Source organism: Coprococcus sp. AF51-11b1 (genome assembly GCF_027682785.1).
In the GTDB taxonomy this organism is placed as follows: Bacteria; Bacillota; Clostridia; order Lachnospirales; family Lachnospiraceae; genus Allocoprococcus; species Allocoprococcus comes.
In genome coordinates, this window is record NZ_JAQCZB010000014.1 from 1 (window position 1) to 115,343 (window position 115,343).

Below are 115,343 nucleotides of genomic sequence, written 5' to 3' on the forward strand. Positions count from 1 at the left end.
ACTCGTTGTGAGTCATACCCTCCCTGCTTTGGAACTATCTATTTCCCGACAGCCCCTTTTCTGTACAATCTTTAGAAAAAATTTACACAATCTTTCTTGAATCCCATTTCATCAGGTACTATAATGGACGTTATTAAGGAAATTTGGAGGATGCTATGCTGTTTCAAAATACAGGACTGACCAGGGCGATGTATCAGTTTTTTCAGACACTCATTTACGTTGCCCCTGCCACACTATTTGCTGTTTCGCTGCATGAATTTGCACATGGATATGTGTCATATAAACTCGGGGATATGACACCAAAATATGACGGAAGACTGACCTTGAATCCATTTAAGCATCTGGATGTGTGGGGAACGTTATGTCTGCTTGTCTTTCATGTGGGATGGGCAAAGCCGGTAAGGATCAATACCAGGAATTATAAGAATAAAAAAAGAGATACAATTCTTGTGGCAGCAGCGGGAGTAGTCATGAATTTCCTGCTTGCGTTTGTCTGTATGATTCTGCACGGGCTTTTGTATAAGTATGGATCGAGTGGGTTGATTCTGAATTATCTTTATGTGCTTACTTATTATGGAGCAGTGCTGAATATTGGACTTGGTGTGTTCAATCTGATTCCGATTCCGCCCCTTGACGGATCGAATATTCTTGCTGAGATCTTTCCGAGGGTAGCAGAGTTTTACTGGAAGATCCGACCGTATAGTATGTGGATTCTGCTTCTGTTACTTGGAACAGGAATTCTGGATGTGCCGATCAGTCTGCTGAATTCTGCAGTAATCAATGGAATGTGGAGTTTTGTGAAAGCAATTCTGAGAGTTGGATTTGTGACGACCGGTGGAGGAACTGTGATTTAGGAAAAGATGAAAAACGGGAATTGTAGTAAATGAGAATGAAAAATGCGTATAGAATAATGCAGGTAGTCGAGAGGATTACCTGCATTTTTCGTATACATTGTAAAATTGAAAAGAAATAAGGAAATATTACGAAAGACATTCAATAAAAATGTCTTTCGTAATAATATGTAAGGCATTTAGAATGGAACATCCATTTCATTTTCGGATGTATCGTTTTTGGATTCATCAGATGCATCAGGGGTAGAAGACTTTGGAAGTCCTCCGGATACGGCAGTCTTTGCACTGATTCCGTTGATCTCAACGCGGTCGTCAACGACAATGACCAGGCATTTCTGACCATCGATAATACGTGTTTCTACAAGATCTGCGCATTCCGGGTTTACCTGAATGGTGATGTCCGGAGTTTTGATCTCGAATTTTTTGAGGTTTGCAATATTGGAGGCAAGGAGTGTACTGTGCTCTCCGGCAGCGGAATCGTACTGCGTATCGAATGTTTCCAATTTTTCTTCTTCGACACCGCTTTTTGCAAGGAGGTATTTAACTTCTGCTTTGTCAAGGGCGAGTGGTTCCGGATTTTCAGAATTCTGCTCAATCATTTCATTCAAGTTTTCGTGGATATTTTTGACTGTATCGTAGTCGCAGTCATCACCGAGCGTTTCTTCGATCAGTGTACGGAAAGTTTCTTTCTGATCTCCGGCGGTGAGTGGCGGAACACATCCAAGAAGCAGATCGGTCAGACCGTTTCCGAGATTTTCTGCATTTTTTGAATAATAAAGCAGATTGTGAATATCGGTGCTGCGGTCGTTAAAAGCAGGGAAGAGGAAACCGGCATCCGGCATCTCTACGATCCAGTCACGGATACGCTCATGGAAGCTGTTTTCTTCTGCGTGATAACTGAGTCCTGGCTTGGAAAGCTTGACCGGACAGAAGGTACACATGATGTAATCATAGACTTCATCGGATGCATCGAACATTTCACTTCCGTCCGTTGATTTTCCCGGAATATCGTAGGCTGCATGGACGAGCAGGATCAGATAGTTCTCGGCATAATCATAGGAATCGATGACGCGATTATAGAATTCTTCCAGAAGAGCGTCGTCAGTAAGCCGGCTGTTTCTTAATTTGAGAAGAAATTCCTGTGTACCACCTTCCGATTCGGTCTCCAGAGGAAATTCCATATTCAGAAGATTTTTTCCGATCGTACCGGACAAGGACTTTCTGAAAATGTCAAAATACTTGAACATTTCCTCTTCCGGAAGAGAAAGGAAAGCATCTTTCATCTCTGTTTTTTTCTCTTTTTCACCATCTACATAGCATCCGCAGATGCGGGTGATCGCACAGTTGGATGGGGTGAACTGTTTTTTGATTTCAGTAACTTCTTTTTTATTCATAGTAAGTAAATCCCCTTTTGGTAATTGTGATTTTGTAAAAGACTGATGCTTATGAATTATAACATATTTTGAGGAAGAGTGTGATTAGGAGAGAAAATTATTTGATTATTTTCAGAATAATGTATATACTAAGTATATACATTATATGGAGGTGAATTTTATGCAAACACAGGTAAAAGCATGGGGAAATAGTCAGGGAATCAGACTTCCAAAAGATATTTTACAAGAGGCCAATGTAGAAATAAATGATATGCTGGAAGTAAAAGTATCGGATGGTATGATTATGCTTGTTAAGACCTTCAGGCATCAAAAATTAGAAGAAAGAGCTGAAAAGTTTGGTGGTAAGTTAAATCTTGATGGAGAATATGAATGGGATAAGCCGGAAGGAAGAGAGGTGTGGTAGAAAATGGAGATACAGCAGGGGGCTGTTTTAAAAGTGGAAAAAATTAAGGATCCTGTATTTGTTGCAAGTAAAAATTTTTTTAATCAGTCGGGAGAAATAATTGGCTGTCCAATATTAGGAGAGAGTACAGAAAGCCCACTTCACATTTATGTTGAAATGGATGAAAATAAAGGTTATATCCAATGTGAACAAATGAAAATGTTAGACTTGAGAGTCAGGGGGTATAAAATAATAGATCGTGTAAAAATGGCAGATGTAATTAATGTAACAGACGCAATACAGAGTATATTCGACTATATATAAATGCAGGGAACCAATCCGGAACCCTGCATTCATAATATCTGCTATTAAGCCATCATTCCTGTGAGAATATCATTCACAAGCTTTCCGTCAGCTTTTCCTTTTACTTTCGGCATCAGTTCTTTCATGATACGTCCTTTATCCTTTGGTGTCGGAGCATCAATTCCAAGACCGGAAAGGACACCTGCGATCACTTCTTTGATCTCAGCTTCGTCCATCATCTTCGGAGCATACTGCTCAAGAACAGCGATACGTTTCTCGCATTCTTCAATAATGTCTGTACGATCAGCAGGAGTCATCTCCAGAGTTTCTTTTGTCTGTTTGATCTCTTTTAAGATAACCTGAACTTCTTCTTCTTCGGTAAGATCGGCACGTTTGTCGATGGCTTTGTTCTTAAGGGCTGCAAGAAGAGCAGATAATGTCTCTTTTGTGTCCTTATCCTTTGCTTTCATGGCTGCGACCATAGCGCTTCTTACTTCATCAATTTTACTCATTGTATATTCCTCCAAACTTGAGGCAAAATGCCTGTCTGCACTTTATTGTAGCAGATGGGAAAAGAATTTTCAATCTCTGGAAGAGGAAAACTTGGGTGGCTATTTTTCAAAAAGTGCGGTATACTGATAGGAATGAATCAGGGATAGATGAGAGGTTAAGCGATAGGATGAGTGGCTGTACATTATGTCCGCGGATGTGTGGGGCGGACAGGGAGAATGGAAAGACAGGTTTTTGCGGAGAGACAGGGGAGATCCGGGCGGCGAGAGCGGCGCTTCATATGTGGGAGGAGCCCTGTATTTCTGGAAAGGAAGGATCAGGGACGGTCTTTTTTACGGGATGTACCTTAAGATGTGTGTTCTGTCAGAACCATGAGATTGCGGGAAGCAAGGTTGGCAAAGTGATCTCAGAAGAGCGGCTTGCGGAGATCTTTCTGGAACTGCAGGGGAAAGGTGCGAATAATATCAATCTTGTGACGCCGACGCATTTTGTGCCGCAGATCATCCGGGCGCTTCAGAGTGCGAAGGAGCAGGGGATGTATTTGCCGGTTGTTTATAATACAGGCGGTTACGAGAGAATGGAAACTTTGAAAATGCTGGATGGTCTGGTGGATATTTACCTGCCGGATTTCAAATATTTAAATACAGATCATGCGAAAAAATATTCGATGGCGGAGGATTATCCGGAGATTGCGAAGGCGGCTCTTGCTGAGATGGTAAGACAGACAGGAGAGCCGGTATTTGATGAGCGCGGAATGATGAAGCGTGGCGTGATCGTGCGTCATCTGCTTTTGCCGGGATGTCTTGCGGATGGAAAAAGAGTGGTGAAATATTTGCATGAAACTTATGGAAACCGGATTTATATGAGCCTGATGAGCCAGTATACGCCACTGGAGAGTCTGGATGCGGTAAAATATCCGGAGCTGAACCGGAAAGTGCCGGAGTATGCGTATGAGAAACTGGTGGACTATGCGATCTCGCTTGGTGTGATGCAGGCGTTTATACAGGAAGGGGATACGGCAAAGGAGAGCTTTATTCCACCGTTTACACTGGAAGGAGTATAGGAAAGGAGATTGATATGAAAAGACAGGTGACAATGGAAGAAATTTCAGATGGAAAATTATATACCAGCAATGATCTGGTAAAAGCAGACTGTGGCGATTGTGAGGGATGCCACGCCTGTTGTACGGGGATGGGAAGCTCAATCGTGCTGGATCCGCTGGATATTGTCCGGATTTGCAGGGGAACAGGAGCGGCTTTTGAGACTTTGCTTGCAGGAAAGATTGAACTGAATGTGGTAGACGGAATCATTTTGCCGAATCTGAAGATGGCAGGAGCGGAAGATGGCTGTGGTTTTCTGACTGAGGAAGGAAGATGTGGGATTCATCCATTTCGTCCGGGAATCTGCAGGCTTTTCCCGCTTGGAAGATATTATGAGGAAAATGGTTTCCGCTATTTTCTTCAGGTACATGAATGTCAGAAAGAGAACCGGGCGAAAGTAAAGGTCAAAAAATGGCTTGATACACCGGATCTGAAAAAGTATGAAGCGTATATTGCCAGATGGCATGGATTACTGATTCAGTTACAGGAATACATTGCAGCACATCCGGAGAGTGCGAAGGCGGTCAGCATGGATGTACTGAAGAGATTTTACCTTACTCCGTATCGGACGGAAGAATTTTACAGTGAGTTTTTCCGGAGAATAGACGAGGCAAAAAAGGCATATTGTTAAATACAATTGAAATAATCGGCAGCCAGAGAGATGAATTCTTTGGCTGCTTTTTAATACCCGTTGTGAGGGTGAAGGAAAGGCTGTCCTGTTTTTTGACGAAAATCTGTAAGTAAACTTATCTGTCAAGAATATTTTCTTATATGGACAAACCTGTACACGGATATGGAAGATGTGTGCACAGGAATCCGTGTCTGGGATTTAAAAATATCACAACTGCAAGGCAAGATATAAAAGCACCGCATCCTTGAAAACACGCGGATTCAGCCTGCATTTCTGATAAATATGATTCAGCTTGTACTGCACTGTGTTTTTGTGAAGAAACAGCTTCTGGCTGGTTCCGAGAAGAGACATATTTGCTTCAAAGTAAGTCTGAAGCAGATTTTTTTCTTCATCAGAAAGTGCAGAGATCGTTTTTTGTAGATAAGCATTTTTTTCCTGCTCCGAGATGGAAGAGAGCAGAATTTCCAGTGTCATATCATCGAAAAAAGCAATCCCGTTTTCCGAACTCCGGCAGTATTTCAGCGCAGTGAGTGCAGACTGGTAAGAAAGAGAAAGCTGGAAAAGCTGACATTTCTTTCCGACTGCAATGGAGAGCAAAGCTCCACAGTCTGCGGTAAAATCAGCCAGTATCTGATAGAGAGCGGCTTTGCCGGAGTTTTCCAGCACGGCAAGATATTCATTTGGATAATAAAAGGTATAAAGAGTAATACCAAGCGTGCCGAAAAGTCCGATGATCTTCTGTTCAAGGGAAGAAGAGTTGTTGTGTCCATCCGGTGATGACTGGATGATCAGAAGCCGTTTCTTTGTCCCTGGATTTACCTGAAGATCTGAAAGGCAGGTGTCCAGATAATCCGGATCAGCAATCTCATTCCGGATCAGGGCATCGATAACAAAGTGTTTTTTATCTTCTAGAGAGCGGCTCAGTCGGTTCAGCTCTTTTTCACGGATCAGCAGATGGGTAATCCGGTCGGCAAGATGGACGTACTGGCGGACCTGGTCCGGTTCTCCGGTAATTCCGATTACTGCAAGAAAACTGCCGTGATAATAGAGTGGCATATTGATCCCTTTTTGTGTTCCGGGAAAATCATCATCTGAAAAAACTTCGATTGTCTGTTCTGTCTGGGCGGCTTTGTGACCGATGGCATGAAACGTACCAATCCGGTCGGCGTTGGTACTTGCAAAAATCATTCCCTGCTTATCGATAAAATTGATATCCTGTCCGCAGGTGTCTTTGATTGTGTTTACTACCTGAAAGGCAAGTGATTTGTCTAACTTCATTTTAAACATCCTCCGATTTTGGAAAAGAAGTTGTGGGAATGATGCAGATGCTTATCCAGCATTTAACAGGATAAAGAGAACGGTATCATTACCACTTATTTAAGAATTGTAGCATTATTTGGAGAGAGGAACAAGGTGGAAAGGTACAAGGGGAAAATTGCATAAAAGAAGAAGTGGAAAATGTATATGATTCACAAAAATGCAATATATGAATGAAAGATTTCAAAATATGAAATTGAACGAGTAGAGGAAAGATTAGTAAAGAGGTAACCAAATATGAGCGAATCAACTAGAATGATGCTGGGACTGGCAATCGGTAAAAAGAAAGAAGAATGGGCACTTGCAGTTCAGTTTGGAAAGTGCCCCTTTATGGATAATATGTAGGCAATTTGCGTTATGGAAGTTGCCTGCATATTTGTCATTGCTTAAAACTACATAGGCGGATTGTTTACGGCAAAACTTAATCTGCAATATTTGCGATCACTGAGAGGTTTGCAGAGTCATCCAGAGAAATGGTAACAGAAGAACTGTTATCAATGGTTCCGGAGAATGTGTTAGAAAAGGATGTTCCATTTGCAGCTTTTCCGGAAACATGGATAGAATAAACACTGGATCGAGGAAGTTCTACAGTTTCGGAAGAACCTGCCTTCACAAGTGAAAGTTCTTCATTTGATGAAGAATCATTGTTACAGATGAAATGAAGATCTGTCAGGTCGTAGATCGTTGTGTTGTTGATGGTAAGTGTTTTTGGCTGACTGGACAGATCTGTGCCGGTTGTTTTTCCACAGGCAAGGACGGTTAGTCCGATAAACATGGCTGCGACCACACAGATGATCAGTGTAGGAAAAGAAGAAAATCATAAAGAAAAGAGAGTATTTCTGTAAAAACTATACAAAAACACTCTCTGAAATTTGTAAATAATGTTAAAACTATAACAGACGGAATACCTGTTCTACAGCTGCTGTCATATTTGATTTTGCATTTTCGGGATCCATTGCTTCGGCTAGTGTTGTGATCCCACGGACGATCGGGAAGAATGCATCGATTCCGGCCGCATTGCAGGCTGTTGCTTCCGGGGTGACGCTTCCGGCAAAAGCAACGACTTTGGAGCCGTATTTTTTTGCAAGTCTTGCCACACCGACAGGAGCTTTTCCCATAGCGGTCTGGTGATCGAGGCGTCCCTCGCCGGTAACAGTGATATCTGTATCTTCTAATTCTTTTTCCAGTTCGACAGCGTTAAGAATCAGATCGATTCCAGGAGTCAGCGTAGCATTTAAATAACTGAGAAATGCAAAGCCAAGACCACCTGCAGCACCAGCACCTTCTGCAGATGCATAATCATTATGAAGAAATTTGGAGGTAACAGAAGCATAATGATTCATTGCCTGATCCAGTTCTTCTGCTATTTCCGGTGTGACACCTTTTTGCGGACCATAAATATAGGTAGCTCCGTTCTTTCCGCAAAGTGGATTAGTTACATCACAGGCAATATGAAAATTGCATTCTTTGAGAATTGGGTTAGCTTTTTCTATTATAATAGAAGATACCCGTTCAAGCGCCTGTCCGCCTTCGCCGACATCCTGTCCATTTTCATCGGAAAATTGATAGCCAAGTGCCTTAAGCATTCCAATTCCACCATCATTTGTTGCGCTTCCTCCAATTCCAATAATGAAGTTGCGGATACCGCGTTCCATGGCATCTGCGATCATTTCACCGACACCGTAAGTGGTTGCAGTAAGTGGATTTTTTTCAGATTCTCTTACCAGGATAATTCCGGCAGCGGTAGCCATTTCGAGGATGGCAGTATTTTTTTCTGCCAGATATCCGTAATGTGCATTTACCGGAGTACCAAGAGGACCAGTCACTGTAAGATCAATACGCTCACCGCCAAGTCCTGCAATCAGGGCATCTGTGGTGCCTTCACCACCATCTGCAAGTGGTTTTACGACAACATTCGCATCCGGGTGTGCTTTTAAGATTCCTTCCTTTGCAGCCATTCCGGCTTCAATCGAAGTGAGACTTCCTTTAAATGAATCAATTGCAACTACAACTTTCATAATTTCTAATCTCCTTATCATTGAATTTATTTTATGATAAATCCAGTGTATCATGGATTGAAGAAAAAAAGAATGTTATAAGAAATAATAAAAAGAATAAATAAACATAAAAATATGTCTCTTATAACATTTGCAAAAAGTGGGATATTTCCTATAATATGATGTAAGTGTCAAAAGTATCAATTGCGTTTGTGCTCGCACAAATAAGCAATGGAGCAATCCGGTTACATCAGTGAGTGGCAAAATTTACTTTTGACACTCATATCATAAGATAGTAAAAACAGACAGTAAGGAACAGAAAAACAAAATGCAGGGAGTGGAAATCATGAATAAAAAGGAGATAAAACTGAGTAATGGATGTGATTGCCATTCCAAGAAGTGGAAAGGCAGAACATGTACTGCAGAACTTGGAGGCGGGAAAGGTTCATTTGACAGAGGAGGAATATGCCAGATTAGATGCTGCTTTTCCGGCACCTCGGAAAAAAACATATCTTGATATTGTGTAAATCCAAGTGGAATGTGGACGGTGAGATACAAATTAAAAAAATAGAGAAAGACCACACTTATAGATAAACAAAATAAAACTTATTGAAAATTCAAAAAATTGTTTTGCATTCTTGTTCTTTTTATGATATTGTCTTTAGAGGTACAATAATTCAGGGAGGAACAAGAAATGAATAATTACATGTATCTGGTCCCGATTGCAGCTGTTATTGCTTTATTATTTGCAGCATATCTTGCTGGTAAAGTAGGAAAACAGGATGCAGGTACGGACCGCATGAAAGAGATTGCAGGCGCAATCGCGGAGGGCGCAAGAGCTTTCCTCATGGCTGAATACAAGATTCTGATCATTTTTGTAGTAGTGCTTTTTGTACTGATCGGATTTGGTATCAGCTGGGTAACAGCAGTATGCTTTGTAATTGGAGCACTTTTCTCAACAGTTGCAGGATACTGTGGTATGACAGTCGCTACAAAAGCGAACGTAAGAACTGCTAACGCAGCAAAAGAAAGCGGAATGAATAAAGCATTATCAATCGCTTTTTCTGGCGGGGCCGTTATGGGAATGTGCGTAGCAGGTCTTGGAGCACTTGGCGTAAGCCTTGTGTACATTGTTACAAAGAACGTAGATGTGCTTTCAGGATTCAGCCTTGGTGCATCTTCAATCGCACTTTTCGCCCGTGTTGGTGGTGGTATCTACACCAAAGCAGCAGACGTTGGTGCAGACCTTGTTGGTAAAGTAGAAGCAGGTATCCCGGAAGATGATCCGCGTAACCCGGCTGTTATCGCTGACAATGTAGGTGATAACGTAGGTGACGTTGCAGGTATGGGAGCTGACCTTTTTGAATCTTATGTTGGTTCACTTGTATCAGCACTGACTCTTGGAGCAGCAGCAGGAGCTGTATCCGGAGTTCTTTATCCGCTTGCGATCGCAGGATGTGGTCTGATTGCTTCTATCATCGGAACCTTCTTTGTAAAAGGTGATGAGAATTCGAATCCACAGAAAGCTCTCACAAAGGGAAGCTATGCAGCTTCTATCGTAGTTATTGTTGTAGCACTTGTACTGAGTAATGTACTCTTCGGAAAGATGAGTGCGGCAATTGCCGTTATCGCAGGTCTGGTTGTTGGTGTGATCATCGGTAACATCACAGAGTACTACACATCAGCAGACTACAAACCGGTTCAGGGAATCGGAGAACAGTCAGAGACTGGTGCAGCTACTACAATCATCAGTGGTCTTGCGGTAGGAATGAAATCTACAGCAATCCCGCTTCTCCTGATCTGTGTAGGTATCTTTGTATCTTACTCAGTTGCAGGACTTTACGGAATCGCACTTGCAGCAGTAGGTATGCTTTCTACAACAGGTATCACAGTTGCCGTTGATGCATACGGACCGATCGCAGACAATGCAGGTGGTATCGCAGAAATGTCAGGATTGGATGAATCTGTTCGTGAAATCACAGATAAGCTTGACTCAGTAGGAAATACAACTGCAGCTATGGGTAAGGGATTCGCGATCGGATCAGCAGCCCTTACCGCACTTGCACTTTTCGTATCTTACGCACAGGCAGTTGGTCTTGAAGCGATCAACCTTCTTGACTACAGAGTAATCATCGGTATCTTTATCGGTGGTATGCTTACATTCCTCTTCTCCGCATTTACTATGGAGTCTGTATCAAAGGCTGCATACAAGATGATCGAAGAAGTAAGACGCCAGTTCCGTGAAAAACCGGGCATTATGAAAGGTGAAGAAAAACCGGATTATACATCATGCGTTGCAATCTCTACCACAGCAGCTCTTCACGAAATGCTGCTTCCGGGTGTGATGGCAGTCGTAGTACCGCTGATCGTTGGTATCGTTCTTGGTGTGGAATCCCTCGGTGGATTACTTTCCGGAGCACTTGTTACAGGTGTACTTATGGCAATCTTCATGTCCAACGCTGGTGGAGCATGGGATAATGCTAAGAAATACATCGAAACAGGACATCATGGCGGAAAAGGAAGCGAAGCTCACAAAGCAGCAGTTGTTGGTGATACAGTAGGTGATCCGTTCAAGGATACATCAGGACCGTCTATCAACATCCTGATCAAACTTATGACAATTGTTTCACTTGTATTTGCACCGTTATTCTTATCAATCGGTGGATTACTGTAAGAATTGAATAAAGTAAAAGAAATCCTTCATTTGCGGGAAACCGCAGATGAGGGATTTTTTTGTAAAAGGCACGAATTATTTGATTTATAAATAAGACGAGCAAATTATAGTTAAATACGATAAGACAATCTATAGAAATAGGACTGGTTTGATGTTAGAATGAAAAAGTGATGTAAGATGACAAAGGAGAGAGAAAAATGATAGAAGAAAGTATGATTCGGGAAAAATTTATAAAAGGATATGATTGCTCTCAGGTCGTTCTGTCTTATTTCGCAGAGAGACTTGGGATTACGGAAGAGATGGCGAATAAAGTCTCGGCTTGTTTTGGCGGTGGAATGATGCATGGGGATACATGCGGTGCATTTACCGGAGCAATCATGGCTGTTGGATTAAAATATGGACACTGGGATGTGAATACTCTGCTTCGGCAAAAAGAAGAAATGATGAACAAATATGCAGAATTTAGAGCATTGTTTCTGGAAAAGTTCGCAACAAACAGTTGCAAAGAGTTATTAGGCTATGATGTATCGCTTCCAGAACAGCTTGAAGAAGCACTTTCGAGTGGCAGAATGCTGGATTTTTGTCCTAAAGTAGTGGAAAGTGTGATTGAAATGTTGGAGGAAATATTATAGATGAAAGATGCACTTATTTTATTTACGAGGGTGCCGATACCAGGACAGACAAAGACCAGGCTGATGCCTTTTCTAACTGGGGAAGAGTGCGCGCGTCTACATGCCTGTTTTGTAAAGGATATATATGAAAAAGCAAAGCAGGTGGATGCGGATATTTTCGTGTTTTTTACACCAAAGGATGAAAAGAAGCTGCTACAGCAAGTTCTTGATAATGAGACAGTATGTCTTCCACAATTTGGTGATGATCTTGGTGAAAGGATGAAGAATGCGATTGGAATCGTACTGAGAATGGGGTATGAGAAAGTAATTCTGATCGGGACAGATATTCCGCAGATTCACCCGGAAACACTAAAAAATGCATTTGATAATCTTGGGGGAAAAGATATTGTGATTCATCCTACATTTGATGGAGGGTACTATCTGATCGGAATGAAAAAAGAATATGATTCTATATGGAAAATTGAACGATACGGAACGAATACAGTTATTTATGATACCTTACAGCACATGAGAAATGAAAAGCTCTCTACGGCGGTAGGTCAGATGTATTATGATGTGGATGATAAGGGAGATTTGTACCACCTGTATGAGGATATTGAAAAGGGAGCAATTTGTAACTGTCCAATTACGATTGATTATCTGGAACTGGGACTGAAAGGAAAGCTGGATAAAAATTATGAATAAGTGGGATTTGGATGCATGTATCCATTGTGGAAAATGTACCAGAAGTTGTCTGTTTCTGGAAAAATACGGAATTGATCTGCCGGTATTAAAAGAAAAACCGGAGCTGGCATATCATTGTTTCTTGTGTGGAACCTGCGGGTGTGTCTGTCCAAAAGGAATTGATGGAAAAGAGATTGCACTTGACAGTCGGAGAAAATTGGTTGAAGACGGAGGTGGGAAGCTTCTTGATAATTCATATGACGGACTGCTCTTAGAAAAGAATCCGTACAAATTTGCAAATTACCGCCATTCAAAAAAGAAAGCAGTTTTTTTTACGGGATGTAATTTTCCGTCTTTTTTTCCGAAAACGACAGATAAGTTGGTGGAAGAATTCGCAAAATATGATGTGGGAGTTGTATATGACTGTTGTGGGAAACCGATTGAAGAACTGGGACTTGTTTCAGAGGCAGCGGGGATCATTGAGCGAATCAACTGGAAATTAAAAGAGTCAGGAGTAGAACAGGTGATCATGGCATGTCCGAACTGCTATTATTTTTTAAAAGGACGACTGGATGCGGAGATTATCAGTGTTTACGAAAAAATGGCAGAGCTTAAAATTGGAAATATTTATCAAAAAGAAAGGATTCCAATGTATTATCCATGTCCGGACCGAAAAGACAGAAAGTTTGAATATGATATGAAGCCATTCCTTGTCGGAAAGGTAGAAGATGCATTCAGAGATGTACAGTGTTGCGGGCTTGGTGGATGCGCAGCTGGAAAAGAAGCGGATGTGGCACAGGCACTGACAGACCGTGTAAAAGCATCGAGGGAGCCGGAACTTTATACATATTGCGCTTCGTGCATCTGTAGTTTCAGAAGGAGAGGATATGAAGATGCAAAGCATTTGCTACCGCTTATTATGGGAATCGATGAAAAGGTACCTCTTGGGAAAACACCTATTTTGAATCGGGCAAAATGTAAATTTAAATAGGGGAGTCGTGGGAAAAGAATGACGATTAAAGAATTAGAGGAATTTCGGATGATTTGTCAAAGAGGAAGTCTTGCGAGGGCTTCAAAAGAGCTTTTTATGTCACCACAGGGACTCAGCCGTGTACTGAAAAATCTGGAAAATGAACTGGAATGTACGTTACTTGACAGGGTTGCCTCCGGGATAGAACTGACAGAGAGCGGACAGAGGCTGTATGATTATGCGAATACGGTTCTTAGCGAATATGACAAATTGAAAAAAGAAATTGATATGATACGTGCGAGTGAGGAAGGGACAGTAGAACTTCTGGTTGCCTATGATATCCTGCGTTACCTGACGCCAGACTGTATTCTGGAATTTCAGAAGAAATATCCGAATGTGACATTTTCTTATATGGAATATCCGGATCGGATCGTAGAGAAAATGCTGCTTGACAAAGAAGGAAATGTGGCATTGTCGATCGGACCATTTGCAGGAGATTGTTTTGATATGAAAAGTTTAAAAAAATGCAGTCTGGGGCTTCTGGTCTATGAAGAACATTCTCTGGCGAAAAAAAGAGAAGCAACTATTCTGGATCTGGAAGGCGAGCCTCTTTATCTTGAAAACAGCAGTTTTAAACTCAATGAGTTTATTCAGAGCAGATGCTGGAACCGGGGATTTGAACCGGATATTGTATTTGAGACAAATGGATTTGATCTCTGCTATAAAATGTGCCGGCTGAAGAGAGGGATTTCTGTGACGATTGACTTTGTCCATGAAGATATGAATACAGAGGGGCTGGTCATGATTCCTTTCGCAGAAGATGATATGATCTGGGAAATCGGTCTTCTTACGCTGAAGGACAGAGCAATGGAATCATCGGTAGAAAAATTCTATAAGTATATAGAAAATTACAATAACTAAACGAAGTGTTGAGGGGTAACAACAAAGCAGGAATGAAAAACAGCGTGCTTTTTGTTAATAATTTGTTATAATGAAGGGCGGAGCAAATGAAGGAGGAAAAATTTAATGAAAAAGAGAATTGCAGCTCTGCTTTTAAGTACTGTGATGGCGTTTTCCTTAACGGCATGTGGAAACAGCGCAAAGACAGAAAAAACAGACAACAAAGAAACCAAGCAGACAACCGAAGCCGTAGAGGATATGAGCTTCGATGAAATGGTGGATGCAGCCAAGGGTACAACCGTTACATTCTACGGATGGGGCGGAGATGACAACTTAAATGACTGGCTTGACAACTACTATGCACCACGTCTGAAAGAAAAGTATGATATCACACTGGAACGTGTACCGATGGACATTGACGCAATTTTAAGTCAGCTTTCCGGTGAAATTTCAGCAGATAAAAAAGATGGCGATATCGATATGATCTGGATCAACGGAGAAAACTTCAAGACCTGTAAAGAAAACAATATGCTTTACGGACCGTTCGCAGAAGAACTTCCGAACTTCCAGTCTTATATTGATACAGATGATGAAGAGACAAATGCAGATTTCTGCTTCCCGATTGAAGGCTATGAAGCTCCGTACGGAAAAGCACAGCTTGTTATGATCGCAGATACAGCAGTAACACCGGATCTTCCGACAAACACAGATGAGTTCATGGAGTTCTGCAAAGCGAACAAAGGAAAAGTAACTTATCCTGCATTACCTGACTTTACAGGAAGTGCATTTGTTCGTAATGTGATTTACGATATCTGCGGATATGAACAGTTCATGGATATGGAAGCTGATAAAGAGACTGTAAAAGCAGCAATTGAGCCAGCTCTTGAATATCTGCGTGAACTGAATCCATACCTGTGGAATGAAGGAAAGACTTTCCCGAAGGATTCTACGGCACTGACCAATATGTACTCTGACGGAGAAGTTGTAATGGATATCTCTTACAGTGCATATTCAACAGCTACCAATATTGAAAATGGTACTTACACAGAAACATCTCAATCCTTCCAGTTCGATAAAGGAACAATTGGAAATACAAATTACATTGCAATTGCAGCAAATTCAGGAAACGTAGCAGGAGCCCAGGTAGCAATCAACGAGATGATGGATCCGGAAGTACAGGCAGATCGTTTCACAGAGATCCGTACCATTCCGGTTGTAGATTACAAAAAATTAAACGATACACAGAAAGAAGCATTTGATAAAGTTGAAATCGGTAAGGGAGTAATCTCTCAGGATGAACTTTTATCAAAACGTCTTCCGGAAATGCCTTCCGCACTTGTACCGATCATCGAAGAGATTTGGGCAGAGGAAGTAGTAGGAAAATAAAATGAAGAAAAAAATGACACCTTATATACTGTTGGTGCCGCAACTTATATTAGGCGTAGTTTTTATTATTGGTCTGGGAACTGGAATCATCCAAAGTTTAGGGGTGATTCCAGCTTTTGGGTTAACGGAACCGACGCTGAAATATTATAAGGAGGTACTGACAAGGCCGGATCTTTTGCAGTCATTAAAATATAGTCTGTACATTGCATTTATGTCGGCTTTTCTTGCCACAGTAACAGGAACATTTCTGTGTGCAGTTCTGGTGAGTGCCGGAAAAGTGCGCGGAATCATTATGCGGATTGTTCAGATTCCGATCATTGTTCCCCATGTTGTTGTGGCACTCTTTATTGTAAACATTCTTTCGCAAAATGGAATCCTTGCGAGAATCCTTGCAAATGCAGGACTGATTACGGATCAGCAGCAGTTTCCGATGCTGATCTATGACAGATATGGACTTGGTGTAATTCTTGCCTATCTGTGGAAGGAAATCCCATTCATAATCTATTTTGTGATTGCTCTGATGGCGAATATCAATGGCAGTCTTGGAGAAGCAGCGACCAATCTTGGAGCGAATAAACTTCAGACCTTCATGAAAGTAACGCTTCCTTTATGTATGAATACAGTGCTCAGTGGTTTTCTGATCATCTTTGTATTTGCACTTGGAGCATATGAGCTGCCGTTCATACTTGGAGCAACGATACCAAAGGCGCTGCCGGTTCTGGCTTATCTGGAATATACCAAACCTGATCTTCGGGCGCGACCGTATGCGATGGCGATCAATGGAATCCTGATCGTGATCTCTCTGATTGCAGCAGTTTTATATTACATATTACTTCGCCGGAGCACGAAGAAGCTGGCAGGTTAGGAGGAACAGGAAGATGAAAAGAAAAAAGAACATCTGGGAAGGCCTGATCATAGGCATTTTTATTTTCCTGGTGATTGTACCAATTCTTACGATCCTTGTCTGGGTAGGGACAGAGAGATGGGCATGGCCGTCACTTATCCCGCAGAAATTTTCGATGAGAGCGGTGAATGGAATACTGAGAAACAGGCAGCAACTTGTGCGACTTTGTATGTCCAGTCTTTTCATATCGGCTTCGGTCGCGTTCCTGTCGGTTGTGATCGGAACAATGACGGCGAGGGCGCTGGAATGCTATGACTTTTTTGGAAAGCGGCTGTTTTCATTTATGTCGATGCTTCCGTTTCTTGTTCCGGGAACCGTGTTTGCGATGGGGGTTCAGATTACCTTTATCAAATGTGGATTAAGTGGAACCGTTCAGGGAGTCATTATTGTCCATCTGATCTGTTCTCTTCCGTATGCAGTTACGCTGATGCAGGATGGAACAAGAGCAATGGGGGTAAAGCTGGAGGAGCAGGCAAGAGTTCTGGGGGCTGGTGCGCTTCAGGCGTTTTTTAAAGTGACACTTCCGAATCTGTTTCCGGTCATGCTTTCTGCGTTTTCGATGGCATTTGTTGTTTCGTTCAGTCAGTATTTCCTGACGTTGATGATCGGCGGGGGAAATGTCAAAACATTTGCGATCGTCATGGTTCCATATCTCGGAAGCGGAGAACGTAATTTTGCCAGCATTTACAGTGTGATATTCCTGGTGATCATGCTTCTGGTGTTTGGAATACTGGAATGGATCGTGGGACGTTTTACAAAGGCACAGGAAGTAGAATATTATTAGGCAGGAGGAGCACATGAGTCTTACAATTAAAGAACTTTGTGTAGATTTACAAAAGACAAGAATACTGAAGAATATAAATCTGGAGATTAGAACGGGAGAATTTGTTTCGCTTCTTGGCGCTTCAGGCTGCGGAAAGACAACACTGTTAAAAAGCATTGCAGGTCTTCTTGAAACGCAGGAAGGGGATATCCGGATCGATGACACATCGATTACAAATCTTGCACCGGAAAAAAGAGGAACCGTGATTGTTTTTCAGGATCTCAGACTGTTTCCGCATATGACGGTAGAACAGAATATCAGCTTTTCGATGGATCTGAAAAAAATCCCGAAAAAAGATAAGCAGGCGCAGGTAGGAGAACTGTTAAAAGCTGTCCAGCTGGAAGGATTTGAGAAGCGTAAGATCCGGGAAATGTCCGGTGGACAGCGTCAGAGGGTCGCGCTGGCAAGAGCGCTTGCGGCAGATCCGAAAATTCTTCTTCTTGATGAACCATTTTCAAGCCTGGATGAGAATCTGCGGTGCGAGATGGCAGATCTGGTAAGAAAGCTGCATCATGAGATGGGGCTTACGGTCGTTATGGTCACGCATGATAAAGAAGAAGCGATGAAGGTGTCTGACCGGATCGCTCTGATGAAAGCAGGAGAAGTGCTTCAGTATGATAAGCCGGAGAGGATGTTCTACCACCCAGAGTCCAGAGTGGTGGCAGATTATATGGGACAGACAAATTATATTTTTGGGAAAGTGGAGAATGGCAGATTCGTAAGCCGGGCAGTTTCATTTGAGACGCAGAAAGCGGAAGGAGAGTATGAACTGATGGTCAGACCATCGGCGATCACGCTGACCGTAGATGAGACGGAAAGAATGTATCAGATTGAAGAAGTTATGTTTGAGGGGGAAACAGCAGAAATCCTGTTGAAGTATGCAGATGGAAAGCTGACAGTATGGATGCTTCACCGTGACTGGATGAAACTGGGGGTAAAAACAGGAGAACTGGTTGGCATCAAAATTGATGAAAGACAGGGGATTTTGTTTCAGAAGTGATAAAAGGAGAATGGTATGCGAAAAATAATTCATGATTGTGACTGTACGTTTGGAATTAACGGGTGTGATGTAGATGATGGACTGGCACTGCTGTATCTTCTGGGGGATCCGGAAGCAGAGGTCCTGGGAGTGACGACAACTTATGGGAACAATACGCTGGAGAAGGTTTACGAAAATACAAAGAAGTTTGTAAAGAAAATCGGGCATGACGAGTTGCGCGTTTACAAAGGTGGAGCAACACCTGGAGAAACCGAAAGTGAAGCGGCACATTATCTTGCCGAGATGGCAGAAAAATATGCCGGGGAGCTGGAAATTCTGGTGACGGGTTCCGTGACAAATCTTTATGGAGCCTGGAAACACAATCCTGAGTTTTTTCATCAGGTGAAGAGTATCGTATTGATGGGAGGAACAACAGAACCGCTGATCTTTGCAAAGCGGGAAATGGATGAACTTAATTTCTCCTGTGATCCGCTGGCAACTTATGCGACACTTACCAGTGGAACGGATGTTGCGGTTATTACGGGTAATAATTGCCTGAAGGTACTTTTTACAAGAGAAGAGTATGAAAGAGAACTTTCGGATCTGAGTAAGGGAGTTGTAAGGCTGATCAAGAATGAGACGGATTACTGGTTTGACAATAACTGGGATGAATATGGAATTCCCGGATATTATAACTGGGATGCGATCGCTGCGACTTACATGATGCATCCGGAACTTTTTGAGACACAGATAGTGGACATGCAGCTGTCAACAGAAAAGCTTACAAAGGGAAGAATGATTCTGGCAGAGGATGAAGCGAAAAAGAACTGCACCCTCAAGATCCCGGTGATCAGAGATGCGGACGAGTTCCGGAGAAATCTGTATGATACCTGGATGAACGTAAAAATTGAAACCGTGAAGTAGAGATGAAAATATCAATTATTATACCAACATACAATGAAGAATCGACAATTGAAAGGCTGATGGAGACACTGGAGCCGCTGAATGAAAGATGTGAAATTCTGTTTGTAGACGGGGGAAGCACGGATGGAACACTGGCACTTTTGAAGGACCGGTATCCGGTGATTCAGTCCCCGAAAGGAAGGGCAAAGCAGATGAACATGGGAGCGGAAGAAAGCAGTGGAGATGTACTTTTTTTCCTGCACTGCGACAGTGAAGTTCCACCTACAGCATTAGAAGAGATTGAGACTGTAATGAAAAAATACCGGGCAGGGTGTTTTGGAATTGCATTTCATTCATATAACTTTTTTATGTTCACCTGCAGGGTGATCTCCAATCACAGGATTAAAGACAGAAAAGTAATGTTTGGAGACCAGGGGATTTTCATTGACCGGAAGTTGTTTTTTGAAGTGGGAAAATTTCCAGAGATGCCGATTCTGGAGGATTATCAGTTTTCATTGATCCTCAAAGAAAAAGGGATTCCGCTTGGGATGACAAGACACAGGATTTATACTTCAGACAGAAGATTTGGCGGAAATACAATCGAAAAGCTGAAAGTAATGTGGCTTATGAACCGGCTGAGAGCCATGTACCGGGATGGTGTTCCGGCAGAAGAGATTGCAAAATTATATAAGGATGTCCGTTAGGGAGTCTGCTTTATGCAGACTCCTTTACTTATTCGGAAAATCAATAAAAGAAATAGAGAAAATCAATGATAAGTGTAAGCGATTTGATTGAATAAAGACTGAAAAAATAATATAATTATAATTTAAAGGGGAAGAAAATATGTCAGTTTATATTCAAAATTTTGTCAAATTTAAGCCGTTTTTAAAAGAACTGGTTTCAAGAGACGTGAAGGTGAAATACCGGCGTTCCATACTGGGGGTTTTATGGACACTGCTGAATCCACTTCTTATGATGACGGTTTTATCCATCGTTTTCTCAAATCTGTTTAAATTTGATATAGAGAATTTTCCGTTGTATTTGTTATGTGGGCAGGTTATTTTTAACTTTTTCAATGACGCTACGACAAATGCAATGTCAGCAATTATCGGGAGTGCATCTCTGATAAAGAAGGTGTATGTACCGAAATATGTATTCGTGATGTCAAGGGTGTGTTCCAGTCTGATCAATCTGATGTCATCCTGTGCAGCGTTATTTCTGATTATGATCGGTATGCGTGCGGAGCTTCACTGGACAATGCTTCTTTCAGTTGTGCCACTTTTTTTGCTGGTGGTTCTGGCTCTGGGGATTGGACTGATTCTGGCGACGATTGCGGTGAAATACAGGGATGTTCTGCACTTGTATTCGGTGCTGATGGCAGTGCTGATGTATCTGACACCGGTTATCTATCCAATGTCGATTCTGCCGGAATGGTTATACCATCTGGTAATGATAAACCCTCTGACCAGTATTCTGATCATGTTCCGGAATGTTGTGATCTATGGCAGACTTCCAGGTCTGGTGATGCTTCTGGTGACAGCAGCAGAAGCTGTACTGTGTCTTGGAGTGGGATGCTGGTTTTTTTATAAGCATCAGGATGGTTTTATCTTTGATTTGTAGGAGTAAGGATGGAGAAAAAAGTAATTGTAAAAGTAGAAGATGTTTCCATCAAATTCAGTCTGGCATCAGAGAAATTTGATGGATTTAAAGAATATTTTATACAGAGAGTAAAGAAAAAGATTACCTATCAGGATTTCTGGGCACTGCAGGATGTGTCGTTTGAAGTCTATAAAGGAGAAACACTGGGACTGATCGGTGTAAACGGAAGTGGAAAAAGTACGATGTTGAAAATCATTGCCGGTGTCATGAAACCAACCTGTGGCAGCGTTAAGACTTCCGGTGTGATCGCGCCGCTGATCGAACTGGGAGCAGGGTTTGATTTTGACTTGACTGCGAAGGAGAACGTATTTCTGAACGGGACGCTGCTTGGATATACCAGGGAATATCTGGAGGAGCACTATGAAGAGATTGTAGAGTTTTCAGAACTGGACCAGTTTATGGATGTACCGGTGAAAAATTTTTCATCGGGAATGTTTTCGCGTCTCGCGTTTGCGGTAGCAACAATCGGACAGCCGGATATTCTGATCGTGGATGAAGTATTATCGGTAGGCGATTTCCATTTTCAGCAGAAATGTGAAGCAAGAATTAACCGGATGAAGGAGAATGGAGCTACGATTTTGTTTGTTTCGCATAATATGGAGCAGGTGAGAAATCTGTGCAGCCGGATTGTATGGCTGGAACATGGAAGAGTTCGCAGTATCGGGGATGCAGATGAGTTGTGCAGAGAATATCAGGAAGCAGAATAAGAGGGAAAAATGAGAAAAGTAGAAAAGTTGGCAGCAGTTATTGTGCTGATTCTGCTTGCATTTGTTTATGGACATGTTCATAAGACGCATGCGATTTATGACCGGATGATAGAAAATGACCAGTATGTCATGATGGATGTGTCGCAGGATCAGATATCGCAGGAATTTGTCTGTGAGGAGGAGACACTGGATGGAATCCAGGTGAAATGCCAGAATTTGCAGGAAGATCCAGAAACAGAGATCCGAATTTATCTTCAGGATTGTGAAAATGGAGAAACGGTTGCGGAATCTGTGAAGAAGGTGGGAGATATAAAAACGGGCAAATTCAATGAATTTTCGTTTGATACGGTAACCAGATGCAGGGGGAAGGCGTATAAAGTAGTATTTGAAAAAGATTCTATTGCACTTTATACGGAAAAGACATCAGAGGAAGGAACAAATTTGAAAATAAATAGTGAAGAAAGTGAAGGAACTTTAATTTTAAAGACGGTTACATATCGGTTTGATATAGAAACATTTTACGTATTTCTGCTGTTAGTATTGTATATCTGTGTTTTCTTTCAGTTTTTGAACTGGTTATTTTCCAGATAGTGTGGAAGTGAGAGGATTTGAAAAATGGAAAATGCTTTTTATATCGCAACATGTCGGTTTCATGTAAAAGAAAAAGACAGATTACTTATTACGGGATATTTTCTGGATAACAGACCAGATGGAAACCGGATTGAAATCCGGCTAGATGGAAAGAAACTATTTTATACAACGGATGGAATCCGTATTCATCCGTTGAAGTTCCGTAAGATAAGAAAAAGACTTATAACCAAACAGTTTTTTCTTTGGATACATCTTCCGAAAGACTGGAGAGAAGCGTCCAGACTGGAAGTATTGCAGTCGTATCGTGGAAAAGAAGAATTGATGAAGACCTTTGCAGTCAGTGAATTGAAGAACCTGGAGAAATGGCTGGCAAACAGCATAGATAAGGTGAATACTGAAGAAAAAGGATTTTCAGTCGAGGGATGGTATTATAGCAGGAAAAATGCATCGATTCGGTTTCTGGATGAGAATCAGAATGAACTGGAGATGAAAGAAGAAAAAATCCGGCGTCTGGATGTGCTGCGAGAGTATCCGGAATGTAAAAAGGAAGAGATTGCCGGGTTTAAGGCATTTTATGAGGAAAGTATTCCGCGAAAACTGGAAGTATGCTTTGAAGAAGAAGAGAAAAATGCGGAAGAGATCATGAATCTCAAAAGAAAACTGCGACGTCAGAAAATGCTGGATGATTTTCGCAAAGTCAGAATCTATTATCGTCAGTTTGGAATCCGTGCAGCGTTTATCAGGGCGGGTGACAAATTGAGTGGGAAAAACGGTACAGAGTATGAAGAATGGCTGCGAAGACATGAGCCGTCCAGGATCAGACTGTACCGGCAGAAGAGAAAGCAATTTACCCGGATGCCGAAGATTTCGATTGTTGTTCCTCTTTACCGGACACCGGAAAGATATCTGCGGGAAATGCTGGATTCTGTAAGAGGACAGTCCTATCAGAACTGGGAGCTCTGTCTTTCAGATGGAAGCGGGGAAGATTCGTCGATTGCAGGGATTCTGGAAGAATACACAAAGAAGGATAGCCGAATCCGGGTGAAGGACAATAAAAAACAGCTGCATATTTCGGATAATACAAATGTGGCACTGGATATGGCAACGGGAGATTATATCGCTTTTATGGATCATGATGATCTGCTGACACCGGACGCATTGTATGAGTGTGTGGCAGAATTGAATGAATATCCGGATACAGAGCTTATTTATACGGATGAAGATAAGATTACGATGGATGGAGAAGAGTATTTCTTCCCTCATTTCAAATCGGATTTTAATCCAGATATGCTTTGTACAACAAATTATTTCTGTCATCTGGTGGTTGTTAAAAAGGAATTATATCAGGCGGCAGGAAAGTTGAACGGCGAATACGATGGTGCACAGGACTATGATTTTGTACTCCGGTGTGTTGAGAAGACCGATAAGATCCGGCATATACCGAAAATCCTATATCACTGGCGAGCATGCGAAGGATCTACAGCAGGCAGTGCAGACAATAAATCCTATATTGTGGATGCAGGTGCAAAAGCGGTAAGAGCGCATTACAGAAGAATGGGAATTGAAGCAGAAGTCATTCCAACGAAGTATCCGGGAATGTACCGGACGAAATATCCGGTAAAACAAACACCTAAGATATCGGTTATTATTCCGAACAAAGATCACACAGATGATCTGATCAAATGCCTGCGATCAATCCGGGAAAAAAATACCTATGAGAATATAGAAATTCTTGTTATAGAAAATAACAGCCAGAAAAAGAAAACGTTTAAAGATTATAGAAGGATCATGCATGAGTATCCAAAAGTTAAGGTTCTGTACTGGAAAGGAGAAGGATTCAATTATCCGGAGATCAATCAGTATGGAATTGATCATGCGACCGGCGAATATCTGCTGTTTCTGAACAACGATACAGAAATGATCGGCAATGACTGTATTAAAGAAATGTTGAGCTATTGTATGCGGGAAGATGTAGGTGCTGTCGGGGCGAGAATGTATTATGAAGATGGAACGCTTCAGCATGGAGGAGTGATCATCGGGCTTGGAGGAGTGGCAGGACATGCATTCCTTGGAATGGACGGAGATTCGCCGGGATATTTTGCGAGGGCGCAGGTGGTCCATGATCTGAGTGCGGTGACCGCAGCCTGTATGATGATGAAAAAACGGGTGTATGAAGAAGTTGGAGGATTTGACTCGAAGTTTGCGGTGGCATTTAATGATGTAGATCTGTGCCTGAAAATACGAAAAGCCGGATATCTGATTGTATATGATCCATATGCGGAACTGATTCATTATGAGTCCAAGTCAAGAGGATATGAAGACACAGAGGAGAAAATTGAACGTTTTAACAGAGAAATTAAATTGTTTCAGACTAGGTGGAAAAAGATTCTGGAAAATGGAGATCCGTATTACAGTCCGAATCTGACACTGGATCATAATGACTTTGGACTGAATCATCTGGCAAAAGTGGAGAGGAGATAGGAGATGTTCAATAAAATGTCTCTGTATCGGGTAAAAAAAGGGCTTGTATATCTTCGGTACTTTGGACCAAAAGAGTTTATGATACGTTTAAAAGAAAGGATCCGTTTTCAGAAGATTGATTATGAAAAATGGTATCAGAATCACAGGCGGACCAAAGAAGAGATGGAAAGACAAAGACAGGAAGCGTTTTCGTATGCACCCCTGATCAGTATTGTTGTTCCGGTATATCAGGCGCCGGAGGAATTTTTGAGACAGATGCTTTTGTCAGTATGCCGGCAGACTTATAAAAACTGGGAACTCTGTATGGCTGTTTCGGATGAAGAGAGACACAGAATAGAAGAAATTCTCGAAGAGGATGTGTTTAAAGGAAAAACTGTCCGTCTGATCGGAATGCGTGAAAACAGAGGAATTTCTGAAAATACAAATGCAGCGATAAAGGAAGCTACCGGAACATATATTGGTTTTCTGGATCAGGATGATCTGCTTGCGCCAGATGCATTGTATGAGATGGTAAAGAAACTGAATGAATATCCGGAGACCGGACTTCTTTATTCCGATGAGGACAAAGTGACAGCAGATCTGAAAAAACATTTTCAGCCGCATTTTAAACCGGATTTCAATCTGGATCTGTTGCGGGCAAATAATTATATCTGTCATTTTTGTGTGATAAGAAAAAGTCTGATCGAAGAAGTTGGTGGACTAAGAAGTGAATTTGACGGAGCGCAGGATTACGATCTGGTTTTCAGGTGTGTGGAAAAAACGATAACGGCGCATGTGCCGCGGATTCTTTATCATTGGAGGGTACATCAGGTTTCTACTGCGGACAATCCAATCAGTAAAACTTATGCATTTGAGGCTGGACAGCGTGCCATAGAAGCACATCTGCTAAGATGTGGTGAACATGCAGAAGTTTTACCGGAACTGGACAGAGGGTTTTATCGTGTCCGGTATAAGATGCAGGGGAATCCAAAGATTTCCATTCTGATTCCCAATAAAGATCATATAAAAGATTTGGAGAAATGTCTAGAATCGATTTCCAGATCGGATTATAAGAATTATGAGATCATAATTATCGAAAATAACAGCGAAAAAGCGGAAACATTTGCTTATTATAAAACAATAGAGTCAGACCATATCCGAATTCTGAGATGGGATGGACCATTTAATTATTCGGCGATCAACAACTACGCAGTAAGCGAGACTGATGGAGAATATCTGGTACTTCTGAATAATGATACGGAAGTGATCGGAAAGGACTGGCTGGAAGAAATGCTTGCGAACTGCCAGAGAAAGGAAGTCGGGATTGTCGGAGCAAAGCTTTATTATCCGGGTGGTCAGGTGCAGCATGCTGGAGTCATTGTTGGGATTCGGGGAATTGCTGGTAATATGTTCCGGGGACTTCCAAAAGGTTATTCCGGGTATCTGCACAAAGCAAGTACCCAGCAGGATCTGTCAGCGGTGACAGCAGCATGTATGATGGTAAAGCGTTCCGTATATGAAGAAGTGGGTGGATTTGAGGAGCGACTTGCAGTGGCGTTCAATGATATTGATTTCTGTCTGAAGGTACGCAGATGCGGATATCTTGTAGTATATGACCCTTATGTGGAACTGTATCATTATGAATCCAGATCGAGAGGGGCAGAGGATAATGAGGAAAAGATCAGAAGATATCAGTGCGAGATTGATTATGTACGCCGGACCTGGTCTGAAATCATGGAAAAAGGAGATCCGATGTACAATCCCAATCTTACGCTGGTGAAGTGTGATTATTCTTTGCGCGAAAAAGAGGATGGATAGAGAAAAGATGGTGGTATTTTGATAAAGAACAATCAACGGATGCTAAATAAAGCACAGGTATGTGTAGATGCAGGAATTATTGCTGTCGCATATTTTTTCTCGTGGTATCTGAGATTCAGGAGTGGGATTTTTGTGCAGGACGCAGGAGTCCTGCCGGTGCAAACATATTTTTCAGCTCTGTTTTTTATAATTCCTGGATATCTGCTTTTGTATAGCAGTTTTCAACTTTATATGCCAAGAAGGATAAAAAGTTACAGGCAGGAATTGTGGGATATCATTCGTGCCAATGGGATTGGTCTTATGGCTTTTATCCTGGTACTTTATTTTATAAAGCAGGAGCATTTTTCAAGACAGATGCTGTGCATTTTCTTTCTTGTAAATATCTTCCTGGAATTTGTTTCAAGATATCTGATCCGTACAGTGCTGTGGAAAATACGAAAGCAGGGGATGAATCAGAAACATATTCTGATGGTCGGAGAGAGTAAGGCAGCAGAACAGTATATGGACAGACTGAGACAGAATCCAAAGTGGGGATATCATGTGTTTGCCCATCTGAAAGATAAAGAAAAACTGGAAAGAATACTGGAGGGGAATGAACTGGATGAGGTTGTGATTGCGCTTCGTGCGGAGGATTATGGAAAACTGGAGCGGATTGTGGATGTCTGTGAGAAGGCAGGGGTACACACGAAAATGATTCCTGATTTTGGAAATGTGATTTCTACCAGGCCTTATATTGAGGATGTGCAGGGGATTCCGGTGATTCATGTCCGCAGAGTTCCACTGAATATCATGCGGAACAGGGCGGCAAAGAGGGCAGTTGATCTGATTGGGGCAACGGTTGCAATCATTCTTTTTTCACCGGTCATGCTGCTTACTGCGCTAGTGGTTGCCTTTACAGAGGAAGGAAGTGTGATCTACCGGCAGGAAAGAGTTGGACTGCATAACCAGGTATTTTATATGTACAAATTTCGATCTATGATCATGCAGGATGAAGAAGAGGAAAAAACAGAATGGTCTACCAGGAATGATCCGAGGATTACACCGGTTGGAAAGCTGATCCGCAGGACGAGTATTGATGAACTGCCGCAGCTTTTTAATGTGCTGAAAGGAGAGATGAGTCTGGTAGGACCAAGACCGGAAAGGCCACAGTTTGTGCAAAAGTTCCGGGATGAAATTCCACGTTATATGGTAAAACATCAGGTGCATCCGGGAATGACTGGCTGGGCGCAGATTAATGGATATCGTGGAGACACTTCCATTGAGAAGCGGATCGAATATGATCTTTACTATATTGAGAACTGGACAATGGTATTTGATATGAAAATATTGATTCTGACAATTTTTAAAGGATTTTTTGACGGAAGATGAAGATAGATGTGATCATACCGGTCTACAGACCGACAGAAAAACTGCATAAAGTATTGTATAGGCTCTGCAGACAGACGCACCTTCCGGAGCAAATCATTCTGTTACACACCAGGGATGGGATAAAGCTGGATGTTTCGGTTTGTAAAGACCGGGTTTCTGTTACAGAGATTCCGATTTTGGAAAAAGAATTTGATCATGGAAGAACCAGAGAGCAGGGAATCTGGATGTCAGATGCAGATATTGTGGTCATGATGACCCAGGATGCAGTTCCGGCAGATCCGTTTCTTTTGGAAAAGCTTTCAGAAGTATTAAATGAGCATCCGGATGCTGTGGCAGCTTATGCCAGACAGATACCGGATCAGAACTGTGGTCTGTTGGAAAAATATACGAGAGTTTTCAATTATCCCCCAAAAAGCCAGATTAAATCGCAGAAGGATTTGCCAAAACTGGGAATAAAAACTTATTTTTGCTCCAATGTGTGTGCTGCCTATCGGAGAGGAGTCTATCTGGAACTGGGAGGATTTCCGCATCCGGTCATCTTCAATGAAGATTTGGTCTTTGCAGCAGGAGCAATCCAAAATGGATGGAAGATTATTTATAAAGCAGATGCACGGGTGATTCATTCTCATGAGTATACTTACAGAGAGCTGATAAGGAGAAATTTTGACCAGGGTGTATCGCAGGCATGTCATCCAGAAATATTTGAAAAAGTAAAGTCAGAGAAAGAAGGCATACACCTGATTTGCACACTTGTGAAAAAGCTTTTAAAAGAAAGAAAATATTTGCAGATTATACAGCTGTTTGTGGAAAGCGGGTGCAAATATCTGGGCTACCAGATGGGAAAACATTACCGACAATTACCGGAAAGTTTCATCATGAAACTGACAATGAATCATAATTACTGGAGAGGAAGGAATGATGAGGATGCTTAAAAAAATAGCAGGATGGTCGTGGAAGAAAAAGATTATTGGGATTATTTGCATGATGCTGATTCTTGTTCTGGGGATGGCAGGTGCCGTATTTGGTTATGCTGCCAGCAAAGTGAACAAAATCCAGAAAATCGAAGTAAAAAAAGAAACACTGAAGGAATCGATTACAGAAGAGGTGGAACATAAGAGTGGATACCTGAATGTGGCAGTATTCGGGCTGGATTCCAGGGACGGTTCGCTGGATAAAGGAAATCGAAGTGATACGATCATGATCGTAAGTTTGAATCAGGAAACTTATGAAGTGAAAATGGTATCGGTGTACCGTGATACTTTTATGCGGCTGAAAGATGGAAGTTATAATAAGGCGAATGCAGCTTATTCTTATTTCGGACCGGATGGGGGTGTTGCTCTTTTGAATGAGAACATGGATATGAACATTGAGAAGTATGTATCTGTGAACTTTAATGCCTTAGTCGATGTAATTGATGCGGTGGGAGGAATGGATCTGGAGCTGACTGATGCAGAAGTAGTCCACATGAATAATTATTGTGTGGAGACTTCTGAAGTAACCGGAAAAAGTTATAAGAAGATTGAGCCGGAAGTCGGAGGTAGCTATCATCTGAATGGAGTACAGGCGGTTTCTTATGCGAGAATCCGTTATACAGATGGTGGAGACGCGCAGCGTACAGTGCGTCAGAGAATCGTCCTTCTGAATATCATGCAGAAGCTGCAGCAGATGGATCTGACGACGATCAATAAGATTGCTGACAGTGTTTTTCCACAGATTGCAACCAATTTTTCTTTTACTGAAATTCTGAATTATGCGAAAGATTTTCAAAAATATAAAGTAGGTGAAACACTTGGATTTCCAAATACAAGGTATTCCAAAATGCTTTCTGGTGTAGGAAGTACAGAAATCGCAGATACACTGGCATCCAATGTTGCCGAAGTACATCAGTTCCTGTTTGGAGATACAGATTATCAGGTATCAGGGACAGTAAAAGGAATTGATGATGAAATAAAAGATGCGCTTTCCAGTGGAAAATATGAGGAAACAGACGAGACGGAAAAAGAGAATGAAAAGTCGGAAGACAAGACATCTGAGGAAACGAATCATATAGAAAGTAATATAGAAGTGACGGAAGATGGAAATGCCGGAACGGATTCTGGCAATTCATCAGCCGACAGTGGATCTGGTTCATCAGCAGTGACAGAACCACAGCAGCCGGATACAGAAACACCGCCGGATTATTATGAGGAAGATTACTATTATGGTGATGATTAAAGGAGGAAAAAGGAATGAGAAAAATAACAAAGTGGTTATGCAGTGTATTGCTTGTAGCAGCAATTGGTCTGACAGGATGTGGACAGAAACAGAAGACGGAAAGTACGGCAGAGAAATCCAATGAAAATCATTTTGTGGGAGAGTGGATCGTTGAGCCGGAGTATGCAATCAGCAAGGTTGGAGATGAAAATACGCTGTTTGTAGATGGAAGGGGAGAAAAAAAGGCAATCCTTGGAACTGTAAAAGGTGCAATTGCTACAGTATGGCAGGACTGGAGTATTACAGAAGGAAAACAGGGAGATGAGAAATGGGGGTGCATCCAGGAGCCGGAACAGCTGGAAGAGACTCTTGGCAATCTTGGAATTACAAAGGATAAAGAAATTATTCTGATCGGTGAGACCCTAGATGGATGGGGAGATGATGCGAGACTTCTCTGGGAACTCCGGGCAGCCGGATATGAAGATGTGAAGATGGTAGATGGCGGATGGAAGGCGTTGAAAGACAGTGGAATCAAGACACAGTTCCTCGCATCCAAACCGGAACCGGCAGAAGTAAAAATCGATGAAATTGATTATTCCCATGTGATGACAACCGAAGAATTACAGAAGAATTATGACGAGTACAAAATTGTGGATGTGCGTACCGATGAAGAATATGAAGGAGCAATCCTGTATGATGAGGCAAAGGGAGGACATCTTCCGGGAGCAATTCATATCCGGTACACGGATCTGTTCGATGATGCGGGATATCTGAAATCCAATGAAGAACTGACAAAAATGTTTGAGGATGCCGGACTGTCTAAAGATGATGAGATCGTCACTTATTGTACAGGAGGAATCCGTTCGGCATATACACAGCTGGTAATGGAAATGTGTGGATTTGAACATACATACAATTATGATCAGTCATTCTGGAGATGGGCTGTTGTTGGAGATGTAGAATAATGGTTAGCGTTTTGATGTGTACTTATAACCGGAGATTTTGTTTGAAACAGGCGATTGACAGCGTACTTTGTCAGACGTATCCGGATTTTGAATTTGTCATCGTAGATGACGGATCGACCGACGGAACAGAAGAACTGATTAAAAGCTATCAGGATCCACGGATCAGATATTTTAAACTGAATCGGAATTCGTTTTACTGTTATGCAGCAAATCAGGGGCTTGATCACTGCCAAGGAGACTATGTGGCATTTATGAACAGCGATGATGCATGGTTGCCGGACAAGCTGGAAAAGCAAGTGACGGTTATGGAAGAGGATCGGATGCTCGGGGCATGTTTTACGAGAGTATATCTGGTTGATGAAAGTGGCAATGATCTGTCAGAAGAATGCAGGGATATGGCAGAGCTTTTTGACAGGAAGTGTTCGACACAGAAAGAATATCTGCATACGCTTCTGCAATCTGGGAATTTTCTTTGTCATCCCTCAGCTCTGGTCAGAAAATCTGTATTGGATAAGATCGGATATTTCAATCTTTTGTATCGCCAGCTGGCAGATTATGATCTGTGGCTTCGGATTGTAAGTGAAGCAGAGATCACGGTTCTGGAAGAGAGACTGATCCGCTTTCAATGGAATATAAAAGGAAAGAAACAGATCAGTATGTCAACAAGAGAAAATTCAGTCCGCGCATTTAATGAATCTGTCATGATCCGGAAAAATTGTGTTGAATCGATGACGGATGAAAAATTTTGTCAGTTTTTCCGGGAAGATTTCCGGAATCCGGATTCTGTATCACATTTACAGCTGGAATTTGAAAAAGCATTCTGGTTGATGAAATGTATAGAGGAAGTACCGGGACTGAAAGCAGCGGGGATGGAAATGCTGGGGCAGATTATGAGAGAAGCAAATGCAATGGAGACTTTAAGAGAGCATTTTCATCTGGATATTTTTGATCTGTATCAGTGGAATGGAGAACATATGTATAAGACGCCATGGCTGATAAGTGAAATTGAAGAAGGAAGCCAGCAACTGGCGTATTATAAAGATATTCTCAAACAGAAAGATGAGTATATCGGGCAGCAGAAAGAACAGCTTGAAAAACAAAATGCAGCGATTGAACAGCAGCAGGAATATATAGAAGGACAGCGAAGGCAGGCCGCGCATTATGAAGAACAGCTGGATGAACTTGGCAGACGGATGGAACAGAAAACAGGGCAGCTTAAGAAATATGAGGATAAGATCAGGGAGCAGGATGAAATGATCCAGACATATGCAAATTCAACCAGCTGGAAAATAACAGAACCGATGAGAAAAATCATGCGTCTGCTGAAAAAGTGATTTATAGAAAAGATGAATATACTTAATCCGGGATAAGGACAATCAATTAGTGAATAGATTGAAGATATGCTATAGTTAGAAGAAAGAAGATTAGACGAGGAGAAAAGATTATGAAAAGAACAGCATTATTTCTTGCAGGAATTCTTGCGATTTCATCACTTTCAGGATGTGGTGCAAAGAATTCGAAATCAGACAGCAGTGAACCATTTGAAGGAAAGTATGTAGTAACCGCCGACTATGTGAAAGAAAATCTGGACGATATCATCGTAGTGGATGCAAGAGGTGAAGATGAGGCGAAAAAAGGTACTGTAAAAGGTGCAGTGGCAACGACATGGCAGTATCTGGCAACCTGCGAAGACGGGGAAGCGGGGGATGCAAACTGGGGATGTATTCTTGATACAAAGCGCCTGAGCGAAAGATTAGGAGAGCTTGGGCTGGCAAAAGATAAGGAAATCGTGCTTTTTTCAAATGCGGAGAAAGGTTGGGGAGAAGATGGCAGGATTGCATGGGAGCTGATCGCGGCAGGCTATGAGGATGTGAAAATCGTAGATGGCGGGATCAAAGCACTGAAAGCAGCAGGAGTTGAGACTGTCAAAGGAGTAGCAGAGCCGAAACCGGTATCGGTAGAAATTGATTCGATTGATGAAACGCATGTGATCAATACGGATGAGCTGAAAGAGATTTATGACGACTGTAAAATTGTGGATACCCGTACAGATAAAGAATATAATGGAAAGACAATGTATGGGGAGGAAAATGGGGGACATCTTCCAGGGGCAATCCAGATCCGTTATACGGATTTGTTTAACAGTGACAGTACATTAAAGAGTAATGAAGATCTGACCAAGATGTTTGAAGATGCAGGACTTTCAAAAGAGGATCATATTATTACTTACTGTACCGGAGGAATCCGTTCAGCTTATATGCAGCTTGTAATGGAAATGTGTGGCTTTGAAAATTCAGAGAACTATGACGAATCTTTTTACAGATGGTGTGTGGAAGGAGATCTGGAGAAATAAAAGAGAAGCAGATCAACGAGATCTGAACATCGTATGAATATGAATGGATTTGAAAAAGCGGGACGTTGGCAATTTAGTCAACGTCCCGCTTTTGTAACCTTTTTGGGAATAATTATTATTTTACAATTTTTTTCTTACCGAATGCAATGATTGCGCCAAGAGCAGCGAGCATTGCAACCGCGAGAGCAGCGATAGGAGCGGTATCTCCTGTCTTTGTTGTAGCAGCAGTAGTGGTTTTACCGTTATTCTGGTTTTTATTGTTATCTTTGCCATTGTTGTCTTTCTTTGTATCAGGATCAGCGACAGGATCTGTTACAAAATGCTTCTGGATCACTTCACTTTTTGCACCGTTTTCGATGGTGAATACCTTGATGTTGGTGATTCCGGCTTCTTTGAGAAGCTGAGTTGCTTTTGCAGCACCTCTTGCTCCACTGTTGCAAAGAACGTAAATTGTTTTTCCTTCAAAATCTGCTTTGTGAGCAGTTACATATTCTGTAAATGCTTTTGCGAGATCATCCGGAAGTTTGTTATCTTTGTCAAAAAGTGGAAGGGAAAGGGATCCCTTTAAGTGTCCTTTTGTGTAAGAAGCTGTAGAACGTACATCAAGAATCAGGTAGTTCTTTGTATCTGCCATTTTATTGATTACATGAGTGTCAGAAACATAGATTGCAGCAGCGTTTACATCAGCATCTTTTGCACCACCAGTGATAGTATGCACTTTTGCAAGATCATATCCGGCAGCTTTTAATAAAGCAGTAGCAGCTCTTGCACCACTTGCACCACTGTTACAGAGAAGATAGAGATCTTTTTTCTCAAGAGTGGCTTTGTTGTCTGTTACATATTTTGTGAAATCTTTGGAAAGCTGGTCATCTGTAGTTTTTGCAACACCATCAGCATTAAATACTGGTGTTGAGATAGAACCTTTCAAATGTCCGGCACCATAGTTGCCTGTTGCACGTACATCAAGGATTGCTACATCGTCTTTTCCAACAGCAGCAACAGCTGTTTTTCCGTCTACAGCATTTCCATCTGTTCCTGACATTGCGTACAGGAGTTCCAGGCCTTTTGCACCGTTTGTGATGGTGTATACTTTTCCATCTTCCTTAGTGCTTGTGTTATAGCCAAGTTCTCCAAGAAGTTTGGTTGCTTTCTGAGCCCCTCTTGCACCACTGTTGCAGATGATGTAGATTGGTTTGTCTTCTGTTATTTTGGAAGTAATTTCTTCTTTGAAAGCTTTTTCAAGTGCTTCAGCTTCAGCTGTGTCAAGTTTGTTGTCGGCGTCAAACAGAGACTGTGAAATGGATCCTTTCAGAGTGCCTGTTTTAGCCTGTGCTTTTGTAGAACGCACATCAATGACATATGCAGTTCCTTCTTTTGCAGCTGTAATAGCATCGTTTCCGGATACAAATTTGTAACCATCTACAGTTACGAAAGCACTTTTTACAGTTTCATCTTTCGCACCACCGGTGATGGTATAGATTGTGTTTTTGTCAACACCGTTGTCTGCAAGTAAAGCAGTAGCGGCTCTTGCACCTCTTGAACCACTGTTGCAGAGAACGTATACTTTTTTGCCTGTAAAGGTAGAAAGATTGTTCGTTACATATTTTGCGAAAGCTTTTGAATATTCGTCCTGATTTGTTGGAGTAACTGTCTCTTCGCCTTTTTCATCAATATAGAACACAGGCTGAGAAATAGAATTCTTCAGATGTCCCTTTGCATAGTTTTCTGTTGTACGTACATCGATGATTACTACATCAGATGAATCAACAGCAGCTACGGCTTCAGCACCGGTTACAGCGTTGTTTGTTCCAAGGAATGCGTAACGAACTTCAAGGCCTGTTGCTCCGTAAGTAATAGTGTGAATGTTGTCAAGAGAATATCCTGCAGCGTTTAATAAAACAGTAGCAGCTTTTGCACCTGCGTTTCCACTGTTGCAGAGAACATAGATTTCTTTTCCTTCAAGAGCGGAATTTCCGGTTACAGTTTCTGTGAAAGCTACAGCAGTAGGTTCATCGGAACGCTTAACAACACCATCAGAAGTAAATACTGGTGCAGAAATAGAACCTTCAATATGTCCCTTGTTGTAGTTTTTAGGTGTGCGTACATCTACGATAACACCAGAGCCGGCTTTTGCATTTTCGATGGCTTTTGATCCATCTATAGGATTACCATCTGTGCCAAGTTCTGTGTAGCGACCAGCGATATCAGTAATAACATCCGAAGTTTCTTTAGAATCATCAGCTTCAGTAGAAGCTTCTTCTTCAGAAGTTTCCCCTTCAGGAACTGTTACTTCTTCCTGGTTTTCCTGATCTTCTGAAACAGTAGTCTGCACATCACTTTCTGTAACGGCATCAGCAACCGGATCAGCGGCAAAAGCTGTCAGAGAGCCGTTCGCAAGTAATGCGAAAGACAGAAATACTGGTAATAATTTTCTTTTCATTTTTCCTCCTTACTCTCAAAATTAGGTTACGATTACATTGTAACAGTTTTCACAAAAATTTCATAATTGTTTTAATCTATATATAAAAACGGAATAGATAAAATCTATAGGTATAATTGAGAGATTTTATTAAACTAACTGCTGTTTCGTGGTAGAATAAAAAGATAAAAATGAAAAACGGGGATATGAAAATGAAAGGAATTATTTTGGCAGGCGGATCAGGAACCCGGCTCTATCCACTTACGATGGTGACATCCAAGCAGCTTTTACCTGTGTATGACAAGCCGATGATCTACTATCCGTTGTCAGTTCTTATGAGTGCAGGAATTCGGGAAATCCTGATCATCAGTACACCACAGGATACACCGAGATTTGAAGAACTTTTCGGGGACGGGCATCAGTTCGGCATCGAATTAACCTATGCGGTGCAGGAAAGACCGGAAGGTCTTGCGCAGGCGTTCATAATAGGAAAAGAATTTATTGGCAATGATGCGGCGGCAATGATCCTGGGGGATAATTTGTTTGCCGGGCATGGGCTTAAGAAACGTCTTTTAGAAGCGGTAAAAGCAGCGGAGAGAGGAGACGGTGCAACCATATTTGGATATTATGTGGATGATCCGGAACGGTTTGGTATCGTGGAATTTGATGAAAAGGGCAAGGCGGTTTCCATTGAGGAAAAACCCGAACATCCGAAAAGTAATTACTGTGTGACAGGTCTGTATTTTTATGATAACCGGGTGAGCGATTATGCAGGACAGTTAAAGCCAAGCAGACGCGGGGAGCTGGAGATCACGGATCTTAACCGGATCTATCTGGAACAGGGAAGACTTCGGGTAGAGCTTCTGGGTCAGGGCTTTACCTGGCTGGATGCGGGCACCCATGAGAGTCTGACAGATGCGACCAATTTTGTGAAGACGGTAGAGACTCATCAGCACCGGAAAATTGGATGTCTGGAAGAAATTGCCTATATGAATGGCTGGATTTCCAGAAACGCACTGCTGGAAGTCTGTGAAAAATACAGACAGAATCAGTATGGACAATATTTGCATGACGTAGCAGAAGGAAAGTTCAGAGAGAATCTATTTTAGACAGGGGAGAGAGTTTATGAAAATCATTGTTACCGGCGGCGCCGGATTTATTGGCAGCAACTTTATTTATTATATGATGGAAAAGCATTCGGAGGATCAAATCATCTGTCTGGATGCACTGACTTATGCAGGGCATATGTCAACCCTGGAAGTAGCAATGAAAAATCCAGCGTTCCGTTTTGTGAAAGCATCTGTGACGGATCGGGTGACTGTATACCGGCTGTTTGAGGAAGAACACCCGGATATAGTAGTTAACTTTGCAGCGGAAAGTCATGTGGACCGGTCGATTGAAAATCCGGAAGTCTTTCTGGATACCAATATAAAGGGAACGGCAGTGTTGATGGATGCGTGCCGGAAATATGGAATCTGGCGTTATCATCAGGTTTCTACGGATGAGGTGTATGGGGATCTTCCGCTTGAACGGCCGGATCTGTTTTTTACAGAAGAGACGCCGATCCATACGAGCAGTCCGTACAGTGCATCCAAGGCAGCGGCAGATCTTCTGGTACAGTCCTATCACAGAACGTATGGACTTCCGGTTACAATTAGCCGTTGTTCCAACAACTATGGACCATATCATCTGCCGGAAAAGCTGATTCCGCTGATGATCGTCGAAGCGCTTCATGACCGGCCGCTTCCGGTCTATGGTGATGGGAAAAATGTCCGTGACTGGCTTTATGTAAAGGATCACTGCCGGGCGATCGATTTGATCCTGCGTCACGGAAAAGAAGGGGAAATTTACAATGTCGGCGGGCATAACGAGATGAAGAATATTGATATTGTGAAGCTGATCTGCAGGGAGCTTGGAAAGCCGGAAGAGCTGATTACTTATGTGGAGGATCGGAAAGGGCATGACAGAAGATATGCAATCGATCCGTCAAAGATCCACAGAGAGCTTGGCTGGCTTCCGGAAACTTCTTTTGCAGAAGGAATTAAGAAAACAATCAACTGGTATCTGAATCATCAGGAGTGGTGGAGACCGATCGTAGAAAAGGAAATGAAAATAAAATGCTAAAGTTTTTGGTGACGGGTGCTGCCGGGCAGCTTGGAAAGGATGTTGTACGTGAACTGGAAAACCGGGGATATGAAGTGACGGGAAGCGGCAGCAAAAAGAGAAAAACAGCAGGTCGTTATGTGAAGATGGATATCACAGACAGAAACGAAGTCGAGGCAGTAATGAAAAAGCTCAGACCGGATATTGTGATCCACTGTGCGGCGTGGACGGCGGTGGATGCGGCAGAAGAGCCGGAAAACTATGAAAAAGTATGGGAAGTTAATGGAAAGGGCACAGCAAATCTTGCATCCGCCTGCCAGAAAATTCATGCTAAAATGGTTTATATCAGTACAGACTATGTGTTTGGTGGACAGGGGAGCAGACCGTGGGAACCGGATTGTGAGGAGTTTTCGCCGCTGAACCGATACGGTGAAACGAAATTACAGGGTGAACAGACAGTGAAAGCAGAACTGAAAGAGTATTTTATTGTGCGAATCGCTTGGGTATTCGGGAAAAACGGGAATAATTTCGTGAAGACCATGCTGGAGCAGGGGAAAAGACGGAAAGAACTTCGAGTGGTATGTGATCAGATTGGAACGCCGACTTACACAGCAGATCTTGCAAAATTTCTTGCAAATCTGTCGATGACAAAGCGATATGGAATCTATCATGTGACTAATGAAGGAGAATATGTCAGCTGGTATGATTTTGCAAAAGAAATCTTCGCACAGGCTGTGAAGCTTGGTGAAAAAGAATATGCAGATGTAAAAGTGATTCCGGTTACGACAGCAGAATATGGAATTTCAAAAGCAGCAAGACCGTTTAACAGCAGACTTGACAGAAAAAGGATCTGTGAAGAAGGATTTCAGCCACTGCCGGTCTGGAAGAATGCGCTGGAGAGATATTTGCAGGAAGTTCTTGCAGAGAGAAAAGGATAAAAGGAAAATGGGACAGATAAAGGTAGAAAAAAATGCAGGTGGAATCGAAGGACTCTGCGTGATCGAACCGTCGGTGCATGGTGATCAGCGTGGATATTTTATGGAAACTTATAATCAGAAGGATATGGAGGAAGCCGGACTTACGATGAAGTTTGTACAGGATAATCAGTCCGGTTCTGGAAAAGCAGTGCTGAGAGGACTTCATTTTCAGAAGAAATATCCGCAGGGAAAGCTAGTCCGGGTGATCCGGGGAACCGTATTTGATGTGGCGGTGGATATCCGGAAAGGAAGTGCCACCTATGGAAAATGGTATGGAATTGAACTGTCGGAAGAGAATAAAAAGCAGTTTTACATTCCGGAAGGATTTGCGCATGGATTTCTGGTGCTGAGCGACCAGGCAGAATTCTGCTACAAATGTACGGATTTTTATCATCCGGATGATGAGGGCGGGATTGCCTGGAACGATCCGACGATCAACGTTGCATGGCCAGAGCTTGATGTGCCATACAGAATGAGTGAAAAAGATAAAAAGTGGGGAAGGCTGGGAGAATAAGATGGAAAGAATTCAGGGATTAAAAGAATATGTACAGACAGAACATTATCTGGAAGGAATCGGGATCGGGAAAGAAGAGCAGAAGGAAATTCAGATTACCTATCAGCCACTGGCACAGGGCGAATATAATATCAACTACTGGTTCGTACACCCACTGACCGGAAAGAAACTGGTGCTTCGTGTCAATACAGGAAGCCAGATGCATCTGGAAAATCAGATTGAATACGAATATCATGCATTGGAGCTTCTGGCAGATTCAGGACGGACGCCAGTGCCGGTTTTTGTAGATGGAAGTAAGAAGGAACTGCCGTATGGTGTGATGGTTATGGAGTTTCTGGAAGGGAGTGCACTGGATTATCGGAAGAATCTGATGGAAGCGGCAGAATGTCTTGCGGATATCCACAGTGTTCCGGTAAAAGAAACGGATGGACTGATATCGCCATCGAATCCACTGCAGGCGATTCTGGATGAATGTAATCAGATGGTGCAGACATACTACGAGTCTGATCTGGGAGAAGAAAAGAAAAAAGTACAGATCCGGCGTCTTCTGGAGCTGGGACAGGAGAAGATCAATGAGATCCGGGATTATAGTGGATACAGATGCTGTATTAACACAGAGCTGAATTCAGGAAATTTCCTGATGAATGGCGCAGGAAAAGACAATTATCTGGTTGACTGGGAAAAGCCGCTTTATGGTGATCCGGTTCAGGATCTGGGGCATTTCCTTGCACCAACGACAACTTTCTGGAAAACAGATGTGATTCTGACAGAAGAAGAGATGGCTGATTTTACAAGAAAATATATCCAGGCGGTAAATGGCAGATTTGATGTGAGTGGAATCGAAGAACGTCTGAACATTTTTATTCCGATCACGTGTCTCAGGGGAATTACATGGTGTGCAATGGCGTGGGTAGAATATCAGGAGCCGGGAAGACTGATCCGCAACGAAGAAACATTTAAAAAGATGGAAGACTATTTAAACCGGGATTTTCTGGATATGATCGAAGAAAGATATTATAAATAAAGATTTCAGGGATACGGAGTAATAAAATCCTACGTTTTTCCACATACTACCCATATCGAATAAATTATGGAAAATATGTGGAACACAGGAGGAATAGAATCAATATGAAAGCTACAGGAATTGTCCGCCGGATCGATGATCTTGGCAGAATTGTCGTTCCGAAGGAAATCAGGCGCACGCTACGTATCCGTGAGGGTGATGCACTTGAAATTTTCACCGACCGGGAAGGAGAAATCATTCTCAAAAAATACTCACCGCTTGGGGAAATGGGAAATTTTGCAGACCAATATGCGGAAAGTCTGGCGCAGACGCTTGGATATCTGGTGTGTATCACAGATACAGATCAGGTGATTGCAGCAGCAGGACCGGGGAAGAAAGAATTTCAGGAACAGCTGATCACAAGACAGCTTGCGGAAGTGATCGCAAGAAGGGAGCAGTTTCTGGCATCCTCTATGGATCGGAAGTTCACGGTCATCGTGTCGGGACAGAATGCAGAACTGAAATGGCAGGTGGTAAGTCCGATCATCTGCGCCGGAGATGCGATCGGTTCTGTCGTGATCCTGGCAAAGGACGGCAGGAAAAAACCCGGTGAGTTGGAACAGAAGATGATACTCTGCGCAGCAGGATTTCTGGGACGACAGATGGAACAGTAAAGGAATATTTCATAAGAATCTCTCATAGTATAAAAGGACAGGAGGGGTTCTTATGGAAAAAAAGCTGTTTGGAAATATCTGTTTTACAAGACTTGTGAAAGCACTGATGCTTTCTTACTTTCTTACGATGCTGATGCTGCTCGGGCTGTCCTTTGGACTGTATAAGTTTGACTTAAGCGAGAAAACAGTCCGGATCGGGATCCTTGCGGTTTACATAATTTCCACATTTGCCGGTGGATTTGCCATGGGAAAAATGGGGAAGACAAGGAAATTCCTGAGGGGATTTATGCTTGGAATGTTCTATTTTCTGCTCCTGCTTGCAATTTCAGCAGGGATCTACCGGAGCGTGCAGGGTGGAATACAGATGATGATCGCCTGGATCCTCTGTGGGGCAGGCGGAATGCTCGGTGGTATGGTGTCCTGAAGGGGCGGAGATGTAATTTTTGCGTTGACGGTATCAAGGGATATGGGCGATACTTTTATTTTTTAATCCGGAGGAAGCAGTTGCTTCGGAAGGAGCAGTAATGACTCCGGGCACTTGCATGAATGTAAGGATTGTAAAGAAAAACTGGATTTTGCCCATTTGTTTCACACATTTGTTTCAGATTGGATTTTTGCGTTGACGGTAAGTTGGAAAATGTGTTATACTGTATCACATAATGAGCAAAGAAGGAGGATATTACAATGAAACACATTAAAACATTGAATACACAGACTCTGAACAATACAGTAAAGAAGGGCGGATGCGGAGAATGCCAGACATCCTGTCAGTCAGCATGCAAGACTTCTTGTACAGTAGGAAATCAGACTTGCGAACACAGCAAATAAGAGATATTTGTAAGTGTAGTGAATAAGTATGACAAGCAGGCAGCGGCTTTAAAGCCGCTGTCATTTGACGTATGAGGAAAAATTTGAAAAATAAGGATAGAAAGGGGTACCGGTTGTGATTCATCAGTACCAGAACAATGGATATAATATTGTACTTGATGTCAACAGCGGATGCGTTCATGTAGTGGACGAGCCGGGGTACGAAGTTATTGCATGTCTGAACCGTATGAACGAGAATCAGACAGTGCAGACGCTGAAAGAAGAAAGTACATGGAACCAGCTGAAAGATGAGCTGGAAGGGAAATATTCCGAAGAAGAACTCAGAGATATATTGGATGACGTGACAGAGCTGACTGAGAATGGACAGCTTTTTGTTGTTGATACATATGAACCTTTTATCGGGGAGGTTATCAAGCGTAAGACAGTTGTGAAAGCACTTTGTTTGCATATCGCACACGACTGCAATCTTGCCTGCAAATACTGTTTTGCAGAAGAAGGAGAGTATCACGGAAGAAGAGCGCTTATGACTTATGAAGTTGGTAAGAAAGCCCTGGATTTCCTGATCGCCAATTCCGGAACAAGAAGGAATCTGGAAGTTGATTTCTTTGGCGGGGAGCCGCTGATGAACTGGCAGGTTGTAAAAGACCTGGTGGCATACGGAAGAGAACAGGAGAAGCTTCATGACAAGCATTTCCGTTTTACTGTAACTACGAATGGTGTACTTCTGAATGATGACATCCAGGAGTTTATCAATAAAGAAATGGACAATGTAGTCATCAGTCTTGACGGACGTAAGGAAGTTAATGACAGAATGCGTCCTTTCAGAAACGGAAAAGGAAGCTATGATTTGATCGTTCCGAAGTTCCAGAAGCTTGCAGATTCACGTAATCAGGAACGCTACTATATCCGCGGAACATTTACCAGAAACAATCTGGATTTTTCAGAGGATGTGAAGCACTTTGCAGAGCTTGGCTTCAAGCAGATGTCGATCGAACCGGTTGTCGGGGATGAATCTGATCCGTATGCAATCCGCGAAGAAGATCTTCCACAGATCTTTGATGAGTATGACAAGCTTGCAAGATATATCATCGAGAAAGATAAAAAGGGAGAAGGATTCAATTTCTTCCACTTTATGATCGACCTGGAAGGAGGACCGTGTCTGTACAAACGTCTGTCCGGATGTGGTTCGGGAACCGAATACCTTGCTGTTACGCCATGGGGAGATTTCTATCCGTGTCACCAGTTTGTAGGTGATGAAGATTTCCTGATGGGAAATGTAAACGAAGGGATTACAAGACCGGAGATCGCAGATGAGTTCCGTTGCTGCAACGTATATACAAAAGAAAAATGTAAGAAATGTTTTGCAAGATTCTACTGCAGTGGTGGATGTATGGCAAACGCATACAAGTATGCAGACGGATTAAATGATTCTTATGATCTGGGATGTGAGATGGAACGTAAGCGCGTGGAATGCGCGATTATGATAAAGGCTGCAATGGCAGACGAAAACTAAGAAAGGGACTTGGACATGAAGAAGAGTAAAGGAATAGTAAGCCTTGTTCTGATTGCTGCACTTTTAGGACTTCTTGGATTTACCTGCTGGCAGGGATTTGGTTCCTCCCACACAGGTTCCGCAAGAAATATCAATCTTGGTCTTGACCTTGCCGGTGGTGTCAGCATTACCTATCAGACAAAAGACAAGAATCCTTCAGCAGAAGATATGAAGGATACGATCTACAAGCTGCAGAAGCGTGTAGAGCAGTACAGTACAGAAGCAAGTGTATATCAGGAAGGGGATGACCGGATCAACATCGAGATCCCAGGTGTATCCGATGCCAATAAAGTTCTGGAAGAACTTGGCAAACCAGGATCACTGGTATTTCAGGATGCAGATGGCAATACCGTTCTTGAAGGAACAGATGTTAAAAATGCAGAGGCTCAGACACAGGAGAACTCTACGACTAAGAACAAAGAATATGTCGTAGCTCTGCAGCTTACCAAAGAAGGAACAACCAAATTTGCAGAAGCAACAGCAGCAAATGTAGGAAAACAGATTTCCATTATTTATGATGGACAGACAATCAGTTCACCAAGAGTTAATCAGGCGATCGAAGGCGGAGAAGCCGTTATCACAGGGATGTCAAGCTATGAAGAAGCAGACAATCTTGCAGCTACCATCCGAATCGGTGGACTTTCTCTGGAACTGGAAGAACTTCGCTCTAATGTAGTAGCTGCACAGCTCGGAGAAGAAGCAATCAGCACAAGCTTAATGGCTGGTGCCATCGGACTTGCCATCATCTTCGTATTTATGTGCTTCGTATATCTGCTTCCGGGACTTGCAGCAGGTCTTGCACTTCTGATCTATACAGGACTGATTCTGGTGCTTTTAAATGCATTCAATATCACGCTTACCCTTCCGGGTATTGCAGGTATTATTCTTGGAATCGGTATGGCGGTGGATGCCAACGTTATCATTTTCGCCCGTGTGCGTGAAGAAGTGACAACAGGTATCAGTGTTAAGACTTCCCTGAAGAATGGTTTCCACAAAGCAATGTCTGCGATCGTTGACGGTAACGTAACAACTCTGATCGCTGCAGCTATTCTCTGGTTCAAGGGTTCAGGTTCTGTAAAAGGATTTGCACAGACACTGGCACTTGGTATTGTTGTGTCAATGTTTACGGCACTTGTTATTACCAGGATCATCATTTTCTCTCTGTACGCGATTGGTCTTCGTGATGTGAAATTTTATGCGAAGAAATTCAAAAAAGAAAGAAAAGTTATCGACTTTCTCGGAAAGAAAGCCATTTTCTTTGCAATATCAATTGCTGTGATCGCAGCAGGTTTTGTAACAATGGGAGTCCAGTCGGGAAAAGGTGAAGGTGCGCTGAACTACAGCCTGGAATTCAAGGGCGGTACGGCTACAACCGTAACATTTGATAAAGATTATTCGATCAAAGAGATTGATTCAAAGATCGTTCCGGTTGTAGAAGATGTGACCGGAGATCACAATGTACAGGCACAGAAAGTAAAAGACAGCAATCAGATCATCATCAAGACACAGACGCTGAATCTTGACGAAAGAGAAGCACTTAACAATGCGCTTGCTGATAAATTTGGTGTAGACACATCGACAATTACAGCAGAAAATATCAGTTCTACGGTAAGCTCCGAGATGAGACAGGATGCGATCATTGCAGTTATCATTTCAGCGATCTGTATGCTGATCTATATCTGGTTCCGGTTCAAAGATGTACGTTTCGCATCAAGTGCGGTTCTTGCTCTTTTACACGATTTGTTATTTGTGCTTACATTCTATGCACTTGCAAGAACATCTGTCGGTAATACATTTATCGCATGTATGCTGACAATCCTTGGATATTCTATCAATGCGACGATCGTTATTTTCGACCGTATCCGTGAAGAGCTTCGGGTCATGAAGAGAAACGATGATCTGAAAGCGCTTGTAAACAGAAGTATCACTTATACACTGACAAGAAGTATTTACACAACATTTACTACATTTGTCATGGTAGCGGTTCTTTATATCATGGGTGTAAGCTCTATTAAAGAATTTGCAGCACCTCTTATGGTTGGTATTGCAGGTGGCGGATATTCATCTGTATGTATCACCGGTGCATTATGGTATGTAATGAAAACAAAAATCGGCGGCAAAAAAGCAGCGAAAAAGAAATAACTGACAGAAAATGAGGTGTCGGAGGAGAATCCTCCGGCATCTTTGTATTATCTGACTACCAAAGAAAGGAAAAGAGAAAATGGAGAACTGGGTACTTCTGAGAAAAGGAGCGGATTTTCAGCATATCAGTGAGAAATTCCATATCAGTCCGCGAGTGGCTTCCCTGATAAGAAACCGGGATGTGATCGGGGATGATGCAATCGAGAAATATTTAAACGGTACGATCGCCGATCTGTACGATGGAATGCTGATGAAGGATATGGACAAGGCAGTAGCGGTTCTTGGAGAAAAGATAAAAGAAAATGCAAAAATCAGGATCATCGGAGACTATGATATTGATGGAATCCAGTCGACCTATATTCTTCTGGAGGGATTCCGGATGCTCGGAGCTGATGTGGACAGTGACATTCCGGATCGTATGAAGGACGGGTATGGTCTGAACCGGAACCTGATCGACCGGGCGCTGGAGGCCGACGTGGATACGATCATTACCTGTGATAACGGGATTGCGGCGGCAGAGGAGATCGCCTATGCAAAAAGTATGGGAATGACGATTGTGGTGACGGATCATCATGAGGTCCCGTATACGGAAATTGGCGCGGGACGAAGATATATTCTGCCGGAGGCAGATGCGGTTGTGGATCCGAAGCAGGAGGACTGTACTTATCCGTTCAAAGGGCTGTGCGGGGCTGCGGTTGCTTACAAGCTGGTGGAGGCTCTGATGGAAGCCATGGGAAAAGATGCGGAAGATGCAGATTATCTGATGGAAAATGTGGCAATCGCAACGATCGGTGATGTTATGGATCTGGTGGACGAAAACCGTATTTTCGTTAAACAGGGACTGGATATGCTGAAACGGACGGAGAATCTGGGACTGAAGGCGCTGATGGGATGTACTGGTGTGAATGTAGATAAGCTGTCTCCGTATCACATTGGATTTGTGATCGGTCCGTGTATGAATGCCAGTGGAAGACTGGATACAGCAAAGCGTGCCCTGGAGCTTCTGGAGGCAAAGAAAGTGGCGGAGGCGGATCTGCTGGCAGGTGATCTGAAAGCACTCAATGACAGCCGGAAGGATATGACGGCGCAGGCGGTAGAAGAGGCGTTTATCCAGGTGGAGAACAGTGAACTTAAGGATGCAGACGTGCTGGTGGTCTACCTGCCGGAATGTCATGAAAGCCTTGCCGGGATCGTGGCAGGAAGGATCCGGGAAAAATATTACCGTCCGGTCTTTGTGCTGACGAAGGGTGCGGAAGGTTTAAAGGGCTCAGGAAGATCGATCGAGACCTGGCACATGTACGAAGGACTGAACCGGGTAAAGCATCTGTTGTCAAAATTTGGCGGGCATAAGATGGCGGCAGGTCTCTCCATGCCGGAGGAGAATCTGGAACAGTTCCGTAAGGAGATTAACGAAAAATCCGGGATCACACCAGAGGATCTGAATGAAAAGATTGCCATAGATATGCAGCTCCCGTTTGAATGTGTCAATGAAAAATTTATCGGAGAGCTTGCGGCTCTGGAACCATTTGGCAAAGGAAATGCACGTCCGGTCTTTGCAGAAAGACAGGTACAGGTGGAAAGTGCGAGAATCCTTGGTAAGAATAAAAATGTGCTGAAGTTGCAGGTGAAGGATCTTCACGGTACAAGGATGGATGCCATGTATTTTGGAGATGTGAATACCTTTGTGGAATATGTGCGTGAAAAATTTGGAGATATTGCCTGTGAGTGTCTGCTGCGCGGACATGGGCATGGAATTGTTATGGCATTTACCTATTATCCTGATATCAATGAGTATCGGGGAGTCCGTACGCCACAGATTGTGATCCAAAATTATAAATAATTTGAAAAACAGCAATTTTATGCTATACTAATAGATATTGTATATATTTGTAGGTAAGGTGGAGAAGAAAGATGAAAAAACTTGAAGAATATGTTGTCAGCATTCCGGATTATCCGGAAAAAGGAATTATTTTCAGAGATGTAACCAGCATCCTTGAAGATCCGGAAGGGCTTCAGCTTTCTATTCGGGAATTGCAGGATAAGCTTGAAGGCATGGATTTCAACATCGTGATCGGACCGGAGTCCAGAGGATTTATTTTTGGAATGCCGATTGCATATAATCTGCAAAAAGCATTTGTGCCGATCCGTAAAAAAGGAAAGCTTCCTTGCGAGACAGCATCGATCAAGTATGATCTGGAATATGGAAGTGCAGAGATCGAGATCCACAAGCGTTCGATCAAACCGGGAGACAAGGTTGTGATTGTAGATGACCTGATGGCAACAGGCGGTACGGCAGAAGCAATGATCAAACTGATCGAAGGACTTGGCGGTGAGGTTGTAGAAGTTCTCTGCCTGATCGAACTGATGGGATTAAAAGGACGGGAAAAACTGAAAGGATACAAAGTAGATTCCGTAATCCAGTATCCGGGAAACTAATGAGAAAGAAGGGAAGGCTATGGCAGACGATATCGGAATCCAGCAGGAGATGCTGATCGAACCAACACATAAAAAACTGGAGATCGTAGATGGTCATGCGGTAAAGGATGTGGAAGATTATCAGAATCCGGAACTGCTCTATAAAAGTCTGATCGAGCGAGTCAGAAAGTACCATCCTTCGGCGGACGTCTCTATGATCGAAAAAGCATATCATATTGCAAGAGATGCGCATAAAGGGCAGACACGGAAATCCGGAGAAGAGTATATTATCCATCCTCTGTGGGTAGGAATAATTCTGGCACAACTGGAGATGGACAAAGAGACGATCGTTGCCGGCATCCTTCATGATGTGGTAGAAGACACGGTGATGACGGACGAAGAAATCCGTCAGGAATTCGGAGATGAGGTGGCTCTTCTGGTAGACGGTGTCACAAAGCTGGGACAGCTTTCCTATTCAGCGGATAAGCTGGAGGTCCAGGCTGAGAATCTTCGTAAGATGTTCCTTGCGATGGCAAAAGATATCCGTGTTATCATCATCAAGCTTGCCGACCGTCTGCACAATATGCGTACCCTGCAGTATATGCGACCGGAGAAACAGTTGGAAAAAGCAAAAGAAACCATGGATATCTATGCTCCGATCGCACAACGGCTTGGTATTTCCAAGATCAAGACAGAGCTTGATGACCTGGCACTCAAATATTCCCAGCCGGAGGTTTTTAACGATCTGGTAAAGCAGATCAATGCAAGAAAAACGGAAAGGGAAGAATTTGTCCAGCAGATCGTGGATGAGGTTTCCACGCATATGAAGAATGCGAACATTGATGCAGAAGTGAACGGACGTGTGAAGCATTTCTTCAGCATTTATAAGAAGATGGTGAACCAGGATAAGACGGTGGATCAGATCTATGATCTGTTTGCAGTCCGTATTATCGTAGATTCTGTAAAAGACTGTTATGCGGCACTTGGAGTTATCCATGAGATGTATACACCGGTACCGGGACGTTTTAAAGATTATATCGCAATGCCGAAGGCAAATATGTACCAGTCTCTGCATACGACTCTGATGAGTTCGATCGGTCAGCCGTTTGAGATCCAGATCCGTACAAAAGAGATGCATAAAACTGCTGAATACGGTATTGCGGCACACTGGAAATATAAAGAGTCTGAAGATGGAAAGAAGAGCGTTGAAGCGAAGGAAGAAGAGAAACTGAGCTGGCTTCGTCAGATCCTGGAATGGCAGCGAGACATGTCAGACAACCGGGAATTTCTGAATCTTCTGAAAGGAGACCTGGATCTATTTGCAGAGGATGTATACTGCTTTACACCGAACGGAGATGTCAAGAACCTGCCGAACGGTTCTACGCCGGTTGACTTTGCCTATGCGATCCATACTGCGGTCGGCAACAAGATGGTAGGTGCCAGGGTCAATGGCAAGCTGGTCAATATTGATTACAAGATCCAGAACGGGGACCGAATCGAGATCCTGACTTCGCAGAACTCCAAAGGACCGAGCCGTGACTGGCTGAGTATCGTCAAGAGTACCCAGGCGAAGAACAAGATCAACCAGTGGTTTAAGAAAGAATTCAAAGAAGAAAATATTGTACGTGGTAAGGAAATGCTCGCCACGTACTGTAAGGCAAAAGGATTTGTACTCTCGGATCTGATGAAACTGAAATATATGCAGATCGTGCAGGAAAAGTACGGCTTTAAGGACTGGGATTCAATCCTTGCAGCACTTGGACATGGCGGATTGAAGGAAGGGCAGATCGTCAACCGTCTTGCAGAAGAATACAGTAAGGATCACCGAAAAGAACTGACCGACGAAAGTGTTCTGGAAAAGGTTGCGGAAGCGGCAAAGAACAAGGTGCATATCACCAGATCCAAGAGTGGTATCGTGGTCAAGGGAATCGACGATATGGCAGTGCGTTTTTCCAGATGCTGCAATCCGGTGCCGGGAGATGAGATCGTTGGCTTTATCACCCGCGGACGCGGAATGTCGATCCACCGGACGGACTGTGTCAATATCATTCATCTGTCAGAAGCGGAAAGAGCGCGTCTGATCCCGGCAGAATGGGAAAAACCGGAGGAAGGTACAGATACCGGAAGCTATCTGGCTGAGATCAAGATGTATGCAAATGACAGGCAGGGACTTCTGATGGATATGTCTAAGGTGTTCACGGAGATGAATATTGATGTGAAGTCTATGAATGTAAGAACCAGCAAACAGGGAACAGCAACAATCGAAGCCGGATTTATTGTCCGGGGAAGAGAGGAGCTTGGAAAAGTGATCGGAAAGCTCCGGCAGATCGTCGGCGTGCTGGATATAGAACGAGCAGTGGGGTAAAAAGAAATGAAAATCGAAAAATTTGTAACAGGAATTATCAGTACCAATTGTTACATTGTTACTAATGAAGAAACAAAAGAGACCGTGATCGTTGATCCGGCAAACCTGTCAAAAGCGATGATCGGTTATATCGAAGAGGAAGAGCTTGTAATTAAGGCAATTCTTCTGACTCATGCGCATTTTGATCATATCATGGGAATCGATAAAGTGATCGACCGGTATGGAGAAATGCCGGTTTACGTAGAAGAATCCGATCTGGAGCTTCTTCACACACCGTCTATGAATGAGTCAACGGTATATACAAATGGCTATAGCTACCCGGGTGGAGACGTGATCCATGATGGAGATGTGCTTCATCTGATCGGAGAAGATTTCCGGGTGATCCATACACCGGGACATACCCAGGGCGGCGTATGCTACTATGTAGAAAAAGAGGGAGTACTTTTCAGTGGAGATACATTGTTCTGTTGTTCAGTCGGAAGAAGTGATTTTGCAACCAGCAGCACTTCTGCACTGATTCGTTCGATCAAGGAAAAGCTGTTCCTGCTTCCGGATGAAACAAAGGTATTCCCGGGACACATGGGCGCAACAACGATTGGTAACGAAAAAGTGAACAACCCGTATGTATAGAGGAGCAGAGAAATGATTCGGATCAGCTGTAAGAATGAACGTTTCACTTACGACATGTATCATATCGTAAAGTCATTTCTTCCTGATGCCGAGATCAGCCAGAAGGTAGATCCAGAACAGGAACTTCTGATCGAGATGACCGCAGAAGAGGAACCGGATCTGGGAGAGCAGGCATGTGATAAAAAGGTCCGGTGGACCTTTTTTCATTGCAGGGAGGCTGAAATCGCAGACATCAGCGAAAAAAGAGAACAAAAGCGTTATATCAATAAAAAATTATATCAGACCCTGGTCAAAAAGACCGGAGAAGAACATGCATGGGGGAATATGACAGGTGTCCGCCCCACAAAGATGATCATGGAAAGACTGGAAGAAGGTTCTTCTGAGAAAGAAATCATCCGGTATATGCATGATACCTATGTGGTAAGCGAGAAAAAAGCAATGCTTGGTATCGAGATTGCAAAGCGGGAAAAAGCCCAGCTTGACAAGCTGGATTATGAAAATGGATACAGTCTTTATATCGGAATTCCGTTCTGCCCGACAACCTGCAGTTACTGCTCCTTTACTTCTTATCCGGTTGCAAAATGGCAGGACCGGATGGATGAATATGTAGATGCACTTTTAAAAGAGCTTGCATTCATTGCAGAGGTTTCAAAAGAAAAGCATCTTAATGCGATTTATATGGGAGGCGGTACGCCGACAACCCTGAGTGCACAGCAGATGGACCGGGTTTTGAGTTTCCTGGAAGAACATTTTTCCTTTGAACATCTGAAAGAATATACGATCGAAGCCGGAAGACCGGACAGTATTACTGAGGACAAGCTGCGAGTGATTCGAAAGCATGGAGTTGGCAGAATTTCCATCAATCCACAGACCATGCAGCAGAAGACACTGGATGTGATCGGAAGACGTCACACAGTGGAAGATGTAGTCCGCATTTTCCATCTGGCAAGAGAACTGGGATTCGACAATATCAATATGGATCTGATCGCAGGTCTTCCGGGAGAACATCCGGAGGAAATGGAAGATACTCTTCGTCAGATCAAAGAGCTTGCACCGGATAGTTTGACGGTCCATGCACTTGCAATGAAACATGGTTCGAGACTGACACGCGAACGGGCTGCAAGCACAGAAAAACAAAATTACAAACAGATGGCAAGAGAGCTGGAAGAGATGATCGATATGGCACGTAAGGCGGCCGGTGAGATGGGACTTTATCCGTATTATCTCTACAGACAGAAGAATATTGCAGGAAATTTTGAAAATGTAGGTTACGCAAAGGTTGACAAAGCGGGAATTTACAATATACTGATTATGGAGGAAAAGCAGTCCATCGTTGCTGCCGGTGCAGGCGCATCGACTAAGGTGGTGCTTCCGTATGAGATTCCGGCGCCCGGAAGTAAAAACGGGCGGATGACGAATCTGATAAGAATAGAAAATGTCAGAGATGTGGGAGAATATATTTCCCGTATCGATGAGATGATAGAGCGAAAAGGAGAATGGTTATGGCATTAAAGAAAAAACCGGTTACCGGCATGAAAGACATGCTCCCGAAAGAAATGGAAATCAGAGATTATGTGATCCAGATGATCAAGGATACCTATAAGACATTTGGATTTACTTCCATAGAGACACCGTGTGTGGAACACATTGAGAACCTGTGCAGCAAACAGGGTGGCGACAATGAAAAACTGATCTTCAAGATTCTGAAGAGAGGGGAAAAACTGAAAATTGCTGAGGCAAAAGAAGAGATCGATCTGGTAGACGGAGGACTTCGTTATGACCTGACAGTTCCGCTTGCAAGATACTATGCAAATCATGCAAATGAACTGCCGTCACCGTTTAAGGCACTTCAGATTGGCAATGTATGGAGAGCAGACCGTCCACAGAGAGGACGTTTCCGTCAGTTCATGCAGTGCGATATCGATATTTTGGGTGAGCCGGGTAATCTTGCAGAGATCGAACTGATCCTTGCAACTACGACCATGCTTGGAAAGATGGATTTCCACAATTTTACGGTATGTATCAATGACCGTAATATCTTAAAGGCGATGGCTGCATTCAGTGGATTTAAGGAAGAAGATTTCGACGAAGTATTTATCATCCTTGATAAGATGGATAAGATCGGCAAAGAAGGCGTAGGCGAAGAACTGGTTGAGATGGGTTATACAAAAGAAAATGTAGATACTTATCTCGGACTCTTTGATGAGATTAACCCGGATGTTGATGGAATCCGTTTCTGCAAAGAAAAGCTGGCAGGATTCCTTGATGAGAAGACAGCTGACAGCATGGAAATGATCATTTCCAGCGTAGAAAGTGCAAAAGAGGCAGATTTCAAAGTAAAATTTGATCCGACGCTGGTACGTGGACAATCTTACTATACAGGAACCATTTTTGAAGTAACGATGGATGAATTTGGCGGCTCTGTTGCAGGTGGCGGACGTTACGATAAGATGATCGGTAAATTCACAGGGCAGGACACACCGGCATGTGGATTCTCAATCGGATTTGAGCGTATTGTCATGCTGCTTCTGGAAAATGGATATGAGATTCCTTCCAAGCGCCAGAAAAAAGCATATCTTCTTGAAAAGAATATGCACAAGGAAGGCATCCTCAAAGTACTTGAGATGGCAAAAGCTGACCGCGCAGCCGGGAAACAGGTTCTGGTGGTCAATATGAAGAAGAACAAGAAATTCCAGAAGGATCAGCTGATCGCAGAAGGATATGAAGATATCACAGACTGCTACAAAGATTCCGTTATGGATTTATAAGGAAAGAGAAACGCAGGAGGATAAATTAGAATGGCAGAGTCAATGACAGGACTGAAAAGAACACATCGGTGTGCAGAGCTTTCAGAGGCAAACATCGGTGAAAAAGTAACCATCATGGGATGGGTACAGAAGAACAGAAATAAAGGTGGACTGGTTTTTGTAGATGTACGTGACCGTTCCGGACTGATCCAGGTTGTTTTTGAAGAGGGAAGTACAGATAAAGCGCTTCTTGAGAAGGCAGCAAAGCTTAGAAGTGAGTTTGTTGTAGCAATCGTGGGAACTGTTGAAAAACGTTCCGGTGCAGTTAATGAAAATCTTGCAACAGGTGCGATTGAGATCAAACCGGAAGAACTCAGAATTTTATCTGAATCTGAGACACCTCCGTTCCCGATCGAAGAGAATTCCAAGACAAAAGAGGAAGTACGTCTGAAATACCGTTTCCTTGATCTTAGAAGACCGGACATCCAGAGAAACCTGATGATGAGAAGCCGTGTGGCTACCCTCGCACGTCAGTTCATGGCAAAAGAAGGATTCCTTGAGATCGAGACACCGTTCCTGATCAAGAGTACACCGGAAGGTGCAAGAGATTACCTGGTACCGAGCCGTATTCATCCGGGAAGCTTCTATGCACTTCCGCAGTCACCGCAGATCTTCAAACAGCTGCTGATGTGCTCCGGATATGACCGCTATTTCCAGATCGTAAAATGTTTCCGTGATGAAGACCTTCGTGCAGACCGTCAGCCGGAATTTACACAGATGGATATGGAACTTTCTTTTGTAGATGTTGATGATGTCATTGATATCAATGAGAGACTGCTTGCACATCTGTTCAAAGATGTACTGGATATCGATGTACAGCTCCCGATTCAGAGAATGACCTGGCAGGAAGCAATGGACAGATTCGGTTCTGATAAACCGGATATCCGTTTCGGCATGGAGCTGGTTAATGTGACAGAGACTGTCAAAGACAGCGAATTTGTTGTATTTAAGAATGCGATTGAAGCAGGCGGAACTGTCCGTGGTATCAACGCAAAAGGCCAGGGTGGCATGGCCAGAAAGAAGATCGACAAGCTGGTTGATTTTGCAAAAGGTTATGGAGCAAAGGGACTTGCTTATATTGCAATCCATGAAGACGGAACTGTCAAATCTTCTTTCTCAAAATTCATGACGGAAGAAGAGACAGCAGCGCTGATTAAAGCGATGGCTGGAGAGAATGGAGACCTTCTTCTCTTTGCGGCAGATAAGAATAAAGTTGTATGGGATGTTCTTGGTGCACTCAGACTGGAACTGGCACGCCAGATGGAACTCCTTGATAAGAATGAATACAAATTCCTGTGGATCACAGAATTCCCGCTTCTTGAGTGGAGTGATGAACAGAACCGTTTCACAGCAATGCATCATCCGTTTACCATGCCGATGGAAGAAGACCTTCAGTACATCGACAGTGATCCGGGAAGAGTCCGTGCAAAAGCATATGACATCGTTCTGAATGGTAACGAGATCGGAGGCGGAAGTGTCCGTATCTTCAACCAGGAGATCCAGAGTAAAATGTTTGAAGTACTTGGATTCACACCGGAACAGGCACAGGAGCAGTTCGGATTCCTTCTGAATGCATTTAAATACGGTGTGCCGCCACACGCAGGACTTGCTTACGGTCTTGACCGTCTGGTTATGCTGATGGCAAAACAGGACAGCATCCGTGACGTGATCGCGTTCCCGAAGGTAAAAGATGCATCTGACCTGATGACAGAAGCACCGGAGAGAGTCGATCCGAAGCAGCTGGAAGAGCTTGGACTGGAGCTGGAAGAGCAGACAGCGGACGCTGAATAAATTTTATAATTCAATTTTTAAAAATGAACATTTTTTCACATAAAACAGAATTGGCTGTCAAAGTGAAGAAATGTTCATTTCTTTTTTTATAGCGAAATTCTATAATAACGGTAGTTGAAATAAAAGGAGGATGGGATATATGGCACATAAAATTTTAGAAGAAGCGCAGGAAATGAATGATCTACTTATAAAATGGAGAAGAGATCTTCATCAAATTCCTGAGACGGATCTGGAGCTTCCAAAGACTGTGGAATATATCGGTAAACGTCTGGATGAGATGAATGTAGAATACAAGGTATTTCCTGAGGTTTCAGTGATTATCGCTCAGATTGGAAAAGGGGATAAATGTTTTCTTCTGAGAAGTGATATGGATGCGCTTCCGGTAGAAGAGGAAACGGGACTTGAATTTGCATCAAAGAATGGCTGTATGCATGGATGCGGACATGATCTGCACGCTACGATCCTTCTTGGAGCGGCAAAAATTTTAAAGGCGCATGAAGAAGAACTGCCGGGCGTGGTCAAATTATTGTTCCAGCCAGGTGAGGAGACCTTCCGCGGAGCGAAAGCAGCAGTGGAAGCAGGAGTCCTGGAGAATCCGCATGTAGATGCTGCCTTTGCAGCGCATGTATTTGCGGCAATTCCATGTGGAACGATTGGATATGGTGTGGAAGCCATGGCATCTGTATATGGCTTTAAAATCACCCTTACAGGACGGGGCGGACATGGTTCTGCACCGGAGGGCTGTATTGACCCGATCAACGCTGGTGTAGAAGTTTATCATGCTCTTCAGGCACTGATCGCCAGGGAATGTCCACCATCAGCAGAGGCAGCACTTACGATTGGACAGTTTACAGCTGGTAATGCAGCAAATGTAATTCCGGAGCGTTGCGTGCTTCAGGGAACACTAAGGACATTTAATGAAAAAGTAAGGACGATGCTGATTCGGAGAATCAATGAAATTGTTCCGGCTGTTGCAGCAGCTTATCGTACTACATGTGAAATCGAAGAACTCAGCAATGTTCCGAGTGTAACTTGCAATGAAGAACTGAATGCAGAGTATATTAAAAGTGTTGAGTCTCTTGAGAATCCGGGAACAACGATTAACGGTGGATTTCATGTCATGGGATCCGAAGACTTTGCCGTGATTTCGGCAAAAATACCGGCAAGTTATTTTGTAGTCGGAGCCGGAGTGGAAGATCAGAGTAAATGGAAAGGACAGCATAATCCAAAGATTCTGTTTAATGAAAAAGCATTACCGCTTGGCGCAGCCATGTATGCGAAGATTGCAATGGACTGGCTGGCAAAATAGAAGAGTAGATCTATAAGGTTAGAATAAATAAAAAGAAGGGATCAGGCTTTTACAAAAAAAGTGAAAGCGGATCCCTTTTCGTGTATCTGGCACAACTCTGACAAATGGGGCCTTTTGATTTAATTAAAAGTTTAATCAGAAATTTACATGAATGAAAAAAGAGACTTATGAAAATCATAAGTCTCACAAAGAGCGACAGACGGGACTCGAACCCGCGACCTCCACCTTGGCAAGGTGGCGTACTACCAACTGTACTACTATCGCATCTATTAAATTGTGTTCATCAGAACAATATCTACTATACCGTACAAAGAAGGAATTGTCAACGAAAAAATGAAGAAATTCTGTTCTACTTTTTGCGGAGATTCAATAAGTTTTCTGTTAATCAGACAAAAAATGATTTTAACAGAATAATAGGCGAAGAAAAGTAGAAAAGTCCGACATATAAAATTGAAAATATACTTGACCAATTGATAGATATATTGTATAGTATTTATTGTTCTGATGAACAACAAATAATGAATGCGATAGTAGTACAGTTGGTAGTACGCCACCTTGCCAAGGTGGAGGTCGCGGGTTCGAGTCCCGTCTGTCGCTCTTGAATTAAGAACTACATGTTGCGTGTGGTTCTTTTTTTGTGCATACAATGAGCCAAATACAGATTTTCACATCCATGCAGATTTGTGCTTGCACAAGGATCTGCATGGATGTGAAAATCTGTATTTGGCGAATGTACATCATCGAGCTGCTAAGCGAGATGGTGTATGTTCGCCGGGGGTTCGTGTTCACACGAAACCCTGGCTCATTACTAACTATAAATATCCCCTGGTACCCATGCAGATTTGTGCTTGCACAAGGATCTGCATGGGTGTAAAAATCTGTATTTGGCGAATGTACATCATCGAGCTGCTAAGCGAGATGGTGTACGTTCGCCGGGGGTTCGTGTTCACACGAAACCCTGGCTCATTACTAACGTAAAAAAGACTGGCATCGAGCCAGTCTTTCATCATAACTATTCTTTTTTTTATTTCAGGAAGAACCAGTATCCTGCAAATGCAGCAGCTGCGATGATCAGGAAGATAAGGATTACAACAAGCACAACAGGAAAATGTCTCTCATCATCGTCATCTTCTTCGTCTAACATATTCTGATAGTTCTCACGCATCTCCTGTTCACGTTTTTCACGGACATGCTTTGGTGGGATATTAGAATAGGTCTGTTCTTTTTCTCCCTCTGGAGTGGAAAGATCAGGTGCAGTAATTTTAAGTTCATCCTCTTCATCAGAAATGATACGTGTGCTGGAATTGTCAATTGCATGTACCGGTTTGGCTTCTTCCGGACGTTTCTTTTTCGGACGTGGACGAACTTTTTCCCGGCTTTCTTCCTGACCTTCTGCATATTTGAGAAGTGGACGGTCTGAAGTAGCAGGGCGTTTCTTTGGATGCGGTCTGGATGGCTGTTCTTCGGAAGAACCTTCTGTCTTCGGACGAGGTTTTCTTACCGGTCTTTCGCCTTCGGCAGCCGGGTTCGGATGTTTTTTCTTCGGATGAGCCGGTACTTCTGGATTAGCAGAAGAAGCGGTCCGCTTTTCGGCGTTTTCCGGAGATACCGGACGTTTTTTCTTTTTCTTTGGCTGGGCAGGACGTTCGGCAGAAGCTTTTTCTCCTTCGGCAGCCGGGCGCTTTTTGTGTGGCTTTTCTGCAGCCTTACCGGCTTCAACTGTTTTTTCAACCAATGCTTCTTTTGCAAGCTTTTTTTTCTTTTCACGCTGTTTATCTAAATTCCACTGCTTTTTACAGTCGCGGCAGATTGCGAATTCATTGTAGATTGCTTCACCGGCTTCATTTTCGCCTATTTTTTTGTTCTTGATCTCAAGATCCTTTTTACAAATCGGGCACTGCATGATTTATCTCTCCTCCTTGGTTTTTTAATATGTATCTACTCCCTTATTAAATGATGTAAATGTTAAAAATTATGTTTAACATTTACATCCTTAAATACATAGAATCATACATTTATAATGTTATCACGTCCCCAAAAGATGTCAAGAAAGTTCTTTGAATATTTACAAAAAAGTGCTAGAATAAAATGGATTTACTATAGATTAGGAGGACGCGAAGATATGACAGATACAAAGACGATCAAAGTAGGATTACTTGGACTTGGAACAGTCGGAACAGGTGTTTATAAATTGATTGGACGCCGCAGTGAAGAGATGCAGCAGAAGACCGGCGCCGCTCTTGAAATAAAGAAAATCCTGGTACACAACATGAAAAAAGTAAGACAGGGTGTAGATCAGAATCTGCTGACAGATCAGTGGAAAGAGATTATAGAAGATGATGAAATCCAAATCGTGATCGAGGTGATGGGCGGAATTGAGCCAGCGAAAACGATGATCACAGAAGCACTGAAAGCAGGGAAAAATGTAGTAAGTGCAAATAAGGATCTGATCGCAGAATATGGAAAGGAACTCTATGACGCTGCGAAAGAAGGTAGCGCTGATTTCCTGTTTGAAGCAGCGGTAGCAGGAGGGATTCCGATCATCCGTCCGCTTAAGCAGTGTCTGGAAGGCAACCAGATCGATGAGATCATGGGAATTGTCAACGGTACGACTAACTATATCCTGACAAAGATGTTTGAAGATGGAATGGATTTCACAGAAGCACTCGCAAAGGCGACAGAGCTTGGCTATGCAGAAGCGGATCCGACGGCGGATGTGGAAGGCCTGGACGCAGGACGTAAGGTGGCAATCATGGCTACGTCAGCATTCCATTCACAGGTGAAATTTTCGGATGTCTATACGGAGGGAATCACAAAGATCACAGCAGCAGATGTAAATTACGCAAAAGAGATGGGAAATGTGATCAAACTGATCGGTATTGCGAGAAATACATCTAATGGAATTGAAGCAGGTGTTTATCCGATGATGATCGATAAGAAACATCCGCTCGCTACCGTAAGAGATTCCTTTAATGCTGTTTTTGTACACGGAGATGCAGTTGGGGATACCATGTTCTATGGAAGAGGAGCAGGAGAACTGCCGACCGCAAGTGCAGTTGTCGGAGATGTGATGGATGTTACAAGAAATATTGTATGGAACTGTACCGGAAGAATCGGATGGAGCGCATACAAAGAGCTTCCGATCAAGGAATTTGCGGACGTCAAGAATCGTTTCTTTATCCGTATGCAGGTGAGTAATGAACCGGGAGTACTGGCAGCAATCGCGAAAGTATTCGGAGATCATAAGGTAAGTATCGAACGTGTGATCCAGGAACAGGCAAAAGCGGCAAAGGCAGAACTTGTCATCGGGACATCCGCAGTCAAGGAATACCATCTTCAGGATGCACTGGAGGAATTAAAAGAAATGCCGATCGTAAGTGAGATCAGCAGCATTATCAGAGAATATTAAAAGGCACAGCATTGGAAAAAGGAGTAATCAGGCATGAGTTATGCAGACAAAGTTTTTATAGAGATGTGCAGGGACATCATTGATAATGGAACCAGCACAGAAGGAGAAAAGGTACGTCCGAGATGGGAAGACGGGACTCCGGCGTATACAGTAAAAAAATTTGGTGTGGTGAACCGGTATGATCTGCGAAAAGAATTCCCGGCACTGACACTCAGAAGAACCGGGATCAAAAGCTGTACGGATGAGCTTTTGTGGATTTGGCAGAAAAAATCCAATAATATCCACGATCTGAACAGTCACATCTGGGACAGCTGGGCAGATGAAGATGGATCGATCGGGAAGGCATACGGCTATCAGATGGGCGTAAAGCATGTCTACAAAGAAGGAATGATGGATCAGGTAGACCGTGTACTCTATGATCTGAAGAATAATCCTTACAGCCGCCGGATCATGACGAATATTTATGTACATCAAGATCTTCATGAGATGAATCTTTATCCGTGTGCATACAGCATGACGTTCAATGTGACAAAAGAAAAGGGCAGCGACAAGCTGACATTGAACGGAATCCTGAACCAGCGTTCCCAGGATGTGTTGGCGGCAAATAACTGGAATGTATGCCAGTATGCTGTGCTGCTTCATATGCTCGCGCAGGTATGCGATATGCAGGTGGGCGAATTTGTACATGTGATCGCAGATGCACATATTTACGACAGGCATATTTCGCTGATCGAGGAACTGATTTCAAGAGAGACGCACCCGGCACCGAAATTCTGGCTGAATCCGGAAGTGAAAGATTTCTATCAGTTTACACCGGATGACGTAAGATTAGACGATTATGTGACAGGACCGCAGATCAAAAATATTCCGATCGCGGTTTAGAAAAGGAGACAGATACGATGAACATTATTGTAAATGCAGATAAAAACTGGGCAATAGGAAAGAATAACAGTCTGCTTGTACGAATCCCGGCAGATATGAAATACTTCCGTCAGATGACAGAAGGCAATATTGTCGTGATGGGAAGAAAGACACTGGAAAGCTTTCCGCAGGGGCGTCCGCTTGCCAACCGGGTTAATATCGTGATTTCCCACAATCCGGATTATCAGGTGAAGGATGCGATCGTGGTACACAGTGTGGAAGAGGCAATGCAGGAATGTAAAAAGCACAAAGGAGAAGTCTTTGTGATCGGCGGAGAAAGTATTTACCGTGCAATGCTTCCGTATTGTAATATAGCGTATGTTACGCGGACAGATCATGTATATGAGGCAGATACCTGGTTCCCGGATCTGGATAAGGATCCGGATTGGCAAAAAACAGCTGAGACGGATGAACAGACATATTTCGATCTTGAGTATGTATTTGCAAAATATGAAAGAATAAAATAGATCAATAAAATTTGCGAAATGTATCATTGACAAATCAATAGACCACTCATTATAATAAATGTAATCGATGAGACAATAGAAGAAATGCTATGACAAGGAGGAGTATATAATCTTCGGAAGCAAAGAGAGAAGGCGGATGGTGTAAGCCTTCATGAAGGGATTGTAGAAGTAGCCTTTGAGCAGCGGACTGAACGGGAATTTCTCAAGTAGACTTCGACGTAGACCCTACGTTACAGGGGAATAGTATCGAACATTTCTATGGTTCTGTACTTGCGTGAGAGCAGAGAAGCAGCTTCTCTGAAGACAGGTGGTAACACGGATTTTATATTCGCCCTGAACGGTCAGCCGTTTAGGGCGTTTGTTATTCTATATGACTATGATAAAAATTTGGCGATCATCTGTATAGAAAATTCATGGAGGTAGATTTATGAAAAAAATATCAGGGAACAAATTACTTGTAAAAGCATTAAAAGAGGAAGGGGTAGATATCCTTTTTGGATATCCGGGAGCCTGTACAATTGATATCAGTGATGAAATTTACAAACAGGATTACACAAAAGTTGTACTTCCGCGTCATGAACAGGCACTTGTCCATGCTGCAGATGCTTACGCCAGATCAACAGGAAAAGTCGGGGTATGTCTGGTAACAAGCGGACCGGGTGCAACCAATCTGGTGACAGGAATTGCAACGGCAAATTATGACAGTGTACCGCTGGTATGTTTTACCGGACAGGTTGCGAGACATCTGATCGGAAATGATGCATTCCAGGAAGTTGATATCGTAGGTATTACAAGAAGTATCACAAAATACGGTGTGACAGTAAGAAAGAGAGAAGATCTGGGAAAAATCATCAAAGAGGCATTCTATATTGCGCGCAGCGGACGTCCGGGTCCGGTTCTTGTGGATCTCCCGAAAGATGTAATGGCAGAGCTTGGAAGCCCGAATTATCCGGAGACAGTCAATATCCGCGGATATAAGCCGAGTACCGGTGTTCACATCGGACAGCTTAAGAGAGCAGTCAAGATGCTTGGAAAAGCAAAGAAACCGTTGTTCCTTGCCGGTGGTGGGGTAAATATTGCAGGAGCGAATAAGGCGTTTACCGAACTTGTAGAACGTACCCAGATCCCGGTTGTGACAACGATCATGGGACGTGGTGCGATTCCGACAACGCATCCGCTTTTTATCGGTAATCTGGGGATGCACGGTGCATATGCATCCAATATGGCAGTGGAAGAATGCGATCTGCTGTTCTCGATAGGGACCAGATTTAACGATCGTATCACCGGAAAACTGCATGCATTTGCACCGAAGGCTACGATCGTACATATCGACATTGATACTTCCTCCATCTCACGTAACATTCAGGTAGATATTCCGATCGTTGCGGATGCAAAAGAAGCAATTGAAAAATTATTGGAATATGTAGAACCAATGGAGAAAAAAGAAAGCTGGATGGAACAGATCGAAGGCTGGAAAGAGGAGCATCCGCTTAGGATGAAACCAAAGGGAGACCAGATGCAGGCTCAGGATATTCTGGAGACGATCAATGAAGTGTTTAAAGAGGATGACAAGATTGTTGTGACAGATGTAGGACAGCATCAGATGTTCACATCCCAGTATCTGGAAGTGAATGAAAAGACCAGACTTTATATGTCCGGCGGACTTGGAACCATGGGATATGGATTCCCGGGAGCAGTCGGAGCGCAGATTGGCAATCCGGACAGTACGGTGATTGCAATTTCCGGTGATGGCGGTATGCAGATGAATATTCAGGAATTTGCAACAGCAGTGCTGGAAGAACTTCCTTTGATCCTCTGTGTATTTAACAATACCTATCTTGGAATGGTTCGCCAGTGGCAGAAACTTTTCTATGGAAAACGCTATTCTATGACGGATCTTCGTGCAGGCGCAGCGACAAGACGTGGAGAAGAGCATCCACCGAAATATACGCCGGACTTTGTAAAACTTGCAGAAAGCTATGGGGCAAAGGGAATCCGTGTAACCGAAAAATCCGAGATGAAAGCAGCATTTGAACAGGCAAAAGCAAACCGTGCACTGAAGGTGCCGACTCTGATCGAATTCATGCTGGATCCGGAAGTGCAGGTTTATCCGATGGTACGTCCGGGCGGAACCCTGGAAGATCTTTTGATGGATTAATGGAGAGGAGAGGTGAAGATGGATAATACAATGAAAAAAAGATGGATTTCCTTATATGTGGAAAATCAGGTTGGTGTACTTTCAAAGATTTCCGGACTCTTTTCCGGTAAATCCTATAATCTGGAGAGTCTGACGGTAGGTAGAACAGAAGATCCGACTATCTCCAGAATGACGATTGAGACGAACAGTGATGAAGAGACTTATGAGCAGATCAAAAAACAGCTGAACCGTATGGTTGAAGTCATCAGAGTCATTGATTTTACAGAAGTATCTGTTGTTATGCAGGAGCTGATGTTTATCAAGGTAAAAAACTGTACACCGGAAGATAAGACAGAGCTTTTCCAGATTGCGCAGACCTATCAGGCAAAGGTACGTGATTATGGAAAAGACAGTGTACTTCTTGAATTTGTACACACGGCACATAAAAATACAGCGATCATCCAGTTTCTACGTTCTGAATTCAATTCAATTGAAGTTGTAAGAGGCGGAAGTGTGGGGATTGAAGCGATCACAATGCCAAAAAGATAAAAAAATCAAAAAAAACAGAGCGCACTCTTGAATTTGAAAAACAGAAGTAATATAATAGCGATATGTAATCCGTAGGATTTAAAATACGGGAAGCAAAAATTATAATTTAGATATATGTTACTGTAAGAAGCAACAAGGGAATGGAGGAATTACAATGGAAAAGAAACAGATTGACTGGTCAAGCATAGGATTTGGTTATATCCCGACCGAAAAGAGATATGTTTCAAATTACAAAGATGGAAAGTGGGATGATGGATGCCTGACAGAAGATGCCAACATTGTATTGAATGAGTGTGCAGGTGTTCTGCAGTATTCCCAGTCAGTATTTGAAGGTATGAAGGCATACACAACAGAAGACGGACGCATCGTTGTATTCCGCCCGGATATGAACGCAAAGAGATTTGCTGATTCCGCAAGAAGACTTGAGATGCCGGTATTTCCGGAAGACCGTTTTGTAGATGCGATCGTACAGGTAGTAAAAGCCAATGCGGCTTATGTACCACCTTATGGATCAGGAGCGTCCCTTTATATCCGTCCATATATGTTCGGAAGCAATCCGGTTATCGGAGTTAAACCTGCTGACGAATATCAGTTCCGTGCATTTGTAACACCAGTAGGACCATATTTCAAGGGCGGCGCAAAGCCGATCACAATTAAAGTCTCAGACTTTGACCGTGCAGCACCGCATGGAACAGGACATATCAAAGCTGGTCTTAACTATGCAATGAGCTTACATGCAATTGTAACAGCACATGAAGAAGGCTATGCAGAGAATATGTATCTGGATGCAGCAACAAGAACAAAAGTAGAAGAGACAGGTGGAGCAAACTTCATCTTCGTCACAAAAGATGGTAAAGTAGTTACTCCGAAATCAAACAGTATCCTTCCATCTATTACAAGACGTTCTATTCTTTATGTGGCAGAACATTATCTTGGACTTGAGACAGAAGAAAGAGAAGTATATCTTGATGAAGTAAAAGACTTTGCAGAATGCGGACTTTGCGGAACAGCAGCAGTTATTTCACCGGTTGGAAAGATTGTAGATCATGGTAAAGAAATCTGCTTCCCAAGCGGAATGGATGAGATGGGACCTGTTATCAAGAAATTATATGAAACACTTACCGGAATTCAGATGGGACACATCGAAGCACCGGAAGGATGGATCCAGGTGGTTGAATAATGGATAAATTCGTTACAAAGCGAAATGATCTGCTCGCTGAGCAGGTGATAAAGAATTTGAAGTCCCGTCAGATGGAGGGACATTATGTACAGACCAAAGAAGAGGCACTTGCCCTTGCACTGGAGCTGATTCCGGAAGGAAGCAGCATCAGTTGGGGAGGGTCTATGAGCATTAAGGCAATTGGTCTTCCTGAAGCACTTCATAAAGGAAATTATAAAGTGCTGGACAGAGATCTGTGTGCGACACCGGAGGAAAAAGCAGAGATGATGCATCAGGCACTTAACTGCGATTATTTTCTGGCAAGCTGTAATGCAATCTCGGAAGATGGGATACTGGTTAATATAGATGGAAATGCAAACCGTGTGGCAGCTATTTCTTACGGACCGGAAAATGTTCTGATGATCGTTGGCATGAACAAAATTGTAAGAAGTGCAGAGGATGCATATGCCCGTGCAAAGTATGTGGCAGCTCCGATTAACGGACAGCGTTTTGAAGGGCTTCCGTGTGCGAAGACAGGTGTCTGTTCCAACTGTAAATCTCCGAAAAGTATCTGCTGTCAGACACTGATTACAAGATTCAGCCATGTTCCAAACAGAATAAAAGTGATTTTGGTGAATGAAGAACTGGGATTCTAAAAAATACGAAGAGAATCAGGGAATTTCCCCTGGTTCTTTTTGTGTCTGAAAAAGAAAATGCGTTACTGGTCACAGGTACTGTGAACAGTAAAGAAAATTCCAAAAGGGAAAAGTTCTCATTAGAATATGACTTTCCTAGAGGAAAATCCTGTGTTATACTATAAAATAATCTGGATGTCAGGATGCGCAGCGGAGTGGTCCGTGGACATCGGTCAGTGCTGCTTATGGGCATTGATGGCGAATCGAAAGAGAGGAACAACAGAGTATGGAAGCGTATACAAGCTTTGCACGTGTATATGATACCTTCATGGATAATATTCCCTACGAAGAATGGTGTGAATATCTCACCGGTCTTATGAGAGAATATGGTGTCAGGGATGGACTGGTACTGGATCTGGGGTGCGGTACCGGGAACATGACAGAATTGCTTGCAAAGGCAGGATATGATATGATTGGTGCGGACAATGCGGAAGAGATGCTGGAGATCGCAATGGAGAAACGAGACAAATCCGGTCATGATATTCTGTATCTTCTGCAGGATATGAGAGAGTTCGAACTGTATGGTACGGTAAGAGCTGTCATCAGTGTCTGCGATTCGGTCAATTATATTACAGAGCCGGAAGAACTTCAGGAAGTATTCCGCCTGGTCAACAATTATCTGGATCCGAAAGGTGTTTTTATTTTTGATTTTAATACACGTTACAAGTATGAAGAGATTCTTGGGGATCGCACAATTGCGGAGAACCGGGAGGAATGCAGTTTTATCTGGGACAACTATTATTACGAAGATGAGAAGATCAATGAATATGATCTGAGTCTTTTTATTGAGACAGATAAGGACAGTGGGCTTTATCGCAAATATGAGGAGACGCATTATCAGAGAGCGTATACGCTGGAGGAGATGAAGAAACTGATCCGGAAGTCGGGGCTGGAATTTGTGACAGCATACGATGCATTTTCAAAGAATGCGCCGATGGACACAAGCGAGCGCATTTATGTGATCGCAAGAGAACAGGGAAAATAGAACAGGAGAGAATTGTTATATGAAAGATTATATTGTAAGAGCAACTGCGGGAGACGGACAGATCCGTGCATTTGCCGCAACAACCGGAAATCTGGTGGAAGAGGCAAGAAAGAGACATGACACAAGTCCGGTAGCAACAGCGGCACTTGGAAGACTTCTGACGGCAGGAGCAATGATGGGAGGCATGATGAAGAACGAGACAGATGTGCTGACGCTTCAGATCAAAGGTGATGGACCACTTGGCGGAATTACGGTGACTGCAGATGCAAAAGGTGACGTGAAAGGATACGTCGATCATCCGGAAGCAATGATGCCGCCTAAGAATGGCAAGCTGGATGTTGGAGGAGCTGTTGGAATCGGTCTTTTAAATGTTATTAAAGATATGGGACTGAAAGAACCATATGTTGGACAGACTATTCTGCAGACAAGTGAGATCGCAGAAGATCTGACGTATTATTTTGCAACCAGCGAACAGGTTCCGTCTTCTGTGGGCCTTGGAGTATTGATGAACAAGGACAACACTGTACACTGTGCAGGTGGATTTATTGTGCAGGTAATGCCGTTTATATCGGATGAGGTGCTGGATAAACTGGAAGAGAATATCAAGAAGATCTCTTCTGTTACCAGTATGCTGGATAACGGACATACACCGGAGCAGATGCTGGAGCAGGTACTGGATGGCCTGAATGTGGAATTTACAGATACAATGGATACACAGTTTAAATGTAATTGTTCGCATGAGAGAATCGAGAAAGCCATCATCAGCATCGGAAAGAAAGATATCCAGGAAATGATCGATGACGGAAAAGAAGTAGAAGTAAAATGCCATTTCTGCAATATGGCGTATACATTTAGTGTAGAAGAACTGAAACAGATTTTAAAACAGGCAAAAAGATAAAGAGGTAAACGCATGAAACAGGGATTTATCAAAGTTGCAGCGGTCACAGTTGATATTCGTGTGGCGGATGTCTGGCACAACTGTAAGGAAATCTGCAAACGTATGAAAGAAGCTGAGAAGGCTGGCGCAAAGATCATTGTTTTTCCGGAGCTTTGCCTGACCGGGTATACTTGCAGCGATCTTTTTACACAGGATATACTGTTAAAAGAGGTGCGCAGAGCACTTGCAAAAGTTGCAGAAGAGACCAGGCATACAGAAGCACTTGTATTTGTTGGGCTTCCACTTGCAATTGATGGAGAGCTTTATAATGTTGCGGCCGCATTAAATGACGGAAAGATCCTTGGCTTTACAACCAAGACATTTCTTCCGAATTATGGGGAATTTTATGAGATGCGTCAATTCCGTCAAGGACCGAAAAAAGCAAGAGTGATTTCTTATGAAGGGGAAGAAATCCTGTTTGGGCCGCAGATCCTGTATCAGGCGGCAGAGATGGATGATCTGGTCGTATCGGCAGAGATCTGTGAGGATGTCTGGTCACCAATCCCGCCGAGTATTGAGGCGGCAAGAGAAGGCGCGATCATCCTGGTCAACTGTTCAGCAAGTGATGAGACGATCGGAAAGGATAGTTACCGGGAGGAACTGATCAAGGGACAGTCTGCAAGACTGATTGCAGGTTATGTCTATGCAAATGCCGGGGACGGAGAGTCTACAACGGATGTGGTATTTGGTGGACACAATATTATCGCAGAGAATGGGACGATTCTGAAAGAAGCAAAGCGGTTTGCCAACGAGATGATCGTCAGTGAGATTGACATTTTCCGTCTTTTAAGTGAACGGAGAAAAAATACAACTTTCCAGACAACGGAAGAACGTCATCTTCCAAAAGTACTGTTCCACATAAGTGTGGAAGAGACAGCACTTACCAGAAGCTTTGCACAGACCCCTTTTGTTCCACAGAATATGGCAGAGAGGGAAAAGCGCTGTGAGGAGATTCTGATGATCCAGGCAATGGGACTGAAGAAGCGTCTGGTGCATACTCACTCGAGAACAGCAGTCGTTGGAATTTCCGGCGGTTTGGATTCAACGCTGGCACTGCTTGTGACGGCAAAAGCGTTTGACATGGCAGGAAAAGACCGCAAGGATATCATTGCAGTGACGATGCCTTGCTTTGGTACGACAGACAGAACCTATCAGAATGCCTGCCTGATGTCGAAGAAGCTGGGAGCCACTTTGAAAGAGGTGCCGATCGCGGATGCGGTCCATGTGCATTTCCGTGATATCGGACATGATGAAGAGGTACATGATGTGACCTATGAGAATTCACAGGCAAGAGAGCGTACCCAGGTGCTGATGGATATTGCTAACCAGGAATGGGGCATGGTCATCGGAACCGGAGATATGTCGGAGCTGGCTCTTGGGTGGGCGACTTATAATGGAGATCATATGTCTATGTACGGAGTCAATGCATCTGTTCCGAAGACACTGGTACGCCATCTGGTTCAGTATTATGCGGATACCTGTGAGGATCAGGAGCTGAAAGAGGTACTTCTGGATGTTCTTGACACACCGGTAAGTCCGGAGCTTCTTCCACCGAAGGATGGCGAGATCGCCCAGAAGACAGAAGACCTTGTAGGTCCGTATGAACTGCATGATTTTTATCTGTATTATGTTCTGAGATTTGGTTTTGAACCGTCAAAGATCTATCGGCTCGCAAAGCTTGCATTTGAAGGAACTTATGACAGTGAGACGATCATGAAATGGCTGAAGACCTTTTACCGAAGATTTTTTGCACAGCAGTTTAAGCGCTCCTGCCTGCCGGACGGACCGAAGATCGGTACGGTGGCACTTTCTCCGAGAGGAGACTGGAGAATGCCGAGCGATGCGTGTGCGGCAGTCTGGATGCAGGATCTGGAAGCACTGAAGAAATAGAAAAGAATGTACAGGGGGTACATTCTCGCATAAAGTGTCAGTGATACTTATCAGGCAATGATAAAGGGAAGTCTGCGAAAGTGCAGGCTTCCCTTTTTTAAATTATAATTTTTAAAGCTTGATATTTTTAAACAGATCCCCAAGGCTGGTTCCGATTGCTTCTACTTTCGGAATTTCTACGTGTTCCAGCTCTTCCTCCTGTTCTTTTTCAGCATCTTCGGCAAGAGCCTTGATACTGAGGCTGATCTTACCGTCTTTGATACCGATGACTTTGACATCTACTTCGTCCCCAACGTGAAGTACCTGGTCTGCTGATTTGATTCTCTGAGTACTGATCTGGGAAATGTGAACCAGACCGGAAAGACCGTTCTCGAGACGTACAAAAGCACCGTAGGACTGAAGCGATTCAACGGTACCTTTTACAACACTTCCAACCTGTACAGATGCAAGTTTTTTTGCATCTTCTGCTTTTTTCTGTTCTCTTAAAATCTCACGTGCAGATAAGATCAGACGTCCTTCTGCCTGGTTTGCTTCGATCACGCGGACATCAATTTCTTTTAGAAGATAAGTCTCCAGATCTTCGATATAAGAAAGAGAAAGGCGGGATGCCGGGATGAATCCTCGAAGTCCTTCGACCATGGCGATGACACCACCATTTACGATTCCTTCTACTTTTACGTGAAGATTGGTTCCTTCTTCCTGATAACGTGCGACCACATTCCATGGATTGGCATCATCGAAATGTGCTTCGTAGTCTGCCATGCTTTCTGTCTGTTCCTGTAATTTTTCGTTTTCCATCTTAACACCTCTGTTAGTTTATTTTTCTGAACGTATGCTCAATATGTTTATTAGTATAACACATTTTTGTATAGATAAAAAGTATGGATTCCAGATGGTTAGACGGTTAAATTGTGCTTAATGAGAAAAAATCGTTATTATGTACGAAAATTGTGGTAAAAATTTGTGTATATTTTGAATAGTAAAATTTGTGAAAAAAATTGACAAAAGAAAAAATAAATTGTATATTATCAACATAAGGACATGTTAAGGGCAGTGTCCTAAACTAAAAGGCAAAGGAGAATTTAAAATGAAGGGAAACGTGAATTATCTGGAACTGGCAAACAGCCCTCTGATGTGGGTGGGTGCCGCAATAGCAGTAGGAATCGTAGTTTTTCAGTCCGTACTGTTTTTCAGGAAGTCACTCAAAGCAGCAAAAGAGATTGGAATTGAACAGGAAAAGATCAATATGGCAATTAAGAGTAGTGCCATTTCCTCAATTGGACCATCTATTGTAATCCTGGTAACAATGATCTCCCTGATCGTATCAATGGGAGCACCTGTTTCATGGATGAGACTTTCTTTCATCGGATCCGTTAACTATGAAGCAATGGCAGCCGGATTTGGCGCACAGGCAATGGGCGCTACACTGGAGAACCTGACACCGGTTGCATTCGCCTGTGGTGTATGGACCATGATCTGTGGTTCACTTGGATGGCTGATCTTCACACTCCTTTTCACAGATAAGATGGATAAAGTAAATCATCTGATGTCAAAAGGAAATTCCAAAATGGTTCCGATCATTTCAGCAGGAGCGATGCTTGGTGCATTTGCAAACCTTGCATCAGGAAACTTCTTCAACGAAAAGAATCAGTTTGCATTTGGCGGAGCACCGGCAATCGCAACAATCGTAGGATGCATTCTTATGATGACCCTGACAAAGTTAGCGAAAGAAAAGAATATTGGATGGCTCAGAGAATGGGCCTTTGCAATTTCCATGTTCTCAGGCATGCTCATTGGTTACATCTGGAACACTGTATTTTAATAGGAATGAGAGGATAAAGATATGAATAAAGAATACTACAACAAAGTCTATATACCTGATATTGTTAAATGGGGAAAAATCACCATGTTATTAGGTATCATTACATGTTTTGGACCGGCACTTGTTATCTCAGTTGTATACGGATATATGCCACCGGTATCCGCAATCATTGCAGGTACAATCGCACAGATCAGTGTAAGTGGAGCATTTTATATTGTAGAACCGATTTCCTATTTCCCGATTCTTGGAATCCCGGGAACTTATCTGACATTCCTTTCAGGAAATACATCCAACATGCGTGTTCCGTGTTCTTCTGTTGCACAGGAAGCAGCAGGCGTTGAAATGGGGAGTGACAAAGGTTCTGTTGTATCAACCATCGGTATTGCTGTATCGATCATTGTAAATATTGTGATTCTGACAATCGGAGCAATTGCAGGAAACGCAATTATTGGTATGATGCCAGAAGGATTCAAGCAGGCCCTCAACTTCCTTCTTCCGGCACTTTACGGAGCTGTATTCGGACAGTTCGCAATCACAAGACCGAAGCTTGGTGCTGTAGCGGTTGTTATCGCATTTGCAATGAACTGGCTGATGAAAAACGGATTCTTATCCTTCTTCCCTGGAACACCGTCATACGTTGTTATCCTGGTAGCCGTATTTGGATCTATTTTCGCAGGAAAGATTATCTACAAGAAAGAGCTTGAGGACTAAGTCCGGAAAGGAAAAAGATGTTATCGAGAGAAAGATTACAGGAAAGATTTATTGAGATGATCAAGATCTACAGCCCGTCAAAAGGGGAAAAAGAGATGGCGGACTGGATAGAAAACTGGCTGAGAGAGCGGAACATTCCGTTCCAGTCAGATCATGCCGGGGAAGCTTATGGTGGAAACGGCAGAAATATCGTTGCATTTGTAAAAGGAAATACGAAGGAACGTCCACTTGGATTTGCAGCACATATGGATCAGATTGAGCCTTGCAGAAATGTAAATCCGGTGATCAATGGAAACATCATCAGTACCGACAAGACAACAACACTTGGCGGAGATGACAAAGCTGGAATTTCAGCAATCATGGAAGCGGTAGAAGATATCATTGAAAGCGGTGTACCGCACAGAGATATTTATCTTGTATTTACCTGCTCCGAAGAGATCAGTATGATGGGAACAAAGCACATGGATATGTCTATGCTGCCATGCAAGGAATTGGTTGTTGTAGATGCAACCGGTGGAGCAGAGACTCTCGCATACAAAGCACCGGCAATGGAAGCGATTGAGATTACTTTCAAAGGAAAGAAAGCGCATGCCGGAATTGAACCGGAAAAAGGAATCAATGCAATTGTTGTGGCATCAAAGGCAATCAGTAAGATGCACATCGGACGTATTGATTATGAGACAACCTCTAATATCGGACATATTGAAGGTGGATCTGCAACCAACATCGTAACAGATGAGGTTACATTTACCGCAGAGATCCGTTCACACAGTATGGAAAAGCTGGCTGCAGAGGTTACACATATGGAACAGTGCTGCAAGGAAGCTGTAGAGGAAATGGGAGCCTGTTATGAGATGAAGCATGAGATGGCTTACCCGGTCCTGTCGCTGGAAGAAGATTGTGAATTGATCCAGGATACTGTAAATGCAATGGCAGAAGAAAGAATTACAGCAAATAAAATGATCATCGGTGGCGGAAGTGATGCAAATGTGCTTGCGGGACACGGATATAAGAGCGTCATTTTGGGATGTGGAATGATCAATGTACACACAGTAGAAGAAGCGCTTGATACAGATGAGACCTGGAAAGTGACAAAAGTACTGAGAAGACTGATGGGTGCAGAATAGGAGGACGACATAGATGGAAAAAGAAGAACTGAAGCAGAGATGTCTGGACGCGATTGACGCGAACAGAGATTTGATCATTCAGCTTGGTGATGATGTATATAAAACGCCTGAACTTGGCTACAAAGAATTTAAGACTACAGAAAGAATGATAAAGGCATTTCAGGAGATTGGAGAAGAGCCGGAGACGGAAATTGCATATACTGGCTGTAAGGTTTCAACTCCGAAAAAAGGGAATACAAGAATTGCTGTGATCGGAGAGCTGGACTGTATCCAGTGCAAAGAACATCCGGACAGTACGCCAGAAGGAAATGTTCATGCCTGCGGTCATCATGCACAGCTTGCAGATCTGTATGGATGTGCGATTGGTCTTTTAAGATCCGGAGTGATGAAGGAACTGGGTGGAGCGGTTGATTTTATTGCGATCCCTGCGGAAGAATGCGTAGATTATGATTATCGCGACAGTCTGATCCGTGAAAATAAGATCAGTTTTTACGGCGGCAAGCAGGAATATTTAAAACGTGGTGGCTTTGATGATGTGGATATGGCATTGCAGTGTCACATGATGGAAATTGGAAATGGCAGGCATTGCGTGATTGATACCGACTGCAACGGATTTGTGACAAAGACGGTAACATTTATCGGAGAAGCTGCGCATGCAGGTTTCGCACCACATGAAGGAATCAATGCGTTAAATATGGCAGAGTTGGCACTGAACAACATTCATGCACTCCGTGAGACTTTTCAGGAGAAAGAAAAGGTTCGTGTAAGTGCAATCATTACAGAAGGCGGAGATCTGGTAAATGTAGTTCCTGCTGTTGTGAAGATGCAGATCATGGTACGTGCTTTCACAATTGATGGAATGCTGGATGCCAGTAAAAAAGTGAACCGTGCGTTAAAAGCCGGAGCACTTGCAATCGGAGGAAAAGTCGAGATTGACGATAAGATCGGATATCTTCCGATGAATACCAACCGTGAGCTTTCAGCATTATATAAAGAAAATATGATCGAATATACAGGGGCGGAAAAAGATTCATTTGTAGAGCTTTATGAGACAGCAGGTTCTACAGATCTGGGGGATCTTTCTCAGTTCATGCCGTGTATGCACATCTGGACAGAGGGAATAACCGGAGGACTTCACTCCAAGGATTACCGTCTTGCGGACCCGGAACTTGCTTATATCGTTCCGGCAAAGATGATGGCGCTTACGATCATTGATCTTCTTTATGATAACGCAAAAAAGGCAAAACAGATTCTTGACAATTTCAAACCGACGCTGACAAAAGAAAGTTATCTGGAATTAAAAAAAGAGCATTCTAAGCTTGTGGTTTTTGATGGCTCTGAGTTATAATAAAAAGGAATCCCGTTTGAGGGGTTCCTTTTTTAAAGCAATTATTCAGATATATAGAGAGAAGCTGCCAACGGCAGGTTCTCTGGATAGAAGATCGCAATACGGGGGACAAATTTGTGAAAGTTGGAGTTATCGGATCAAAATCATCTTGTGAGGTTGTTAAGAAGAGTATAAAAGAAATCGACAGTTCAGTAGAAGTAGCTTCTTATGAAGAGGAACAGGTTAACCGAAGTGACCGGCTGATTGAGGAATGTGAACAGGAGTGTGATGCGGTACTGTTTACGGGCTGTGCGATCGAAAGTTTTGTGGGGAGAAACTATCATTTCACCAGGCCGCATGTGTCGGTGGAAAAATCGGTAATCAGCATTGCGGGAGCATTTCTGCAGATGCAGAAAAGTAATATTGAACTGGATGCATTTAGTATTGATATTGTAGAAAAACAGGTCATTGAGGATTTGCTGGATGCATTTGACATCCTGGCAAGAAACATTTATTCCTGTCCGTTTCAGGCAGGAGTGGAAGAAGAACAGTATGTGGAGTGGCACATGAAGCTTCTGGATGAAGGAAAGATCAATGTGGCACTGACTTCTCTTCGGTGGGTGTATAAGACACTGCAGGAAAAGGGATACCATGCAATTTATCTGCCTCCGACCAGGGCAAAAGTGAGAGTGGCACTGGAAAAATTAAAAAATGAATGTGCGCTTCAGGAAGCAGAATATGCGCAGGCAGCAGTTGAGATTTTTCAGCTGACGGATTATAAGAGCAGAGAAGAGAATTATTATTCAAGTATGCTTGCAAAAGCAGATATTGAAAAAGAAATCATCAAATATACAGAAGGGATTCAAGGTGCAATTTTTGCATCAGGAAGAAGAGAATATATTGTATTTTCCAATTCCGGGGCTGTACAAGAAGAATTTAACCAGCGGAAGCTTCTGAATCTGCAAAAAAAAGTGCAGGAGGAGAAGAAAATCAGCCTGAATGTAGGGATCGGAACCGGAGGCACGATGAATGACGCGGAAATGAACGCAAGACGTGCACTGGATTTTTCCCTGAAAAATGCAAAGCAGGAGATTTTCTGGATTGATGCCGGTCAGACACAGCACGGACCGCTTGGAAAGGAGATCCAGCTGGAATATCAGCTCATTTCTTCCGATCCGAAGCTACGGAAAATTTCAGAAAAAACCGGGCTCAGCACAACGTCAATTCTGAAGATCATTGCCATTGCAGATGTAAGAAAAAGTTATATTTTCGATGCACATCAGTTGGCGGAGTGTCTGGGAATTACGGTCAGAAGTGCGCGCCGGATCATGAATAAGATCATGGAAGCCGGTTATGGAAAAGTGTATGCAAAGAAGACAGCGGCAGCGGGTGGCAGACCGAAGGCACTGGTAGAGATATTGTTTAAAATTTAGTGTAAGTGGTCTTTTATCCGAACAAGGGTTGACGAACAGTAAAAAAAATGGCATTCTGAAAAATAAAGGAACAAGAGATAGTAATGGAGTAATGGAGTAATATAAAATGGATCAGAAAAAACCAAAGAAAGTATATGTGATCGGACATAAAAATCCAGATACAGATTCTATCTGTTCGGCAATTGCATATGCAAATCTGAAAAATAAAATCACAGGAGAAAAATACATAGCGAAAAGAGCGGGCGAGGTAAATGGTGAGACAGCATATGTTCTGGATAAATTCCAGGTAAGTGTGCCGTCTCTTCTGGACAATGTACACCTTCAGGTAAAAGATATGGATATCCGTCATATTGAGGGTGTATCTGGTCACATGTCCATTAAAGACGCATGGGCAAGAATGAAAGATGAGAATATTAAGACACTGCCGGTAACAAGAGGTGAGAAGCTGGAAGGGCTGATCACTATCGGAGATATTGCTACGTCATATATGGAAGTGTACGATAATAATATCCTTGCAACAGCGAGAACCCAGTACCGCAATATCGTCAAAACACTGGACGGAACACTGATCTCCGGGAATGAGCATGGCTATTTCCTGAATGGAAAAGTTGTCATTGCCGCATCCAGTCCGGATCTGATGGAGAATTTTATTGAGAAGGATGATCTTGTCATTCTTGGAAACCGTTATGAGTCACAGCTGTGCGCGATCGAGATGGATGCAAGCTGTCTGGTCATCTGCCAGGGAGCCAATATTTCCAAGACGATCAAGAAGATGGCAGAGGAGAGAGATATCGTGATTATTCAGACACCACATGATACCTTTACTGCTGCAAGGCTGATTAACCAGAGTATTCCGGTCAAGTATTTTATGAGCCGTGATAATCTGGAGATTTTTCATTTGAATGATTATGTGGAACATGTGAAAGAAGTTATGTCAAAGACGAAGTACAGAGATTTCCCAATTCTGGATAATAAAGGAAAGTTCTGTGGTTTCCTCTCCAGACGAAGACTTATGACATCCCGTAAAAAACAGGTGATTCTTGTGGATCATAATGAAAAATCACAGGCTGTGAATGGAATTGAAGAGGCAGAGGTGCAGGAGATCATTGATCATCACAGACTGGGCGGTCTGGAGACAATCGGACCGGTATATTTCCGGAATCAGCCGGTTGGATGTACCGCTACGATCATTTACCAGATGTATCAGGAAAGCGGTGTAGAGGTAGAGCCACAGATGGCGGGACTTCTGTGCTCTGCAATTATTTCGGATACGTTACTGTTCCGTTCACCAACCTGTACGATGGTTGATCAGGCGGCAGCAGAGGCACTGGCGCGGATAGCCGGGATTGATATGGAAGAACATGCAAAAGAGATGTTCAATGCGGGAAGCAATCTGCGTGGCAAATCCGTAGAAGAGATCTGTTTCCAGGACTTTAAGGTGTTCAATGTAAAAGATATCATGTTTGGAGTCGGACAGATCACATCCATGAATCAGGATGAACTGGATGAGGTGAAAGGACGTCTGATCCCATATCTGGAAGAGGCGAGAAAGACCCAGGGACTGCATATGTTGTATTTGATGATGACTAATATTCTGGAAGAGTCTACAGAACTCCTTTGCTGTGGTGAAAATGCAAAGGAACAGGTTCTTGAAGCGTTTGAACTGCCGGGAGATACGGAAAAAATTCTCCTGAAAGGTGTAGTATCAAGAAAGAAACAGATGATCCCTGTTCTGGTAACTTACCTGCAGCAAAAATAAAAACAGATAACTTTATAGGAGAGATGGCTTATGGCAAAACAGATCTGGAAGCCGGGAAATATGCTGTATCCACTGCCTGCAGTTATGGTCAGTGTGGCAGATAAAGAAGGCAATCCGAATATCATTACCGTGGCGTGGGCGGGAACGGTCTGCACAAACCCGCCGATGGTTTCGATTTCCGTGAGACCAGAGCGGTATTCTTATCACATGATCGATGAGACCGGAGAATTTGTAATCAATCTGACGACGGAAAAACTTGCGTATGCAACGGATTATTGCGGTGTGCGTTCGGGAAAAGATGTGGACAAATTCAAAGAGCTGCATCTGACACCGGAAAAGGCAGAATATGTGAGTGCGCCACTGATTGCGGAGAGTCCGGTCAACATCGAGTGTAAGGTGGTCAAAAAAGAAACACCGGGATCGCATCATATTTTCCTTGCCGAGGTAAAAGCGGTTCATGTAGATGATGCCTATATGGATCAGAAAGGGCGATTTGCATTGGAAAAGACCGATCCGATCGTATATGTGCACGGACAGTATTATAGTCTGGGTAAGTTGCTCGGAACATTTGGCTATAGCGTGAAAAAGCCGACAAAGAAGAATGGAAAGAAAAAGAAGAAATAAAAACAGAAAATCCTCTTGACAAAAAAATGACAGAGGGTATATGCTGTGTAAGTAGAAACTCAAGGGCGAGACTGCTAAGGTGCGGTCTCGTCTTTTTTCATAGGAAATTCCGAAGGAACTTCCTATGAAAAAAAGGCACTGCGTGCCGGAGATGCGCACTCGCACGAAGATGAAGAATGTCGCAAGCGGTCTACGCTCTGCTTCGGTCGTTGCTTAACGAGCGCCACTGGCGCTCAGCAACGCGCTCGGCGCGAGAATGTGCCGAGGCACATTCTTATTTAAAAGGAGTAGTAGATGATGAAAGATTTTACATTCAATGTACCACAGGATATTATTTTTGGAAAAGGCAGTTTAAAGAGACTTCCGGAGCTTCTTGAGAAAAGTGGTTCCAAGAAGATGCTTCTGATTTCCGGACCGGTTTTGAAGAAGATCGGAATGGTCGAGAAAGTCGAAGAGATCGTGAAGGCTTCCGGTATCGAAGTGGAAGTATTTACTGATGTAGAAGCAAATCCATCTGTTGCAACGGTAGATAAAGCAACAGAAGCATACAAAAAAGCAGGAGCAACCAGTATTGTAGCTTTCGGTGGCGGAAGTCCAATGGATGTGGCAAAGGCAGTTGGTGTTCTTGCAAAATACGGCGGAGAGATCGGAGATTATGAAGGTGCACACAAGGTACCGGGACCGATCGTTCCGATCATTGCGATCCCGACAACAGCAGGTACAGGAAGTGAAGTGACGGCATTTTCTGTTATTACCGATGAAGCAAGAAATTATAAGCTGACTGTGTTCAGCTATGAGCTGATCCCAAGCTATGCACTTCTGGATCCGGAGCTTGTTATGACTTCTCCGGCATCGGTAGCCGCAGCATGTGGCGTAGATGCACTGATCCATGCATGGGAGGCTTACACTTCAAGAGATGCATCTCCATTTTCTGATGCAATGGCAGAAAAGGCAATGGAACTGATCGGTGCAAATCTGCGCAGATTCGTAGCAAACCGTCAGGACGAAGAGGCGGCGGCAGCCATGCTCTCCGGAAGCATGTTCGCAGGTATCGCATTTGCATGGGCAAGACTTGGAAATATCCATGCTATGAGCCATCCGGTAAGCGCCTATTTCCATGTGGCACACGGTGTGGCAAATGCGATTCTTCTTCCAACGATTGTGGAATATAATGCACTTGCAGATCATGGACGTTATGAGAAGATCTACAATTATATCAGCAAAGAAAAAGACCCGGTGATCGATTTTGTTCCGGAAATGCTGGTAGATGAAGCGAGAGATCTGCTTCGTGATCTTGGTATTCCGCAGCATCTTGCCGATGTTGGTGTAACGGAAGATAAGATTGAACTGATGGCTGCTGATGCCATGAAGAGCGGAAATATCATGGCAAATCCGAGACAGTCTACGATCAGGGATATCATTGAACTTTATAAAAAAGCAATGTAGATCATTCAGGGGATATGAGTCAGCAGAAGCTGGTTGATATCTCCTTTTTTGATCTGAGTATAGAAAACAGGAAGAGATTGGTGTTCTGTATATATTTTTTTAATGCAAGAGTACCGGAGGCAAGAAAGCATAAATGTGGGTACATAGGTAAAGAATCTCCCGCATATAGTAAAAAGAGAATGGGAAAAGAGGGATATCCGTATGTGGTACCGACTGCTTTATGGAACAATCAGTTTTTTATGCTTTACATGGCTTCTGTTTACCTGGGGAGTGATCGATAACGGAAAGATCAAACTGATAAGAATGAACGATGAAACGGTAGAAGCATCCTATGAGGCAGGTGGAACAAACGAGCAGTATCAGGAAAAGCCCAAGATCGCCCTCACATTTGATGATGGCCCACATCCTTCCAGTACGCCAGTGCTCCTTGACGGGCTTGCCGGGCGGAATGTGAAGGTTACTTTTTTTGTGATCGGGGAAAATGTAGTAAAATATCCGAAAGTTGTGAGCAGAGAGGCTGAAGAAGGGCATATTATTGGAAATCATACTTACAGTCATGTAGATCTCACAAAAATGTCTCAGGAAATGACAGAGTGCGAACTCGGAAAGACCAATACCGCGATTGAAGAAATTACCGGAAAAAAGACGGAATATATGCGACCGCCCTATGGAGCCTGGAAAAAGGAGATGGAAGAGAATACCGGCATGATTGCGGTGCTATGGAATGTGGATCCGCTTGACTGGAATACGGATAATGAGACAGAAATTGTCAATAAAGTAGTGACGGAAACGGAGGAAAATGATATTATTTTATTACATGACTGTTATCTGTCTTCAGTAAAGGCGGCACTTCGCATTATCGATATCATGCAGGCGAAGGGATATGAATTTGTGACAGTCGATGAATTGCTGCTGGATTAAAGGAGAGGTTTTGATGGATTTATTTGATTATATGCGGGAGACGACAAAGGAGAAAGAATCGCCCCTTGCCTCCAGACTGCGTCCGACGACTCTGGATGAAGTGGTTGGACAGCAGCACATTATCGGAAAGGACAAGCTTTTATACCGTGCGATCAAGGCGGATAAACTGAGTTCTGTTATTTTTTACGGACCTCCGGGAACCGGAAAGACTACGCTTGCAAAGGTGATCGCCAATACTACAAGTGCAGAATTTACCCAGATCAATGCTACGGTTGCCGGGAAGAAGGATATGGAAGAAGTGGTGAATAAGGCGAAAGAACTGAAAGGGATGTACCAGAAAAGGACAATCCTTTTCATCGATGAGATTCACCGGTTTAATAAAGGACAGCAGGATTATCTGCTCCCGTTTGTGGAGGACGGCACGATCATTCTGATCGGTGCGACGACAGAAAATCCTTACTTTGAGGTGAACGGTGCGCTTCTTTCCAGATCCAGTGTATTTGAACTTTGTCCGCTTTCACAGGAAGAAGTAGAGACCCTGATTCTGAGAGCGGTGCAGGATGAAAAAAAAGGAATGGGAAGCTATCATGCGGTGATCGAGGAGGATGCCCTGCATTTCCTGGCAGACCTTGCCGGTGGAGATGCCAGATCTGCGCTTAATGCGGTGGAACTGGGTATCCTCACCACACCAAGAAGTGAGGATGGAATGATCCATATCACGCTGGAGGTTGCATCCGAATGTATACAGAAGCGGGTTGTGCGATATGATAAGACAGGAGATAATCATTATGATACCATATCCGCATTTATTAAAAGTATGCGCGGTTCTGATCCGGATGCAGCCGTATATTATCTGGCAAAGATGCTGTATGCCGGAGAAGACATTAAGTTTATTGCCCGCAGGATTATGATCTGTGCATCGGAAGATGTGGGAAATGCGGATCCGATGGCACTGAATGTTGCAGTCAGTGCAGCACAGGCAGTGGAGCGAATCGGAATGCCGGAGGCACAGATCATTTTATCACAGGCAGTTCTTTATGTGGCAACAGCGCCGAAGAGTAATTCAGCATGTAATGCTGTCTTTGCTGCGATGGACAATGTGAAAAAATATAAAACGACTGTTCCGGTGCATTTGCAGGATGCACATTATAAAGGTTCTGCAAAGCTGGGGCATGGAATTGGTTACAAATACGCGCATGATTATCCGAATCATTATGTAAAACAGCAGTATTTGCCGGATGAGATCAAAGATGCCGTATTCTATGAAGCGAGCGATAACGGCTACGAACAAACGATCAAAGCGCATATGGAGCGGATTAAGGATGAAGCGTAACCTATTCGCACAGGAAATCACTGCATTCACGCAGAAGGGATTGATTTGACACAGACACTCTGCTACCATATCTGTAAGCAGAAAGGAGTGAAGAATATGGGAGCAGTTCAGGACAGCTATATAACTGTTGCATGGCTGGTTCTTCTGGTAGTACTTCTGGTGATCGAGATCGTAACGGTGGGACTTACAACGATCTGGGGAGCAGGAGGTGCGCTGGCGGCACTGATCCTGAATATTCTGGATGTACCGTTTGCCGGACAGGTGGTTGCATTTTTTATTGTGACAATTTTACTGCTTGTATTTACCAGACCATTTGCAATGCGTTTTATTAACACCCGCCGTCTGAAGACGAACTATGAAGGAATCATCGGAAAGACGATCCGGATCAGCCAGAAAGTAGATAACATAGGGCAGACTGGTATGGCGGTGGTAAATGGTACAGAGTGGACGGTAAGATCCGAACAGGATAACGTGATCCTGGACCCCGGAACACTGGCGAAGGTGGTTAATATATCCGGAGTAAAGTTAATTGTAAAAAAATATGAGGAGGACTAAAAGATGACGGGACTTATTATTTTAGTAATTATTATTGTGATCGCATTACTGTTTCTGATTTCCTGCATTAAAATCGTGCCACAGGCAAAGGCACTGGTTATCGAACGTCTTGGTGCATATCAGGCAACATGGAGTGTAGGACTTCATTTTAAACTGCCGATCATTGAACGTGTGGCAAGAAGAGTAGACTTAAAAGAGCAGGTAGTTGATTTTGCACCGCAGCCGGTTATCACAAAGGATAATGTAACCATGCGGATCGATACCGTTGTATTCTACCAGATTACAGATCCGAAGATGTTCTGCTACGGAGTAGCGAACCCAATCATGGCAATCGAGAATCTGACAGCGACCACCCTTCGTAACATCATTGGTGATCTGGAACTTGACCAGACACTAACATCAAGAGAGACGATCAATACGAAGATGCGAGCATCTCTTGATGTGGCAACGGATCCATGGGGAATCAAAGTCAATCGTGTGGAACTGAAAAATATCATTCCACCGGCAGCGATCCAGGATGCAATGGAGAAACAGATGAAAGCAGAACGTGAAAGACGTGAAGCTATTCTCCGTGCAGAAGGTGAAAAGAAATCTACTGTCCTTGTTGCAGAAGGTGAAAAAGAATCTGTGATTCTGAAAGCGGAAGCTGAAAAACAGGCAGCGATCCTCCAGGCAGAAGCAGAAAAAGAAAAGAGGATCAAAGAGGCTGAAGGTGAAGCGGAAGCCATCCTTAAAGTACAGCAGGCAAATGCAGACGGTATCCGTTTCATCCGTGAAGCGGGTGCAGACCAGGCAGTGCTTACGATCAAGAGTCTGGAGGCATTTGAAAAGGCTGCAGACGGCAAGGCAACGAAAATCATCATTCCGTCAGAACTGCAGTCACTTGCGGGGCTTGTAAAGAGCGCTAAAGAAGTGATCAAGGAAGATTAGATTAAAAAAAGAGAGAGGAAAGGTGACAAATAGATGACGGATGTATTGATCCTGGAAGATGAACTGACTTCGCTGCAGGCATTGTCAGAGATTCTTACCACATATTCAGATGATATCCGTGTCCACAAGGCATCTTCCCTGAAAGAAGCAAAAGACCTGCTGGATCAGGAAATCCGGTATGGTCTTTTCCTTTTGGATGTAAATCTAAGCGGCGAGGACCGGGAGGATATCGGTGGGATTTTGTTCGCAAGAGAGATACGGGAGAGGTTTGAATATACTTTTACCCCGATCGTGATGGTGACTGCCATTGGCAATATGGAAATGCAGGCTTACCGGGAGCTGCACTGTTATCAGTACATTATGAAGCCATTTCACAGGGAGCAGGTGGAAGAGGTTGTTCAGAAGGTGCTGGAAAAAGAGAGCAGGGAGAAACCACCGGTGATCGTTGTGAAAAAAGACGGGATTAATTATCAGCTGAAATGCGAGGATATCCGTTATCTGGAAGCGATACCGAGAGGAACAAGACTGCATCTTGTGACAGAGAACTGGGATGTCCCTTATGTGACTCTCAGACAGATGCTGCTTAAGATGCCAAAAGGGATGTTTGCGCAGTGCCATCGGATGTATGCGGTCAATAAAAATGAAGTTGAATATTACGATACCGTCAACCGGATCATCCGGATCAAAAATTGTCCGGATACGGTAGAAATCGGTGTGACTTACAAATCGGTGATCGGAGGACTGTTAAATGGCTGATTGGGTACGCAAATTTCTATATCGTATTTTCTGCGTAATGGCACTTATGGTATCAGTCTATCTGATCGTGGATTTCCTGATCAGCGGTACCTTTGATTACAGGGTGTTTATCATGTTTGTTCTGATGGTGATTGTTGTGATTTGGGGAATTGTGGACTGGAGAAGTAATTATGTACTGATACGCCAGAAGGAAAATGAACTGCGGCTTTATCAGAACTATCTGATTCCGCTGGAAGAACTGGTCAAAGAAATCCGTGCCAAACAGCATGAATTTGACAATCATCTGAATGCAATCCTGAATATGCATCTGACCATCGACAATTATGAAGAACTGGTAGCAAAGCAGTCTGAATATATTACGGAAATTGCCAGAGAAGATGACAGCAGGAAGTATCTCCCCCTTCTGAAGATCAGCGATAAAATCCTGGCAGGATTTATCTACAGTAAAATTGTCCGTGCGCCGGAATATGTCCGGACCGATATCCGCGTGTGGAACAAAGAAATCGTTTCCGGCATTTCTGAACACCACCTGATCGAGATTGTTGGAACCCTGATCGACAATGCATACGAAGCCTGTACCGAAGAAAAAAATCAGGTACTGATCGAAATTGATTCCCAGAATGATAAGCTTATCTTCACGATAAAGAATCAGGTCGAAAATATAGGACTTGGCGAGATCAGTCATTTCTTTGAAAAAGGATTTTCTACGAAAGAAGATGGAAAAAAGCATGGACTGGGACTTTATAATGCAAAGATGCTTGTGAATCGTTACCACGGAGAAATTACGGTGGAAATAGAAGAAAGGAAATACATCAGTTTTGTGGTGGTTATTTAGGCAGATCGGAATATGGGACGGTCTGCTTTTTTTGTAGGTTGTGGTCGGACGCGGACAGAAAACAAATAGAGCAGATTCCTTTGTGCTGACCATTCCGATGAGCCACTTAAGGCGAAAATTGTGTCAGCAAGGGCTTCCACAATTTTTGTGTCTCATCTCCATAGCACAAACATGGAATCCTTATCCATTTGTTTTCTGTCCGCGCCCGGGATTCAGCTCTTTTGGAGCAGGCATGAGGCTTGCAAGCTTTCAAGAACGTAGCTGAGATCTGCCCAAAGAACAACGTAGAGTTTTCATGTCGTGAGATTCAAGTGTATCATTGCCCAATCACAGCCTTAATTTGCGAACCGTATCATTCACATCCATCACAATAACTGAGACATCAGCCACGCATAGACGACTTGATTTTTTTTCTGCCAGTTGAGTGCGATTGCCGCCGCTTCTTTTTCAGTCGGTACAGAAAGGGTCAGATCGATCAGGGGTTCGTGATTTTCAAAGACCTGACAGCGCACGGAATATTCCTCTCCTGCATTTTTCATATAATCCGCCTTTACGGAAACTTCATTTTTCAGATCATACTGTTTTGTCTGTAAAAAGTGGTCAATATCATCCTGGATTGGCTTTGAGATTTTATCCTGGAAAAGATGAATCGTCCCTTTCCCATCTTCCGTCAGATGGAAAAGAGTGCGGTTGTGAGTGGATTCTTTCAGGATGAGACCACCGTCCGCAAGTTCAGAAAGAGCCTGCTGGAGTTTGAAATAATCGGTATATCCTTTGTCCAGGACAAATTCAGAAATCTGGGAGTTGGTCAGAGGAAAATCAACTTTGTCCAGCATGTATAGAATGATGAGTTTATAAAGTGTAAATGCTTCTGCCATAGGGCTGCCTCCTTAAAATGTAGTATATTCTTTTCCCTGCCAGAGATTCTGCTCTTTTAAATAGCGCTGCATCTGATTGAGTACTAACCGTTTATTGCCGGTCCAGAGCGGTGCGATAAGAAGAGATTTTGGTCCGTCACCGGTCAGACGGTGAATGACAATATCCGGACGGAGCGAAGCGATACATTTTCCGAGCAGATGAAAATAAGAGTTCATATCTGGAATATAAAAAGGTTCCTGCCTGTAAAAATCTGCCAGATCGGTATGCTTCAGAACGTGGAGAAGCTGCAGCTTGATTCCGTCAATCGGAAGAGCGTTCAGATAATGGATGGTTGCGAGCATATCTGCTTCAGATTCTCCCGGAAGAAATAAAATTACGTGGGTGATGATCTGTACCCCAATCGCGTGAAGGGAATGGACCGCCTGCTCAAAGACGGAAAGTGGATAACCACGGCGCATCCAGTTGGCAGTGCGTTCGTGGATCGTCTGAAGTCCAAGCTCTACCCAGACCGGTTTAATGGCATTTAGTTCGGCAAGCAGTGTAAGGATTTCAGGTGAAAGGCAATCCGGACGCGTTGCGATAGATAAAATGCGTACTTCTGGATCAGAAATCGCTTCGGTAAAGATCCGGCGCAGATGACAGGCTGGTGCATAGGTGTTGGTATATGCCTGAAAATAGGCGATATAGCTGTGTCCGTTGTATTTGGGGCGGACAAGGCCTTTTCCATAGGCAAGCTGATCGGCAACAGAAAGAGAAGAAGAAGCGGCAAAATCGCCGGATCCGCCTTCGCTACAGAAGATACAACCGCGTGTGCCGCAGGTTCCGTCCCGGTTCGGACAGGAACAGCCTCCGTTTAAAGAAATCTTGTACAGTTTTTCACCGAAATTCTGTTTCAGATAGTAGTCCAGTGCATAGTAGCGCCGTTCTCCCCAGCGCTGAGGAGTTCCTTTTTTGTAAGTAAGCCCGCAGGATATTTCCTGCGGGCGATTGCTATCATAGGTTCTTGTATTCATAAGATTAAATCAGAGCTTTGACAGCTTCGCTTACGACCTGTGATACGCGAGGGTCAAAAGCTTCCGGAAGAATATTGTCCTCGTTCAGCTCTTCATCCGGAACAAGTCCAGCGATTGCTTTTGCTGTGGCAAGCTTCATCTCTTCGGTGATCTGGGGCGCACGTCCCTCTAATGCACCTTTAAAGATACCAGGGAAAGCGACAACGTTGTTGACCTGGTTTGGGAAGTCAGAACGTCCGGTTCCGACAACTTTTGCGCCTGCAGCTTTTGCAAGATCCGGCATGATCTCCGGTACCGGGTTTGCCATTGCGAAAAGGATCGCATCCTTATTCATAGAAGCAACCATTTCCTGGGAAACAATGTTCGGGGCAGATACACCGACGAAAATATCAGCACCCTTGAGTGCATCAGCAAGTGTACCGGTCTCATGGTCGAGATTGGTCACTTTGGTCATCTCTTTCTGCATCCAGTTCAGATTCGGTGAATCAGCTGAGATGATTCCATTGATATCACACATGGTGATCTTCGGGAAACCGTAGGTGAGAAGAAGCTTTGTGATTGCAACTCCGGCACTTCCGGCACCATTTACAACAATTTTACAGTCTTCTTTTTTCTTGCCGGTTACTTTCAGGGCGTTGATGATGCCTGCCAGAACGACGATGGCGGTTCCGTGCTGGTCATCGTGGAATACAGGGATATCAAGAAGTTCTTTTAAACGGCTCTCAATCTCAAAACAGCGTGGGGCAGAGATATCTTCCAGGTTGATTCCGCCAAAAGCAGGTGCAATATTGACAACTGTCTTAATAATCTCTTCTGTATCCTGAGTGTCCAGGCAGATCGGAACTGCGTTGACTCCGCCGAATTCTTTAAAGAGAACTGCTTTTCCTTCCATAACAGGCATGGCGGCTTTGGCTCCGATGTTACCAAGTCCGAGAACGGCACTACCGTCGGATACTACAGCGATTGTGTTGGCTTTCATCGTGTATTTGTAGGCTGCATCCGGGTCCTTTGCAATGACCTTGCATGGCTCGGCAACGCCTGGTGTATATGCGATTGCGAGGTCTTCACGAGAGTTTACGTGTGACTTTGCAGTAGTTTCAATTTTTCCATTCCATTTTTCATGCATTTCAAGTGCTTGCTCAATTGCTGACATTTTCATACGTCCTCCTTTGATTACAGTTTTGCTGCTCTTTTATGATAACATTCTTCTGATATGAAAGCAAATCAAAAAACTTCTTTCCATTTTGTGCAAAATGTTGTATACTTGGGTTTATCAAAAGCAGATTAGTCAGTTCAGACAAGATTTCCCAATGTTAAAAGTTTAATATTTTTTTGGATAAGAAAAGTAATTGGAATAAAGGAGGAATATAGAACATATGACGAGAGAAAAATATGAGTCCCTGCCTCTTTCTACATTAAAAGAGGTGGCAAAAACGCGCGGACTTCGCGGAATTTCAACGATGAAAAAAGCAGATCTGATCGATCTTATGCTGGAAGAAGATGACAAAGTTTCAATAAAAGAGGCGAAGGAGGAAGTAAAATCCGAAAAAGCCGGAACCGCAGATATTGAACAGCTCGACAGTGGACGTACGGTGAATGGAATTCTGGAAGTCATGGATGGATACGGATTTATCCGTTCCCAGAACTATCTGCCGGGCGAGGAAGATGTATATGTATCACCATCGCAGATCCGCAGATTCAGCCTGAAGACAGGGGATATCCTGACAGGAAATACAAGAGTAAAGACACAGTCTGAAAAATTCAGTGCGCTTCTGTATCTGACCAAGATCAATGGAATGTCTCCGGCAGAAGCAGGACGTAGAATGAACTTTGAAAATATGACACCGATTTTCCCAAATGAACGTCTCAGACTGGAAGCGGGAAAGAGCAGCACTGCAATGCGTGTTATGGATCTGATCTCTCCAATTGGTAAGGGACAGCGAGGCATGATCGTATCACCGCCGAAAGCAGGTAAGACAACCCTGTTGAAGCAGGTGGCGCTTTCTATGAGGAAGAATAATCCGGAGATCCATCTTCTGATCCTTCTGATCGATGAACGTCCGGAAGAAGTAACCGACATCAAAGAAGCCATTGAAGGGGATAATGTGGAAGTTATTTATTCGACCTTTGATGAGCTTCCGGAGCATCATAAACGTGTGTCAGAGATGGTGATCGAGCGTGCAAAACGTCTGGTTGAGCACAAAAAGGACGTTGTGATCCTTTTAGACAGCATTACCCGTCTGGCAAGAGCATACAACCTGGTTGTTCCACCGAGCGGACGAACCCTGTCCGGTGGTCTTGATCCGGCAGCACTTCATATGCCGAAACGTTTCTTTGGCGCAGCGAGAAATATGCGTGAGGGCGGAAGCCTTACTATCCTCGCAACCGCACTTGTAGATACCGGAAGCAAGATGGATGATGTCATCTACGAAGAATTTAAGGGAACCGGTAATATGGAACTGGTGCTTGACCGGAAGCTTTCTGAAAAGAGAATCTTTCCTGCAATCGATATCCCGAAATCCGGAACAAGAAGAGAGGATCTGCTTCTTACGAAAGAGGAGCAGGAAGCAGTGGATATTATGCGCCGTGCATTAAACGGAATGAAGTCAGATGAAGCGGTAGACAGCATTCTGAATATGTTTGACCGCACGAAAAATAACGTAGAATTTGTCCAAATGGTCAAAAAAACAAAGTTTATTTAGAAAATTACTTGCATTTAGAAAAAAACTATGTTATGCTAACATAGCTGTTTAAAGATATTAGCCGCGTGAAAGCGCGTAAAACGAATAAAACAAGAAGAGGTGAAAATCATGAAAGAAGGAATCCATCCAGATTACTATCAGGCAACTGTAACTTGCAACTGTGGGAATACATTTGTAACAGGTTCTACAAGCAAAGAAATCCACGTAGAAATCTGCTCTAAATGTCATCCGTTCTACACAGGACAGCAGAAAGCAACTCAGGCCAGAGGTCGTGTTGACAAGTTTAACAAGAAATACGGAATTCAGTAATAAGAGAATTCAACAGGCTGGGATTGTGAAATCTCAGCCTATTTTGTGTATACGATGAATTAAAAAGGACATAACAGAATATGAAATCTTCGAATATTGGTGGTCAGGCTGTCATCGAAGGCGTGATGATGAAGAATAAAGAACGTTATGCGGTTGCGGTGAGAAAGCCTGACGGAGAGATAGAAGTTACAACAGATACATATAAAAGTGTAGTTGGAAAATATACGGCACTTACGAAGCTACCTTTTGTCAGAGGAATCTTTAATTTTGTTGATTCTCTGGTGCTGGGGATGAAGACTTTGACCTGGTCAGCAAGCTTCTATGAGGAAGAGGAAGAAAAAGAGATGACCGAAGTCGAAGAAAAGAAGCAGGAGTGTACGGAAAAGCTTTTGATGACGCTGACGATGGTTGTATCTTTTGCACTTGCGATCGGTATTTTTATGGTACTTCCGTATTTTTTGTCAGATCTGCTGAAGAAATGGATTTCTTCCTATACAGTTCGGATTATCATAGAGGGAATCATCCGTATTGCGATTTTTGTTGCCTATGTGGGCGGAATTTCGGTAATGAACGATATTAAGCGTTTGTATCGCTATCATGGCGCGGAGCATAAGTGTATCAACTGTATTGAACATGGACTTCCACTGACTGTTGAAAATGTTAGAAAGAGCTCTAAAGAACACAAAAGATGTGGAACCAGCTTTATGCTGTTTGTCATGATCGTGGGAATCGTTCTTTTATTTTTTGTAAGGGTAGAATCTCCGCTGATGAGAGTGATTGTGAGAATTGCACTTCTTCCGGTGATTGCTGGTATTTCTTATGAGTTGATCAAATGGGCAGGAAGCAGTGAGAATCCGGTCGTGTGTATCTTAAGTAAGCCGGGACTTTGGCTGCAGGGGCTTACGACAAAGGAACCGGACGATGAGATGATCGAGGTCGGGATTGCGGCTGTAGAAGCGGTGTTTGACTGGAAAGCGTATTTGAGAGAGAATTTCGGATATAAGGAAGAGGAGTAAAAGCTGTGACCTATCAGGAAGCATATCAGAAAGCCACAGGTGAATTGAAAGCGGCGGGGATTCCGGAGCCGGAAAGTGATGCCTGGATCCTGCTGGAGCATGTGACCGGCATGACAAGGACCAGATATTATGTGGATGGTTTTGAAAGAATGCCGAAAAATGAAGAAGACCGGTTCTTTGAGCTGGTAAGCTGCAGAAAAACCCGGATTCCGGTGCAGCATCTGACCGGGGTTCAGGAATTTATGGGATATGAATTTGCAGTCAATGAACATGTACTTGTGCCAAGACAGGATACTGAGATTCTTGTAGAGGAAGCAGAAAAAAGACTGCTTCTTATGAAAAAAGAAAATCCGGTAAAAGTGCTGGATATGTGTACCGGTTCAGGCTGTATCCCAATCAGCCTGAAACTGAGAAATCCGCAGATTGTCATAGAAGGTGCAGATATTTCAGAAGAAGCTCTGAAAGTGGCTGAAAAAAATGCCAAAAAGCTGGGAGTGAGCGGTAAGTGGATCCAGACTGATATGTTTGAAAATATTACAGGAACATTTGACATGATCACATCGAATCCACCTTATATCCCGACAAAAGTGATCGAAGAGCTGGAAGCAGAGGTACGTCTTCATGACCCGTATGAGGCATTGGACGGAAAAGAGGACGGTCTTTATTTTTACCGGATCCTGGCAGAAAAGGTTCCGGAATATCTGACAGACGGCGGCTGGCTTGTGATGGAGATTGGATACGACCAGAGTGCAGATGTGGAAAAATTGCTGAAAGAGACTGGATTTGAACAGGTTTCAACGCAAAAGGATCTGGCAGGTCTTGACCGTGTGGTATGTGGCGTGTACAATAGGCATAGCAAATAACAGGAGGAAAAGAAATGTTTGATAAATTAGAAGATCTGCTCATTCGTTATGAGGAGATTATGGGTGAGCTTCAGGAACCGGACGTGGTGAATGACCAGTTACGTTTCCGCAAGCTGATGAAAGAACAGAATGATCTGACCCCGATTGTTGAGGCATATAAAGAATATAAAAATTGTAAACAGAACATTGAAGACAGTCTTTCTCTTCTGGAGGAAGAATCCGATGAAGAGATGAAAGAGCTGGCAAAAGAAGAACTCAGTGAGTCTAAGAAGAGAGTCGAAGAGCTGGAACAGGAGCTCAAGATCCTTCTTCTTCCAAAAGACCCGAACGATGACAAGAACGTTATCGTGGAGATCCGTGCAGGCGCAGGTGGAGATGAAGCTGCCCTTTTTGCGGCTGAGATCTACCGTATGTATGTACATTATGCAGACAGCAGACGCTGGAAGACAGAGATGATCTCCCTCAATGAAAACGGAATCGGCGGATTCAAGGAAGTTGTATTTATGATCACAGGACAGGGAGCATATTCCCGTATGAAGTATGAAAGTGGTGTACATCGTGTACAGCGTGTGCCGGAGACAGAAAGCGGCGGACGTATCCATACTTCAACCATTACCGTAGCAGTGATGCCGGAAGCAGAAGAAGTTGACGTTGTGATCGATGAAAAAGATATTCGTATCGATGTTATGCGTGCATCTGGTAACGGTGGCCAGTGTGTCAATACCACAGACTCTGCTGTACGATTGACTCATTATCCGACAGGAATCGTGATCTACAGCCAGACTGAAAAATCACAGCTGCAGAACAAGGAAAAGGCCTTTCGTCTTCTGCGTTCCAAGTTATATGAACTGGAACTGGAGAAGCAGCATTCTGCAGAGGCTGAGGCAAGAAGAAGCCAGATCGGTACCGGAGACCGTTCTGAGAAGATCCGTACTTACAACTTCCCACAGGGACGTGTGACCGATCATAGAATCAAGCTTACGCTTCATAAGCTGGACAGCATTATGAACGGAGATCTGGATGAAGTCATTGACAGCCTGATCGCAGCAGACCAGGCAGCAAAGCTGGCATCGATGAATGAGGCAGTATAATAGAAGCAGGCAAAAGTGTATAAAGACAGGAAAGCCTGTGAGTATGTTCTTCGAATTATTATGGATGATGAAGAACTCACAGTTATTGACAACGAAGTGCAGATGGATTTCAAGAACATGCCCGATCGCCCATATTGATCGGACAATAAAAGCAAATATTGAAACCGTCAGAGGATGGCTTGCAGGACGCACTCCTGCTAAAAAATAGTAATAGGATACCCTCATACAGGTCAAGAAAACAGAAATGTCCCGTATGGGGGATTTTTATATACCGAAAAACAAAACAGAGGCGTTGAATGAACATACAACAATTAACTTACATTGTAGAAATCGCAAATTGCAAAAGTATTTCCCGCGCAGCAGAGTACCTTTTCGTCTCGCAGCCCGCTCTGTCCCAGCAGATCCGGAATCTGGAAAAGGAATTGGGATACCGCGTATTTCACAGGACAAGCAAAGGACTGGAACTTACCGAAAAAGGGAATGTTTTTTACCAAAAAGCGCAAGAAATGCTAAAAGACTGGAATCGTTTTAAAGAAGAAGTGATTTCGGGAACAGAACATAAAAAATTAAAAATCGGACTTGGTGCCAGAGTCTATTCCAACAGACTGTTTCCGAAGATTGCCAGATATTTTGAAAGGCATCCAGAGCTCGAGGTGACATTTTATACGGAGGCTGGGCTGGATGCATATGCGGCAATCAAGGAAGGTTCCCTTGATATGGCACTGGACCGGATGCCGGAAAATGAAATCGGCATGGAGAAATGTGTCTGTTTTGCAAAAGAACTGATCCGTGAGAAGCAGTGTATACTGACGGCACCGGATCATCCGCTCGTGCGGAAGAAAAATGCTTCAATCATGGATTGCAGGGAATATACTATGCTTACAGGACTGGAGCATTCGGTGGAAGACCGTCTCCTCAGAAAGACATATGGTGAACAGAATATCGCATGGAAGAGAGTCATCCGCTCAGACAGCATCGATACGGTGATGAAGATGGTGAAAAGTGGAAGCGGAATCGCGATCGGACCAAAGTCCTTTGCAGAATACTATGGGGTTGCGGCGGTGCCACTGGTTCCAGCCAGGCAGGACAGTCTTTATTTTGCCTGCCTGAAATCAAAGAAAAAAGAGCCGGAAATCCGGGAATTTCAGAGGTATCTGACTACTCTGGTTTCCAGTGTTTGTCCAGATTAAATCCGCGTCCCTGAACTTCCTGTACCTGGGAAACGATGATAAAGCTTTCCGGATCGATCTGATGAACATTTTTTTCAAGTTGGACGAGTTCACGGTTGGAGATGACGGTGAGTACCATATTCAGCTGCTGGTTCAGATAGCCACCCTGAACTGGAATGATGGTTGCACCGCGGTCAATCTGGGTAAGTACAAAATTACGGATTTCATCTGAATGTTTGCTGATGATCTGAACAGCAATCCTTGAAGTTCCGCTGACGATCAGCTTGTTCATGACAAGGGTGTAAATGATCACATACAAAATCGCATATAGTACCTTGTCAACTGGCTGATAAAGTGCCTGCCCCAGGATGACAAAGAAGTCAATGATGTACAATCCGGCTGAAACAGGAAAACGGAAATATTTATTTAAAATCAGTGGCGGAACGTCTACGCCACCGGTAGAAGCACCGGTACGGATGATCATTCCAAGGGAGATTCCGATTCCAATGCCAGCAAAGAGTGTGCATAGGATCAGATTGTCTGTCAGAATATAATCTCCAAGGATCTGATTGAAGAATTCCAGTGCGATCGGATACATAAAAGAGCTTAAAATTGCAGATAATGTATATTTTTTCCCGAGGAAAATATAGGCAAGCACCAGCATGATAATGTTGAAAGCGAGCACCAGAGAGGAAAGAGGGATCCCGGTTATGCGCTGCAGGATCAGCCCGATTCCGGTCGTGCCACCGGCAACAAGGTCAGCCGGAAGAAGAAAGACTCTGGCTGAAAAAGCGTTGAGTATATTTCCCAGGCAGATGATGAGAACAGAAGAAATCTGTTCTTTTCTTTTTGTAGTAAGTTTCATTGGTCAGTACCTCCATAAGTCGATACTTCTAATTTAGGAGAAATGGGAAGAAATGGGAAATACATTCTATGAATAGTGATATAAGAAAAACTTATATCATGTATAACGCTGTGTGGTTGAAAAAGTAACAGGATATGCTAAAATTGACATAAATGAGAGAACATGAGGAGGTACAAAAGATGGGACATATTGTACAGCGTCTGGTTCGGAATGCTATCATGCAGGCGGTGAATCAGGTGATCCAGAAGAAGACACAGCAGGAAGCTGCGAAATTTGGAAATGAATGGAAGGGCAGTTTTCATTGTCTGGTATCCGGGTATTACAGCGGCATGACCGTTAAATATCTGATGCTTCCATTTGCAGTTTTCTGCATTCTGTGCGCAATAGGAAGCGGGATTGCCGGCGGGCTGACTTACAGTATCTGGTTCCTTGTGATCGCAGTGGTGTGCCTGGTTACGCGCAGCTATGGAATGAAAATGATGCGTGTGATCATTTACTGGGACAATGGTATGGCATTCTATGACAAGGATGGCAATGAACTCGTACAGCTGCCACGGACAGCCATCGAGCAGATGACGGTAAAAAATGGTAAGATCACCATCCCATGGGAAGGTAAAGAGTATAAGATTATCAGAAATCCATTCGATAACGAAAAAGAAGTACGGGAAATGCTTAATTTTTATTCGCCAGAAAATTCCAAATGGATTGCCCGGTAAATAAAAGACAGATAATGATAACAAAAGAAGGAAGCTCTGATTACACAGATCATCGAGGCAATGCGCACTTTCCGAACATAAGGCAGGAGGTTTATGACATGAATTTTCAGATCACAGAATATTGCCATCACATTTTAGAAGAGTATATAGAAGAAGGGGATATCTGCATTGATGCCACCGCCGGAAACGGCGGTGACACGGAGTTTTTGTGCCAGAAAGTCGGAGAGACCGGAAATGTCTATGCTTTTGATGTGCAAGAGATGGCGATTGCTCACACCAGAGAACGCCTCGAAAAAGCGAACCTGTCGACAAGAGCTAAGCTGATCCAGGACGGTCACGAAAAAATGCAGACCTATGTAAAAGAAGAAGCCAAGGTCATCATCTTCAATTTCGGCTACCTCCCCGGCGGCGACCACAAAATCGCAACCCGCGCAGCCACCAGCCTCACCGCCATTGAGTCAGCCCTTAACCTGCTCAAAAAAGGCGGCATCATAAACCTCTGCATCTACAGCGGCGGTGACACCGGCTACGAAGAAAAAGAAGCCATTTTGAATTATCTCAAAACATTAGACTCCAAAAAATGGCTCGTAATCGTAAATTCCTATTTTAACCGTAAAAATGATCCTCCACTTCCTGTATTCATCTATAGACTGAAATAGTTTTTATTTCAGAAAACAGTAGTGGAGCAACTGGATCAACAAAGCCGTTTTGCGTTTTTACGGTTCTTATGTTTGGCAAAAAACTTCGTACTGGGGCAACAGTCACAACCAGTAAAGTAGATCTGCCAGGTACCCAAATAGAACATGCCAGATTCCATCCGAGGCAATGGAGATGAAACTCAGGCAATTATGGAAGCCATTGCTGACATAATTGCCGCTTTCAGAGGTTCATCGGAATGGTTTGCCGAGTGGAATCTGGCATGTTCTATTTGGGTACCTGGCCCACTAACTTTACAAGTAACACAAAAAAATACAAGAAAACCGCAAAAATCCACTCAAAATGTGGTATACTAACAGACAGTACCGCAAAAAAGCGGAAAATGGAAGGATTTTTTATGGCAGAAGCAAAATTTAAAAGACCAGAACTGACAGACCGGGATCTTATTGATTTTTATTTCAAAAAGTACCCAAGCAGAAGCTGCGACCGTACTTTTGCAAATGTATATCTGTGGGCAAGGTTTTACGAAGTAGAATTTGCACAATATAATAACGTTCTCCTGTTCCGGGACAACAGTGCAGGTTACGGCTATGCATTTCCGGCAGGTGAAGATGAAGATGTAAAAGCAGCGATTGAAGATATCATGAAGTGGGAGAAAGAAAAAGACGTTCCATTCTGTCTGTATGGGGTGACAAAAGAGAATTTTGCCAAGCTTGAAACATGGTTTCCAGGCAAATTCGACATCACCTATCACAGAGATGAGGCGGATTATGTCTATGAAAGTGAGAAACTTGCAACACTTTCCGGCAAAAAGCTGCACGGCAAGCGGAATCACGTCAATAAATTTAAAGCACTTCACGGAGATAACTGGAGTTACGAAACGATTACAGAGGATAATCTGGAAGAGTGTTTTCAGATGGCACTGAAATGGCGGAATCTGAATGGCTGTGAAGATGATGAAGAGAAGAATTCCGAGATGTGTGTAACACTCAATTCACTGCGCCTTTACAAAGAACTGAACCTGATCGGAGGTCTGCTCAGAGTTGGTGATGAGATTGTTGCATTTACGATTGGAGAAGCGGTAAATGACGATACCTTTGTGGTTCATATCGAAAAAGCTTATGCGGATATTGAAGGTGCGTATACCATGATCAACCAGCAGTTCGTAGAGCATGAAGTTGCCGGAAAATACAAATATACCAACCGGGAAGATGATGTTGGAGAAGAAGGATTAAGAAAGGCCAAGCTTTCCTACAAACCGGTATTTATGGTAGAAAAAGGTGTTGTGACATTAAAAGAAGACAGCGAAAAGGAGTGTGCAAAAGATGATATCTAAGAAGATGGAAAATATGGTGGCAAACAGCTCGGCGATCCGCGCCATGTTTGAAGAGGGAAATCGTCTTGCAAAAATTTACGGACCGGAAAATGTATTTGATTTCAGTCTCGGTAATCCAAATGTACCGGCACCGAAAACCGTAAAGCAGGCGATTCTTGATATTTTGGATGAAGAAGATGAACTGGTGCTTCATGGATATACTAACAGCAATGCAGGATATGAAGATGTTCGCCAGGCTGTAGCTGAATCTCTGAATGAGCGATTTGGTACTGCATTTGCAGCAAAAAATATTACGATGACAGTTGGCGCAGCAGGCGGACTGAATGTTATTTTAAAAGCACTGTTAAATCCGGGAGATGAAGTGATCACATTTGCACCGTACTTTGGAGAGTACAGAAGTTATGTCAATAATTTTGACGGTGTTCTGGTTGAAATCTCACCGAATACCGTAGATTTTCAGCCAAAGCTGGATGAATTTGAGGCAAAGATCACACCGAAGACAAAAGCAGTGATCGTTAATACACCGAATAATCCGACCGGTGTTGTCTATTCCGAAGAGACGATCAGGAAGATGGCAGAGATCATGGAGAAGAAGCAGAACGAATACGGAACAGAGATTTATCTTATCTCTGATGAGCCATACCGTGAGCTTGCTTATGATGGTGTGGATGTACCGTATCTGACCAGGTATTATGCCAATACGATCGTAGGATATTCTTATAGTAAATCTCTTTCCCTGCCAGGAGAGCGAATCGGATATCTGGTGATTCCGGATGATGTAAAAGATTCAGAGACACTCATTGCAGCAGCAAATGTTGCAAACCGTATTCTTGGATTTGTCAATGCGCCAACCCTGCAGCAGAAGGTAGTTGCAAGATGTCTGCATGAGAAAACCGATATTTCATACTATAACAGAAACAGGGAAACTCTTTACCAGGGACTCATAGAATGTGGATTTGAATGTGTCAAACCGCAGGGTGCATTTTACCTGTTCATGAAGACTCCGATCAAGGATGAAAAGACATTTTGCCAGGAAGCAAAAAAATATAATCTGCTTCTGGTACCGGGAAGTTCTTTTGGATGTGCAGGATATGTCAGAATTGCATATTGTGTAGCTTATGAGACAATCGTAAATGCACTGCCGAAATTCAAAGAGCTTGCAAAAGAATATCAGCTAGGATAAGACAAAAGCAAAAGATGTGACAGAAAGGTGAGAAAGCAAGATGAGAGAATTTGAGAAAAATATCCGAAAAGTAGAACCTTATGTTCCGGGTGAACAGCCACAGAAAAAAGTGATCAAACTGAATACCAATGAGAATCCGTACCCACCTGCACCGGGAGTTCTTGCGGCAATGAAAAAGCTGGAGGGTCATGTGGAAAGTTTAAGGCTGTATCCGGATCCGACATCTGATGCACTGGTCAGTGCACTGGCGGACTTTTATCATGTTGGAAAAGATCAGGTTTTTGTGGGAGTGGGATCTGACGATGTTCTCTCTATGTGTTTTCTTACCTTCTTTAACTCGGAAAAACCGGTTTTCTTTCCGGATATTACATATTCCTTTTACAAAGTATGGGCGGATCTTTACCGGATTCCATACGAATGCAAGAAGGTAGATGAAAACTTCCATATCATAAAAGAAGATTATTATCCGGAAAATGGTGGTGTGATCTTCCCGAATCCAAATGCACCGACATCCATCTATGAAGATCTGGAATTTGTGGAAGATATCATCAGACACAACCAGGATGTTATTGTGATTGTGGATGAGGCATATATTGATTTCGCAGGAGAGTCAGCACTTTCGCTTCTGGACAAATATGACAACCTGATCATTACGCAGACATTTTCAAAGGCAAGATCAATGGCTGGAATGCGTATTGGATATGCAATCGCAAGTCCGCTCCTGATCAAGTATTTAAACGATGCAAAATATTCGTTCAATTCTTATACTATGAACAAAACTTCTCTGGTATACGGAGCAGAAGCGGTAAAAGATAAAGAATATTTTGCTGAGACAACACGTAAAATTGTGGAGACAAGAGACTGGGCAGAAGAAGAATTCAAAAAGCTCGGCTTTGTATTCCCAAAACCAAGCGCAAACTTCATCTTTGTATCACATCCGGAATACGATGCAAAAGAACTCTTTGAAGCAATGAAAGCAAAAGGAATCTATGTGCGTTTCTGGGGAAGCGAGCGGATTGAGCAATATCTGCGTGTGACGATTGGTACGAGAGAAGAGATGGAAGCACTCTTTGCCTTCCTCCGTGAATATATGATGTAAGTGTTAAAAACATAAATTGCGTTTGTGCTTACACAAATAAGCAATTTATGCTTATTGACACGTCAAACACCGATTTAATAAGTAAAAAATAGGAGATTTGTATGACTGAAACTTTAGTACAGTGGTTTGTAACCCATCTGGGTGGCAAGGCTGCCAAAGAACTGATTATCTTTATTATTTCAATGATTCCGATTCTGGAGCTCAGGGGAGGAATCCTTGCGGCAGGTCCGGCGTTTTTAAATATCCCGACCTGGCGTGCAATCCCGATCTGTCTGGTGGGGAACCTGATCCCAATTCCGTTTATCCTGCTTCTGATCCGTCCGATTTTTGCATGGCTGCGCAAGACGCGCCTTTTCCGTCCGCTTGTAGAAAAGCTGGAGAAAAAAGCGATGAGCAAAAGTGATCGGATCAGCAGATATGAATTCTGGGGGCTGGTACTCTTCGTAGGAATCCCGCTTCCGGGAACCGGAGCCTGGACCGGAGCTCTTGTCGCATCCCTCCTTGGCATCGACTGGAAAAAAGCTTTCGGAGCAATCGTAGTCGGCGTATGCATGGCATCGGTGATCATGTATATCCTGTCTTACGTTGTGATCGGAGGGATTTTTGGATAAAAATGTGAAAGTTTTCTCTTTGAGAGGATACAGAATGGCTGTATGTGAGAGCATATGGTCATTTTGTGTATACGATGATCCAAGTGCAGATTTGTGCTTGCACAAGGATCTGTATTTGGCGAATGTACATCATCGAGCTGTTAAGCGAGATGGTGTACAAAGTATACGTATCGAGCAGGAGTCAGCCTGCTCGATTTGAATGATATAGGTTGAGTGAGCGCCAGCCACAAAAGGAATCGTTCGGATTCAAGTTGCGCTAACCATTCCGATGAGCCTCTTAGGGCGGGAAGCATGTTCAGCAAAGGCTTCCATGCTTCCTGAGTCTCATCTCCATAGCGCAAAATAGAATCCGAACGATTCCTTTTGTGACTGGCGCTCTTTGAACTTTATCGAATAAAATATGGCGATATTGGTGAGATAACAGCAATTCAGAACGGAGCAGAAGAAAACTTTGAGAAGGGATGAGAACCGTGTTGCTGAGTTGAAAATATTCAATTGTCGGGCAGTTACTGGGAATTATACATTACTTCTGTAAAATATCCAACATTGAACCAGAGTTGAAAGGTAGAATAAAACAACAGGAACGAATATGTCCTCGTTCATTCAATTTGCTGCAATCAGCCTAAAACCAGGCTGCCATAGGAATACACTGAAAACAGGCAGTCGAGCCAAAAGAAATGGTGCTAATTCATTTTTTGTGCAATGGAGATGAGACTCAAAAATTGTGGAAGCCTTTGCTGACACAATTTTCGCTTCAAGAGGCTCATCGGAATGGTTTGCACAATGGAATTAGCACCATTTCTTTTGGCTCGACTGCCGTATACAGCGCATACAATTGGCAGCCGTCCCCTTTGAATTATGTAGAAAAGAGAATGAACTTACGAATAAATTCGAACTTTCAACGGAATCCCCATCTCGTCTGCGAGCTTCTGGGACGCATCGATTTCTTCCTGTGAAATGATGCTTACCACACTGAACTGCACAGATGAGAACAGTTTCTTCGCTTTCTCGGCAAATGCAAGCATATCTGGGAACGCATTTTCAAAACAAGGCTGTGTAACTTCCTGGTAACGTTCGGCAGTTGGCGCATTCAGGCTGATCGATACGGCATCGATATATTTTGCCATTTCTTCTGCGATCGGCTTTTTATTGAAGAGTTCGCCAAGTCCGTTGGTATTGACGCGAAGGAGAACTTCCGGATGTTTTTCTTTCATGTATTTTGCAGCAGCAATCAGATTATCGTAGGCACAGGTCGGTTCCCCGTAGCCGCAGAAGACGGCTTCCGGATAATTTGTAAAATCAAAAGCATCAATAGCTGCCTTGATCTCTTCGAAAGAAGGATTGTGGTCGTGCCAAAGTTCTGTTGCCTCTCCGATGGCTTCATGCTCGTTACGGATGCAGAAAATACATTTGCAAGTGCAGCGGTTGGTGATGTTAAAATATGCATTGTTTTTAAATGTGTAAATAATATCTGACATTATAATAAAATCTCCTCTTTGAAAGTCAGGCGGATATTCAAGAACCACCTGTCATTTGCGTATAATTAAATATTGGCTAAATTCCAAATTTGTTTTTCATTGTACTCTTGAAACCGGCTTTGTCAAGAGTGGAACCAAGAATGATAAAGATCACAGCACTTCCGCCTGACTGGGCAAGGGTTCCTACAATCGAAGGAATCAGTGCACCCCAGGTTCCGAACAGGATTACATCTGTGATATAATATCCAATAAAGGAAATTACAGCGGCAACAACAATGCCGACACAGTTGTGTACATTCACGATCTTGTCCTTTTTACATGTGATCGGAAGGGAGATCAGCATCTTGATGATGAAGGTTGCAGGTGCATATACCGGGGCAGTCAGGATATCTGCCATGGCACCACCGATTGCACCAGCAAACATGGCATATGGTGTTGGGAGGAATGCAGCGGCAAGATAGATCAGAGAATCTCCGATGTGTACATATCCGCCATTTACACCAAATGGAATATGGAAAATATAAGCAGTTGTCACACAGATCAGTGCTGCAAAAAGAGCTGTTGAAGTCAGTCTGGAGATTTTCTGATGAGAAAGTGCATTTGCAGATGGTTCTGGATTGTTAATGGTTGTAGATGACATGATAGTTACCTCCCTAGGTTTTATTTATTTTGTAAATGTCAGTCAAGCAGCATAGAAAGATGGGATTCAAAATTGATTCCATCATTGCGCGGAATCTGGTCGGCAACGGTGTCAATCAGAGATCTTTCGATAAACCGGCATGCTTTTTCCACGCCTGCAGCTGCACTTTTTCCCTGTACCATCGAGGCACATACGACAGCGGAGAGCAGGTCACCGGTGCCAGAATAGCTTCCTCCGTGAATTCCAGAGGAAATGACGCTTATCTGGTCGTTCTCGAGAACCAGATTGTAATATTTTACGGTATCATCAGAAGGAGCCTGATAAAGAATACCGGTGACGATGATCGTCTGGATCTGCGTTTCTTTCAAAGGGGCGGCAATCCGGGCAATCCGGTCCAGATAATCCGGTTCGTCCTTATACTTGGTAAGCCCTGCAAAATCAGAGTGTGTTAAAAGACACAGCTCGGTAAGATTTGGCGTGATCACATCGGCATGGGATACAAGCTTCTGCATCTGCTGTTGGAGTCTGGGAGTGAAAATATCATATTTGACACCGGAATCTCCCATGACCGGATCGACAAAGAGCAGAGTGGAAGGGGTTCTGAACTTCTCACAGAAATTCAGGATTTTTTCCGCCTGATCTGCGCTGCCGAGATATCCGGTACTGATTGCATCCAGGGTAAGACCACGTTTTTGCCATTCTTCTGTGTAATGATCGATCTTGTCGGTAAAGTCCGTACAGTAATAGCTGTCGTAGCCGGTCTGATTGGTTAAAACTGCCGTTGGCAGAGGACAGGCCTGCACACCCATGACGGAAAGAACCGGGATCGCAGCTGTCAGAGAGCATTTACCAAGACCGGACAGATCATTGATAACAGCGACTCGTTTTATCATTGAAGCATCCTTTCCGAAATACAAAGTGAAAAATTCTTGCATTTCTTATGTGTTTTATATAGAATAAAATAAAAGTGTCATTTGTAAAATATACAAAAAGAAATATTTTTTAGAGGTCAGTTATGAGAGTGGAATTACAGAATGAGGAACACTGCCGGTATCTGAGAGTGTATCATTATTACAGGAATCTGATTCTATCCGGGCAGATGAAGTCAGAGACAAAGCTTCCATCAATCCGTAAAGGTGCAAACGAGCTGCAGATGAGCCGGACGACGATGGAGAATGCGTATATGCTTCTGGCAGCAGAAGGTTATATTGTGTCCAGACCGCAGAGTGGATATTATGTGACGGATATTGCCGAGAAGCAGGAAGAGGGCAGAAAGATTGCAAGCCGGCATGTAAGGAAGCAGGAGAATCCGGTTGTCTATGATTTTGCAACATCAAATGTAGATAAAGAGAGTTTCCGGTTTGAATTATGGCGGAGATATATGAAGAGCGCAATGCGCCAGGATGAGAGACTGCTTTCTTATGGAGAACCGCAGGGGGAACAGGAATTCAGGGAAGTACTGTCTGAATATATTCAGAAGACCAGAAGTGTGATCTGCAGCCCGGATCAGATCGTGATCGGTGCCGGTATACAGAGTCTTCTGCATATTCTGTGCCCACTGAATCATAAAAAGAGAACCGTATTTTTCAGGGACAGTGAGTTTGTACAGGGAATGACGGTTTTTGAAGATCATAACTACCGGATTGCAGGAAGTGCGGAAGAAGAGATTGGAATGTATTACGTGTCACCATCACAGATGACAAGATTTGGTGGGGTGATGCCGATCCAGGAAAGACTGGAACTGGTCGGACGCGCCGAGAAAGAGCATTTTCTGATCATTGAAGATGACTATAACAGTGAGTTCAAATATTTTCAGAAACCGGTTCCGTCCCTGCAGGGACTTTCGGGAGGAAGAAATGTCATTTATCTGGGAACATTTTCCAAAATGCTGCTTCCGTCTATCAGGATCAGTTATATGATACTGCCGCCGGAATTGATGGAAACTTACGAAAAAAGAAAAAATAATTACAATCAGACTGCATCCAAGGCCGAGCAGATCGCACTGACACAGTTTATCCGTGACGGACATCTGGCGAGTCAGGTCCGTAAATCCAGGAAGATCCATCTGGCAAAGGCAGAAAAGCTTGCAGAGAGTATCCACAAGGTATTTGGGGATACAGTAAATGTAAAGATCGGGGAAGCCGGTTTTATGGTTCAAATTATATTTTCAAATGGAACAGATGTTAAGAAAGTGGCAAAAGCAGCCCGAAAAGAAGGTCTTACATTCCGGGAAGCCGAAGGACATACGCTGTTACTGACCTGCGCAGGTGTAGAGTCGGACAAATACGAAGAAGCTATGCAGATCCTTGCAAAATGCGTTATAATAGATAATATGAAGTGACCTCACATTTGTAGCAATGTGGATTTACCTGTATACTAGAATTTGATAAGAACAAAGGTAACAAGGATTACCGCATACAAAAGGAGATCACTCATATGAAAAGAATACTAAAAATTGGCATGAATATCCATACCACAAATTACACATTATGCGCAATGGAACCAATAATCGGTGAGGCTGACAGTGTATTTGAAACAATCAAGGTAACATCGGATTATAAAAATATCCTGCTGTTTATTGAAAATATGAAAATGAAACTTGGGTTGAATGATGAATACGATATTCAGTGTGGATATGAGGCGGGCTGTCTTGGATATTCACTCTATAACTAGCTAACAGCCGCAGGAGTAAAATGTGTGATACTTGCACCAAAAACCATGCTTACACCGCAAAGTGTAAGAATAAAGACAGATATGCGGGATGCATATATGATCACCCAATGTTTGTCATATGGTGGTTATCATGCTGTTTATATTCCGACAGGAGAAAGAAAGGGGGAAAGGATGGAAGGTTCACATGAACTGGTTCTGCCAAATGAGGATCTTTCTTTTCGAATGTTTTTGTTTGAAGGGAAAGATGGAAATTATGTCAGGGAAAAGCACTGGCACCGGTCAATCGAGATGTTTGTTGTGCTGGAAGGCAAACTGGATTTTTATATCAATGAAGAAGACATCCATCTGGATAAGAAAACCTTTGTGATCGTTAATTCCAATGAACTGCATTCGATTTCGGCGTCACTTCCGAATAAGACCATTGTACTTCAGATGCCGCTTCAGACATTTGAACGGTATTATACGGATGAGCAGTTTATCTGTTTTACCCACAGGGAAAGAGTACAGGATGAGCAGCTAGTAGAATTGGTGGAGAAGATGTATGCGACATATCAGGAAAAAGAGATAGGATATGAGCTGCAAGTACAGAGTTATTTTTACAGATTGCTATATCTGATGGTGACGAAGTATCGGAAGATGAATGTCAGTGAAGAAATTGTGCGTGAACATAGGAACAGGAATCGGCTTTCTTCTATTACCGGTTACATAAAAGAAAATTTCAAAGAAGATCTTTCACTTGAAGGAGTGGCGCAGAGTTTCGGTTATTCACCCACGTATTTGTCTCGGATGTTTCGGAAATATGCGAAGATCAATTATAAAGAATATGTACAGGGCATTCGTCTGGAATATGCATACCGGGAGCTTACCGGAAGTGATGCATTGGTAGAAGAGATCGCAGAGCATAATGGATTTGCAGATGGAAGGGCATTTGCAAAAGCATTTCAGAAAAAATACGGAGTAAGACCCAGTGAGTTTCGTCGGAGACAGAAATCAGAGGATCAGAAAATGAGTTAGAAAAAGTTGACAAAGACAAGAAAGTGCAGTTAACAGGCTAAGTATTCGGTAGCAGGTACTGAACACGCCTGTTAAAATAAAAAGAAAGAAGGAAGAAACACAATGAAAATCAAAAATGTAACAGATCCAGAATTCAGACGTTATGGACGTATCGTTGATGGCTATGATTTTACAGAAATGATCAAGGTAATGGAGCAGACACCACTTCCGGAGGAGGTTATTTATGTGCCATCGGATAACAAACTGGAGAAGACAGAACCTGCAATTGATCTGAAGATGAGAATTTTTGGAGAACTTCCAATACAGATCGGATATTGTAATGGTCATAACAGCAAGCTGAATGCGTTGGAATATCACAGAAGTTCAGAAGTGAATGTTGCAGTTACAGATATCATTTTACTTCTTGGATCAGAGCAGGATATTGCATCTGATTTTACCTATGAGACATCAAAGGTAGAGGCTTTTCTTGTTCCGGCAGGAACAGGAATTGAAATTTATGGAACAACCCTTCACTATGCACCATGTGGAGTGGATGGAAATGGATTCAAAGCAATCGTTGTTCTTCCACAGGGAACAAACACAGATCTGATGACCTGTCATACAAAATCTTATGATGACAAGCTTTTGACAGCAAAAAACAAATGGCTTATTGCTCACGAAGAAGCAGGTATTGAAGGTGCGGTATGTGGTCTTAAAGGAGAGAACATCGATCTTGCAAAATAAGCGGACGAAAGTCCTTGTTTAGGAGGAAAAGATCATGAATAACATGCCAGAAGTTAAAATTGGAGTTGTTGCGGTAAGCCGTGACTGTTTCCCGGAAAGCCTTTCTGTATCAAGAAGAGAAGCACTTATGAAGGCTTACAAAGAAAAATACGGAGAAAAACACATTTATGAATGTCCGATCTGTATCGTGGAAAGCGAAATCCATATGGTACAGGCTCTGGAAGATATTAAGAAAGCCGGATGTAATGCACTGGTTGTATATCTTGGAAACTTCGGACCGGAGATCTCAGAGACGCTTCTTGCAAAACACTTCGATGGACCAAAGATGTTCGTTGCAGCAGCAGAAGAGAGCGGCAATAACCTGATTCAGGGACGTGGAGATGCATACTGCGGTATGTTAAATGCAAGCTACAACTTAAAGCTTCGTAATGTCAAAGCATACATTCCGGAATATCCGGTTGGAACAGCAGAAGAATGCGCAGATATGATCCATGAATTTGAACCGATCGCAAGAGCAGTCATCGGACTTAACAATTTGAAGATTATCAGCTTTGGACCAAGACCGCTGAATTTCCTTGCATGTAATGCACCGATCAAACAACTTTACAATATCGGCGTAGAGATTGAAGAAAACTCAGAACTTGACCTGTTTGAAGCATTTAACAAACATGCCGGAGATGAAAGAATTCCGGCAATTGTAAAAGAGATGGAAGAAGAACTTGGAGCCGGTAACAAGAAACCGGAAATCCTTTCAAAACTTGCTCAGTATGAACTGACACTTAAAGACTGGGTAGAAGAACACAGAGGATACCGCAAATACGTTGCAATCGCAGGAAAATGCTGGCCGGCATTCCAGACACAGTTCGGATTCGTACCATGCTATGTCAACAGCCGTCTGACTGCACAGGGCATCCCGGTATCCTGCGAAGTAGATATCTACGGAGCACTTAGCGAATTTATCGGAACTGTTGTAAGTGAAGATACCGTAACACTCCTTGATATCAACAACTCCGTACCGGCTGACCTTTACGAAGAAGACATTAAAGGCAAATTTGATTACACACTGAAAGATACATTCATGGGATTCCACTGTGGAAATACCGCATCATCCAAACTTTCATTCTGTGAAATGAAATACCAGATGATCATGGCAAGATCCCTTCCGATCGAGGTAACACAGGGAACACTCGAAGGCGACATCAAACCAGGGGATATCACATTCTTCCGTCTGCAGAGCACATCAGACAACGTACTGAGAGCTTACATCGCACACGGTGAAGTCCTTCCGGTGGCAACACGTTCCTTCGGAGCAATCGGAATCTTTGCAATTCCGGAAATGGGCAGATTCTATCGTCATGTACTGATCGAAAAGAACTTCCCGCATCACGGAGCCGTAGCATTCGGACATTACGGAAAAGCACTTTACGAAGTATTCAAATACATCGGAGTACCGGTAGACGAAATCGGCTACAACCAGCCAAAAGGTGTACGTTACCCAACAGAAAATCCTTGGGGCTAATTAAAACTATACACAATCATATAAGGGGCGGCTGAATGAACCCGCCCCTTTATAGTACAAAGAAACACGAATTAAAAACAGGATTTATGTTTCAAGCAGGCGGTTCAATGTCTTGAGGACCAGATTATAGAAAATAAATATGGCAGATTCCATTTGAGGCAATGAAGATGAGACTCAGAAATTGTGGAAGCCATTGCGGACACAATTTCCGCCCTAAGAGGCTCATCGGAATGCTTTGCCGATTGGAAGATGCAATATTTATTTTCTATAATCTGGTCACAATCCCTCGAATCCGTCAGGTTGATATAAAAACCCTAACAAGGAGGAACATTATGCTCTATATAGGCGTAGACCTTGGAACATCCGCAGTAAAACTTCTGTTAATGGATGAAAAAGGCGACATCAAAAAAATTGTTTCAAAAGAATACCCATTATACTTCCCACATCCGGGCTGGTCAGAACAGCATCCGGAAGACTGGTTTACCCAGTCCGTAGAAGGCATCAAAGAACTGACTTCTGAGTGTGATAAGAGCCAGGTTGCAGGAATCAGCTTTGGTGGACAGATGCACGGACTGGTCATTCTGGATAAAGACGACCAGGTCATCCGCCCGGCAATTCTCTGGAATGATGGACGTACCACAGAAGAGACGGATTATCTGAATAACGAGATCGGAAAAGAAACGCTTTCTAAATACACAGCAAACATTGCATTTACTGGATTTACCGCACCGAAGATCCTGTGGGTAAAGAAAAATGAGCCGGAGAATTTTGCAAAGATCACAAAAATCATGCTTCCAAAAGATTATCTGGCATACTGCCTGTCAGGAAGCTTCTGCTCTGATTATTCGGATGCATCCGGCATGCTTCTGATGGATGTAGAACACAAATGCTGGTCCAAAGAAATGATGGACATCTGCGGCGTAACAGAAGAACAGCTTCCGAAACTTTATGAAAGTTACGAAGTCGTAGGAAGTCTGAAGCCGGAAGTAGCAGCAGAACTCGGACTTTCTGAAAATGTAAAAATTATTGCAGGAGCAGGCGATAATGCAGCGGCAGCTGTCGGAACAGGAACAGTTGGTGACGGAAGATGTAACATTTCCCTTGGAACATCCGGAACCATCTTTATTTCCAGTGCAAACTTCGGCGTAGATAAGAACAATGCCCTGCATTCTTTTGCACATGCAGACGGTCATTATCATCTGATGGGATGCATGTTAAGTGCTGCATCCTGCAATAAATGGTGGGCAGAAGAGATTCTTCACACGGATGATTTTGCAGCAGAGCAGAAAGATATTACAAAGTTAGGTGAGAACCATGTGTTCTATCTTCCATATCTGATGGGAGAGCGTTCACCGCACAATGATCCATATGCAAGAGCTACCTTTACCGGTATGACGATGGATACCACAAGAGCAGATATGATGCAGGCAGTACTGGAAGGAGTTGTATTTGCACTCCGTGATTCCCTTGAAGTTGCAAAAAGCCTTGGAATCAAGATTGAACGTACCAAGATCTGCGGTGGTGGAGCAAAGAGTCCTCTTTGGAGAAAGATGATTGCCAATATCATGAACCTGAAAGTGGATATCATCGAGAGCGAAGAAGGACCGGCACTTGGAGGTGCAATCCTTGCAGCAGTCGGATGCGGCGAATACGAAAGCGTAGAAGCAGCAGCTGACAAGCTGGTTAAGATTGTAGATACCGTAGAACCGGAAGCAGAACTGGTTGAAAAATACGAAAAGAGATACCAGGAGTTCCGTCAGATTTATCCGGCACTCAAACCGGTATTTCCGCATATTCAGTAATTGAATATAAGATTTTTATGGCGTCAGTCACATTGAATCTTCTTCTTTGCAGTCCCCGTTGACAGTGAAAGTTAAAACCCGTATAATGAATTATAAGATTGACATGATGTGGAGGGCTTGATTCTATGATTATTGCAAAGAATGATGAAGATAAAAGAAGCCGTGTGTGGAACTATGTGACAGGAATTACGACCGTTCTGATCATTATCGTGGCTGGATATTTCATTTACCAGGGATTTTTCGGAAATCCGCTGGAAGGAAAGTGGAAGCATGATGAGAGTGATATGATACTGGAAGTAGATGACCATAATGAAGCAGAGCTTGACTGGAAGAACCTGATCGATGGTAAGGATGTGGATGTGGAACTTGGATATACACTGGATATCAAGGCAAAGCAGATTACATTTACTGTGAAGCAGGAAGAGCTGGATGAGACAGCGAAAGAACTTGGTGATAATGTAACTGCATCGGAAGTAGAGCAGGCGATCAATTCTGTACTCACTACATTCAATTACAGTGTGGACGGAACCGAGCTTACACTTACCGAGTGGGATTATGGGGACCAGATGATTTTTGAAAAAGCAGACAAATAAAGAGAACCCTCTCTCTGTGGGCACGAAAGTCCGCAGGCAGAGGGTTTTGTGTGAGAACAGGAGGTTAAAAGCAGATGACAAGGAAGGAGACAAAAGTAATAAATATCGGAGGAAGAAAGATCGGTGGAGGCAATCCGGTAGCGATCCAGTCCATGACAAATACAAAGACAGAGGACGTGGAATCTACAGTTGCACAGATTCTTGCTCTGGAAAAGGCAGGATGCGAGATTATCCGCTGTGCAGTTCCGAATATGGAAGCAGCACAGGCTTTACAAGAGATTAAGAAACAGATTCATATTCCACTGGTTGCAGATATACATTTTGATTATCGTCTTGCGATTGCTGCAATTGAAAACGGTGCAGATAAAATCCGTATCAATCCGGGGAATATCGGAAGTGAGGACAGAGTCCGTGCGGTTGTGGAGAAAGCAAAAGAATACGAGATTCCGATCCGTGTCGGGGTGAACAGTGGTTCGCTGGAGAAGAACCTTCTGGAAAAATATGGTGGCGTGACTGCAGAGGGAATCGTGGAAAGTGCACTTGACAAGGTACACATGATTGAGAACATGGGCTATGACAATCTGGTGGTCAGTATTAAGTCTTCAGATGTCATGATGTGTGTAAAAGCGCATGAGCTGATCGCAAAGAAATGCCCGTATCCGTTGCATGTGGGAATCACCGAGTCCGGGACGCTGCTTTCAGGCAATATTAAATCTTCAGTAGGACTTGGAATCATCCTTTATCAGGGAATCGGAGATACGATTCGTGTATCGCTGACAGGGGATCCATTAGAAGAGATCAAGAGTGCAAAACTGATCCTGAAAGCACTGGGACTTAGAAAAGGAGGAATTGAAGTTGTATCCTGCCCGACCTGTGGACGTACCAAGATTGATCTGATCGGACTTGCCAATAAAGTAGAGACGATGGTTGCTGAATATCCACTTGATATCAAGGTTGCAGTGATGGGATGCGTGGTAAATGGTCCTGGAGAAGCAAGAGAGGCTGATCTTGGAATTGCAGGGGGAATTGGGGAAGGACTTCTGATCAAAAAAGGAGAGATCATCCGCAAGGTAAAAGAGGATGAACTTTTAGATGCACTTCGTAATGAACTGGAACATTGGGGCGAATAGAAGATGACAAAGCTATTTTTTGATGTGTTTCCAACATTGAATATCGATAACGACAGCCATATGCTGTTTGAAAAGGTGGAGGTGACGAAAATCACCTCCACTTCAGCCAGAAATCATATCAAGGTTTATATTTACAGTACCCATCTGATCCCGAAGAAAACGGTATGTTATGTGGAGAACCAGATTGAGGAACAGCTGTTTTCGCAGGGAAATATTCCGGTGACGATCATCGAGGAATACCGGCTTTCCGAGCAGTATACGCCGGAGAACCTGATGCATGCCTACAAGGAGAGTATTCTTTTTGAGCTGGAGCAGAAAAGTGTGCTGGAGAAAAATATGTTCCAGAAGGCAAAGTGCCGTTTCGAAGGGGAGCGTACTATGTGTCTGACTATGGCGGACACGATTGTTGCAGAGGGAAAGAACAGCGAGATCACCAGCTATCTGAAGGATGTCTTTGAGAACCGTTTCCACGTGCCGGTGGATGTAGAAATTGATTATGAAGAAGTAGGAGAGAGCAAATACAAGAAATTCAATGAAATGCAGCTTCAGCAGGAAGTAGATGCGATCAGGGAAAGGAATCAGAAGTTGCAGGCACAGCATGCCACGGAAGAGGCGGCAAAAGCAAAAGAAACGGAAGGCGTATCAAAGAAGAAAGCGGAAAAAGCAGAAGATGCCGCTAAAGAAGCAGATGCATCAAGTACGCAGAATAAACAGGAACAGAAGAAACCGGAGACTCCGAAAAAGCAGGAATTTGCAGGAAAGTCCAGTGGGTTCAAAAGTGGCAAGGGAAGCTTTGTGCGTCGGGATTATCCGCTCAAGCGCTCTGATGACCCGAACGTAATCTATGGACGGGACTTTGACGATATGCCGATCGAGCTGAAGACAGTTACCGGAGAGATGGGTGAGATTACTTTCCGGGGACAGGTGATCAGCTTTGATACCCGTGAGATCCGGAACGAAAAGACAATCGTCATGTTTGCCGTGACCGACTTTACCGACACGATCATGGTCAAGATGTTTACCCGCAATGACCAGCTCCCGGATCTGCTTGCGGAGATTAAAAAAGGTGTATTTCTGAAAATCAAAGGAGTTACGACGATTGATAAATTTGATGGAGAGCTGACCATTGGTTCTGTAACCGGAATCCGCAAAACTTCGGATTTCCGTGTAACAAGAAAAGACAAGTATCCGGAAAAACGCGTGGAGCTTCACTGCCATACCAAGATGAGCGATATGGATGGTGTTTCCGAGGCAAAAGATCTGGTAAAGCGAGCACATGACTGGGGGCACCCGGCGATTGCGATCACCGATCATGGTGTGGTGCAGGGGTTTACCGATGCCAATCATGTGATCGAGGATCTGGATAAAGATGATCCATTTAAAGTTATTTATGGAGTGGAAGGATATCTGGTAGATGATCTGACTAAGATCGCAGAGAACGAAAAGGGACAGGATCTGGAAGGCACTTACGTGGTATTCGATATCGAGACAACCGGTTTTTCCGCTGTGACTGACCGGATCATCGAGATTGGCGCGGTAAAAGTGGAAGACGGGAAGATCACAGATAAGTTCAGTACCTTTGTCAATCCGAAACGTCCGATCCCGTTCCGTATCACGGAACTTACCGGCATCACCGATGAGATGGTCATCGATTCGCCGGATATTGAGACGATCTTGCCGCAGTTTATAGAATTTATTGGCGATGCGGTTCTGGTGGCGCATAATGCTTCTTTTGATGTGGGATTTATCGAGCAGAACTGCAAAAGGCAGAAGATTGAGGCTGATTTTACTTATGTAGATACCGTTGCACTTGCCCGTGTCCTTCTTCCGGCACTGAACCGTTTCAAGCTGGATACCGTTGCAAAAGCTTTAAATATTTCCCTGGAGAATCATCACCGCGCAGTTGATGATGCAGGTTGCACGGCAGAAATCTTTGTGAAATTTGTGCAGATGCTCAAAGAACGGGAACTGACAACGCTTGCAAAAGTTAATGAATTTGGGGATCTGAACCCGGATTCTATTAAAAAGCTTCCGACTTATCATGTCATTATTCTTGCAAGAAATGACATTGGTCGTGTGAATTTGTATCAGCTTGTTTCAGCATCCCATCTGGTTTACTATAACCGCAGACCCCGTATCCCGAAAAGTGTGCTAAATGAGCACCGGGAAGGTCTGATCGTGGGAAGTGCCTGCGAAGCCGGAGAGCTTTACCGTGCACTTCTGGATGGAAAGCCGGATGAGACGATCGCGAAGATCGTGGATTTTTATGACTATCTGGAAATCCAGCCGCTTGGAAACAATGCATTTATGGTAGAGAGTGACAAAGTAACTTCGGTCAATTCTATGGAAGATATCATGGATCTGAACCGGAAGATCGTGCATCTTGGGGAGCAGTTCCACAAACCGGTCGTGGGAACCTGTGACGTACATTTCATGGATCCGGAAGATGAGGTATACCGCCGGATCATCATGGCAGGAAAAGGATTTGGAGATGCCGATAAGCAGGCACCACTATACCTTCGTACAACGGAGGAAATGCTGGATGAATTTGCCTACCTTGGTTCGGAAAAAG

The 115,343-nt window shown here is 43.3% G+C and carries 106 protein-coding genes, 2 tRNA genes, 1 pseudogene and 1 other annotated feature (1 of these 110 running past the window's edge); of the genes and pseudogenes, 93 read left to right on the forward strand and 16 right to left on the reverse strand.

Annotation, left to right across the window (positions count from 1 at the left end):
• Positions 1-155 precede the first annotated feature (155 nt).
• The gene (locus PGY05_RS13320; protein ID WP_227119682.1) at positions 156-854 is read left to right on the forward strand and encodes a site-2 protease family protein; all 699 of its coding nucleotides are present in this window, start codon (positions 156-158) and stop codon (positions 852-854) included.
• A 176-nt stretch (positions 855-1,030) separates the two neighbouring features.
• Here the strand turns inward: PGY05_RS13320 and PGY05_RS13325 are convergent, their stop codons facing one another.
• Positions 1,031-2,245 carry a DUF4317 domain-containing protein gene (locus PGY05_RS13325; RefSeq protein WP_270476119.1) on the reverse strand — a complete coding sequence of 405 codons (1,215 nt, stop codon included), beginning with the start codon at positions 2,243-2,245 and terminating at the stop codon, positions 1,031-1,033.
• 160 nt (positions 2,246-2,405) lie between these two features.
• Between PGY05_RS13325 and PGY05_RS13330 the strand changes: the two genes are divergently transcribed.
• Positions 2,406-2,648: an AbrB/MazE/SpoVT family DNA-binding domain-containing protein gene (locus PGY05_RS13330; protein WP_044998617.1), complete on the forward strand. Its 243-nt coding sequence runs from the start codon at positions 2,406-2,408 to the stop codon at positions 2,646-2,648.
• Positions 2,649-2,651: 3 nt separating this feature from the next.
• Positions 2,652-2,951, forward strand: a complete 300-nt coding sequence (locus PGY05_RS13335) for a type II toxin-antitoxin system PemK/MazF family toxin (RefSeq protein ID WP_022221087.1) — start codon at positions 2,652-2,654, stop codon at positions 2,949-2,951.
• A gap of 44 nt (positions 2,952-2,995) precedes the next feature.
• Here the strand turns inward: PGY05_RS13335 and PGY05_RS13340 are convergent, their stop codons facing one another.
• Positions 2,996-3,442 (reverse strand): GatB/YqeY domain-containing protein, encoded by a 447-nt coding sequence (locus PGY05_RS13340; RefSeq protein WP_008369771.1) that lies wholly within the window; start codon positions 3,440-3,442, stop codon positions 2,996-2,998.
• A gap of 167 nt (positions 3,443-3,609) precedes the next feature.
• Here PGY05_RS13340 and PGY05_RS13345 point away from each other — a divergent pair, with 167 nt between their 5' ends.
• Positions 3,610-4,503: a radical SAM protein gene (locus tag PGY05_RS13345; RefSeq protein WP_055247748.1), complete on the forward strand. Its 894-nt coding sequence runs from the start codon at positions 3,610-3,612 to the stop codon at positions 4,501-4,503.
• A 14-nt stretch (positions 4,504-4,517) separates the two neighbouring features.
• Positions 4,518-5,171 carry a YkgJ family cysteine cluster protein gene (locus tag PGY05_RS13350; RefSeq protein ID WP_270476120.1) on the forward strand — a complete coding sequence of 218 codons (654 nt, stop codon included), beginning with the start codon at positions 4,518-4,520 and terminating at the stop codon, positions 5,169-5,171.
• A 207-nt stretch (positions 5,172-5,378) separates the two neighbouring features.
• On the opposite strand, the gene PGY05_RS13355 is transcribed toward PGY05_RS13350, so the two are convergent.
• The 3 genes from PGY05_RS13355 to PGY05_RS13365 form a co-directional block, all read right to left on the reverse strand.
• On the reverse strand, positions 5,379-6,449 hold the full coding sequence (locus tag PGY05_RS13355) for a CdaR family transcriptional regulator (RefSeq protein ID WP_330673022.1): 1,071 nt from the start codon (positions 6,447-6,449) through the stop codon (positions 5,379-5,381).
• A gap of 460 nt (positions 6,450-6,909) precedes the next feature.
• Positions 6,910-7,263 (reverse strand): DUF5300 family protein, encoded by a 354-nt coding sequence (locus tag PGY05_RS13360; RefSeq protein WP_270476122.1) that lies wholly within the window; start codon positions 7,261-7,263, stop codon positions 6,910-6,912.
• Positions 7,264-7,378: 115 nt separating this feature from the next.
• Positions 7,379-8,506 (reverse strand): glycerate kinase family protein, encoded by a 1,128-nt coding sequence (locus PGY05_RS13365; protein WP_270476123.1) that lies wholly within the window; start codon positions 8,504-8,506, stop codon positions 7,379-7,381.
• A gap of 673 nt (positions 8,507-9,179) precedes the next feature.
• Between PGY05_RS13365 and PGY05_RS13370 the strand changes: the two genes are divergently transcribed.
• The 22 genes and pseudogenes from PGY05_RS13370 to PGY05_RS13475 all read left to right on the forward strand — a co-directional run bounded on the left by PGY05_RS13370 (position 9,180) and on the right by PGY05_RS13475 (position 33,433).
• Positions 9,180-11,159, forward strand: coding sequence for a sodium-translocating pyrophosphatase (locus PGY05_RS13370; protein WP_195488119.1), 1,980 nt, complete (start codon positions 9,180-9,182; stop codon positions 11,157-11,159).
• A gap of 197 nt (positions 11,160-11,356) precedes the next feature.
• On the forward strand, positions 11,357-11,791 hold the full coding sequence (locus PGY05_RS13375) for a C-GCAxxG-C-C family protein (protein ID WP_117555895.1): 435 nt from the start codon (positions 11,357-11,359) through the stop codon (positions 11,789-11,791).
• On the forward strand, positions 11,792-12,475 hold the full coding sequence (locus PGY05_RS13380; protein WP_022221077.1) for a TIGR04282 family arsenosugar biosynthesis glycosyltransferase: 684 nt from the start codon (positions 11,792-11,794) through the stop codon (positions 12,473-12,475). It abuts the gene before it with no gap.
• Complete coding sequence (locus tag PGY05_RS13385) at positions 12,468-13,445, forward strand: (Fe-S)-binding protein (protein ID WP_022221076.1); 978 nt, start codon at positions 12,468-12,470, stop codon at positions 13,443-13,445. The genes PGY05_RS13380 and PGY05_RS13385 overlap by 8 nt, the downstream gene beginning before the upstream one ends.
• An 18-nt stretch (positions 13,446-13,463) precedes the next feature.
• On the forward strand, positions 13,464-14,345 hold the full coding sequence (locus PGY05_RS13390; RefSeq protein WP_055247761.1) for a LysR family transcriptional regulator: 882 nt from the start codon (positions 13,464-13,466) through the stop codon (positions 14,343-14,345).
• A 105-nt stretch (positions 14,346-14,450) separates the two neighbouring features.
• Positions 14,451-15,710: an ABC transporter substrate-binding protein gene (locus PGY05_RS13395; protein ID WP_270476124.1), complete on the forward strand. Its 1,260-nt coding sequence runs from the start codon at positions 14,451-14,453 to the stop codon at positions 15,708-15,710.
• 1 nt (position 15,711) lies between these two features.
• Complete coding sequence (locus tag PGY05_RS13400) at positions 15,712-16,575, forward strand: ABC transporter permease (protein WP_270476125.1); 864 nt, start codon at positions 15,712-15,714, stop codon at positions 16,573-16,575.
• A 13-nt stretch (positions 16,576-16,588) separates the two neighbouring features.
• The gene (locus PGY05_RS13405; RefSeq protein ID WP_022221074.1) at positions 16,589-17,398 is read left to right on the forward strand and encodes an ABC transporter permease; all 810 of its coding nucleotides are present in this window, start codon (positions 16,589-16,591) and stop codon (positions 17,396-17,398) included.
• Positions 17,399-17,411: 13 nt separating this feature from the next.
• Positions 17,412-18,437 (forward strand): ABC transporter ATP-binding protein, encoded by a 1,026-nt coding sequence (locus PGY05_RS13410; RefSeq protein ID WP_022221073.1) that lies wholly within the window; start codon positions 17,412-17,414, stop codon positions 18,435-18,437.
• Between the two features lie 15 nt (positions 18,438-18,452).
• Positions 18,453-19,340: a nucleoside hydrolase gene (locus tag PGY05_RS13415; protein WP_270476126.1), complete on the forward strand. Its 888-nt coding sequence runs from the start codon at positions 18,453-18,455 to the stop codon at positions 19,338-19,340.
• Between the two features lie 5 nt (positions 19,341-19,345).
• Positions 19,346-20,023: pseudogene (locus PGY05_RS13420) on the forward strand (TIGR04283 family arsenosugar biosynthesis glycosyltransferase); the annotation flags it as partial.
• Between the two features lie 139 nt (positions 20,024-20,162).
• Positions 20,163-20,939 (forward strand): ABC transporter permease, encoded by a 777-nt coding sequence (locus PGY05_RS13425; protein ID WP_195509988.1) that lies wholly within the window; start codon positions 20,163-20,165, stop codon positions 20,937-20,939.
• 8 nt (positions 20,940-20,947) lie between these two features.
• Positions 20,948-21,685: an ABC transporter ATP-binding protein gene (locus tag PGY05_RS13430; protein WP_022221069.1), complete on the forward strand. Its 738-nt coding sequence runs from the start codon at positions 20,948-20,950 to the stop codon at positions 21,683-21,685.
• Between the two features lie 9 nt (positions 21,686-21,694).
• Complete coding sequence (locus PGY05_RS13435; RefSeq protein WP_173699180.1) at positions 21,695-22,276, forward strand: hypothetical protein; 582 nt, start codon at positions 21,695-21,697, stop codon at positions 22,274-22,276.
• A gap of 24 nt (positions 22,277-22,300) precedes the next feature.
• A complete protein-coding gene (locus tag PGY05_RS13440; RefSeq protein ID WP_270476129.1) occupies positions 22,301-24,757 on the forward strand; it encodes a glycosyltransferase family 2 protein in 2,457 nt (818 codons plus the stop codon).
• 3 nt (positions 24,758-24,760) lie between these two features.
• Positions 24,761-26,554 carry a glycosyltransferase family 2 protein gene (locus PGY05_RS13445; protein ID WP_270476130.1) on the forward strand — a complete coding sequence of 598 codons (1,794 nt, stop codon included), beginning with the start codon at positions 24,761-24,763 and terminating at the stop codon, positions 26,552-26,554.
• A gap of 39 nt (positions 26,555-26,593) precedes the next feature.
• Positions 26,594-27,922: an undecaprenyl-phosphate glucose phosphotransferase gene (locus PGY05_RS13450; protein ID WP_270205706.1), complete on the forward strand. Its 1,329-nt coding sequence runs from the start codon at positions 26,594-26,596 to the stop codon at positions 27,920-27,922.
• Positions 27,919-28,854 carry a glycosyltransferase family 2 protein gene (locus PGY05_RS13455; RefSeq protein ID WP_022220925.1) on the forward strand — a complete coding sequence of 312 codons (936 nt, stop codon included), beginning with the start codon at positions 27,919-27,921 and terminating at the stop codon, positions 28,852-28,854. Before PGY05_RS13450 ends, PGY05_RS13455 begins: the two co-directional genes overlap by 4 nt.
• Positions 28,847-30,136 (forward strand): LCP family protein, encoded by a 1,290-nt coding sequence (locus PGY05_RS13460; protein WP_270205705.1) that lies wholly within the window; start codon positions 28,847-28,849, stop codon positions 30,134-30,136. The genes PGY05_RS13455 and PGY05_RS13460 overlap by 8 nt, the downstream gene beginning before the upstream one ends.
• Before the next feature lie 14 nt (positions 30,137-30,150).
• Positions 30,151-31,080 (forward strand): rhodanese-like domain-containing protein, encoded by a 930-nt coding sequence (locus PGY05_RS13465; RefSeq protein WP_055156750.1) that lies wholly within the window; start codon positions 30,151-30,153, stop codon positions 31,078-31,080.
• A gap of 14 nt (positions 31,081-31,094) precedes the next feature.
• Complete coding sequence (locus tag PGY05_RS13470) at positions 31,095-32,414, forward strand: glycosyltransferase (RefSeq protein ID WP_442872498.1); 1,320 nt, start codon at positions 31,095-31,097, stop codon at positions 32,412-32,414.
• A gap of 110 nt (positions 32,415-32,524) precedes the next feature.
• The gene (locus PGY05_RS13475) at positions 32,525-33,433 is read left to right on the forward strand and encodes a rhodanese-like domain-containing protein (RefSeq protein WP_270205703.1); all 909 of its coding nucleotides are present in this window, start codon (positions 32,525-32,527) and stop codon (positions 33,431-33,433) included.
• Positions 33,434-33,548: 115 nt separating this feature from the next.
• Here the strand turns inward: PGY05_RS13475 and PGY05_RS13480 are convergent, their stop codons facing one another.
• Positions 33,549-35,873, reverse strand: coding sequence for a rhodanese-like domain-containing protein (locus PGY05_RS13480; protein WP_270205702.1), 2,325 nt, complete (start codon positions 35,871-35,873; stop codon positions 33,549-33,551).
• 191 nt (positions 35,874-36,064) lie between these two features.
• Between PGY05_RS13480 and rfbA the strand changes: the two genes are divergently transcribed.
• The 18 genes from rfbA (at position 36,065) to PGY05_RS13570 (ending at position 56,962) form a co-directional block, all read left to right on the forward strand.
• On the forward strand, positions 36,065-36,961 hold the full coding sequence (rfbA, locus tag PGY05_RS13485) for a glucose-1-phosphate thymidylyltransferase RfbA (protein ID WP_022220496.1): 897 nt from the start codon (positions 36,065-36,067) through the stop codon (positions 36,959-36,961).
• Between the two features lie 16 nt (positions 36,962-36,977).
• Positions 36,978-37,976, forward strand: coding sequence for a dTDP-glucose 4,6-dehydratase (gene rfbB / locus PGY05_RS13490; protein WP_008369702.1), 999 nt, complete (start codon positions 36,978-36,980; stop codon positions 37,974-37,976).
• Positions 37,970-38,893, forward strand: coding sequence for a dTDP-4-dehydrorhamnose reductase (rfbD, locus tag PGY05_RS13495; protein ID WP_022220495.1), 924 nt, complete (start codon positions 37,970-37,972; stop codon positions 38,891-38,893). Before rfbB ends, rfbD begins: the two co-directional genes overlap by 7 nt.
• Positions 38,894-38,900: 7 nt before the next feature.
• The gene (gene rfbC / locus PGY05_RS13500) at positions 38,901-39,446 is read left to right on the forward strand and encodes a dTDP-4-dehydrorhamnose 3,5-epimerase (protein ID WP_044998736.1); all 546 of its coding nucleotides are present in this window, start codon (positions 38,901-38,903) and stop codon (positions 39,444-39,446) included.
• A gap of 1 nt (position 39,447) precedes the next feature.
• The gene (locus PGY05_RS13505; protein WP_022220493.1) at positions 39,448-40,470 is read left to right on the forward strand and encodes an aminoglycoside phosphotransferase family protein; all 1,023 of its coding nucleotides are present in this window, start codon (positions 39,448-39,450) and stop codon (positions 40,468-40,470) included.
• 104 nt (positions 40,471-40,574) lie between these two features.
• Positions 40,575-41,123 carry a stage V sporulation protein T gene (gene spoVT / locus PGY05_RS13510; RefSeq protein ID WP_022220492.1) on the forward strand — a complete coding sequence of 183 codons (549 nt, stop codon included), beginning with the start codon at positions 40,575-40,577 and terminating at the stop codon, positions 41,121-41,123.
• 52 nt (positions 41,124-41,175) lie between these two features.
• Positions 41,176-41,547 (forward strand): TIGR04086 family membrane protein, encoded by a 372-nt coding sequence (locus PGY05_RS13515; protein WP_270205701.1) that lies wholly within the window; start codon positions 41,176-41,178, stop codon positions 41,545-41,547.
• 260 nt (positions 41,548-41,807) lie between these two features.
• Positions 41,808-41,951, forward strand: a complete 144-nt coding sequence (gene scfA / locus PGY05_RS13520) for a six-cysteine ranthipeptide SCIFF (protein WP_008369659.1) — start codon at positions 41,808-41,810, stop codon at positions 41,949-41,951.
• A 115-nt stretch (positions 41,952-42,066) separates the two neighbouring features.
• Positions 42,067-43,464, forward strand: a complete 1,398-nt coding sequence (gene scfB, locus PGY05_RS13525) for a thioether cross-link-forming SCIFF peptide maturase (RefSeq protein WP_117558972.1) — start codon at positions 42,067-42,069, stop codon at positions 43,462-43,464.
• A 15-nt stretch (positions 43,465-43,479) separates the two neighbouring features.
• Complete coding sequence (secD, locus tag PGY05_RS13530) at positions 43,480-45,645, forward strand: protein translocase subunit SecD (protein ID WP_270476131.1); 2,166 nt, start codon at positions 43,480-43,482, stop codon at positions 45,643-45,645.
• A 79-nt stretch (positions 45,646-45,724) separates the two neighbouring features.
• On the forward strand, positions 45,725-47,485 hold the full coding sequence (recJ, locus tag PGY05_RS13535) for a single-stranded-DNA-specific exonuclease RecJ (RefSeq protein ID WP_270476132.1): 1,761 nt from the start codon (positions 45,725-45,727) through the stop codon (positions 47,483-47,485).
• A gap of 71 nt (positions 47,486-47,556) precedes the next feature.
• Positions 47,557-48,081 (forward strand): adenine phosphoribosyltransferase, encoded by a 525-nt coding sequence (locus PGY05_RS13540; protein WP_022221132.1) that lies wholly within the window; start codon positions 47,557-47,559, stop codon positions 48,079-48,081.
• A gap of 19 nt (positions 48,082-48,100) precedes the next feature.
• Positions 48,101-50,425, forward strand: a complete 2,325-nt coding sequence (locus PGY05_RS13545; RefSeq protein WP_173685102.1) for a RelA/SpoT family protein — start codon at positions 48,101-48,103, stop codon at positions 50,423-50,425.
• A gap of 6 nt (positions 50,426-50,431) precedes the next feature.
• Positions 50,432-51,055 (forward strand): MBL fold metallo-hydrolase, encoded by a 624-nt coding sequence (locus PGY05_RS13550; RefSeq protein ID WP_008369645.1) that lies wholly within the window; start codon positions 50,432-50,434, stop codon positions 51,053-51,055.
• Positions 51,056-51,067: 12 nt separating this feature from the next.
• Positions 51,068-52,567, forward strand: a complete 1,500-nt coding sequence (gene hemZ, locus PGY05_RS13555) for a coproporphyrinogen dehydrogenase HemZ (RefSeq protein WP_195368015.1) — start codon at positions 51,068-51,070, stop codon at positions 52,565-52,567.
• Positions 52,552-53,823, forward strand: coding sequence for a histidine--tRNA ligase (hisS, locus tag PGY05_RS13560; protein ID WP_055156792.1), 1,272 nt, complete (start codon positions 52,552-52,554; stop codon positions 53,821-53,823). The genes hemZ and hisS overlap by 16 nt, the downstream gene beginning before the upstream one ends.
• A 30-nt stretch (positions 53,824-53,853) precedes the next feature.
• Positions 53,854-55,653 (forward strand): aspartate--tRNA ligase, encoded by a 1,800-nt coding sequence (aspS, locus tag PGY05_RS13565; RefSeq protein ID WP_270476133.1) that lies wholly within the window; start codon positions 53,854-53,856, stop codon positions 55,651-55,653.
• Between the two features lie 139 nt (positions 55,654-55,792).
• Positions 55,793-56,962, forward strand: a complete 1,170-nt coding sequence (locus tag PGY05_RS13570; protein ID WP_270476134.1) for a M20 metallopeptidase family protein — start codon at positions 55,793-55,795, stop codon at positions 56,960-56,962.
• Between the two features lie 191 nt (positions 56,963-57,153).
• On the opposite strand, the gene PGY05_RS13575 is transcribed toward PGY05_RS13570, so the two are convergent.
• Positions 57,154-57,226, reverse strand: a tRNA-Gly gene (locus PGY05_RS13575).
• 260 nt (positions 57,227-57,486) lie between these two features.
• On the opposite strand from PGY05_RS13575, the gene PGY05_RS13580 reads away from it, so the two are divergent.
• Positions 57,487-57,559, forward strand: a tRNA-Gly gene (locus tag PGY05_RS13580).
• Between the two features lie 427 nt (positions 57,560-57,986).
• On the opposite strand, the gene PGY05_RS13585 is transcribed toward PGY05_RS13580, so the two are convergent.
• Positions 57,987-58,865: a hypothetical protein gene (locus PGY05_RS13585; protein WP_270476136.1), complete on the reverse strand. Its 879-nt coding sequence runs from the start codon at positions 58,863-58,865 to the stop codon at positions 57,987-57,989.
• Between the two features lie 219 nt (positions 58,866-59,084).
• On the opposite strand from PGY05_RS13585, the gene PGY05_RS13590 reads away from it, so the two are divergent.
• The 10 genes from PGY05_RS13590 (at position 59,085) to PGY05_RS13635 (ending at position 70,111) form a co-directional block, all read left to right on the forward strand.
• Positions 59,085-60,371 (forward strand): homoserine dehydrogenase, encoded by a 1,287-nt coding sequence (locus tag PGY05_RS13590; RefSeq protein ID WP_022221139.1) that lies wholly within the window; start codon positions 59,085-59,087, stop codon positions 60,369-60,371.
• A 33-nt stretch (positions 60,372-60,404) separates the two neighbouring features.
• The gene (thyA, locus tag PGY05_RS13595) at positions 60,405-61,253 is read left to right on the forward strand and encodes a thymidylate synthase (RefSeq protein WP_008369620.1); all 849 of its coding nucleotides are present in this window, start codon (positions 60,405-60,407) and stop codon (positions 61,251-61,253) included.
• A gap of 17 nt (positions 61,254-61,270) precedes the next feature.
• Complete coding sequence (locus tag PGY05_RS13600; protein WP_055247814.1) at positions 61,271-61,759, forward strand: dihydrofolate reductase; 489 nt, start codon at positions 61,271-61,273, stop codon at positions 61,757-61,759.
• Positions 61,760-61,839: 80 nt separating this feature from the next.
• Positions 61,840-62,098 (forward strand) — a binding site (T-box leader).
• 88 nt (positions 62,099-62,186) lie between these two features.
• Complete coding sequence (gene ilvB, locus PGY05_RS13605) at positions 62,187-63,917, forward strand: biosynthetic-type acetolactate synthase large subunit (protein WP_195368475.1); 1,731 nt, start codon at positions 62,187-62,189, stop codon at positions 63,915-63,917.
• An 18-nt stretch (positions 63,918-63,935) separates the two neighbouring features.
• A complete protein-coding gene (ilvN, locus tag PGY05_RS13610) occupies positions 63,936-64,445 on the forward strand; it encodes an acetolactate synthase small subunit (protein ID WP_022221140.1) in 510 nt (169 codons plus the stop codon).
• 154 nt (positions 64,446-64,599) lie between these two features.
• Entirely contained in the window at positions 64,600-65,625 is a 1,026-nt protein-coding gene (locus PGY05_RS13615) for a branched-chain amino acid aminotransferase (RefSeq protein ID WP_008369610.1), read from the forward strand.
• A complete protein-coding gene (locus PGY05_RS13620) occupies positions 65,625-66,260 on the forward strand; it encodes a lactate utilization protein (protein ID WP_022221141.1) in 636 nt (211 codons plus the stop codon). Before PGY05_RS13615 ends, PGY05_RS13620 begins: the two co-directional genes overlap by 1 nt.
• A 241-nt stretch (positions 66,261-66,501) precedes the next feature.
• Positions 66,502-67,284: a class I SAM-dependent DNA methyltransferase gene (locus PGY05_RS13625; protein WP_270246951.1), complete on the forward strand. Its 783-nt coding sequence runs from the start codon at positions 66,502-66,504 to the stop codon at positions 67,282-67,284.
• Positions 67,285-67,303: 19 nt separating this feature from the next.
• Positions 67,304-68,182, forward strand: a complete 879-nt coding sequence (gene hslO / locus PGY05_RS13630; RefSeq protein WP_022221143.1) for an Hsp33 family molecular chaperone HslO — start codon at positions 67,304-67,306, stop codon at positions 68,180-68,182.
• 12 nt (positions 68,183-68,194) lie between these two features.
• On the forward strand, positions 68,195-70,111 hold the full coding sequence (locus tag PGY05_RS13635) for an NAD(+) synthase (RefSeq protein ID WP_022221144.1): 1,917 nt from the start codon (positions 68,195-68,197) through the stop codon (positions 70,109-70,111).
• Positions 70,112-70,222: 111 nt separating this feature from the next.
• On the opposite strand, the gene PGY05_RS13640 is transcribed toward PGY05_RS13635, so the two are convergent.
• Positions 70,223-70,909, reverse strand: a complete 687-nt coding sequence (locus PGY05_RS13640) for a S1 RNA-binding domain-containing protein (RefSeq protein WP_022221145.1) — start codon at positions 70,907-70,909, stop codon at positions 70,223-70,225.
• Positions 70,910-71,198: 289 nt separating this feature from the next.
• Here PGY05_RS13640 and PGY05_RS13645 point away from each other — a divergent pair, with 289 nt between their 5' ends.
• The 14 genes from PGY05_RS13645 (at position 71,199) to PGY05_RS13710 (ending at position 85,690) form a co-directional block, all read left to right on the forward strand.
• Positions 71,199-71,933 (forward strand): DUF5058 family protein, encoded by a 735-nt coding sequence (locus tag PGY05_RS13645; RefSeq protein WP_022221146.1) that lies wholly within the window; start codon positions 71,199-71,201, stop codon positions 71,931-71,933.
• Between the two features lie 21 nt (positions 71,934-71,954).
• Positions 71,955-72,644 carry a hypothetical protein gene (locus PGY05_RS13650; RefSeq protein WP_195254753.1) on the forward strand — a complete coding sequence of 230 codons (690 nt, stop codon included), beginning with the start codon at positions 71,955-71,957 and terminating at the stop codon, positions 72,642-72,644.
• A 17-nt stretch (positions 72,645-72,661) separates the two neighbouring features.
• On the forward strand, positions 72,662-73,771 hold the full coding sequence (locus tag PGY05_RS13655) for a M20/M25/M40 family metallo-hydrolase (RefSeq protein WP_022221148.1): 1,110 nt from the start codon (positions 72,662-72,664) through the stop codon (positions 73,769-73,771).
• 13 nt (positions 73,772-73,784) lie between these two features.
• On the forward strand, positions 73,785-75,119 hold the full coding sequence (locus tag PGY05_RS13660) for an amidohydrolase (RefSeq protein WP_195254751.1): 1,335 nt from the start codon (positions 73,785-73,787) through the stop codon (positions 75,117-75,119).
• Between the two features lie 116 nt (positions 75,120-75,235).
• Positions 75,236-76,531 carry a GTP cyclohydrolase IIa gene (locus PGY05_RS13665; protein WP_195254750.1) on the forward strand — a complete coding sequence of 432 codons (1,296 nt, stop codon included), beginning with the start codon at positions 75,236-75,238 and terminating at the stop codon, positions 76,529-76,531.
• A gap of 106 nt (positions 76,532-76,637) precedes the next feature.
• On the forward strand, positions 76,638-78,290 hold the full coding sequence (locus tag PGY05_RS13670; protein ID WP_022221151.1) for a putative manganese-dependent inorganic diphosphatase: 1,653 nt from the start codon (positions 76,638-76,640) through the stop codon (positions 78,288-78,290).
• Positions 78,291-78,320: 30 nt separating this feature from the next.
• Entirely contained in the window at positions 78,321-78,914 is a 594-nt protein-coding gene (locus PGY05_RS13675) for a flavin reductase family protein (protein WP_022221152.1), read from the forward strand.
• A 297-nt stretch (positions 78,915-79,211) separates the two neighbouring features.
• Positions 79,212-80,360, forward strand: a complete 1,149-nt coding sequence (locus tag PGY05_RS13680) for an iron-containing alcohol dehydrogenase (protein WP_055156811.1) — start codon at positions 79,212-79,214, stop codon at positions 80,358-80,360.
• A 303-nt stretch (positions 80,361-80,663) separates the two neighbouring features.
• Positions 80,664-81,281: a polysaccharide deacetylase family protein gene (locus PGY05_RS13685; protein ID WP_207719254.1), complete on the forward strand. Its 618-nt coding sequence runs from the start codon at positions 80,664-80,666 to the stop codon at positions 81,279-81,281.
• Between the two features lie 13 nt (positions 81,282-81,294).
• Positions 81,295-82,614, forward strand: coding sequence for a replication-associated recombination protein A (locus PGY05_RS13690; protein ID WP_173687124.1), 1,320 nt, complete (start codon positions 81,295-81,297; stop codon positions 82,612-82,614).
• Between the two features lie 96 nt (positions 82,615-82,710).
• Positions 82,711-83,169: an NfeD family protein gene (locus PGY05_RS13695; protein WP_173687123.1), complete on the forward strand. Its 459-nt coding sequence runs from the start codon at positions 82,711-82,713 to the stop codon at positions 83,167-83,169.
• Between the two features lie 3 nt (positions 83,170-83,172).
• Positions 83,173-84,099, forward strand: a complete 927-nt coding sequence (locus PGY05_RS13700; protein WP_173687122.1) for an SPFH domain-containing protein — start codon at positions 83,173-83,175, stop codon at positions 84,097-84,099.
• Between the two features lie 33 nt (positions 84,100-84,132).
• Positions 84,133-84,855: a LytR/AlgR family response regulator transcription factor gene (locus tag PGY05_RS13705; RefSeq protein WP_055247832.1), complete on the forward strand. Its 723-nt coding sequence runs from the start codon at positions 84,133-84,135 to the stop codon at positions 84,853-84,855.
• A complete protein-coding gene (locus PGY05_RS13710; RefSeq protein WP_008369567.1) occupies positions 84,848-85,690 on the forward strand; it encodes a sensor histidine kinase in 843 nt (280 codons plus the stop codon). The genes PGY05_RS13705 and PGY05_RS13710 overlap by 8 nt, the downstream gene beginning before the upstream one ends.
• Positions 85,691-86,055: 365 nt before the next feature.
• Here the strand turns inward: PGY05_RS13710 and PGY05_RS13715 are convergent, their stop codons facing one another.
• From PGY05_RS13715 to PGY05_RS13725, 3 genes are read right to left on the reverse strand one after another with little or no spacing between them, the layout of a single operon-like run.
• The gene (locus tag PGY05_RS13715; RefSeq protein ID WP_117558920.1) at positions 86,056-86,568 is read right to left on the reverse strand and encodes a DUF4364 family protein; all 513 of its coding nucleotides are present in this window, start codon (positions 86,566-86,568) and stop codon (positions 86,056-86,058) included.
• Positions 86,569-86,580: 12 nt separating this feature from the next.
• Positions 86,581-87,582 carry a TIGR01212 family radical SAM protein gene (locus PGY05_RS13720; RefSeq protein ID WP_008369561.1) on the reverse strand — a complete coding sequence of 334 codons (1,002 nt, stop codon included), beginning with the start codon at positions 87,580-87,582 and terminating at the stop codon, positions 86,581-86,583.
• Positions 87,583-87,586: 4 nt separating this feature from the next.
• Positions 87,587-88,735 carry an NAD(P)-dependent malic enzyme gene (locus tag PGY05_RS13725; RefSeq protein ID WP_022220405.1) on the reverse strand — a complete coding sequence of 383 codons (1,149 nt, stop codon included), beginning with the start codon at positions 88,733-88,735 and terminating at the stop codon, positions 87,587-87,589.
• Positions 88,736-88,958: 223 nt separating this feature from the next.
• On the opposite strand from PGY05_RS13725, the gene rho reads away from it, so the two are divergent.
• From rho to PGY05_RS13760, 7 genes are all read left to right on the forward strand, one after another.
• Complete coding sequence (gene rho / locus PGY05_RS13730) at positions 88,959-90,284, forward strand: transcription termination factor Rho (RefSeq protein WP_008369555.1); 1,326 nt, start codon at positions 88,959-88,961, stop codon at positions 90,282-90,284.
• A gap of 108 nt (positions 90,285-90,392) precedes the next feature.
• A complete protein-coding gene (gene rpmE, locus PGY05_RS13735; RefSeq protein WP_008369554.1) occupies positions 90,393-90,593 on the forward strand; it encodes a 50S ribosomal protein L31 in 201 nt (66 codons plus the stop codon).
• 80 nt (positions 90,594-90,673) lie between these two features.
• Positions 90,674-91,609, forward strand: coding sequence for a DUF1385 domain-containing protein (locus PGY05_RS13740; protein WP_270476138.1), 936 nt, complete (start codon positions 90,674-90,676; stop codon positions 91,607-91,609).
• 5 nt (positions 91,610-91,614) lie between these two features.
• Positions 91,615-92,472, forward strand: a complete 858-nt coding sequence (prmC, locus tag PGY05_RS13745; RefSeq protein WP_117834252.1) for a peptide chain release factor N(5)-glutamine methyltransferase — start codon at positions 91,615-91,617, stop codon at positions 92,470-92,472.
• 14 nt (positions 92,473-92,486) lie between these two features.
• Positions 92,487-93,563 (forward strand): peptide chain release factor 1, encoded by a 1,077-nt coding sequence (prfA, locus tag PGY05_RS13750; protein WP_270476139.1) that lies wholly within the window; start codon positions 92,487-92,489, stop codon positions 93,561-93,563.
• A gap of 43 nt (positions 93,564-93,606) precedes the next feature.
• A complete protein-coding gene (locus tag PGY05_RS13755) occupies positions 93,607-93,771 on the forward strand; it encodes a hypothetical protein (protein ID WP_156330653.1) in 165 nt (54 codons plus the stop codon).
• Positions 93,772-93,859: 88 nt separating this feature from the next.
• On the forward strand, positions 93,860-94,753 hold the full coding sequence (locus PGY05_RS13760; RefSeq protein WP_270476140.1) for a LysR family transcriptional regulator: 894 nt from the start codon (positions 93,860-93,862) through the stop codon (positions 94,751-94,753).
• Here PGY05_RS13760 and PGY05_RS13765 read toward each other — a convergent pair.
• Entirely contained in the window at positions 94,722-95,597 is an 876-nt protein-coding gene (locus tag PGY05_RS13765) for a YitT family protein (RefSeq protein ID WP_195412647.1), read from the reverse strand. The two genes, PGY05_RS13760 and PGY05_RS13765, sit on opposite strands and share 32 nt — an antisense overlap.
• 179 nt (positions 95,598-95,776) lie before the next feature.
• Here PGY05_RS13765 and PGY05_RS13770 point away from each other — a divergent pair, with 179 nt between their 5' ends.
• The 7 genes from PGY05_RS13770 to PGY05_RS13800 all read left to right on the forward strand — a co-directional run bounded on the left by PGY05_RS13770 (position 95,777) and on the right by PGY05_RS13800 (position 101,199).
• Complete coding sequence (locus tag PGY05_RS13770) at positions 95,777-96,313, forward strand: hypothetical protein (RefSeq protein WP_173687117.1); 537 nt, start codon at positions 95,777-95,779, stop codon at positions 96,311-96,313.
• A gap of 98 nt (positions 96,314-96,411) precedes the next feature.
• Positions 96,412-96,972, forward strand: a complete 561-nt coding sequence (locus PGY05_RS13775) for a tRNA (mnm(5)s(2)U34)-methyltransferase (RefSeq protein ID WP_008369545.1) — start codon at positions 96,412-96,414, stop codon at positions 96,970-96,972.
• A 189-nt stretch (positions 96,973-97,161) separates the two neighbouring features.
• A complete protein-coding gene (locus tag PGY05_RS13780) occupies positions 97,162-97,326 on the forward strand; it encodes a hypothetical protein (RefSeq protein ID WP_270476141.1) in 165 nt (54 codons plus the stop codon).
• 41 nt (positions 97,327-97,367) lie between these two features.
• On the forward strand, positions 97,368-98,306 hold the full coding sequence (locus PGY05_RS13785) for a DUF2156 domain-containing protein (RefSeq protein ID WP_270476142.1): 939 nt from the start codon (positions 97,368-97,370) through the stop codon (positions 98,304-98,306).
• Positions 98,296-99,489, forward strand: coding sequence for a pyridoxal phosphate-dependent aminotransferase (locus PGY05_RS13790; protein WP_270476144.1), 1,194 nt, complete (start codon positions 98,296-98,298; stop codon positions 99,487-99,489). Before PGY05_RS13785 ends, PGY05_RS13790 begins: the two co-directional genes overlap by 11 nt.
• A 40-nt stretch (positions 99,490-99,529) precedes the next feature.
• Positions 99,530-100,588 carry a histidinol-phosphate transaminase gene (gene hisC, locus PGY05_RS13795; protein WP_195254740.1) on the forward strand — a complete coding sequence of 353 codons (1,059 nt, stop codon included), beginning with the start codon at positions 99,530-99,532 and terminating at the stop codon, positions 100,586-100,588.
• Positions 100,589-100,689: 101 nt separating this feature from the next.
• Positions 100,690-101,199: a COG2426 family protein gene (locus tag PGY05_RS13800; RefSeq protein WP_022220948.1), complete on the forward strand. Its 510-nt coding sequence runs from the start codon at positions 100,690-100,692 to the stop codon at positions 101,197-101,199.
• Between the two features lie 878 nt (positions 101,200-102,077).
• Here the strand turns inward: PGY05_RS13800 and PGY05_RS13805 are convergent.
• From PGY05_RS13805 to PGY05_RS13815, 3 genes are all read right to left on the reverse strand, one after another.
• Positions 102,078-102,677, reverse strand: coding sequence for a TIGR04100 family radical SAM protein (locus PGY05_RS13805; RefSeq protein WP_055247848.1), 600 nt, complete (start codon positions 102,675-102,677; stop codon positions 102,078-102,080).
• 76 nt (positions 102,678-102,753) lie between these two features.
• Complete coding sequence (locus tag PGY05_RS13810) at positions 102,754-103,317, reverse strand: TIGR04002 family protein (RefSeq protein ID WP_195254739.1); 564 nt, start codon at positions 103,315-103,317, stop codon at positions 102,754-102,756.
• 38 nt (positions 103,318-103,355) lie between these two features.
• Positions 103,356-104,210, reverse strand: a complete 855-nt coding sequence (locus PGY05_RS13815; protein ID WP_181974582.1) for a pyridoxamine kinase — start codon at positions 104,208-104,210, stop codon at positions 103,356-103,358.
• Positions 104,211-104,332: 122 nt separating this feature from the next.
• Here PGY05_RS13815 and pdxR point away from each other — a divergent pair, with 122 nt between their 5' ends.
• From pdxR to PGY05_RS13860, 9 genes are all read left to right on the forward strand, one after another.
• On the forward strand, positions 104,333-105,658 hold the full coding sequence (gene pdxR / locus PGY05_RS13820) for a MocR-like pyridoxine biosynthesis transcription factor PdxR (RefSeq protein WP_175305492.1): 1,326 nt from the start codon (positions 104,333-104,335) through the stop codon (positions 105,656-105,658).
• Between the two features lie 95 nt (positions 105,659-105,753).
• Positions 105,754-105,990: a hypothetical protein gene (locus PGY05_RS13825; protein WP_008369532.1), complete on the forward strand. Its 237-nt coding sequence runs from the start codon at positions 105,754-105,756 to the stop codon at positions 105,988-105,990.
• A gap of 171 nt (positions 105,991-106,161) precedes the next feature.
• Entirely contained in the window at positions 106,162-107,004 is an 843-nt protein-coding gene (locus tag PGY05_RS13830) for an AraC family transcriptional regulator (protein WP_173690686.1), read from the forward strand.
• A gap of 102 nt (positions 107,005-107,106) precedes the next feature.
• Positions 107,107-107,727, forward strand: a complete 621-nt coding sequence (locus PGY05_RS13835; protein ID WP_022220942.1) for a DUF4867 family protein — start codon at positions 107,107-107,109, stop codon at positions 107,725-107,727.
• 34 nt (positions 107,728-107,761) lie between these two features.
• Positions 107,762-109,246 carry an L-fucose/L-arabinose isomerase family protein gene (locus tag PGY05_RS13840; RefSeq protein WP_173687113.1) on the forward strand — a complete coding sequence of 495 codons (1,485 nt, stop codon included), beginning with the start codon at positions 107,762-107,764 and terminating at the stop codon, positions 109,244-109,246.
• Between the two features lie 332 nt (positions 109,247-109,578).
• Entirely contained in the window at positions 109,579-111,048 is a 1,470-nt protein-coding gene (xylB, locus tag PGY05_RS13845) for a xylulokinase (RefSeq protein WP_022220940.1), read from the forward strand.
• Positions 111,049-111,173: 125 nt separating this feature from the next.
• Entirely contained in the window at positions 111,174-111,641 is a 468-nt protein-coding gene (locus PGY05_RS13850; RefSeq protein WP_117824743.1) for a hypothetical protein, read from the forward strand.
• Between the two features lie 74 nt (positions 111,642-111,715).
• Positions 111,716-112,771 (forward strand): flavodoxin-dependent (E)-4-hydroxy-3-methylbut-2-enyl-diphosphate synthase, encoded by a 1,056-nt coding sequence (gene ispG / locus PGY05_RS13855; RefSeq protein WP_008369525.1) that lies wholly within the window; start codon positions 111,716-111,718, stop codon positions 112,769-112,771.
• 3 nt (positions 112,772-112,774) lie between these two features.
• On the forward strand, positions 112,775-115,343 hold the 5' portion of the coding sequence (locus PGY05_RS13860) for a PolC-type DNA polymerase III (RefSeq protein ID WP_195250255.1). Its footprint extends 2,039 nt past the window's final position; 2,569 of the gene's 4,608 nt are visible here — the first part of the coding sequence; the start codon lies at positions 112,775-112,777; the stop codon falls past the right edge of the window.

Coding starts and splice junctions, on each gene's coding strand:
- ilvB (WP_195368475.1), top strand. CDS start 62,187: ATGAAAAAAATATCAGGGAACAAATTACTTGTAAAAGCATTAAAAGAG.
- PGY05_RS13325 (WP_270476119.1), bottom strand. CDS start 2,245: ATGAATAAAAAAGAAGTTACTGAAATCAAAAAACAGTTCACCCCATCC.
- PGY05_RS13435 (WP_173699180.1), top strand. CDS start 21,695: ATGAGAAAAGTAGAAAAGTTGGCAGCAGTTATTGTGCTGATTCTGCTT.
- PGY05_RS13815 (WP_181974582.1), bottom strand. CDS start 104,210: ATGATAAAACGAGTCGCTGTTATCAATGATCTGTCCGGTCTTGGTAAA.
- rho (WP_008369555.1), top strand. CDS start 88,959: ATGACGAGAGAAAAATATGAGTCCCTGCCTCTTTCTACATTAAAAGAG.
- PGY05_RS13570 (WP_270476134.1), top strand. CDS start 55,793: ATGGCACATAAAATTTTAGAAGAAGCGCAGGAAATGAATGATCTACTT.
- rfbB (WP_008369702.1), top strand. CDS start 36,978: ATGAAAATCATTGTTACCGGCGGCGCCGGATTTATTGGCAGCAACTTT.
- PGY05_RS13690 (WP_173687124.1), top strand. CDS start 81,295: ATGGATTTATTTGATTATATGCGGGAGACGACAAAGGAGAAAGAATCG.
- PGY05_RS13515 (WP_270205701.1), top strand. CDS start 41,176: ATGGAAAAAAAGCTGTTTGGAAATATCTGTTTTACAAGACTTGTGAAA.
- PGY05_RS13585 (WP_270476136.1), bottom strand. CDS start 58,865: ATGCAGTGCCCGATTTGTAAAAAGGATCTTGAGATCAAGAACAAAAAA.
- recJ (WP_270476132.1), top strand. CDS start 45,725: ATGGAGAACTGGGTACTTCTGAGAAAAGGAGCGGATTTTCAGCATATC.
- rfbD (WP_022220495.1), top strand. CDS start 37,970: ATGCTAAAGTTTTTGGTGACGGGTGCTGCCGGGCAGCTTGGAAAGGAT.
- PGY05_RS13385 (WP_022221076.1), top strand. CDS start 12,468: ATGAATAAGTGGGATTTGGATGCATGTATCCATTGTGGAAAATGTACC.
- PGY05_RS13650 (WP_195254753.1), top strand. CDS start 71,955: ATGAATAAAGAATACTACAACAAAGTCTATATACCTGATATTGTTAAA.
- PGY05_RS13720 (WP_008369561.1), bottom strand. CDS start 87,582: ATGAATACAAGAACCTATGATAGCAATCGCCCGCAGGAAATATCCTGC.
- PGY05_RS13395 (WP_270476124.1), top strand. CDS start 14,451: ATGAAAAAGAGAATTGCAGCTCTGCTTTTAAGTACTGTGATGGCGTTT.
- rfbC (WP_044998736.1), top strand. CDS start 38,901: ATGGGACAGATAAAGGTAGAAAAAAATGCAGGTGGAATCGAAGGACTC.
- PGY05_RS13375 (WP_117555895.1), top strand. CDS start 11,357: ATGATAGAAGAAAGTATGATTCGGGAAAAATTTATAAAAGGATATGAT.
- aspS (WP_270476133.1), top strand. CDS start 53,854: ATGGCAGAGTCAATGACAGGACTGAAAAGAACACATCGGTGTGCAGAG.
- PGY05_RS13465 (WP_055156750.1), top strand. CDS start 30,151: ATGAGAAAAATAACAAAGTGGTTATGCAGTGTATTGCTTGTAGCAGCA.
- PGY05_RS13455 (WP_022220925.1), top strand. CDS start 27,919: ATGAAGATAGATGTGATCATACCGGTCTACAGACCGACAGAAAAACTG.
- PGY05_RS13830 (WP_173690686.1), top strand. CDS start 106,162: ATGGAAGGTTCACATGAACTGGTTCTGCCAAATGAGGATCTTTCTTTT.
- PGY05_RS13705 (WP_055247832.1), top strand. CDS start 84,133: ATGACGGATGTATTGATCCTGGAAGATGAACTGACTTCGCTGCAGGCA.
- PGY05_RS13770 (WP_173687117.1), top strand. CDS start 95,777: ATGGGACATATTGTACAGCGTCTGGTTCGGAATGCTATCATGCAGGCG.
- prfA (WP_270476139.1), top strand. CDS start 92,487: ATGTTTGATAAATTAGAAGATCTGCTCATTCGTTATGAGGAGATTATG.
- PGY05_RS13680 (WP_055156811.1), top strand. CDS start 79,212: ATGAAAGATTTTACATTCAATGTACCACAGGATATTATTTTTGGAAAA.
- PGY05_RS13365 (WP_270476123.1), bottom strand. CDS start 8,506: ATGAAAGTTGTAGTTGCAATTGATTCATTTAAAGGAAGTCTCACTTCG.
- PGY05_RS13640 (WP_022221145.1), bottom strand. CDS start 70,909: ATGGAAAACGAAAAATTACAGGAACAGACAGAAAGCATGGCAGACTAC.
- PGY05_RS13685 (WP_207719254.1), top strand. CDS start 80,664: ATGAACGATGAAACGGTAGAAGCATCCTATGAGGCAGGTGGAACAAAC.
- PGY05_RS13615 (WP_008369610.1), top strand. CDS start 64,600: ATGGAAAAGAAACAGATTGACTGGTCAAGCATAGGATTTGGTTATATC.
- PGY05_RS13660 (WP_195254751.1), top strand. CDS start 73,785: ATGGAAAAAGAAGAACTGAAGCAGAGATGTCTGGACGCGATTGACGCG.
- PGY05_RS13390 (WP_055247761.1), top strand. CDS start 13,464: ATGACGATTAAAGAATTAGAGGAATTTCGGATGATTTGTCAAAGAGGA.
- ispG (WP_008369525.1), top strand. CDS start 111,716: ATGACAAGGAAGGAGACAAAAGTAATAAATATCGGAGGAAGAAAGATC.
- PGY05_RS13405 (WP_022221074.1), top strand. CDS start 16,589: ATGAAAAGAAAAAAGAACATCTGGGAAGGCCTGATCATAGGCATTTTT.
- PGY05_RS13415 (WP_270476126.1), top strand. CDS start 18,453: ATGCGAAAAATAATTCATGATTGTGACTGTACGTTTGGAATTAACGGG.
- PGY05_RS13835 (WP_022220942.1), top strand. CDS start 107,107: ATGAAAATCAAAAATGTAACAGATCCAGAATTCAGACGTTATGGACGT.
- PGY05_RS13350 (WP_270476120.1), top strand. CDS start 4,518: ATGAAAAGACAGGTGACAATGGAAGAAATTTCAGATGGAAAATTATAT.
- PGY05_RS13765 (WP_195412647.1), bottom strand. CDS start 95,597: ATGAAACTTACTACAAAAAGAAAAGAACAGATTTCTTCTGTTCTCATC.
- hisS (WP_055156792.1), top strand. CDS start 52,552: ATGGTTATGGCATTAAAGAAAAAACCGGTTACCGGCATGAAAGACATG.
- thyA (WP_008369620.1), top strand. CDS start 60,405: ATGAGTTATGCAGACAAAGTTTTTATAGAGATGTGCAGGGACATCATT.
- PGY05_RS13805 (WP_055247848.1), bottom strand. CDS start 102,677: ATGTCAGATATTATTTACACATTTAAAAACAATGCATATTTTAACATC.
- scfA (WP_008369659.1), top strand. CDS start 41,808: ATGAAACACATTAAAACATTGAATACACAGACTCTGAACAATACAGTA.
- PGY05_RS13540 (WP_022221132.1), top strand. CDS start 47,557: ATGAAAAAACTTGAAGAATATGTTGTCAGCATTCCGGATTATCCGGAA.
- PGY05_RS13410 (WP_022221073.1), top strand. CDS start 17,412: ATGAGTCTTACAATTAAAGAACTTTGTGTAGATTTACAAAAGACAAGA.
- PGY05_RS13670 (WP_022221151.1), top strand. CDS start 76,638: ATGGATCAGAAAAAACCAAAGAAAGTATATGTGATCGGACATAAAAAT.
- PGY05_RS13725 (WP_022220405.1), bottom strand. CDS start 88,735: ATGTCAGCAATTGAGCAAGCACTTGAAATGCATGAAAAATGGAATGGA.
- PGY05_RS13850 (WP_117824743.1), top strand. CDS start 111,174: ATGATTATTGCAAAGAATGATGAAGATAAAAGAAGCCGTGTGTGGAAC.
- PGY05_RS13340 (WP_008369771.1), bottom strand. CDS start 3,442: ATGAGTAAAATTGATGAAGTAAGAAGCGCTATGGTCGCAGCCATGAAA.
- PGY05_RS13470 (WP_442872498.1), top strand. CDS start 31,095: ATGTGTACTTATAACCGGAGATTTTGTTTGAAACAGGCGATTGACAGC.
- hemZ (WP_195368015.1), top strand. CDS start 51,068: ATGATTCGGATCAGCTGTAAGAATGAACGTTTCACTTACGACATGTAT.
- hslO (WP_022221143.1), top strand. CDS start 67,304: ATGAAAGATTATATTGTAAGAGCAACTGCGGGAGACGGACAGATCCGT.
- PGY05_RS13790 (WP_270476144.1), top strand. CDS start 98,296: ATGATATCTAAGAAGATGGAAAATATGGTGGCAAACAGCTCGGCGATC.
- spoVT (WP_022220492.1), top strand. CDS start 40,575: ATGAAAGCTACAGGAATTGTCCGCCGGATCGATGATCTTGGCAGAATT.
- PGY05_RS13430 (WP_022221069.1), top strand. CDS start 20,948: ATGGAGAAAAAAGTAATTGTAAAAGTAGAAGATGTTTCCATCAAATTC.
- PGY05_RS13550 (WP_008369645.1), top strand. CDS start 50,432: ATGAAAATCGAAAAATTTGTAACAGGAATTATCAGTACCAATTGTTAC.
- PGY05_RS13400 (WP_270476125.1), top strand. CDS start 15,712: ATGAAGAAAAAAATGACACCTTATATACTGTTGGTGCCGCAACTTATA.
- PGY05_RS13475 (WP_270205703.1), top strand. CDS start 32,525: ATGAAAAGAACAGCATTATTTCTTGCAGGAATTCTTGCGATTTCATCA.
- PGY05_RS13480 (WP_270205702.1), bottom strand. CDS start 35,873: ATGAAAAGAAAATTATTACCAGTATTTCTGTCTTTCGCATTACTTGCG.
- PGY05_RS13620 (WP_022221141.1), top strand. CDS start 65,625: ATGGATAAATTCGTTACAAAGCGAAATGATCTGCTCGCTGAGCAGGTG.
- PGY05_RS13810 (WP_195254739.1), bottom strand. CDS start 103,317: ATGTCATCTACAACCATTAACAATCCAGAACCATCTGCAAATGCACTT.
- PGY05_RS13700 (WP_173687122.1), top strand. CDS start 83,173: ATGACGGGACTTATTATTTTAGTAATTATTATTGTGATCGCATTACTG.
- rpmE (WP_008369554.1), top strand. CDS start 90,393: ATGAAAGAAGGAATCCATCCAGATTACTATCAGGCAACTGTAACTTGC.
- PGY05_RS13760 (WP_270476140.1), top strand. CDS start 93,860: ATGAACATACAACAATTAACTTACATTGTAGAAATCGCAAATTGCAAA.
- PGY05_RS13710 (WP_008369567.1), top strand. CDS start 84,848: ATGGCTGATTGGGTACGCAAATTTCTATATCGTATTTTCTGCGTAATG.
- PGY05_RS13775 (WP_008369545.1), top strand. CDS start 96,412: ATGAATTTTCAGATCACAGAATATTGCCATCACATTTTAGAAGAGTAT.
- PGY05_RS13440 (WP_270476129.1), top strand. CDS start 22,301: ATGGAAAATGCTTTTTATATCGCAACATGTCGGTTTCATGTAAAAGAA.
- PGY05_RS13445 (WP_270476130.1), top strand. CDS start 24,761: ATGTTCAATAAAATGTCTCTGTATCGGGTAAAAAAAGGGCTTGTATAT.
- PGY05_RS13380 (WP_022221077.1), top strand. CDS start 11,792: ATGAAAGATGCACTTATTTTATTTACGAGGGTGCCGATACCAGGACAG.
- PGY05_RS13320 (WP_227119682.1), top strand. CDS start 156: ATGCTGTTTCAAAATACAGGACTGACCAGGGCGATGTATCAGTTTTTT.
- PGY05_RS13780 (WP_270476141.1), top strand. CDS start 97,162: ATGGAAGCCATTGCTGACATAATTGCCGCTTTCAGAGGTTCATCGGAA.
- PGY05_RS13715 (WP_117558920.1), bottom strand. CDS start 86,568: ATGGCAGAAGCATTTACACTTTATAAACTCATCATTCTATACATGCTG.
- xylB (WP_022220940.1), top strand. CDS start 109,579: ATGCTCTATATAGGCGTAGACCTTGGAACATCCGCAGTAAAACTTCTG.
- secD (WP_270476131.1), top strand. CDS start 43,480: ATGAAGAAGAGTAAAGGAATAGTAAGCCTTGTTCTGATTGCTGCACTT.
- PGY05_RS13590 (WP_022221139.1), top strand. CDS start 59,085: ATGACAGATACAAAGACGATCAAAGTAGGATTACTTGGACTTGGAACA.
- hisC (WP_195254740.1), top strand. CDS start 99,530: ATGAGAGAATTTGAGAAAAATATCCGAAAAGTAGAACCTTATGTTCCG.
- PGY05_RS13600 (WP_055247814.1), top strand. CDS start 61,271: ATGAACATTATTGTAAATGCAGATAAAAACTGGGCAATAGGAAAGAAT.
- PGY05_RS13370 (WP_195488119.1), top strand. CDS start 9,180: ATGAATAATTACATGTATCTGGTCCCGATTGCAGCTGTTATTGCTTTA.
- PGY05_RS13740 (WP_270476138.1), top strand. CDS start 90,674: ATGAAATCTTCGAATATTGGTGGTCAGGCTGTCATCGAAGGCGTGATG.
- PGY05_RS13645 (WP_022221146.1), top strand. CDS start 71,199: ATGAAGGGAAACGTGAATTATCTGGAACTGGCAAACAGCCCTCTGATG.
- PGY05_RS13355 (WP_330673022.1), bottom strand. CDS start 6,449: ATGAAGTTAGACAAATCACTTGCCTTTCAGGTAGTAAACACAATCAAA.
- PGY05_RS13360 (WP_270476122.1), bottom strand. CDS start 7,263: ATGTTTATCGGACTAACCGTCCTTGCCTGTGGAAAAACAACCGGCACA.
- PGY05_RS13800 (WP_022220948.1), top strand. CDS start 100,690: ATGACTGAAACTTTAGTACAGTGGTTTGTAACCCATCTGGGTGGCAAG.
- PGY05_RS13545 (WP_173685102.1), top strand. CDS start 48,101: ATGGCAGACGATATCGGAATCCAGCAGGAGATGCTGATCGAACCAACA.
- PGY05_RS13505 (WP_022220493.1), top strand. CDS start 39,448: ATGGAAAGAATTCAGGGATTAAAAGAATATGTACAGACAGAACATTAT.
- PGY05_RS13335 (WP_022221087.1), top strand. CDS start 2,652: ATGGAGATACAGCAGGGGGCTGTTTTAAAAGTGGAAAAAATTAAGGAT.
- rfbA (WP_022220496.1), top strand. CDS start 36,065: ATGAAAGGAATTATTTTGGCAGGCGGATCAGGAACCCGGCTCTATCCA.
- PGY05_RS13460 (WP_270205705.1), top strand. CDS start 28,847: ATGCTTAAAAAAATAGCAGGATGGTCGTGGAAGAAAAAGATTATTGGG.
- pdxR (WP_175305492.1), top strand. CDS start 104,333: ATGAGAGTGGAATTACAGAATGAGGAACACTGCCGGTATCTGAGAGTG.
- PGY05_RS13840 (WP_173687113.1), top strand. CDS start 107,762: ATGAATAACATGCCAGAAGTTAAAATTGGAGTTGTTGCGGTAAGCCGT.
- PGY05_RS13655 (WP_022221148.1), top strand. CDS start 72,662: ATGTTATCGAGAGAAAGATTACAGGAAAGATTTATTGAGATGATCAAG.
- PGY05_RS13345 (WP_055247748.1), top strand. CDS start 3,610: ATGAGTGGCTGTACATTATGTCCGCGGATGTGTGGGGCGGACAGGGAG.
- PGY05_RS13330 (WP_044998617.1), top strand. CDS start 2,406: ATGCAAACACAGGTAAAAGCATGGGGAAATAGTCAGGGAATCAGACTT.
- PGY05_RS13635 (WP_022221144.1), top strand. CDS start 68,195: ATGAAACAGGGATTTATCAAAGTTGCAGCGGTCACAGTTGATATTCGT.
- PGY05_RS13785 (WP_270476142.1), top strand. CDS start 97,368: ATGGCAGAAGCAAAATTTAAAAGACCAGAACTGACAGACCGGGATCTT.
- PGY05_RS13425 (WP_195509988.1), top strand. CDS start 20,163: ATGTCAGTTTATATTCAAAATTTTGTCAAATTTAAGCCGTTTTTAAAA.
- PGY05_RS13755 (WP_156330653.1), top strand. CDS start 93,607: ATGTTCTTCGAATTATTATGGATGATGAAGAACTCACAGTTATTGACA.
- ilvN (WP_022221140.1), top strand. CDS start 63,936: ATGGATAATACAATGAAAAAAAGATGGATTTCCTTATATGTGGAAAAT.
- PGY05_RS13450 (WP_270205706.1), top strand. CDS start 26,594: ATGCTAAATAAAGCACAGGTATGTGTAGATGCAGGAATTATTGCTGTC.
- PGY05_RS13675 (WP_022221152.1), top strand. CDS start 78,321: ATGGCAAAACAGATCTGGAAGCCGGGAAATATGCTGTATCCACTGCCT.
- PGY05_RS13825 (WP_008369532.1), top strand. CDS start 105,754: ATGAAAAGAATACTAAAAATTGGCATGAATATCCATACCACAAATTAC.
- PGY05_RS13695 (WP_173687123.1), top strand. CDS start 82,711: ATGGGAGCAGTTCAGGACAGCTATATAACTGTTGCATGGCTGGTTCTT.